The organism is Nonomuraea sp. B1E8 (assembly GCF_039871515.1).
Classification (GTDB): domain Bacteria; phylum Actinomycetota; class Actinomycetes; order Streptosporangiales; family Streptosporangiaceae; genus Nonomuraea.
The window spans coordinates 286,210-400,472 of record NZ_JBDPLS010000002.1; the positions used below are offsets into that span (position 1 = coordinate 286,210).

A 114,263-nucleotide genomic window follows, 5' to 3' on the forward strand; every position below is an offset into this window, starting at 1 on the left:
CAGACGGGCCTGCACACCTGGAGCTTCGGGACGTTGCCCAAGGTGTTCGAGCAGGGCCGGATGAAGGGTTATCCGGCGTTGGTCGACGCGGGCGACTCCGTCTCCATCAAGATCTTCGAGACGGAGGTGGAGCAGCGCCGCTCCCACTGGCCCGGGGTGCGCCGCCTGCTCCTGCTCAACGTCACCAACCCGGCCAAGTCGCTGCTCGGCGGCCTGTCCAACCAGGCCAAGCTGGCTCTGTCGCGCAGCCCGCACGGCGGGGCGGTGGCGTTGTTCGACGACGTGGTCGACACGGCCGTCGACAAGCTCATGCTCGACGCGGGCGGCCCGGCCTGGGACCCGGTGGCCTTCGACCGCCTCTACCAGCACGTGCGGGCCCACCTCTATGACACGTCGGCCGATGTGCTGGGGAAGGTGGAGCAGATCCTGAGCGTCTGGCACGCGGCGGGCGCCCGGCTCGACGCGCTGCAGCCGAGCGCGGCGACCGACGACGTGCGCGACCAGCTCGGCAGGCTCGTTCATCCGGGGTTCGTCACCGCCACGGGCTACCGGCGGCTGCCTGACGTCCTGCGCTATCTGCGCGCGATCGACCGCCGGCTCACGAAGCTCCCCGAGGATCCGTGGCGTGACCGGGAGTGGATGGATCGGGTGCACAAGGTGGAGGACGACTATCACGACCTGCGGCAGAAGCTCCACCCGGCCCGGCGCGGGGACCCTGACGTGGCGGAGATCGGGTGGATGATCGAGGAACTAAGGGTGAGCTTCTTCGCCCAGACGCTCGGCACCCCCACCCCGGTGTCGGAGAAACGCATCGCCAAGGCGATGGAGAAGCTCATGCCATGAGCACGCGCTGGCTCGCCCTCCGCCCACAACGGAGAGCAGCCGGAGTCACGCCGTTCTCGTCGCGCTCCGGTCCCATGGAAAAATCCCTTTGGTGCTGTCCGCGCTAGGCCTCACGCCCGGACATATGTGGTGAAACAGGGGGATGGATGATCAAGACTGTGGTGTTCGACGTCGGTGAGACGCTGATCAGCGAGACGCGCATCTGGTCGCGCTGGGCCGAGCGGCTCGGCGTGAGCGCGTTCACGCTGATGGGCGCGCTCGGCGGGATGGCCGCGCTGGACCGTTCGCACAGTGACGCCTTCGAGCTCGTACGCCCCGGCTTCGACCTCGCCAGGGAGGAGGCCGAGTGGGAGCGCGACGACCCCCACGGCATGCGCAACACCTTCGACGCCGGCGACCTCTACCCCGACGTGCGTGACGCCCTGGCGGCCATCCGGGCGGCCGGATACCAGGTGATCATCGCGGGCAACCAGCCGGAGCGGGCCTACGACGCGCTCGTCGCCATGGACCTGCCGGCCGATTCCGTGCACACCTCCGACGGGTGGGGCGTCTCGAAGCCGGAGCCCGGATTCTTCGCCAAGGTCGCAGCCGTCGCGGGCCGCGAGCCCGCCGAAATCCTCTACGTGGGCGACCGGCTCGACAACGACGTGCTGCCCGCAAGGGCGGCCGGCATGCGGACCGCGCTGCTGAAGCGGGGCCCATGGGGCTACCTGCACGCCGAGCGCCCCGAGGCCGGCGCGGCCGACGTGATCGCCGGAGACCTGCACGCCCTGCTGCCCGCGCTGGACGGTCTCGCCTGAAGGCCCGGTGGACGCGCGGCGGCACTTCGCCCGACGCCGCCGGCGCCCTTCACGTGAGGTTCTCGTCGGGGTCGATGCGTACGGCCCGCTCCTCCGCCGAGAGGTCATCCGTGTCGCCGCCCTGGTCCACACCGAGTTCCTCGTCGTCCGTGTCGGGTTCGAGCCCCTCGTCCGGCTGGGTCAGCCGGTGCTTGGGCCGAGGCCCGTGGAGCCGGGACGGCGCCTCCCGCCGCAGCCGCTCGTCGAGTGTGTCCCGGTGCCGGGGGTCGTCCTCGGCGACCTCGTGGTGGAGGCCGAGGTCGTCGGTCCACTCTTCGACCTCGATCTCCTGCTCATCGGCGTAGCCGTATCGGTCCGGAGGTTGTTCGGTCATACCGGCCCCCTACCCAGCGAGCGGTCCGGAATCCTCCTTTCCGGACCGGCCGGGAGGGCGGATCACCGGGTCACCGCTGCTCGCCGTTCAGCCGGGCGCGGGCCTCGTCGAGCTCCCGGCGCACGTCGGCGAGCTCGCGTTCGAGCTCCAGGATCCGGCGGATGGCGATGAGCGTCATGCCTTCTTCCGTCATGCGGGTGACGTGCCGGACGATGAGGATGTCGCGGCGGGAATAGCGCCGCTGCCCGCCGCTCGAACGGCTCGGGCTGATGACGTCGTGCTGGTCGAGCCGCCGCAGGAAGGCGTGCTGGACCTGCAGCATCTCCGCCACCTGGCCGAGGGAGTAGAGGGGCGCGTGTTCGTCGTCAAGGGGAAGTTCTGGCATCGTGGCTCTCCTCGTGGTCCGGGAGCGGGCCGGGGAGCCCGCCCCGGACCGCGCGTCAGGCCTTGATGGCCCTGGTCTCGCCTCGCCGGATCTCCACCTTGCGCGGCCGGGCCCGCTCGAGCACCGGGATGCGGAGGGTGAGCACGCCGTTGGCGTAACCCGCGTCGATCCGCTCGCTGTCGAGGTGCTCGGACAGGTAGACCCGGCGGGTGAAGGCGCCCATCGGGCGCTCGCGGACGAACAGCCGCTCGTTGTCCGCGATCTCCTCCTCGCGGCGGGCGCTCACGCTCAGCACTCCGCGGTCGACCGTGACCTCGATGGAGTCGGGGTCGATGCCGGGGAGGTCGAAGCGGAGCAGCACGTCGTCGTCGCGGCGCAGCCCGTCCATGGGCATCACGGCGCTGCCGTTGTCGACGGTCTGGCGTGCCAGGCGGCTGAACTGCCGCTCGAACTCCTGGAAGAACGGGTCAATTGAGGTCAAGAGCATTTTCTAACCTCCTCGCTGCTTCTCCTGATGGAGCTAACCTCCAAATGCAGTTACAGGTTAGCTCCATCAACGGCTACAGGCAAGTGGTGTTCCTGGGCGGTCAGGCGTTCTCCAGGCGTGGCCTCAGCCCGGCGGCCTGCCTGATCGTCCGGCCTGACAGCCGGGCCAGCGCCACAGCCGCGATCGGCAACATCAGGGCCGCGAACGTCCACAACCCCGGCATCAGCCCGCTCACCGCCTGCGCGACCCCGGTCACGAACGCCGTGAGCAGCAGCAGTCGGGATGCGCCGGGGATCGAACACGGTGCGCAGGGAAGCGGATTCCGATCAGCCCGGAATGTGAGGCAGGACACGGGTGTGAAGCGGGTGCGGCGAGTCAGCCCTCGCGGGTGAGCACGCCGCCGACGACGGTGGCGAGGCAGGGCGGCTGGGAGAGCAGGGCCGCGTACGGATAACGTCCGCGGGCGTCGAAGACGGCGAAGTCGGCACGGGTGCCGGCGGCCAGCGACCCGATCCTGCCCCTGCCGCGGTCCATGCCCAGCGCTCTGGCGCCGCCCAGCGTGGCGGCCTCGACCAGCCGGCGGTCGAGTTCCTTGGGCCGCAGCCTCAGCTCTCGCGCGCGGCGCCTGATCGCCCCGGCCAGTCCCAGCGGGCCGGTCGGTGGCGTGCCGGCCGGGCCGCGGCTGCCGAAGGCGACGGTGTTGCCCTCGTCCAGCAGGGCCAGCGCGTCCTGCACCTGTGACGGCTCAGGCGGGCAGAGCGCCACGGCGGTCCTGCGCAGCCGCAGCAGCTTGCGCTCGCCCGGATCCAGCGACCTGCCGCTCGCGACGTGGCACAGCGGGCCGAGCACCCCGGTCTCATCCAGCTCCACGGGGGAGTGGTGGTCCAGGCGGACCAACAGCCGCAGTCCGAACGTCCTGGCCAGCACGGCCACGTCCTCCAGCACGTGCGGGTCGCGCGCGTGGGCGGCGATCCCCACCACGCGGGGCCGCTCCGCCTCGCGGATGGCGGTGATGACCGCGTCCCGGTCGTGTTCCTCCCACTCCTCCTCGCCGGCGCTGGTCACCTCGACGTACGAGATGCCGGGGAGCGCCGGACCGTCGGCCAGGTCGGAGAGCACGCCGCCCCGCGCGGTCACCCCCGGGGCGGGGGACGGCACGGCGGAGCACGCGTCGACCAGCCCCGCCACGATCATCCCCGGCCACCGGAGCTCCTGCGCGGAGGGGTACGCAGGGAGCAGTTCCGCTCGCGGGCCGACCGCGAGCACCCGCTCGCCCTTGATCGCCACGGCGCCGTCGCGGATGGGGACGGTGCAGACGGGCACGACGAGCGGGGCGGAATGGAGGACGACGGGCCCGGGCGCGCGCCTGCCCGGAGCTGGACCGGCACGCTTCGCAGACGGCATCAGGACTCCCGTCGAGACTTCCCTCTAGGCATTAAACGTGAAGGCAGGATATGCCCGCAATCGGGACGAACGGGGCAAATCACTAGGTCGTCGAAGTTGTCCTGCTTCCGGCCGTCTGATCGTTGATCTCCGACAATTACCTCTATACCGTCAATCCGTGAACGCCCTGAAGAAGCTGCTGAAGGGTTTACCCGCGGTCATCGTGATGATCCCGGTGAGCCTCATGGCGACCCCTGCTTCCGCAGCGCCCCCCACCGATCCCGAGCACCCCTGGCGGCAGGACCACTGGCCGCAGACGCAGCCCTGGCAGGTCGACGCACCCGACGACGCCCAGGCCCTGCGCACCCGCCTCCCCGGCGGCCTCAAGCCCATCGACCCGCAGAATTGGAAGAACCCCGACCACATGACGTGGGCGGACTACAAGAAGCCGCCCGGCACCAACTGGGCCGACCCCTCCGTCAAGGGGTCGAAGCGCACCTTCAAGGGAGCGCTCGTGCTGCTCGACTACCCCAACCAGCCGTTCGTGGCGACCCAGCCCCAGGGCTCGACGATTTTCGGGAACCCGAGTGCCGAGGCGCACGACATCCCCCGTGACGAAGTGGCGACCTTCTACCGGGACTTCCTCAACACCCCGAACAAGCTCAACAAGGGACACACCATCCACGAGTACTGGATGGAGGACTCGGGCGGCAGGTACGGCGTGGAACTGGCCGGGTTCGGCCCGTACACGATGTCGGGCAAGGACCACGAGTACGCCATGGAGTTCCAGGGCGGCGCCGGGTGCCCCGCGGGCGACTCGTGCGACAAGAACCTGCGCACCGAGGGCAACGCCGCCTGGATCGCCGACGTCGGGCAGGAGACGGCCGAGCAGTTCGACTTCGTCTTCTACCTCAGCGCCGGTCAGGACGAGTCGTCCACCTGGCAGGAGTTCGGGATGATGAAATTCCCGACAAAGGAGGACGTGTCGGACGAGTGGGGCCCGCCCGACGCCGCGCTGCCCAACTGGGTCGACACCCGCTACGTCGACTGGACCTCGTGGCAGGCCGGCTCCACCTTCTGGCCCAACGCCCGCTTCGGCATCGACTCGGTGCAGGCCGAGAGCTCCGGCATGGCCGTCTACGCCCACGAGCTGAGCCACATCATGGGCATCGGCGACAACTACAACAACCCGTACGGCGTGCCGCCGCGCAGGGCGTACACAGGCGTGTGGGAGATGCTCAGCCGCGGCAGTTTCAACGGGCCCGGCGGCCCGCACTCGCGCTGGCTGATCCCGCCCACCGCCGGCGCGTCCATGGGCGCCCAGCACATGCTCCGCAACAAGATCAAGCTGGAGATGGTCGACGAGCGGAACGTGCTGCGCCTGTCGCGCGAGGCGCTCGACGAGTCAGGCCTGGTCACCGTCGACGTCCTGGCGCGCGCGGTCCAGCCGGGCAAGAAGGAGCTGTCGGGCGTCAACCTCTCCTTCGACACCGGCGACAAGAGCCCCGCCTGTGACCCGCGGACCGACCCGCTCTGCGACGGCGGCGGCTACCAGAACTACACGGTCGAGGTCGTGGATCGCATGGGCTCCGACTCGTTCACCCCCGACTCCGGCGTTCTGCTGGCCAAGACCAAGAACGAGGACCGGTCGCCGTTCGAGTGGGTGATCGACGCCAACCCGCAGGACATCGGCATGACCGACTACGTCATGCCCGACGGGACCAAGGTGCCCATCACGATCGGCGACTACCGCCAGCTCTCCGACGCCCTCTTCCACGCCGGCACCGGCTCCGGCAGCGAGTACGAGTACGTCGACGAGGCCAACCGCCTGCACTTCTACGTCACCGACCGCAAGCGCGGCCGCGACGGCACCCTGTCGTACACGGTCGCGATCCGCTCGCTCGACGGAGCCGGGCCGCAGCGGCGCGGCGTCAAGGTGCTGCCCGCGGCCGGCGTGCCCACCGGCAAGAACCTGTCCTCCTGCAAGTTCCCGCTGTTCAACACCGGCAGGGCCGCCCCGGCGCAGGGACAGCACCCCGAGGACGTCAGCGCCTACCTGAACGCCGACGTCTACCGGCTCAAGGCCGAGGTGCAGGGCAAGGGCTGGGCCGTCCAGCTGCCGAACGCCCTGGCCTCCGTCGGGTTCGGCGAGCACGAACTCGTCACCGTGAACGCGGTGCGCGAGTCCGGCGGCGACCGGCTGGCCAAGGTCAAGCTCACCGCCACCTCGGAGAGCGATCCCGGCAAGACGGTGACGGCCACCTGCCACGTGATCGGCCTCTAGAACAACGGTGGGGCACGGCCGGCGCACGCCGTACCCCACCGGCTTTCGACACCCGCGAGGGACCGCTCACCTGAGCCGCGCCTGCGGCCCGGCTCAGGTGAGCGGGCTCCTGATCAGCTCGCCGGCCGCCTGCCTCGCCTGCAGGATGCTCTCCTCGAACATTTTCCGTACGTGCGCCGCATGGTCGGTCAGCTCCCTGATGCGCTCGTGCGCCATCTCGTCGCGCACGGTGTCGGCGATCAGCGCCTGGTATTCGGGGGTTCTGGCGGCCAGGGCCTCCAGCCGCCGATGGGCGGAGTAGGCCTTGTCGGCCTTGCGCACCTGCTTGGCGTACTTCTCCAGGTGGCGTACGCGCCGTGACAGCGACGTCCACGCGGCGTCGAGCGCCTTGGTGTAGGGCTTGAACGCGTCCTCCATGCCGGACGGCAGCTCGCGGGGGATGATCCTGCCCTGCTCGGCGTGCATGGACGACAGCCGCCGCAGCCGGTGCGCGATCTGCCAGACCTCCTCCGGAAGCGACACCTGGTTGTCGACCGTGTCGATCAGGCCCGCCGCGTGGACCCGCGAGTTGATGACGGACTCGGCGGCGTGCTGTGCCCTGCGCAGCAGCATCTGGCACGGATAGTCGAGGTCCTCCGGCAGGACGTAGTGGTCGGCGTGGCTCTGGGCGACACGGAGCTTCCGCCTGGCCGACCTGTTGGAGGTGTCCTGGGCCATCCACCGGAACAACACGATCATCCCCACGCCGGAGCCTGCCAAGAACAACAACGGTGACCTGGTCAGCAACGAGAGCAGCAGCAGAAGGCCGGGCAACAGGAAGATCAGGGCGGGATGGCGCGTGGTGTCCAGCTGCCGGCCGGATCGAGCCATCCGGAGAAGGTGCGGGCTCGACCGCAGCTCGCTCGAGATCGCCGGGGGCAGCATTGGATCGATCACCAGCCGGGGAGGCAGTGCACGTGGATCCATATGTTCATGTTGCGTTATGAACGGCGATTCTGCTCACCATGGTGGACATATAGGGTCGCGATAATGGACGAGATGACGAGGTGGATAGACCTGGAAGGCGCGGTCAACGCGCGTGACCTGGGCGGACTGCCCACCCGCGACGGCGGGCGCACCCGTCGCGGGCGAATCTTCCGTGCCGACAACCTACAGGGGCTCACGCCCGGCGACGTGACGCTGCTCGTCGGCGAGCTGGGCCTGCGGCACGTGGTCGATCTCCGCTCGAACGCGGAGGTGTCGCTGGAGGGCCCCGGGCCGCTGACGCAAGTGCCCGAGGTGCGGCACCACCATCTGACCCTGTTCGCCGAGGGAGGCCGGCACACCGACGTCGAGGCCGACGCCATCGACGGGGAGCGGGTGCTGCCGTGGGCCGAGCGCGGGCTGGACGAGGAGCTGCGGGTGACCGGCTTCTACTTCGGCTATCTGCGCGACCGGCCGGACGCCGTGGTCGCCGCGCTGCGCGCAATGGCGCTCGACGACGGCGCGTCGCTGGTGCACTGCGCGGCGGGCAAGGACCGCACCGGCGTGCTGTCGGCGCTCGCCCTGGAGGTGGCGGGGGCGACCAGAGAGGCGATCGTCGAGGACTACGTGGCCACCGGGGAGCGGCTCGAACTCATACTCAAGCGGCTGCGCGGCAGCGACACCTACCGCGGCGACCTCGACTCGCGCCCCGCCGACGACCACATGCCGCGGGCCGGGTACATCGAGCAGTTCCTCGGCGTGCTCGACGACCGTTTCGGCGGGCCGCTCGAGTGGCTGGCCGGGCACGGCTGGACCGGCGCCGACACCGAGGCCATGCGCTCCCGCCTGCGCGACTGACGGCGCCGGCCGCCGCAAGCCCAGACGGACACCGCTTGCCTGAGCCCGCCAGCCCAGGGCCCGACGGGCCCCGGTCATCAGCTCAGGTGGACGACGATCCCCTGCGTGGCCGACAGGCGGGCCGCCTCGATGACGGCCAGGGTGTCGACCGCGCTCTCCGGATCGACGGGCGGCGCCGCGCCCTCGCGCAGCGCCGCCTCCACACCTCGGTAGAAGTCGAGGTAGGCGCCCGGCTCGGTCAGCACGGTGCGGTGGTCGTGCTCGGTGCCGAGCTGCCCCCAGCGTGACTCCTCATCGTCCCCGAACCCGGGCGTGCCGGGCGCGGCGCCGGCCCGCAGCCGCTCCTCCTGGACGTCCATCCCGTATTTGACGAAGGCGCCCGCCGAGCCCAGCACCCGGAACCGGGGCCCGAACCTGGCGGCCATCGAGCTCATCCAGAGGTGCGAGCGGGCCCCTTCGGCGTGCGCCAGCGCCACGAACGTGTCGTCGTCGGCGGCCACCCCGGCGCGCCTGACGTCGCTCTCGCAGTAGACCTGCGTGGCCGGGCCCAGCAGTTGCAACGCCTGGTCGACGAGGTGGCTGCCCAGGTCGTAGAGGAGGCCGCCCACCTCGTCGGGCCCGCCGGCCTCCCGCCAGCCGCCCTTGGGCTCCGGCCGCCACCGCTCGAACCTCGACTCGAACCGCAGCACCTCGCCCAGCCGTCCCTCGCCGGCCAGACGGCGCACGGTGCGGTAGTCGCCGTCCCAGCGGCGGTTGTGGAACACGGTCAGCATGAGGCCGCGCTCCTTGGCCAGGCGCACCAGCTCCCGCCCTTCCCCGGCGGTCCTGGCCAGCGGCTTGTCGACGACGACGGGCAGGCCGTGGGCGAGCGCGGCGGTGGCCGTGGACACGTGTGTCCTGTTGGGGGAGGCGACCACCACCAGGTCGCAGCGATCCCACAACGCCTCCACGTCATCCACGCCCGTCGCGCCGTACCTCGCGGCCACCTCCGCCTGCCGGCCGGGGTTTCGCGTGACGACGGCCGCCAGTGCCAGGCCAGGGGTGGCGTGGATCAGCGGGGCGTGGAAGAAGGCCCCGGCGGTGCCGTAGCCGACCAGCCCGACCCGGATGTCGCTCATCGTCCCACCGTATCGCCGCGGCCGCGGGTCACTCGTCGTCGCGCTCGGCCAGGAAACGCTCGAACTGGGCGGCGAGCTCGTCACCCGTGGGCATGGGCGTCGTCTCGGCCATGAGATTCTCCCGCTCGGCGCCCTCCGAGAACGCGTCGTACTGCTGCTCCAGCCCCTTGATGGCGGTGGACAGCTCGGCCGAGGCCTGGATCTGCTCCTCGATCTCGGTGTTCGTACGGCGGGCCGCCTCGCGCAGCGACTCCGTCGGGAACACCAGCCCCGTCCCCTTCGTCACGGCCTCCAGCGCGGTGACGGCGGCGGTCGGATATTCGGCCTGCGCCAGATAGTGCGGCACGTGCACCGCGTAACCCAGCGCGTCGTTGCCCTGCGCGCCCAGCCGCAGCTCCAGCAGCGCGGCGACGCTGCCGGGCACCTGGACGCGCCCGAACGCGCTCGTCTGCGCGTTGATCAGCTCGGGCCGGCTGGCATGCATCGTGACGCCCAGCGGGCGCGTGTGCGGAACCGCCATCGGGATGCCGTGCATGGTCACCAGCTTGCTCACCTTCAGCCGCGCCACCAGGTCGCCCACCGCCCTGGTGAAAAGCTCCCACTCCCTGTCGGGCTCGGGCCCGCTCATCACCAGGAACTGCGTCCCCGTCGAGTCCTTCGCCGCATGAACGGCCAGCTCGGGGTTCTCGCACTCGACCCAGCGGTCGGTGTCGAAGGTCATGATGGGCCGCCGCGACCGGTAGTCGAGCAGACGGTCGACGTCGAACGTCGCCACGACCCGGTGCTCCAGCTCGGCCAGCAGGTGGCCCAGCGCGAGACGTCCGGCACCACCAGCGTCGACGAAACCGTCGAAGTGGTACAGCAACACCGGATCGGGCAGCTCGGGCGCGTCGTCTGCGAGCGTGTAGAGATCCTTCGGGTCGAACACGGTTGGACAGCCTTTCCCTAGGTACTCTCTCCAGAACCTACGGCGGGACCGAACGATTCCGCGCACGGCACCCTATCGAGGCGGAAAGGCATGCACGGACGGGGATCCGGAGGTCCGGACGTTCGCCACGAAGCTGTTCGACCTGGCCAGGGCGGTCGACAGGGAGGCCCTGCGCGTATACGTCACGACTGGGGCACCGACCGGCCTGACCAACGGCAAAGGTGACACTTTCCTGATGCCGGCGGCTTATTACGGTCACGCCGAGACTCTCGCGATGTTCGTCAGAAGAGGCACCGATAGCGCCCGCGCCAATGATCGCGGCCGGACACCGTTCGCGGGCGCCGTATGAGAAAAGGAATCGGCCGTGGTCAGAGCGCTCCTCGACGCACTCGCCGACCCGCGTGCTGGTCAACCCTCCGTGCTGGACGCCGCGCGGATGTTCGCAAATGAACAGTGTCTTCGCTGGTTTCTGCAAAGCAGTACATAGCATGAAATATGCAGAAAGGTCCGAACGTTACTAACTGTGGCCTTTTCAGTGGTCCATCGTCATGCTGGAGGGCGTGGATACTTCTGCGCATTCCTCCAGCAGGCGACCCCTCCACATCCCCCCGTTGCCATGTCCGTTCCCCAGTGAGATCAACGTGCATGTGGCGGAGATCGGCGTGGAGAGCCATGCATGGCTGGTCGCCTCCAACATGCTCCCCAACGCCGAGACCGCCGAGCACTTCAGACGCTCCGAACTCGGCCTCCTTCCCGCGCGGACCAACCCCACGGTGCCGCGCGAGAGTCTCCGGTTGATCACCGACTGGTACTTCTGGCTCTGGGCCTTCGACGACGGGTTCTGTGAGAGCGAGCTCACGGGGCATCGGGCCGCTGCCGTAGCCCGCGCGCTGCCGTCGCTCCTGGAGAGCCTCGACGAGGACCGTACCCCGGAGCCCGGCGAGCCGTTCGGCCTCGCTCTCAGAGAACTCCTGGACCGAATCTCCGCGATGGCCACTCCGGAACAGGTGGAACGGTGGCGGAGCGCGGTGAAGGAATACCTGTTCGCCCAGATCTGGGAGGCTGCGAACCGCGAAGCCGATCTGATCCCGACCCCCGCGGATTACCTCCTGATGCGCCGTACCACCGGCGCCACGTACACCTGCTTCGCGCTCATCGACATCGGCGGTGGCTATCGGATCGAGACAGAGGACTGGTACCACCCCGACGTGCGCGCGCTCTCGGACTTGGCGTGCGACCTCGTCGGCTGGGACAACGACCTGCTGTCGTACGCCAAGGAACACCGCGCCGACAAGGCGCGGCACAACCTCGTGACCGTGCTGGCCGCCCACAAGTCGCTCCTCCTTCAGGACGCGCTGCTGGAGGTCGCCCGGATGCACGACGAGGCCATCGCGGCGTTCGTCGACCGGCGGGTGGCGCTGGAGAGATGGGCTCCGCCGCCGGTGCTCGACTACGTGCGCGGTCTCGAACACTGGGTCCGCGGCCACATCGAGTTCTCGTTCGGCAGCGCACGGTTCGTGAACGCCTGGCCAGACGACACCCGCTGGCCCCAGGCCGTCTGAGCCGCGGTGTCAGCCTTCATCGAGGGCGACCAACTCGCCCAGCGCCATTGCCGATGCCTCATCGAGGTCGAGTCGGGCGCCCTCTTCGAAGGCGTTCTTGTAGGCGAGCTCACCCATACGGCGTGAGCACTCCCTGACGCACGCGTTATGGTCGGTGGACAAGAACGGTGCGCCCAACTGCGGCAGTCCGGCCGACTTCCAGTTCTGCTGCAGCGCACCCAGCAGGTGTGCGGCCAGCGGCAACCGGTCGAGGGCCACGAAGATCCGCGCCGATGACTCCATGGCCAGCAGAGTGCCGAGGGTGTCGTGGAAGTGCAGCTTGATGCGCAGCCCCTCCCTCACATTGTGCAGGGCCTCTTGAGGGCGGTTGGTCGCGAGTCTGGCGCCCGCCAGCGCCCACTGCGCATGGGAACTCACCCAGAGCTCCCCGCGTTCGGTGCAGACCTGCAGGCAGTCCTGCAGCAGGGACTCGGCCTCGTAGAACTCGCCCTGCGCGGTCAGGACGATGGACAACTCGACGATGGCGGGCAGCAAGCCCGGGTTGAGTTCCTTGTTGTCGGTGTTGAACTCGATCGCCACGCCCAGGAGCGCGCTGGCTTTCGGCATGTCGCCCTGGAGCATCGCCGCCGTGCCCTGCATCTTGGAGGCCAGGATCACCGCTCTGGAGTCGCCCACCCGGATGGCCTCGGTGCTGCACGTCTCCGCGGCCGACTGTCCGCCGACGCTGTCGCCCTGGGAATTACGCACGTACGAGAGCACCCAGAGCGCCTTGCACCGTTCTTTGCTCGGGCTGGGGTTGGCCTCGAGTGCCCGCTCCAGATAGAGGCGCCCTTCGCGGGCGAACCCGCAGCAGACCCACATGAACCACAACGACGACAGCAGGACCAGTGCCAGTGGCTCCTTGCCCGGGGTCTTGAGCGCGTATTCCAGGGCCACCCTGACGTTGTCGTGCTCCTGGCGCATGCGGACGAACCAGTAGATCTGCCGTGGCCCCGACCAGGCGTCCTCGCCGCGCTGGGCCAGGCTCAGGTAGTAGTCGAGATGCCGTCGCCGCATCTGCTCGGCCTGCCCGAGTTTGGCGAGCCACTCCTCGCCGTATTCGGCCAGGGTGTCGATCAGTTTGTAGCGGACGCCGGCGTGGTTGCTCCTGATCAGCAGGATCGACTTCTCGACCAGCCCGGTGACCAGGTCCGTGATGTCCTCCGACGGCAGCCGCTCGTCGGAGCAGACGAACCGGGCCGCGTCGAGCTCGAAGTCGCCGGCGAAGACCGACAGCCGCGCCCACAGCAGGCGCTCGGCCGGCTCGCACAGCTCGTGGCTCCAGCCGATGGCCGCCCGCAGGGTCTGGTGGCGGGGCAGGGCCGTGCGGCTCGCCCCGGCCAGCAGGCTGAAGCGGTCGGTCAGCAGGCCGAGGATCTGCTCCACCGAGAGGGCGCGCAGCCGCACCGCGGCCAGCTCGATGGCCAGCGGGATGCCGTCGAGCCGCCGGCAGAGCTCGGCCACGGCCTCGATGTTGTCCTCGTCGAGCTGGAAGTCGGGCACGCTGGCCCCGGCCCTGACCGCGAACAGCTGCACCGACTCGTTGGTGAACAGGCTCTCGGCGGGGTCGTCGCCGGGCACCTGAAGCGGCGGCACGGGCACCACGTGCTCGTACGGCAGGTGCAGCGACTGCCGGCTGGTGGCCAGCACCTTCAGGTTGGGAGCGGCCTCCAGCAGCTCGTGCACCAGCTCGGCGCACCCCTGCACCAGATGCTCGCACGTGTCGATGATGAGCAGCATGTCGCGCTCGCCCACCCATTCCGACAGCGACTCGGACTCCGCCCGCGAGGACTGGTCGGCGATGCCGAGGGCGGAGGAGATCGTGTGCTTGACCATGCCCGCGTCCTGCAGCCTGGCCAGGTCGGCGAACCACACGCCGTCGGGATAGTGGGCGCGCACCTGGTGCGCCAGCCGCAGCACCGTGCGGGACTTGCCGACACCCCCGATGCCCGTGACGGTCACCAGGCGAGACTCGGCGAGGTGCCGTTTGAGGTTGGCGAGCAGGCGCGTGCGGCCGACGAAGCTGGTGAGCTCCGCCGGCAGATTGCCTTCTCGCCGCCAGCCTGTCGGGGTGGCCATGGGCAGCCTCACGGGGGGTAGGCGACACCTGCTCTGGCATCGTACCGCCGTGCCTGCGGCCTGTCTTGGAGCCGGTGGACACGCTGGGTAGGGGTTTGTATGCCTAGGTAGCATGTTGGGCGTGAAAGATTTCCTACCTGAGCAGACGGCGGACGACACGGACGAGGGCTGGGGCGAGTGGCGCTCCGACGACCCCGACGCGTTCTATCTCGACAACAGGCCGCCGCACTGGGACTAGCCTCCGGATCACCACATGACAGGACACGCGCTGCGCGCCGCCACCCCCGGCGACTACGACGCCATCGCGGCCGTCGTCGATGACTGGTGGGGGCGGCCCGTCCTGCCGTCGTTGCCCCGGTTGTTCCTCGACCATTTCCACGGGACGAGCCTGATCGCCGAGGGCCCCGGGGGCCCCGGAGACATGGCGGGGTTCCTGATCGGCTTCTTCTCGCCGTCGCAGCCCGGCGAGGCGTACATCCACTTCGTCGGCGTCGCGCCCGGCGCCAGGGAGAGCGGGGTCGCCCGCTCGATGTACGAAGGCTTCTTCGGCATCGCCCGCGACCACGGCCGGCACGTCGTCAGGGCCGTCACCGCGCCGGTCAACGAGCGCTCCATCGCCTTCCACCGCCGCATGGGCTTCGAGGCCGGCGATCCCGTCCCCGGCTACAACGGTCCGGGCACGAGCCTGGTCACCTTCGTACGCACGCTCTGATCTGGGACCGCGCCCACCGCGCGTCCGTCCAGGCCATCACCTGTTCTTCACTTAACGTTATGTGTCATATGCAGCCCGTATGCATCGCCTGATTACGGGAATGGCACACAACGGGTACGCGAGAGGAAGGGGATGACCGTGGCCGGGCGTCTCGACCGCAGAGGGCTGGCCGGCGAACTGATCGCCGAGTTCGCCGGGACAGCGGTGCTCATTCTGTTCGGCTGCGGCGTGGTCGCCTCGGTCGTCGCCGCGGAGGTCGGTGACCACGACAGCATCGCCTGGGCCTGGGGGCTCGGGGTGGTGCTCGGCGTCTACACCGCGGCCAGGACCTCGGGCGCGCACATCAACCCCGCGGTCACGCTGGGGTTCGCCGTCTTCCAGGGCTTCCCGTGGCGGAAGGTCCTGCCGTACGTCCTGGCGCAGACCCTGGGGGCCTTCGTCGCCGCCCTGATCGTGCGCTGGAACTTCACCGAGGTTCTGGCGATGGCGGACCCCGGGCACACGTTCAAGACCCAGATCGTCTTCTCGACCCTGCCGGGCAACGGCACCCTGCCGGTGGGCATGTGGGGCGGGTTCCGCGACCAGATCATCGGCACCGCGATCCTGCTCTTCCTCGTCTTCGCGCTGGTCGACACCAGGAACATGGCGCCCAACGCCAACATGGGGCCCTTCGTCATCGGCCTCATCGTCGTCGCGATCGGCATGGCGTTCGGCACCAACGCCGGATACGCGATCAACCCGGCGCGCGACTTCGGTCCGCGCCTGGCGAGCTGGCTGACCGGCTACCACGACGCGTGGCGAGATCAGTACGGCGACTTCTACTTCTGGGTGCCCATCGTCGGTCCCCTGATCGGCGGCCTCATCGGCGCGGGCCTCTACCAGGCGCTCATCTCCAGGTTCCTGCCGAGGCCCGAGGAACGTGACATCGTCAGACCGGCGGACCCTGACAAACGCGAAGGAGAATGACATGCCCGATTTCGTCGGGGCGGTGGACCAGGGCACGACGAGCACCCGCTTCATGATCTTCGATCATGACGGTCGCGAGGTCGCCAAGTTCCAGCTCGAACACGAGCAGATCCTGCCCAGGGCGGGCTGGGTCGAGCACAACCCCATCGAGATCAGGACGCGGACCGCGGCCGTCATCCAGAGCACCCTCCAGCGCGCCGGGCTGCAGCCCACCGACCTCGCCGCGATCGGCATCACGAACCAGCGCGAGACCACGGTCGTGTGGAACCGGCGCACCGGCCGTCCCTACCACAACGCGATCGTCTGGCAGGACACGCGCACCGACAAGATCGCCGCCGCCCTGGAGCGCGACGGCCGCGGCCAGGTCATCCGTGACCGGACGGGGCTGCACCCGGACGCGTACTTCTCCGGCGGCAAGATCCAGTGGATCCTGGAGAACGTGGACGGCGTCCGCGAGGCGGTCGACCGGGGCGAGGCCGTCTTCGGCACCACCGACACCTGGACGTTGTGGAACCTGACCGGGGGCGTCGACGGCGGCGTGCACGCCACCGACGTGACCAACGCCAGCCGTACGATGCTCATGGACCTGGACACCCTCGACTGGGACGACGAGCTCCTGTCCTTCTTCGGCATCCCGCGCCAGATGTTGCCGGAGATCCGGCCGTCGTCCGATCCCGCCGCCTACGGCGTCACGACCCCGTTCGGAGCGGCCGCGGGGGAGGTGCCGATCGCCGCGATCCTGGGCGACCAGCAGGCCGCCACCGTCGGGCAGGTCTGCTTCTCACCGGGCGAGGCCAAGAACACCTACGGCACCGGCAACTTCCTGCTGCTCAACACCGGCACCGAACGGGTGCGCTCGCAGAGCGGGCTGCTCACCACGGTCGCCTACAAGTTCGGCGACCAACCCGCCGTGTTCGCGCTCGAAGGCTCGATCGCCGTGACGGGTTCGGCGGTGCAGTGGCTGCGCGACCAGCTGCACATCATCACCTCCGCGCCGCAGAGCGAGACCCTGGCCAGGCAGGTGGAGGACTCGGGAGGCATGTACTTCGTGCCCGCCTTCTCCGGCCTGTTCGCCCCCTACTGGCGGGCCGACGCCCGCGGCGCCATCGTCGGCATGTCGCGCTTCAACACCGACGCCCACCTCGCCCGCGCCACGCTGGAGGCCATCTGCTACCAGAGCAGGGACGTGGTGGAGGCCATGCAGCAGGACTCCGGCGTGGTCCTCGACGTGCTGCGGGTGGACGGCGGCGTCACTGCCAACGACCTGTGCATGCAGCTCCAGTCGGACATCCTCGGCGTGCCGGTCAGCCGGCCGGTCGTCGCCGAGACCACCGCACTCGGCGCTGCCTACGCCGCGGGGCTCGCGGTGGGCTTCTGGCAGGACACCGACGAGCTGCGCGCCCACTGGGCGGAGGACCGCCGCTGGGAGCCCGGCTGGAGCGAGGAGGAGCGCGAGAAGGGGTACGCGGGCTGGAAGAAGGCCGTGACCAAGGCGTTCGACTGGGCGGAGACCGGCTGACGCCCTGGCCGGCGACCGGCCGGCGCTCAGCTGACGACGTCCTTGCGGCGGAACCGGCGGAAGGCCACGGCGATGAGGATCGCCGCGTACGTGATCGACACCGAGGCGCCCTTGATCATGCCGCTCCATTCGAGCTCGGGCGCGAGCGCGTCGAGCCAGGCGTTGTTCCAGAACGTCGGCAGGAACTCGCGCAGCACGCCCAGCGCCTCGACGGCCTGCAGGATGGTGCAGACGATCCACAGGCCGACCGCCCCGCCGACCGCCCCGAGCGGCGAGTCGGTCATGGTGGAGACGAGGAAGGCCAGGGCGGCCACGACGAGCTGGCTGACCAGCGCGTACGCGATCACGATGCCGAAACGCGGCAGCACGTCGAGCGCCGGGATGGTCTCGCCCGTGCCGGGCACCTGGATGTCGTTCCAGCCGAACGCCAGCGTGCCCGCCACCAGCGCCATCACGGGCAGGCAGATCACGGCCGCCGCCGAGTAGCCCAGCGCCACGATCAGCTTCTGCCGCAGCAGCCGGTCGCGGGGCACCGGCGCGGCCAGCAGATAACGCAGGGAGGACCAGTTGGCCTCGCTGGCCACGGTGTCGCCGCAGAACAGCGCCACCGCGACCACCAGCAGGAAGCTGGCCGACACGGACAGCGCGAAGGCGGCGAAGTTGAGGCCGCTCTCCGTCGCCAGGTCGGAGATGCGCAGCGACTGGTCCCGGTCGCCGCCCTGCGGCCCGAACTGGAACGCGATCACGAGGATCCACGGCAGCGCCAGCAGCAGCCCGAACATCACGATCGTGCGGCGCCGCTTGAACTGCCGGACGATCTCCACCCGCAGCGGCAGCGTACGGCGGGGCGCGTAGCCAGGCGCGGCGGTCATGCCTTGTCTCCGATGAGGTCGAGGAACACGTCTTCCAGGCGCGTGCCGTTCCCGTTGCCGGCACGGGCCGCCCGGGGAGCCGAGCTGAGCAGCCGCGACACCGGGCCGGCGGAGACCAGCTTGCCGCGGTGCATGACCACGACGTGGCTGCAGGTCTGCTCGACCTCGGCCAGCAGATGGCTGGAGACGATCACGGTACGGCCGTCGCGCGCGTAGCGTTTGAGCACCTCGCGCATCTCCCGGATCTGGGGCGGGTCGAGCCCGTTCGTGGGCTCGTCGAGCACCAGCAGGTCGGGCAGCCCGAGCATGGCCTGGGCGATGGCGAGCCGCTGGCGCATGCCCTGGGAGTAGGTGCGTACGGCACGTTCGAGGGCCTTGCCGAGGCCGGCGATCTCCAGCGCCTCGTCGAAGTGGGCGTCGGCGACGGGCCGTCCGGTGGCGGCCCAGTAGAGCTCGATGTTGTCCCGCCCTGACAGGTGCGGCAGGAAGCCCGGCCCTTCGACGAACGACCCGAGCCTGGACAACACGGGAGCGCCCGGCGTCACCCGTTCGCCGAAGATGCGGATCTCGCCGCCGTCGGGCTGGATGAGCCCCATCATCATCCGCATGGTGGTCGTCTTGCCGGCGCCGTTCGGCCCGAGCAGGCCCAGTACCTGGCCCTGCTCGACGCGGAACGACAGGTTGTCGACGGCGAGCTCGCCGTTGCTGTAGGCCTTGGCCAGCCCGCTGATCTCCAGCGGCACCGCCGGATCGGGCGGGGGCGCCCCGGCCGCCGTCCCGCCGGCGGCGAGGGGGGCGGCGGGTTCGGGGCCGCTGCCCGTGCGGCGGAGGTTCCGGGCGCGGCCGGTCACCAGCAGCGCCGCCGCGACCACCACGGCGGCCAGCGGCATCGCCCACACCCACCACGCCACCCCGCCCGGGGCGGCGGCCAGCGTGCCGACCGTCGGGACGGTCAGCGCGGGAGAGACGAGCGAGACCTGGTACGTGGCGGGCTCGGCGGGCGTCGCGAACCCCATGTCCGTCGTCGCCAGCACCAGCCGCAGCCGGTGGCCGGCGGCGAAGGCGTGGTCGACGGCGGGCAGCGTGACCGTGGCCTCCGCGCTGGTCGCGCCCTCGGGGATGGACACCCGGATCGGCGCCACCAGCCCGGCGGGCAGGGTGGGCGGCTGCATGCTGTCGGCCACGTCGTAGAGCTTGGCGAACAGGGTCGCTTCGGTCCCGCCCTGGCCCGACACCCTGATCGTGGCCGTCGAGCTGCCGGTGAGCTGCAGCGGGGCGGTGAGCGGCCGGGACTCGAACGCGGCGCTCTGGCCCGGCATGTCGATGGCGACGCCGGGGCTGTTCTGGCCGCCGAGCAGGCCGCCGATGCCGGGCACCGACGAGATCGAGGCGGGCGCGCCGCCGGGCGGGTTGGCGATGTTCTGGGCGGGGCCCGACAGCTCGACGGTGCTGGTGGCGGTGCCTCCGAGGCCAGGGTAGGAGCCGGTCTCGGGGTGCAGGCGGATGCGCTGGCGGGTACCGGGGTCGCGACCGCCGTCGCGGGTCACCGTGAACGCGCTGACCGGCGGCGCCGTCTCCCCGTCACCCTCGCCCTTCAGATAGCGGGCGAACCAGGCCGACGACTGCTCGAACACCCAGTCGGTCTCGCCGTCGCCGCCGTCGTGCCCGCCGTCGAACCAGGCCAGGCTGACGGGCGTGCCCCCGGCGGCGATGGCCCTGGCGTTGGCGTCGGCGTGGCTGAGCGGGAACAGCGAGTCGCGCTGGCCCTGGATGAGCAGGGTCGGCGCCTTGATCCGGCCCGCCACGGTGATCGGGCTCGACCTGCGCAGCAGGTCGACGGCCTCCTGGGTGGGCCTGCCCGTCTTGGCGACCTCTTCGTAGACGGCGCAGATCTCAGGACGGAACCGGCCGCACCTGGCCTGCTCCGGGGTGAGCGGCCGGGCGGCCTCGGACCGTCCCCGCAGGGCGAGACTGTCGAGCGAGACGCCCTGGCCGAAGAAGATGCCCGCCCACATGCGCTTGAACACGCCGTTCTCCGCCTCGGGCAGGCTGCCCGAGGAGGAGCTCTGGCCGGCGTCGCCGGCCGCGGAGAGCGGGGCCGCCGTGTTGGGGAAGAGCGCGTCGGCCAGGTCCGACCAGGTGATCCGCGGGACGATGGCGTCGACACGCTGGTCATGGGCCGCCGTCATCAGCGCGATGGCGCCGCCGTAGGAGCCGCCCGCGATGCCCACGCGCGGGTCGTCCGACGCGTCGAGCAGGACCTCGGGACGCTTGGCCAGCCAGTCGATGAGCTGCTTGACGTCCTTGACCTCGTAGTCGGGCGAGTTGAGCGCGATCTCGCCCGTCGAGCGGCCGAACCCGCGCGCCGACCAGGTCAGTACGGCGTAGCCGTTCTGGGCGATGCGGATCGCCTCGTCCCTGACGCTCCGCTTGCTGCCGCCGAAACCGTGGCCGAGCAGCACGGCGGGCGCCTTCCCTCCGCCCGGCGGCGGGAAGAACGTCGTGTCGAGTTCGACCCGCTGATCGTCGGCCGGCCCGTCGACGACGGTGATGATCTGATCCTGGCCCCGCACCTCGGCACCCGACGGCCACACCAGCCACGTCGTCAAGGCGATGAGGGCGAGCGCCGCCGCCGACGCGGCCACACGCTTCATGGCGGTGAGCCTACTGACCGCACCTGAGAGATCGCTGAGACGGGCCGCCCGTGTCTAGGCTTCGGCATCGTGGACTATTTGGAGATCAACAGGGCCAACTGGAACTCCCGCGTGCCCATCCATGCCGGCAGCGACTTCTACGACGTCGACGGCTTCGTCGCGGGCCGTAGCCCGCTGCGGCCGTTCGAGCTGGAGGAGGTCGGCGACGTGTCCGGCCGCCGCCTGGCCCACCTGCAGTGCCACATCGGCCTCGACACCCTCGCCTGGGCCCGGCTCGGGGCGGAGGTGACCGGCCTCGACTTCTCCGGCGCCGCCGTGGCCCAGGCGGAGACCATCGCCGCCGCGTGCGGCCTGCCGGCGAGGTTCGTCACGGCCGACGTGTACGACGCGGCCGAGGCGCTGGGCCGGGCCGCGTACGACATCGTCTACACCGGCGTGGGGGCGCTCGTCTGGCTGCCCGACCTGACGCGGTGGGCGCGGACGGTCGCCGCGCTGCTCAAGCCGGGCGGTTTCCTCTATCTCGCCGAGTTCCACCCCTTCCCCGACATCCTGGACGACGCCACGGGCACCACCGTCACGCACGACTACTTCGACCGGGAGCCGCAGGTCTGGGCGGAACCGCACACCTACACCGGTGGGGAGGTGCTCGAACACCAGACGTCCGTGCAGTTCCCGCACGGCCTCGGCGAGGTCGTGAGCGCGGTGGGCGCGGCGGGGCTGCGGGTGGAGTTCCTCCACGAGCACGACTTCACCCTCTTCCAGCGCTTCGCCACGCTGGAGGTCGCCGACGGCCGGTACCGGGTCCCCGGCGGCGCTCCCAGGCTCCCCCTGATGTACTCCCTGCGCGCCTCGGCCGGCGGGTGACCGGCGCCCACTCCCGGCAGACGATCTGGAGGGGTGACCGTAAGATTCTCTTCCGTGAAGTCTCCAGCATCGATCAAGAAGGCCGCCGAGTGGGCCTTGCCCTACTGGACCAGAGGCCAGGCGGGGCGCGAGACGCCGCACGACCTGTTCAGGGTGCTCTATTTCGGATGGCTGGTGGCGTTCACGCTCAAGCTGCTCGGCTCGGCGTGGGACGTCTCGTGGCACTTCAAGTGGCTGCGTGACGACCTCGCCCCTCCCCACCTGCTCAACTCCGCGGGCACGGCCCTCGCCCTGGCCCTGACCATCATCCACGGCTACACCGGCTACGGCGTCGACAAGGCCGCGCTGCGGCTGATCCAGTGGGGCACCGGGATCTTCCTCGTCGCGGTCCCGCTCGACCTGATCAACCACCGCGTCAACGGGCTCGACATCACCTCGTGGAGCCCGTCGCACATCATGCTCTACCTTGGAACGTTCTTCATGATCGCGGGCGTGGTCCGGGGCTGGTTCATGGGAGCGCCGCCCGGCAGGGAGCGGGTGGTCGTGCTCGGCGCGTTCCTCGCGTTCTTCCTGGAGAACGTGCACTTCCCCGAGCAGCACCAGGAGTACGGCATCCTGTCGATCGGCGCCTGGGACAACGGCGTCGTCTACGCCGAGCCCATCCTGCTGCAGTTCGCGGCCGACCAGATGGGGCGGCCGATCGACCGTACGATGATGACCGGGTTCGCGCTGCCCGTGCCCGACTTCCTCTACCCCGTCTACGCGGTGGTCGTCGGCGTGGCGGTGCTGGTGGTGGCCAGGATGCTGATCGGCAGGTTCGGCGCGGCCACGCTGGTGGCCGCCGCCTACGTGGGGGTCCGCACGCTGATCTGGCCGCTGCTGACCTACACCGGGTTCCCGCCGTCGGCGGTGCCGTTCTTCCTGGTGGCCGCCGGGCTGCTGGTGGACGTCGCGTTCCTGGTGCGGATTCCCGCCGTACGCGCCCTGCTGGGGGCCGCGGGTGCCACGGCCGGCGCGTACGGCGCGCTGTCGGCCCAGAACGCGGTCATGGGCGGCGTGTACGACGTGCTCATAGGCCAGGACGGCCTGTCCGGCGCGCCCCCGCCGGTCATGTCGTCGGCCGTCTGGGCCGGGCTCGGCCTGCTGGCCGCCTGGCTGGCGGTGGAGTGGGTCGCCGGCAGGCGCCGCCCGCGACAGGCCGCGGCCACCGCACCCGTGATCGCGCCCGCCACCCCGTAGCGCCGACCGGCTCGAGCCCGCTCCGGTGGCCCCTGGGCGCCTCGGCGCGGGCCGTCAGATGATCGAGGCGCGGGTGATCGCCACTGCCACGCCGTACGCCAGCCCCATCACGCCGACCTCGGCCGCCGCCCATCCCACGAGGGCGGTGGCCCGGCCCTTGCGGATGGCGGGCAGCAGGCGGAAGCGGATGTGCGCCGCCAGCGGCACCAGCAGGGCCACCAGCGTCACCTTGGCCACGACCAGGAGCCCGTAGTCGCTGGTCAGGAGCGCGTCGGGCAGCGTCACCCCGGGGGTGAGCGCCATCGTGCCGAGCCCCGTGATCAGCCCGGACAGCGCCACCATGAGGAGGCACACCGAGGCGATCCTGGAGAACTTGGGCAGCGCCATGGCCAGCAGGCCCGGGTGGGGCGCGACGAAGATGGCGGTCACCAGCAGCCCGCCCGTCCACGCCGCCGCCCCCATCACGTGGATCTCCATCGAGATCATGATCGGGTCGTGCCAGATGGAGTTGACCGCGTGCCCGGTGACCGGGATGGGCAGCAGCCCGAAGAGCGCGACGACCACGCGCAGCTCCGCCGGCACCTTCTCGCCGAACCGCACCGCCATCAGCCCGATGCCCGCCGCCGCCAGCGCGCACGCCGCGCTGAACAGCAGCCCCTGGCCCGTGCCGACGTCTCCGACATAGTCCGCGATCATTCCGAACGTCGGCACGGCGCCGGGGTTGAGCTCGGCCGCCTGGAAAACGATCGTGAGCAGCGCGCAGATCGCCCACGCCCAGGCCGCGATCACCGCAAGGGGCCGGACGCGGACCATCACCGGCTCGGTGTACTCGGGCCGGTCGAACCCGAGCAGCTTGGCCACCAGGCTGAGCCCCACCAGGGCGACGGCGGACACGTCGAGCAGCGCCCGCACGACGGGCAGCCCGACCGACACCAGCGGCCCCGGCATGGGAATGCCGGGCACGGTCTCCTGCTCGGCGAACGAGCTGGCGGCCACGGCGGCGACGATGGCGCACACGGGGAACGCGCCGGCCACGAGCCGTCCGCCGACGCGTCGCCCGGGGAGAGGGGGAGCGGGGGGAGCGGTGACGGTCACGCCTTCCTCTCCTCGGCCGCGTAACCCGCCACGGGACCTGCGGCGGAACCCGACACGGGCCCGGCGGTGGCGCCTGGCCCGGGGTCGGGCGTGGTGCCGGCGGTGGTGCCAGGCCCTGGGTCCGTGGCGGTGCCGGGTGTGGGGTCGGTGGTGGGGGCGGGCGGGCTGGTCGTGGCGGTTTCCTGGGCGGGTTTCGCGCGGCGGAGGGCCACGGCGGTGCCCAGGGCGAGGAGCAGCAGCGCCCCCACGATCCACACCACGGCCATCCCGGCCCCGCCGTTGGCCGCGGCCTCGGCGGCGTCGGGATCGGCCGGGGTCCCGGCGGCGTCGGGATCGGCCTGGGCGGGAGCCTCGGTGTTCCCTTGGGCCGGGGCTCGCGTGGCCCCCTCGGCCGGGGCCTCGGTGGGGTCGGCGTTCGTCCCCTGGTCGGCGGTGGCGTTCGCGGTCAGGCTGAAGCTGATCTTCCCGGTGACCGGGTGCCCGTCGGCCGACAGGATGCGGTAGCCCACGACGTACGAGCCGCCCGCCGCCAGCGGCTTGACCTTGACCGACACCCGTTCCGCGGCGATCTCGGCGGCCCCGTCGGCCCAGGCCGACCCGTCGGCGCCGGTGACGCCCACCTGCGCGTATCCCTGGCGTACCGGCTGGTCGAACACCAGGGTCACCCGCGCGGGTGAGGCCGTCAGCGCGGCTCCGTCCTTGGGGTCGCTGCCGATCAGCACGTTGTGCGCCTCGGCAGGGGAGAGGGCGATCCCGGCCGCCGCGAAGGCGAGCAGCAGGACCGTGAGTAGCCGCCTCACAGGGGAAACCTTCCATCGTCGCGTCTCGAACCTGTATATGGTCCCATCAGAGTCTCCCGAGGGGACCGTCGCCTTGAGGCGACGGGTGAATCGGGAGCGGGAGGGCCGTCAAGGCCCGAGCGTGCCCTGACTGGTCGGGTCCGCGCACCCTTCCTGGTTTGTCGGCGCCAGCCGGTATCGTGGTGTTGTCGTTACCGAACGTGATGGGGGTGGGGTGTGCGCAGGTCGTTCAGATTCCTGCTGCGCCCCACGGCCCGGTAGGCGGCGGCGCTGGCGGCGTGTGTGGAGGACCACCGGCAGCTCTACAACGCCGCCTTGGAGCACCGCCGCACCGCCTGTGCCAGGGCGGGCGTGAGCGTCCGCTACGGCGAGGTCCTGGTCGCCAGGCGGCCGCCCGCCTAGGCGCGCCCCGGCTCCGCCCAGATGCCCATGAGCCGCCAGATCCGCCGGGTCAGCGGGTTGATCAGGCCGATCTCGGCGCACAACTCCCGCGTCTTGCCGATGGAGTCGCGGATCTCCTGCTTGGCCGCCGGGTTGCGCAGGTAGATCTCCGACACGACGCTGAGGGGGATCTTGAAGTGCCTGATGAGCGCTCCGGGGGGCGCCAGCATGATGCGGGCCATCACGCCGAGGATGATGGGGGAGGCGATGCCGAGCAGGAGCCGCCGGTACGCCGGCATCCGCGGCACGCGGTTGCGCAGGTAGTGGCGAGCGAACGAGATGTGCCTGGCCTCTTCCGCGATGTGGATCCGCATGATCGTCTCTTCGAGCGGATGGTGCGCCCTGTCGTCCTTGAGCACCTTGCGCTGCACGTGGTCGATCGGGTCCTCGCCGCCCAGCACGAACACGAAGAACAGCTCGGTCGAGATCAGCGGAATCAGGGGCGCCGCCTGCGCGATCGCCGACAGCGGCCCCGGCATGCCCCGAACGGGCAGCTTCGTCCGGTTCACGAACTCCTGGAACATCATCCCGTGATGTCCCTCTTCGATGGTCTCGTGGTAGACGTACCGGAACTCGGGCGCGCCGTTCGGCAGCCGGTAGGCGTAGTTGAGCAGCCCGCGTTTGAGCAGGTTCTCGAACTGCAGGCCGATCTTCATGGCGGTCGCCACCCGCCACAGCCCGATCGCCGCCCGCGTCTCCGGGGGCCGGCCGCGATACCACGGGTGGCCGCCCAGCTTGTCGACCGTGGGCAGCTCCCAGCGCGGGTCGGCCGGGTCCACCTGGAACTCGGGGTCGTCCCAGGGGATGTCCCGATAGGGCTCCCAGTGCTTGTCGACCGACGCCTTCGAGAGGCGTTCGATGACCGCTTCGTAGGCCTTCCTGTTCGCGACCTGCTCGTCGCGTTCCCTGGCGGCGGTAGAGCTGGGTGCCTGTGTCATCGCGTGCGCTCCTCTCCTCGCCCGGTATTGTACGAAGCATCCAATAGCGCGGGAAGGTGAGGATCGCAGGTTTCGTCACAACATTTCCGGGGCGACTCCGATCTCGCCGGCGGCGGCCGTGCGGATGAGCGTTCCGGCCCGGCGCCGTGACAGGGCCCTGGGGTGCACGTGCATCTGGACCGCGAGCCCGTCGACCAGCGCCAGGATCCGCCACGTCGCACCTTCGGGGTCGGCGCACGTGAACTCGCCGGATGCCACGCCGGCCTCGATGATCTCGCGAAGGAGGAGGCGGCCCTGGGCGTCGATGCGCCGCGAGATCTCCTCCAGTTGTGAGCTGCGCATCGCCTCGGACCACGCGTCGATCCACAACCTCCAGCCCTCGGTGGGGATCGCGGGGGAGCAGAGCCGCAGGAGGGTGCGCAGCCGTTCGAGCGGCGTGCCGGGGGATCGCTCGATGTCGCCCAGCGCGTCGAGGTGCAGGCGGGCCGCGTAGGTGAAGGCCTGCGCGAACAGCTGGTCCTTGGTCTCGAAGTGGTAGAAGAGCAGCGCCTGGCTGACGCCGGCGGCCCTCGCGATGTCGATGGTCCTGGTATGCCCGAACCCCTGCTCGGCGATCACCTCGCAGGTCGTCTTCAGAAGATCCTCGCGCCGTAATCGGCTGAAACCTGATGCCACAGCGGGTAACTCTAATTTCTCGCTATAGGGGCTTTCATTGGACAAACTGGGCGCGCCGTCTGTTTCGTCATCTCGCGGTGATCATGGTACTGGTCGATCTCCGGGCGTTCGCGGCAGGGGGTCGAAAACCATTACTACCCACCTTTACTCCTCCCTTACCGGCATCCGCAGGACGAATCGGGCACCGGTGTGGGAATCCTCGATCCTCAGCGTGCCGCCGTGCGTGCGCGCGATCTCGCGGGCGATCGGCAGGCCGAGCCCGGTCCCGCCCGCGTCACGGCTGCGGGAGGCGTCCAGCCGGGTGAAGCGCCTGAAGACCACCTCGCGGTGCTCGGGCGCGATGCCCGCGCCGTCATCGAGCACCTCCAGCACGGCCTCGCCGTCGCGGCGCACGATCACGGCGACCGTACGCTCCGCGTGCCGCTCGGCGTTGTCCAGCAGGTTGGTCAGCAGGCGGGCCAGCCTCAGCCGGTCGCCCGTCACGACCACGCCGGGTTGCACCGAGATCCGGACGTCCTTCGTGCGCGGCCTGGCGACCTCGGCGGTGACCAGTTCGCTCAGGTCGACCGGGCCGAGCCGGGCGGGGGCGCCCGCGTCGAGCTTGGCCAGCGTGAGCAGGTCGGTGACGATGTTCTGCAGCCGGTCGAGGCTGGTGAGCAGCTTGCCGCCGACCTTCTGCCAGTCGGACTCGCCGGGGGCGAGCAGGGCCTCCTCGACCTCGGCGCGCATCGCCGTGATCGGGCTGCGCAGATCGTGCGAAGCGTCGGAGGCGAACCTGCGCTGCTGCTCCATCGCGTCCTCCAGTCGCGCGAGCGTGGCGTTCGCGGTCTCCGCGAGCGCCCGGATCTCGTCGGCGTGCTCGGGCACGGGCACGCGCATCCCTCCACCGCCGGCGGTGATCTCGGCCAGCTTGCCCGTGATGCGGTTGACGGGCGCGAGCGTCTTGGCCACCACGTGCGAGACGCCGTACCAGGTCAGTACGACCAGGGCCGCGGAGGAGAGAGCGAGGAAGGCGATCGCGCCGGGCGTGGCGTACCAGGGCGGCCGGGGGCGGAAGGCGTAGACGAGCCAGTCGCCGTCCGGCTGGTACACGCGGTAGACCGCTACGATGTGGCAGCCGCCGGAGAGGTGGGCCAGGTCGCAGGCGTGGACGACGCGGTTGGTGGTGTCCGGTGGAGGCGACGCGGTGGTCAGCCGCGGCGCGCCCGCCAGATCGGTCGTGGCGGACACCACGCGTCCTTGCGGGTCGACGACCTGGACGCCTCGCACGTCGAGATTGCCGAGCAGCGGCAGCTCGGACTCCCTGACCAGGTGGGCCACCGTCAGGGTGGTGCCGGCCGCGTCCTGGGTGTGGATGTCGACGGTCGTGTTGTAGATCATCCACAGCAGCGCGGAGCTCGTGGTGAGGCAGAGCAGGGCCATGGCGACACTGGCGAACAGTGCCAGCCGCGCGCGAAGAGAACGGCCCAGCCGTGCGATCACACCTATCCCCCCGTAATCAGGTGATCACACCAAGTGCCTCTTACTCTAATTTACGGAGATTCCGCCTTTGATTCGAGGTGCGGACGTCCAGAGCATTGCTCTGTACGGGCTCCGCGGCCCTGGCTAGAGTAAGTGAACACTGATGCCAAGGAGTCGATGTGAACCTCGCTGACTACCGGCGTGCCGCCAGGGCGTGGCTGCAGGAGAACGCCCCCCGCGACGACGCGCAGGACGACTCTCAGGAAACGGACGCGGTCACCCGGGCCAAGGACTTCATGGCCAGGCTCCACGACGCCGGCTACTCCGGCATCACCTGGCCGCGGCGGTGGGGCGGCCAGGGGCTGACCCAGGCGGAGGAGCGCGCGTTCGCCGAGGAGGCGCGCGACTACGCCCTCCCCACCTACGTCTTCTCGATCGGCCTCGGCATGACCGGCCCGACCCTGGTCGACCGGGGCACCGACGCGCAGCGCGAGCGCTTCGTCCGGCCCCTGCTGCGCGGCGAGGAGATCTGGTGCCAGCTCTTCTCCGAGCCCGGCGCCGGCAGCGACGTGGCCAGCCTGCAGACCAGGGCGGTGCGTGACGGCGACCAGTGGATCGTCAACGGGCAGAAGGTCTGGACCTCGGTCGCCCACCACGCCGACTGGGGCCTGTTGCTGGCCCGCACCGACGTCGACGTGCCCAAGCACCGGGGCCTGACCATGTTCGTGGTCGACATGCACCACCCGGGCGTGACGGTCAGGCCGCTGAAGGACATGTCGGGCAGGGCCAACTTCAACGAGATCTTCTTCGACGACGTGACGATCCCCGACGAGCACCGCGTGGGCGAGGTCAACGACGGCTGGAGCGTGGCCGTCACGACGCTGCTGCACGAGCGGCTGTCGATCTCGGCGGGCGTCGGCATGGGCGGCCGGCGCGACCACCCCGCCTCGGTCGAGGCGCTGCGCCGGGCCGTCGACACCGGCGACCCGCTGGTCCGCGACCAGCTCGTCGAGCTGCACATCCGCACCCGCGCGCTGGCGCTGTTCAACCAGCGGCTGGCCCAGGAGACCAGGGCCGGCATCTTCCCCGGAGCGCGGGGCAGCGCGGCCAAGCTGCTGCTCGCCGAGCTGACGATGTTCCAGGCCGACCTCGCCACGCAGCTGGTCGGCCCCGAGGCCGCGCTGGCCGGCCACCCGCTGGCGCAGGCGATCTCGATGGCCCCGGGCATGGCGCTGGGCGGCGGCACGAACGAGATCATGCGCAACATCGTCGGCGAGCGCGTGCTCGGCCTGCCGCCCGAGCCCCGCGTGGACAAGACCGTGCCGTTCAAGGATCTGAAGGTGGGGACCCAGGCGTGAAGCTCGTACTCAGCGAGGAACAACAGCAGCTGCGCGAGGCCGTACGCGCCTTCCTGCGCGCCGCGTCCCCGCTGCCCAAGGTCCGCGAGGGTTACGACCCGCAGGTGTACGCCCGGCTCAACGGCGAGCTCGGCCTGTCCGGGCTGATCGTCCCCGAGGAGTACGGCGGCGCGGGCGCCGGCATGACCGAGCTGGCCGTCGTGCTGGAGGAGACGGGCGCGGCCCTGCTGCCGGGGCCGTTCCTGGCCACGGCCTTCACCACCCTCGCGCTGACCCGGGTGCCCGACAAGGAACTGCTGACCGGCATCGCCGAGGGCCGCGTCCTGGCGGCGCTCGCCGAGCCGGCCGTCGAGGCCGTCCTGACCTACGACGGCTCGGCGGTGCGCGGCACGCTGGCGCAGGTGCTCAGCGGCATGGAGGCCGGAGTGCTGGTGGCGCCCGCGCGGGGCGGAGAGGGCGTGGTCCTCGTCGCCGTCGACCTGGCGGGGCCGGGCGTGACCAGGACCCCGCTGGAGACGCTCGACCTCACCCGCGGCCAGGCCCGCGTGGAGCTGGACGGCGCGCCGGCGCGGGTGCTGGGGCCGAGCCCGGACATCGGCGACCTGCTGTGCGTGGCGCTGGCGGCCGAGCAGCTGGGCGTGATGCGGGCCGCACTGGACACCATCGTCGCCTACGCCAAGGTTCGCGTCGCCTTCGGCCGCTACATCGGCTCCTACCAGGGGGTCAAGCACAAGCTGGCCGACATGCACGCCAAGCTCGAACAGGCCGAGTCCATCGTCCGCTACGCCGCCTGGGCGGCCGACGAGTCGCCGGACGAGCTGCCGGAGGCCGCCGCGCTCGCCCAGGCGTACGTCGGCCGCGCCTGCTTCGAGGTGGCCCGCGACCACCTGCTGCTGCACGGCGGCATCGGCTATACCTGGGAGCACGACGCCCACCTGTTCTACAAGCGGGCCAAGGCGGACGAAGTGCTGCTGGGCCCCCCGCGCATACACCGTGCCCGCCTCGCCGCACTGCTGGAGTTGTGATGGACGTCAGCACGATGCCCGGCTTCTACGCCATCGCCGCCGCCGACCCCGGCCGTCTGGCGCTGATCGACGCCGACGGCGCCCGCACGTCGTACGGCGAGCTGCTCGCCCTGGTCAACCAGGTGTCCCACGGGCTGCGGGCCCGCGGCCTGCGCACCGGCGACGTGGTCGCGGGCGTGCTGCCCAACGGGATCGACCAGGTCGTCATGGTCATGGCCACCTGGCAGATCGGGCTCTACTACGTGCCGATCAACTGGCATCTGACCGCGTCCGAGGTGGCGTACATCCTGGCCGACTGCGACGCCAAGGTGGTCGTCACCGGGCCCGCGCACGCCGTACCCGGAGGGGAGATCGGCACGGCGGGGCTGGCCGCAGGGCAGCCGGCCGGCGCGCCCCCGGAGCGGACCGCCGGGGCGGTGATGTGGTACACGTCCGGCACCACCGGCGTCCCCAAGGGCGTGCAGCGGCCGCTGCCCGGCGCCGAGCCGGAGGCCATCGTGCCGTTGTACGTGTGGTTCCTGGGCGAGGTGGTCGACCTCCGGCCGGGCGCGGAGACCCATCTGGTGACCTCGCCGATGTACCACTCCGCGCCGTGCGCGCACACGCAGTTCGCGCTGCACCTCGGGCACACCCTGGTGATCGCGCCCAAGTTCGACCCCGAGGTCGTCCTCGAGCTCATCGACCGGCACCGGGTCTCCAACGCGATGATGGTGCCGACCATGTTCCACCGCATGCTGCGCCTGCCCGAGGAGGTCAGGGGCCGCTACGACCTGTCGAGCCTGCGCCAGGTCATCCACACCGCCGCCGCCTGCCCCGTCGCGGTCAAGCAGCAGATCATGGACTGGTGGGGGCCGGTGCTCTACGAGTACTACGGCTCCACCGAGTCCACGATCGCCTTCTCCGTCAAACCGCACGACTGGCTGGCCAGGCCGGGCACCGTGGGCAGGCCCGCGCCCACGTTCGAAGCCAAGATCTTCGACGACAAGGGCGTGGAGCTGCCGCCGGGCGAGCCGGGCCTGGTCCACGTCAAGTCCGCCATGGGCTCCTTCGAATACCGCAAGGACCCGGCGAAGACGGCCGCCAGCATGCTGGGGGAGTGGTACGCGCCGGGCGACATCGGGTTCATGGACGACGACGGCTACCTGTTCCTGTGCGACCGGCGTACCGACCTGATCGTCTCCGGCGGGGTGAACATCTACCCCGCCGAGATCGAGGCCGCCCTGCTCGACCATCCGGCGGTGGCCGACGTGGCCGTCATCGGGGTCCCCGACGAGGAGTGGGGGCACAGCGTGGTGGCCCTGGTCCAGCCGTCCGACGGGGTCACGCCCGGCCCCGGGCTCACCGCCGAGCTGCTGGCGCACTGCGGGCCGCGCATCGCCAAATTCAAGCTTCCGAAGGTGATCGAATACCGTCCCGAGCTGCCGCGCACCCCCACGGGAAAGTTGTCGCGGTCGAAGGTGCGCGAGGCCTACCTCGCCGCGGCGGGGAAGACCAGCTCCTCCGAATAGCGGCCGTCGCCCAGGTAGAAGCGGGTCGACAACGTCCGGTCCGCGGTGTCGAAGACGGAGCTCCACAACGTGCGGAACGGCACGGCGGGATCCTCGGCCTGCCGGACGGCCGCCAGGCTCTCGCGCAGATCGTGCGCTGACAGGGTGGCTCCCTTGCTGCGCTCGTACAACGTGCGCAGCCGCCCGTACGTGCCGAAGCCGGCCTCGGTGTCGCCGGGCAGGTTCATCGGGTCGGGGTTGCGGTGCAGCAGGTGGTTGGTGACGCAGAGCGGCCCGTCGCCGAACTCGATGATGTGCTCCCTGCCGTCCGGGTCGCGCTCCCACACGAACGCCTGCCCGTGGGCGTCGGCCACCAGGTAGTGCAGGGGCGTGCCGTGGTCGTACTGCTTGGCCAGCAGCAGCGCCTGCTTGGCCTGGTCGGCGTTCTCGCAGGTGTCGACCAGGAACCTGGGCAGTTGCACGCTGCCCACCCCGACCTGCGGCGAGACGTGCTCCGGCGGCTCGGCGCTCTCGAAGTCGGCGATCAGCAGCATGACCGCGAGCCCGGCCGAGTTGATGCCGTCCATGCAGCCGTCGAGGTCCGACATGGTGATGACGGTCGAGGACAGCCCGTCGTCGGGGATCGTGGTGATCACGTAGGGGCGCGAGGCCATGGGCAGCTCGCCTGGCTCTGGCGCCGAGCCCATGACCTCGCTGGTGGTGAGGCGGAAGAAGTCGTAGTTGCGGCCCACCCGGCCGTGACCGTCGGCGGACCCCGAGGGCGGCACCCACAGGGCCGAGCAGCCGGAGCCCGCGGGCACCACGTTGAGGCCGTCGAGGGCCAGCTCGTCCTGGTCGGGGTCGAGGCCGAGAGCCGCCGCGGCGCCGTCCATGCGGGCGTTGTGCTGCGGCCAGTGCCGCTCGAACCAGATCCTGCGGGCCCGGTTGACCTCCGGCGCGGCCGGCGTGGGGGACCAGCCGAGCCTGCGGGCCTCCTCGGTGAGGGCTCTGCCGATCTCGAACTGGCTGCCCGCGAGGGTGAGGTGGCGGACCAGCTGGAAGTCTCCGGCGCCGCCCGCGACCTGTGTCAAGTTCTTCATGACGGCAGCCTCTCCGCGCCTTCTGACGGCGCGCTGACCGCGACCTTACCGCCCGCTGACGGCCCGCCCGTAGCGCTCGGACAACCGCAGCACCTGCTCGGCCAGCTCGGGCGGGTCGAGCACCTCGAAGTCCACCCCGAGGAACCCGATCCACGCCGCCATCCCCTGCGGGTCGTCGCCGCGCAACTCGACCCTGCAGGTGGTCTCGCCTACCGGCTCGACCTCCAGCCCCAGCCGCATGGCCTCGATCCGCGCGGCGGGCGCGTGCAGCAGCACGGTCGCGCGGAAGCGCGCCATGGCCGTGCTGACGCCCTTCTCCACGTACGCCGCCACGTCGCCGCCCTCCGGCATCTCGCGCGGGGTGAACCGGGGCCCGCCGGGCGTGCGCGGGCGCATCCGGTCGACCCGGAACGTACGCCAGTCCTGCCGCTCGACGTCGTAGGCCACGAGGTACCAGCGGCCCCGCCGGTGCACCAGGCGGTGCGGCTCCACGTCGCGCACGCTGGAGGAGTCGTCGTGCCCGGTGTAGTCGAAACGCAGCCGCTCGTGGTCGCGGGCCGCTCCGGCGATCGTGGTGAGCACCTCGGGGGAGACCATCGCCTGCGTGACGCCGGGAATCTGCACGGTGTAGGCGTTGAGGGCGCCGACCCGGCGGCGCAGCCGGGACGGCAGCACCTGCTCCAGCTTGGCCAGGGCGCGCACCGAGCTCTCCTCGATGCCCTCCACGCCGCCGCCGGCCGCCCTGCCGAGCCCCACCGCGACGGCCACGGCCTCGTCGTCGTCGAGCAGCAGCGGCGGCAGCGCGGCCCCCGCGCCCAGCCGGTAGCCGCCGGCCACCCCGGGCGTGGCGTGCACCGGGTAGCCGAGCGTGCGCAGGCGCTCGATGTCGTTGCGGATCGTTCTGGTCGAGACCCCGAGCCGGGCGGACAACTCGGGGCCCGACCACTCCTTGTGGGCCTGGAGCAGGGACAGGAGCCTGAGCAGCCGTGCCGAGGTTTCCAGCATGCGCCCAGTGTGCCCGCTATCGCGGAAGGTGGGCTTCCGCGATGGCTCGCTAACCGCCGAAGATCTTCTGCGCCTGCTGGATGACGACCAGCACGGTCAGCGTCCCGAAGAAGGCGACCGACCAGATCAGCGCCCCCAGCCGGTAGGAGCGGACCTTGATGGCGTCGGGCAGCGCCCGCCGGTTGAGCACGATCAGCAGGATGGAGTAGACGAACATCATCACGGCGGCGAAGCAGGCTGAGAACACCAGCAGGATGAGCGGCTGGTCGAAGCCCAGCAGCAGGATGACGGTGCCGATCAGCGCGATGGCCCACACGGTGGCGAAGTAGACCTTGTTCTCCGAGATGGACGACTTGTTGAGGTAGACGGTCTTGAGCGTGTCGGACGCCAGCCGCGAGGTGTAGTCGACGATGCCCATCGCGGCAGCGAACAGGGCCAGCGCCCCGATCACCCAGAACAGCACGCCGAACCAGGTGCCCACGGTCTCCTGCAGCACCTGACCCTCGACGCGCAGGAACTCGATGCTGTTCTCCAGGCCCGACCGCCCGAAGACGGTGGAGTAGGCCAGCATCGACATGAGCGCGATCGTCACGAACGTCACCAGGCCGAACGTCCACGCCTGCTCCAGGTTGGCGAAACGCCACCACCGCTGCCACCGCGCGAGGTTCTCCTTGGTGGGCGCGAACTGGAAGCCCGTCGACGCGGCCGCCTCCTCGTGCCCGGTGACCGGGCTGACCAGGCGGGGCACGTAGAGGCCCATGCCGAAGCCCTTGTCGCGGATCCAGTTGCTCTGACACAGGTTCTGGCCGCCGCCCGCGCCGGCGTAGGCGATGGCGCCCATCAGGACGGCGAAGTCCAGCGGCGGCACCGGGAACTGGGCGCCGACGGTCAGGCCCTTGCCCAGCTGCAGCCAGCTGTCGGCGGTGATCGCGACCACGATCGCCACCACGATCAGGATCGCCACCAGGGCGACCTTCACGAAGATCACGCGTTCGAGCGCGACGTAGATCACCGGCGCCAGTGTCAGTGAGAAGGCGATCAGGAGCAGCATGCCTATGGCGATCCAGCGTACGGCGCCCTCGCCGGCCCCGGTCAGATAGGTCACCATGGTCGCGGACGTGGTGACCCAGCCCGGCCAGAGGTTCGAGGCGAGCGTCATCAGGACGAAGACCAGGCCCCAGTGTTTCCACATCCGGCTGAATCCGGTCAGCGCGGTCTCGCCGGTGGCCAGCGTGTAGCGCTCGATCTCCATGTTCAGGAACCACTGCGTGATGATCCCGATGGCCGCTCCCCAGATGAAGACGAGCCCGACCTGGGAGGCGATGTACGGCCAGAGGATGAACTCGCCCGATGCCAGCCCCACTCCGGCGCCGACCAGTCCCGGGCCGATGAAACGCCAGGTCGCTCGGGGAGGCTCGGGCAGGTCGCGGACGTTGACGGGAGGCAGGACTCGCGCAGGAACGGTGGGGGTGAATTCCGCCATGCGGATCTCCTTTTCGGCGTGCGTACCCGCCACATTACAGAGCGGCGAAACCCCGGTGGAATAGCCGTCGAACCGTCACCACGTACTCTCCATGATTCGTTAATGTCACGACATGCCCGCCAGCCCGCCGAGCACCTCGCGCATGGCCGCCCGCCAGGCCCGTGCCGCCGCCGGATCCGCCCGTCGCAACCGTTCGATGTCGGGTGGCGTGCCCACCAGAACGACGTCCCCCTCGGCCTCCCCGACGACGGGCCACCCGTCGTCGCCCGCCTCCGGCAGCACGGGAAGGTTCGCGACGCCGGGTACGGAGGAGGCGGTGACGGATTCTCGTATGCGCCGGACGGCCGGCACGAGGCCGGAGGCGTCCACCTCGTTGATGGCGTCGGCCATTTCTCCGTAAAAGTCAGGCAAAGTGCGCGAAGCCGATCATCAGCTCAACTCGTGGCGGGGGCGCGGCTAGCGGACCGCCTCGATCAGCGCCCGCAGCAGCGCGGCACGCCGGGGCATCTCGGCGACGACGACGTGCTCGTGGTCGGCGTGCGCCCCGCCGCCCACCGCGCCCAGCCCGTCCAGCGTGGGACAGCCCACGCCCGCCGTGAAGTTGCCGTCGGAGGCGCCGCCCACCGACGCCGAGCTCAGCGGGCCCACGCCGAGGTCCGCCGCCAGCTTCTGGGCCAGCGCGTAGAGCGAGGCCGACATCGTGCTTTCGAGCGGTGGCCGGTTGGGTCCGCCGAGGATCTCCAGGCGGGTGCCGGGCACGACCGGCGTGAGCGCGCGTACGGCGGCGTCGACCCGCTCCTGCTCGGCGACCTCGGCCACCCGTACGTCCACCCCGACGGAGGCCTGCGCCGGGACGGTGTTGAGTGACGTGCCGCCCGACAACACCGTCGGCGTGACCGTGGTGGCGCCCGCGCCCAGACCGGCGACGGCCAGGATCTGGTGGGCGAGCTCGGTCCCGGCGTTCGCCCCCTTCTCCGGCTCCAGCCCGGCGTGCGCCGCCCTGCCGTGCACGTGCACGGTGTAGAGCGAGGTGCCCTTACGGGCGGTCTTCAGCGCCCCGCCGTCGGCGCCGGCCTCCATGACGAAGGTGGCGGCCAGGCCGCGCGCGGTGTCCTCGATCAGCCGGGACGAGGTGAGCGAGCCGACCTCCTCGTCCCCGGTGACCAGCAGCGTGACGCCGTCGAGCGAGCCGAGCCCGGCCAGCGCGTGGAACGTCTGCACCAGCCCCGCCTTCATGTCGAACACCCCGGGCCCGCGCGCCACGCCGTCCACCACCGACCACGGGTGGGTGGCGAGCGAGCCGATCGGCCAGACGGTGTCGTGGTGGCCCAGGAGCAGCACCTTGGGGGTGCCGAACGTCCAGCGCAGGTGTGTGACGCCGTCGATCACCAGGAACTCCGGCTCGGCGCCGAGGTGGCGGGTCCCCATGGCGGCCACGACCTCGGCGCTGCGGGCGACGGCGGCCAGGTCGCCGGAGAACGACTCGCACAGGACGAGCTCCTCAAGGTCCGCGATCACGCCGGCAGCTCCCCGAGGAATCGGTGCACGTTGCCACCGATGATCTTCATGACGTCCTTCTCCGGCAGGCCGCGGGCGAGCAGGCCCTCGGTGACCATGGGCAACCCCGACGGCCCCTCCAGGCCGGGGATCGCGGACTTGGGGTCGACGCCGCGGTAGTTGAGGCCCTCGCAGCACGGCCGTGTCAGGTCGGACATGACCTCGTGGATGAAGTCGGGACCGAGGCCGACGTGGTCGACGCCGGCGACCGCCGCGACGTGCTCGATGTGGTCGAGCAGGCGGTCGAGTGTCATGTCCCCGGGCCGTTCCGCCAGGAAGGGTGCGAAGAAGTTGACGCAGATCACGCCGCCGGTGGCGGCCACGGCGCGGAGCTGGTCGTCGGTGAGGTTGCGGTGGTGGTCGCGCAGGGCGCGGGCGGAGGAATGGGTGGCGAGCAGGGGCTTCGTGGCCAGCTCCAGCACGTGGGCGACGCCGGAGGCACCGAGATGGGACACGTCGAAGACCATGCCGAGCCGCTCCATCTCGCGCAGGGCGGCGACGCCGTGGGAGGTCAGCCCGCTGCCGGTGGCGTCCTCGCCGCTGCCGTCGGCCAGGGGCGTGCGGCCGAAGTGCGCGATCGAGGCCACCCGCACGCCCAGGCGGTGCATGGTCGAGATCAGCTCGACGTCGGCGTCGAGGCCGGGCATGCTCTCCAGCGCGAGCACGAGGGCGATCCTGCCGTCGTCGAGCGCCCGGTCGATCTCGGCAGCGTCACGACATATCCGTACATGCTGTTGGTTGCCCTCGGCCAGCACGTGCGCACACTCGATCATCCGCAGCGTCTGGCGCAGCGCGCCCTCAGGACGGTAGTCGTCCTCGATGAAGACCGGCAGGATCTGCAGGTTGACGCCGCCCTCGATCAGCTGCGGCAGCCACCGCTCGCGGAAGAAGGCCGCCCACTGCTCGGGCGGGCGGGCCGTGACGGCCATGAGCAGGTCGTTGTGCGTGTCGGCCACGACAGCGCGCTGGTGCAGGGAAGACGTCATATTCCGGACGCTATCGTGCGAGCCGGGCCGCTCCAATGTGCCAATGCCCGAACGGCGAGCCCATCGTTCGTACGTCACCATCATGCGAAGACCCGCTTCTTGACCTTCTCGTTACGTCAACTTCTACGGTGGTGAACGAGCCGGAAAGCACCGGCTCGGCGATGGGTGAGGACGGGTGGGCCGGTCATGGCATGGTCGATCGCACAGGTGGCCCGGATGTCGGGAGTGACGTCCCGGACGCTGCGCCACTACGACGAGATCGGGCTGCTGCCGCCCGCACACGTCGGCGGGAACGGCTACCGCTACTACGAGGAGAGCCAGCTGCTGCGCCTGCAGCAGGTCCTGGTGCTGCGTGAGCTGGGCCTCGGCCTGCCGGAGATCAAGGAGATCGTCGAGCGGCACACCGACCCCGTCGCAGCGCTGCGTGAGCACCACCAGCGTCTGCTGACGGAGCGTGACCGGCTGAACGAGGTCGCCCGCATGGTGGAGCGCACCATCGCCGAACTGCAGCAGAACGAAGGGAAGACGACCATGTCCAAGATCAGCAGACCGGAGAACCTGTTCGAGGGATTCGACAGCGCACGCTACGAGGCCGGCGCCCGCGAGCGGTGGCAGGAGCACTGGCAGCAGAGCGGGCAGCAGGAGGTCCTGGCCGGTCGCACTCCACAGGAGCTGGAGCAGATGCAGCGGGAGGCGACCGCCGGGATGATACGGATGGCCGAGCACATGCTCGCCGGCGCCCCCGTCGACGCCCCGCAGGTCTTCGCCGAGCTCGACCTCCACTATCGGCATCTGAACGAGTCCTGGGCGCCGACCAAGGCGCAGTACCTCCATCTCGCCCGGATGCAGGCTCAGGAGGAGCAGTTCCGGACGAACTACGAGCAGGTCGCCGAAGGTCTGGCCGCGTACATGCGCGACGCCATGATCGCCTACGCGCACGCCCGGCTGAGCTGAACGTGTGATCACGATTCCCCGGCGGCAAGAGGGCCCGCCTCTGGCCGGCCGGGCGCAGGCCGGTGACAGTGCGTGGCCCTAGGGCGATCCGGCGGGCCGGTAGGCGGGGGTCGGCGCTCTGGCCGTCAGCCTGCGGTAGAGCGTTGTGGGGCCGGGCCAGTTGTTCGTGACGCGGCCTTCGGCGGTTTTGTACCAGCTCTGGCAGCCGCCGCCCCACACCATCCGCTCCATCGCCGCGTCGAGCCGCCGGCGCCACGCGGCCATCGCCTCGGGCCGCACCTCGATCGGACCGTTCAGCGAGAGGTGCGCCAGGCAGGCCATGATGTGCTCCACCTGGCACTCGAGCATGAAGACGATGGAGTTGTGCCCCAGGTTGGTGTTCGGACCGTACAGGAGGAACATGTTCGGGAAGTTCGGCACGGAGATGCCCAGATACGCTTCGGCGCCGTCCTTCCACTGCTCCTCCAGCGAGCGCCCGCCGCGCCCGCTGATCTCCATCGGCGCGAGGAACTCGGTGCTTGTGAAGCCAGTGGCGTAGACGATGGTGTCGGCCTCGCGCAGGCCCTCGGCGGTCTCGACGCCCTTCGGCGTGACCCGGACGATCGTGTCCGTCACCACGTCGACGTTCGGCCTGGTGAGCGCCGGATAGAAGGAGCTGTCGATGATCACCCGCTTGCAGCCGGGAGGGTAGGCGGGGGTCAGCTTGGCCCGCAGCGCCGGGTCGGGCACCTGGTCGCGCAGGTGGCGCAGCGCCCGCTTCCTGAGCAGGTCGGCGCTCCAGCCCTGGGCGAGCGCCGGGTAGAGGGTGGCCTCGGCGTAGCGGTAGATCCACTCGCGGTAGGCCCGCTGCAGGCCCGGGACCAGGCGGAAGGCCAGCCGGGCAGGAGGGCCGAACGCGGCGTCCGGCTTGGGGATCACCCAGTTGGGCGTGCGCTGGAAGACGTCGAGGTGCTCGGCCTGCTCGGCCACGCGCGGGATGAGCTGGGCGGCCGACGAGCCGTTGCCGATGACCGCGACCCGCCGGCCGGTGAGATCGTGGTCGTGGTTCCAGCGGGCGGAGTGGAAGGAGACACCCTCGAAATCCGCCATGCCGGGAAGGCCGGGCAATCGCGGGCGGTTGAGCTGGCCGACGCTGATGACGACCACGTCGAACGCCTCGGTGTGCTCGTCGCCGCCCTCCGGGCCGGCCGTGGTGACCTGCCATGTCGCGTCGTCGAAGGCGGCTCGGCGGACCTCGCTGCTGAAACGGATTTTTCGCCTGACGTCGTATTTATCGGCGCAATGTTCTAAATAGGCGAGGATCTCGGGTTGTTCGGGATAGCGGCGGGTCCAGCTCGCGTACTTCTCGAACGAGTACGAGTACAGGTGCGAGGGGATGTCGCAGCCCGCGCCCGGATAGGTGTTGTCCCGCCAGGTGCCGCCCAGGCCGGCGGCCTTCTCGAAGATCGTGTAGGAGCGGATGCCGGCCCGTTCGAGCTGGATGGCCATGCACAGTCCGCCGAAGCCCGCCCCTATGATCGCGACGCTGGGTGCCATGCCGTCCTCCGCAGGTCAGGATTCACTTACATTACGCCCGGCCCGCGTTCCCGCAACAGCCCTTGTCACGTGCGCCGCCACCCCGCCGGTCACCGGTAGTCTGCGCAGGTGGCTGCTGTGACGTTGACGAACGTGATCGAGGTGCTCGAGGCGGCCTATCCGCCCGCCCGAGCCGAATCCTGGGACGCGGTGGGGCTGGTCAGCGGCGACCCGGCCCAGCCGGTGCGGCGGGTGCTGCTCGCGGTCGATCCCGTCGCCGCCGTGGCCGAGGAGGCCCTGGAGTGGCAGGCCGACCTGATCGTCACCCACCACCCGCTCTACCTGCGCGGCACCACCAGCGTGGCCACGACCACGCCGAAGGGCCGCCTGATCCACACCCTGATCAAGAACGACGTCGCCCTCTACACCGCGCACACCAACGCCGACGTCGCCAATCCCGGCGTGTCCGACGCCCTGGCCAGAGCCGTCGGGCTCACCGGCGACCTGGTGCCGCTCCAGCCGTTCCCCGACGACCCCTGGCGCGGGCTGGGCCGCATCGGCGAGACGGCGGAGGAGACGACGCTGGAGGAGTTCGCGGCGCGGGCGGCCAAGGGGCTGCCGCGCACGTCGTGGGGGATCCGGGTGGCGGGCGATCCGTCGCGCCGCGTCACGCGCGTGGCGGTCAGCGGGGGAGCGGGCGACTCCCTCCTCGGCGCGGCGAGGGCCGCGGGCGTCGACGTGTTCCTGACGGCGGACCTACGCCACCATCCGGCCAGCGAGTTCATGGAGGCGGGCGGCCCCGCGCTCATCGACGCCGCGCACTGGGCGACCGAGTGGCCCTGGCTCGACAGCGCGGCGTCCATCCTGCACGCGAGTGGCGTTACCGTTGAGACACGTGTCTCCGCCACGGTCACCGATGCTTGGACAAGAGGATATTGATCATGAAAGCAGCCCCTGAGGCCCAGAAGCGACTGCTCGACCTGGCAGAGCTCGACTCCGTGATCGACCGGCTGGCGCACCGCCGCCGCACCCTGCCCGAGCTTGCCGAGATCGACGAGCGTTCCAAGCTGTACGCCCGGCTCTCGACCCAGGTGATCGAGGCCGAGACCGAGGCGGGCGACCTGACCCGCGAGCAGACCAAGGCGGAGGCCGACGTCGACGCCGTGCGCACGCGTGCCGAGCGCGACCAGAAGCGCCTCGACTCCGGCGCCGTCTCCTCGCCGCGCGACCTGGCCGGCCTCCAGTCCGAGATCGCCTCCCTGCAGAAGCGCCAGGGCGATCTTGAGGAGATCGTGCTGGAGATCATGGAGCGCAAGGAGGCCGCCGACACCAAGGTCGCCGACCTGGTGAGGCAGCGCGACGAGGTCGCCGCCGAGCTCTCGGCCGCCGAGGGCCGCCGCGACACCGCGCTCGGCGAGATCGACAAGGAGGCGGCCGAGGTCCAGGGCCGTCGTGCCGCCGTCTCCGGCGAGATCCCCGCCGACCTGCTGGCCCTCTACGAGAAGCTGAAGGCCCAATACTCCGTGGGCGCCGCCATGCTGCGCGGTGGCCGGTGCCAGGGATGCAAGGTGGCTCTGTCCATCGCCGAGATGAACAACATCAAGGCCGCCCCGCACGACGAGGTGCTCCGCTGCGACGAGTGCCGCCGTATCCTCGTCCGCACACCAGAGTCCGGCCTGTGACGTCCTACATCGTCGAGGCCGACGGCGGCTCGCGCGGCAACCCGGGCCCGGCGGGCTACGGCGCGGTCGTCAAGGACGCCTCCGACGGCCAGGTGCTGGCGGAGGCGGCCGAAGCGATCGGCGTCGCCACCAACAACGTCGCCGAATACCGCGGGTTGATCGCCGGGCTCACGGCGGTGCTGGAACTGGCCGGAGACGGGGCCTCGGTGGCCGTGCGCATGGACTCGAAGCTGGTCATCGAGCAGATGGCGGGCCGCTGGAAGATCAAGAACGAAGGGTTGCGCCCGCTGGCCCTGGAGGCGGGGGCGCTGGTCAGGCGGCTGCGGGTGTCGGAGTGGACCTGGATCCCCCGCGAACGCAACAAACACGCCGACCGCCTGGCCAACGAGGCCATGGACGCCGCCGCCAAGGGCCTGACCTGGAAGGCGGGCGGCACCACCCCACCGGAGCCGTCCGCTGCGACACGGCAGGCGGACACGCGGGCTCGGGGTTCGGCGCCGTTGGTGGCGAAGCAGACGGATCTCCTCGACGTCAGCGAGATTTCCGAGATGTCCGCCCCCACTGCCTCCATCGCCACGGCCCAGCGGCTCGGCAAGAATGCCGGTTGGGTCTCGCCCACCAAGGTGGCGACCTCGCTGCTCCTCCTCCGCCACGGCGAGACTGAAATGTCCCTGGAGCGCAGGTTCTCAGGCCGCGGTGACGCCGAGCTGACGCCCAACGGCCTGGCCCAGGCATCGGCGGCGGCCGATCGGCTGTCGCGCGAGCCGTACCGGCTGGACGTGATCGTCAGCTCCCCGCTCAAGCGCGCCATGCAGACCGCGGAGGTGGTCGCCCAGCGCACCGGCCGCGACGTCGAGGTGGACGAAGACCTCAGGGAAGCCGATTTCGGCGTCTGGGAGGGGCACACGTTCACCGAGGTGCAGCGCCGCTGGCCCGCCGAGCTGGCCGCCTGGCTCGCCGACCCCACGGTCGCCCCGCCCGGCGGCGAGAGCTTCGCCACGGCCGCGCTCCGCGTGCAGGCGGCGGGTGAACGCCTGGTCGAGCGGTACGAAGGCAAGACCGTGCTGGCGGTCTCGCACGTCACCCCGATCAAGATGCTTCTGCGACTCGCCCTCATGGCGCCGCTGGAGTCCCTCTACCGCATGCATCTCGACCTGGCCTGCCTGTCGCTCATCGACTACTACGCGGACGGGCCCGCCGTGGTGAAGTCGTTCAACGACATCTCCCACCTGCGCTGATGAGCGCGTGCCGGGCCGGATGCCACCAGCACCCCCGGCACGGCACGTCACCGCCGCTCGGGCGATGACCAGCCTCATCCCCTCGGAACGATCGTGCCGCGGGCTGGGAACGCGGGAAATTTGGTAACCTCATTCGGACGAGTCGGCCGGGCGGCCGCGTCGGGCCCCCGGGCCCGCCGAGGAAGGTCCGGGCTCCACAGGGCAGGGTGGTCGGTAACGCCGACCCGGGGTGACCCGCGGGAAAGTGCCACAGAAAGCAGACCGCCTCCCGGTCAAACGGGAGGTAAGGGTGAAAGGGTGGTGTAAGAGACCACCAGCGCCCACGGTGACGTGGGCGGCTCGGTAAACCCCACCCGGAGCAAGGTCAAGAAGGGCGCTCCCCGGAGCGTCCGCGCGCGACGTTCGAGGGCTGTCCGCCCGAGCCGCGCGGGTAGACCGCTTGAGGCCGCCGGCAACGGCGGTCCTAGATGGATGGCCGCCCCTTCGCACGAAGGACAGAACCCGGCCTACAGGCCGGCTCGTCACTCTCCGCCCCTGAGACCAGGGGCGGAGCGCTCGGCGATGGTGGCGTGGCCCGGACGAGTCGCCGGGGTGGGCGGCGCTGCCGACGGTTCGGGCGTGGTCGGGCCGGGGCGCTAGATGGGCGAGGTCGCGGCGGCGATGGCGGCGGGGTCCCAGTAGAACGGCCGGCACTCGAGCATGCGCCCGTTCCGCACCCGGATGAGTTGCATGATCTGCGTGTCGACCTCCTGGCCAGTCGCACGAGCGCGGAACCGTACCCTGTTCCGCACCACCACCGTTTCCCTGTCGCCCCAGTGTTCCTGCTCCAGGAACTCCATGGACGTCCACGTCTCGCTGAAAGCGGCCAGGAACCGCTCCAGCCCGTCACGTCCTCGCCACGTACCGGTGCCCGTGAAGGGCAGGCCGGGAGCCTGATGCAGGACGACGTCGGGATCCAGGTATGCGGCGACCTCGTCATAGTCGGCCTTGCCGAAGCCACCCGCGGCGACGTACGCGGCCTCGGCCCGGTAGAACTGCTCCATGACCGCCCAGGCGTCCTGTGCCCGCTCCGCCGCAGGAGCGCCGTCAGTCCGGTTCTCGATACTCATGACTCCAGCATCAGGGGTACGGGGTTGACGCGCTGGCGGTGACCGGACCGTTGACTAGAAAAGAGACGATATTCGCGAACACGTCCCACAACACCTGGCGACGAGAGTTCCGGCGGCAGAGATGTCCGTGTCCGAGTTCCCGCGAGGTCGTCACCCACGGCATCACCCGCTCCGGCTCCGCCCGCACCCCATGCGGACAGGTGACGGTTCGGATCACGTGTACGGGCGGGACCGCACAGGCGGAGGTGACCGACGGCGGTTCCGCCACCACCAGGCCCGTCGTACGGCGCCCGGCACCAGGCGACGACGGGGGCCGGGGCCTGTGGCTGGTGGAAGGGCCGTGACGCGTGACGTCACCGCTGGGCGGCGGCTCCGGCGAGGGCCTGGGTGACGAGCCTGCTGACCCGCTCGATCGCCTTGATTCCCACCCTCATCGAGCTGTTACGCCGGGAGATGACCGCGATGAGGAAGGTGTGACCGCGATCCCGCACCCTGCCGATGCTGTTGACCGTCCATTTCCCCCCGTCGCGTTGCCTGGGCAGCCAGCCGTTCTTCAGCGCGACGCCGGTCGCACCGCGGCCGGCCGCGCTGACGCCCCAAGCCTGCTCCGGCACCACGTTCCGCATCAGGCCCAGCACGTAGCGGCGGTGTTTCGCGGACAAGGGGCTGGTGGCCGACGAGAGGGCCTTGAGCAGCCGTACTTGGTCGGCGGCGCTGGTCGTGGTCGAGCCCCACGCGCCACCAGGACCGGCACGGGTGTGGCGCAGGCCGAGCCTCTTGTTGGCGGCGGTCAGCCCGGACGCCCCGCCGATGGCCGACCAGAGCGCGGACGCGGCGGCGTTGTCGCTGACCTTGATGGCCCGAGCCGCCGCGCGCCGCTCCCAGGCCGTCAGGCCACGGCCCTGGCGCTGGACCTTGAGGAGGAGCGCGATCACGATGTCCACCTTGACGATGCTGGCCGTGGCCGTCCTGAGTCCTCGGTTGTAGGAGTAGGACAGGCCGGTCGAAAGATCCAGTACGGACACCGCGAGCTCACCCGAGACGCCGTCCAGGTAACGGTCCAGCGACCTGGTCAGCGGCTTGCGGTAGGACGTCAGCGGCCGTTCTCCGTCCGGTTCCCTCTCCACAGTGTTCTCCTGGCGGTTCTGCGGCGGCTCAGCAGGCGGCGACGCCACGGCTACGGAGGCGGGAGTGAGGGTGACGGGCGTGGCGCGTACGCCGCTCGCCGTGAGCACGGCCGGCAGGGCGAGCGCGGCCAGGAGGGGGAGGACGCGGCGGCGCGGTGGCGTCCCGGGCTTCGCGGGCACGGCCGTCTACGCGAGAGCCGGCGTAATCGACGAAGGGAAGGGGAACCCCTGAAGAACCATGAGAGGCAGCATTCCGGCGCGGGTGTTTCCACCGCGTTTGCGATCCGGTCATAGGCCATATGCGGCCACGCCTCTTGACATGACCGCGATCATCGTCGGTCAGGTCAGGTGAAGGGCGGAGGCGGCCCTAACCCGGCAGACCGCGGCCGTCTGCGCAGGATTACGCAGAACGGGCCGCCCACGCGGCGAGGATGGCGGCCTCCTTCTCCGGCGCCATCCCGTGCGGGGTTATCTTGCCGTAGGTGCGCCGGTCTTCGGGGATCTCGCGCAGCCACGCCCACGTGTCCCGCACGGTCTCGGCCACCGGACGCGTACGCAGGCCGGCCGCCTCCGCCTTGGCCGTCGGCACGGTCCAGAAGTGGCTCATCTCCGGCGACGGCGGCCCTACCCACAGCGGCAGCTCCACGAACACCCCCGCCCCCTGCTCCGCCAGGAATTCGCTGTCCACCCAGACGAACTCCGCGTCGGACCCCGTCACCTCCTTGCACGACCCCAGCCATTCGCCGAAGGTGGTGTTGCCCGCCGGCCCCGTCACCGTGAACAGATCGGACGCGCCGGCCTCCGCCCGGTCGAGGGTGAACGCCGCCACGTCGCGAGCGTCGACCAGCTGCATCGGCGACCCGGGGTCGCCGGGGGCGAGGACCCGCCCGCCGTGCGAGATCCGGGTCAGCCACCACGGCAGCCGGGCCACGTCTTCGTGCGGCCCCAGGATCAGACCCGGCCTGATGATCAGCACGGCGCCGTCGAAGCCCTGCTCGACCGCCCGCTCGCAGCCCGCCTTCAGCTCGCCGTACTCGCCGTCGTCAGGCCCGGCGCCGGGCTCGCACGGCCACCTCGCCGAGTCTTCGGCCGGCCCCGCGGGAAAGCCCTCGGCGGCCGAGACGGTGGACACGAACACATAGGTCCCCGCCCTGCCCGACAGCGCCCGGACCGACTCGCCCACGACCCGCGGCACGTAGCCGGAGGTGTCGATGACGACGTCCCACGACCGTCCGCTCGTCAGCCGTTCGAGGTCGGCGCCCGACCCCCTGTCACCGCGCACGGCCTCGACGCCGGGCACGTCGGCCCCACTGCGCCCTCTGTTGAACGTCGTGACCTGATGCCCACGGGCCAGCGCCGCCTCCACGACGGCGCGCCCCAGGAACCTCGAACCACCCAAGACGAGAAGTTTCATGGGTCAATCTTCGCCCGCCATCACCACCCCGCCGGACATCTTCACGGACAGCGCAGGACGCAGCGGCGGCACCATGTGCACCCTGGCGGAGCCGATGTCGAAGAAGAGCCCCACCAGCTCCAGCTTCCCTGCCCGCACCTGCTCGTCGACCTTCCGGTACGTGCGCAGGTTCTCCAGCTGCTGCTGCACGTTGACCCGGCACAACACGTCCAGCGCCCCGCTGTGCAGCCGGTCTCCCTCTCGTTCGATGAACGTGGCCAGGCTGTGGTTGCCGTGCCGCAGCCACCGGCGCAGCCCGGGCAGGCTGCCCGCCTGTACGCCGCCGCTCAGCAGACCCGCCATCGCTCCGCAGCCCGAATGGCCGCACACCGTGATCGTGTGCACACCCAGCACCTGCGTGGCGTACTCGATCGCGGCCACCATCGAGTCGTCGTGCGGCTCCGTGCCCCTGCGCGGCACCAGGTTGCCGATGTTGCGCACCGTGAACAGGTCTCCGGGACCGCTCGCCGTGATCAGCGAGGGCACGATCCTGGAGTCGGCGCACGTGATGAACAGGTGCGACGGCTGCTGCTTGCGGGCCAGCTCGGTGAAGATGGGCCGCACCAGCGGCGCCGTACGCCGGTGGTACTCGCGCGCACCCTCCGTGAGCCGGCACTCCGACGGCTCGGACGACGCGTCGGCCGGCGAAACGGAGGGCAGGCTGGGACGGCTCCGGTGCGCCCACGGCAGCCACCACCGGTCAGGGGCCTTGGGCGGCGACTTGACGGGGTACATCCGCGCGCCGCTGGCCGCCAGCGCGTACCACTCGTCGTGCAGCTCGTCGATATGGACCCTGCCGCCCATGCGCTCGTGGTCGAGCCGCCAGGAGTGGATGGCCTCGAAGGCTGCGTTGTCCATGAAGTCGATGTTCAGGTCGAGGCCGACATCCGTGCCCGCGGGGATCGTCCGCAGCTCGTGCGTCAGCCTGGGGACGCCGAGGAACGTGAGCGAGCCCGAGATCGTCACGAGCAGCCGCCCCGCGCGGTCCTCACGCTTGAGCACGGTGACCCATGTCAGCCTGCGCAGCGCGAGCAGCGCGGCCAGCGCGAGCCCCGCCAGCACGCCCTCGGCCAGGCCGAGCAGGATCACCGCGACCATGGTCACGAGGTAGACCGGCACCTCGCCGTGGCCGTGCACCTTCTTGATGTGACCGAGGTTCACCATCTGCACGCCGATGAACACCAGCAGCGCCGCCAGCGCCTCCAGCGGGATCAGCCGGATCGACCAGCCGAACCCGAGCGCGAAGATGAGCACCCACACCCCGTGCAGGATCGTCGAGCAGCGCGTACGCGCGCCCGCCCGCACGTTGGTGGTGCTGCGCACGATCACCCCGGCGACGGGCAGGCCGCCGAGCGCGCCCGTGACCATGTTGGCCACGCCCTGGCCGGTCAGCTCCTGGTCGAGGTCGGCGCGCTTGCCTCCGTGCATCTTGTCGACCGCGACGGAGCACAGCAGCGACTCGCAGCCGGCCAGCAGCGCCACCAGCAGCACCGCCGCCACGACCAGGTGCCAGTCGCCCTGCGGCAGCACGGGAAAGGCCCACTCGCCGACGCTCTCGGACAGGTCGACGCGGGTGACGTCCCAGCCGAAGGCCCAGGCGGTGCCCGCCGCCGCGAGCAGCGCGGCCAGCGGCGCGGGGACCGCCTTGACCGGCCCTGGCAGGCGGGTCCACAACGCCAGCACCGTGATGGTGAGCAGGCCGACCGCCACCTTGTGCCCGTGCAGGTCGGCGATCTGGCCGGGCAGTTCGATGATGTTGGCCACGGCCGAGCTCTGTGACGTGCCGCCCAGCACCACGTGGAGCTGGGCGAGGGCGATGATCACGCCGACCGCCGCCAGCATGCCGTGGATGACGGCCGGCGACACCGCCAGCGCGGCCCTGGCCGCCTTGAAGATGCCGAGCACGAGCTGGACGGCGCCCGCCAGCAGGGTGATCATGCAGGTGGCCCGCCATCCGTACGTGTGCACGAGATCGAGGACCACCAGGGACAGGCCGGCGGCGGGCCCGCTCACCTGCACGGAGGAGCCGCCCAGTGTGCCTCCCACGATCCCGCCCACCACGGCGGCGATCAGCCCGGAGACCAGGGGGGCTCCGGAGGCCATCGCGATGCCCAGCGAGAGGGGCACCGCGACGAGGAAGACCACGAGCGACGCCGGCACGTCATGCCGGAGCGTGCTCAGCCGGATACGGTGCGTGTCGCGGATCATGGAGCAAACCCTATTGCTCCGTCGACCGCGCTTTAGGCGTGTCTCACGTGGGTTTTACCCATTAATGAGGGCTGCCATCACCGGTAATAGTCGTGCGGGTAGTCCTGCTCCGGGCTCTTCCTGCGGTGGCTGCCCCGGCCGTTGCCCGAGGCGGCCTGGGGCCGCGCTTGAGCGTCGCCGCCGAACGCCTGCCACGTGGTGTCGGAGGCGGCAACGCCGCCCGCCGACGGCTCCGGCCAGGCGCCTGGGCTCGTGGTGATGTCGCCCGTCTCGTACGCGAACGAGGACGGCTGCGGAGCGGGGGCGGGTGCCGGCGTCGGAGCGGCGAGCACGTCGTCGTAGGCCGGGACCGTCCTGCCGGGCGCCGTCGGGGTGCCGGTGGCGGGGGAAGGGCCGGTGAGGGGGGCGGAGTCGTCGGCCACGGCCCAGCCCGCGCTCACTTCGTAGGAGGCGGGGTAGGCGGCACGCTCGGCGGGCTGGTCGAACGCCGGCCACGAGCCGACAGCGCCGAACGAGGTCGCCGGAGAGGCGCCGTCGAGGGCGTCGGGCGTGGACGCCGGCCACGAGCCCGACGGCGAGCCGGATGACGGGCCGGATGACGGGCCGGTCGCGGGCGGGTTGGTCCAGGTGGTGTCGAGCGGGTCGGCCACGCCGTTGTAGGCGGGGAACGGGTCGCTCGTCGGCGCGCCGTGGATGGGGGCGGGCCGCGCGGCCGGGAAGTTGCCGCTCGAGGTGGGGCTGACGGCGGGGAACGAGCCGCTGCCACCGGCAGGGGTCGCGGGGAACGAGCCGCCGCTGTTGGTGGAGAGTGAGCCGTTGCCGCCGGCCGCGGGGAAGGAGCCGCTGGTGGTGGGCGCCGGATAGGTGGTGTTGGACGACACCGGGACCGGGGGCGTGGAGGGAGCCGGGTCGGCGGGCCGGGCGGGGGGAGGCACCGGCTGGGCTCCCGGGGCGAGGATGCTCATCACGTCGCCTGGAGGCGCCGAGAAGGTCACGGTGCGCTGGTCGGCCAGCTCGGACTGCGCGGGGACGGCGGGCTTGGCCGGCTCGACCAGGTCGGCGAGGCCGGAGGAATGAGGGGCGGAGTGGCTGGAGGCGGCCGGCTGGCGCTGCGGCAGCGGGCCCTGGACGGTGGTCGCCTCGGGGTCGACGGAGGCCGCCACGGGCCGCGGCTTGGCGGCGCGCTTGCCTGGACGCTCCGAGCGGCGCTCGGCGGGCCGGCTCGACTGCCGCTCCGCGGGACGCTCGCCCCCGGGCTCGGCGGGACTCTCGGCGCGGCGCTCTGCCCGGCGCTCGGTGGGACGCTCGCGTTCGACGGGACGGGAGGCGCCCTTCCTGGCCGCCACGGTGCCACCCGCGCCGAAGCCGCCCTCCTCCGCGTCGCTGCGGATGTTGGCCCAGAACTCCTCGTCCTCGTCGTCGGAGGTCGGGTTGCCCCATTCGTCGACGCCACGCCGGCCACGCTGACCGGTGCGCACCGGTTTCGGCGCCTTCGGCTGGTCGATCGGGCTGAAGTCGGGACTGAAGTTGTTCATCCGCGGTTCGTGCGCGGCGAACTCGTCCGTGGAACGAGCGTGGGTCGACTCCTCCTTCTCGGCCATCTCCTTCAGCCGTTCCGGAGGAAGCGAGCTCTCCCTGCGGTTCATCGAACGCATGCCCAGTGCCACGACGACGAGCACGAGGAGCACGACAGCGACCAAGCTCACTACGACCGCGATCATTGCACCACCCTCAAAGCCATGGCCTCCCTTTGGCACCGATGAGATCGCGCGGCCATCGACGCGATCTGCCCCCTTTGATCACCAGTGCCTAACGATTGGATCTGATTCTGTCGGACCACTATGAGGGTTGTCACACCCTACGTGAAGAATTGGTACATCAGTGCTACACGTCGTGTTCGACCCCTCACTGCATGTCGACCGCGGTGAGCCGCCCCCGGGCTATGGTCTGGTCCGCGATCTGCTTCAAGATCTCGGGAAGGTCGAGGGGAGGGGCTCCCTCCCGCCTTTTGACCTTGCCGTTCAGCGTGTAGACGGTGAAGCGGTAGCTGCCCGCATCGCAGGGGGGATCGTAGCCCGCCTTCCCACCCGGCAAGGGCGCCTGCCCGGCCCCTTCCGGAGGCTCTTGGGCGGCGTTGGGGCCCAGCTCCGTCGTGGTCGCCGGGATGTTGTAGAGCACCCAGTGCACGGTGGACGTCGATGACGTATGGCTGTCGACCACGATCGCGATCGACTTCGCCCTGGACAGCGGCTGGCTCGACCAGCGCAGCGGCGGGCTGCCCTGGGTGCCCTTGCAGGAGTAATCGCGCGGCAGCGGCTCGCCTTCGCGCAACTCCGGGCTCGAGACATTGACCTCCGCGATGTCCTCGGCCTGTGATCTGCCGATGAGGCTGCTGCAGCCCGACAGCGCGAACGCGACGGTCACCGCTGTCACACTGACAACGATGCGGCGCACGCGTGTCGCCGTGTTACACAGCCCCATGACGGACGATGCTACGCGGGTCTCGGCGGTGTGCAGACCGTTTCCCGATGGTCGGTGGCCAGTAAAGGAACCGAAACCGGTCAGAATCACGGCATCCCGGCCGTGAGGTTGGACACAAGCACGCCCCTCCCCTTCTGGAGGGACCCGAATCCGGCTACCCTGCGGGACCCTTTCTGGCCTGCTGGTTCACTGTTGCAGGACTTGGGGCGCGATCTCGTACGGTGATCCGACAAGACGGACATCATGCCGATTGCCGCCCACACGGAAAAATCAGGTGCGCCAGATCGTTCCGAACGGTAAAGAAAGCGGCGATCATGCGGCGCGGGCGCGAACGGCGGCCGCCACGTGCGTGAGGGCGCTCGCGCTGTGGTGCGGTCCTGCGCTCGCCGGACCTGGCTGGCACGTACGTGGCGCCGCCGACGTGGCCAGGCTCGACAGCCTGCGGCCGGCCGCCACCGAGCATGGCACCTGCCCATGAGGGCCGTCGGCAGACACGCCGGGACGGCCGGTCGATCTTTACCGCCCGCAAGCCGATCTCCATGCCTGATTCGCGCCCTAAGCTGGTCTTGTGACCTCATCAGGCCCGATCCGTGATCCGGCGAATCGCGTTTCGCCCAAGGCCATCCGCCTGTGGCTGTTCGAGTCGTTGATCGCGTTCGTGTTCTTCCTGGGCGGCTCGCTCCTGGTGTCCGGGTGGCTCGACGGCCGCCAGTGGTGGTGGGTCCCCGGCTGGTACGCCGACAACTCCTGGCTGCTGCCCGCCGCGGTGGTGGTGCTGCTCCTGCCGTTCCTGGTGGCCGAGCCGTTCGTACGGTACGCCGTGCACCGCTGGGAGCTCTCAGGCGACGTCGTCTACGCCAGGTCGGGGTTCCTGACCAGGGAGTGGGTGTTCGTGCCCGTGAGCCGCATCCAGACGGTCGACAAGGGGCAGGGGTGGCTGGAGCGGATGCTCGGTCTGGCCACGCTGGAGATCCGCACCGCGTCCCATGCCGGCTCCTCGACGATCAAGGGCCTCGACTACGGCGTGGCGGCCGGGCTCGCGGAGCAGCTCGCGCACCGGGCGGAGCAGCTCAGGGACGATGCCACATGACCGTGTCAGGACGGCCTGAGGAGACGCGATGACCGGCCACGGCGCACCTCACGACGGCCCCGGGCCCTCACCCGGCGACCCGCCTCCGCCGGACCGGGCCACCGCGCCGGACGCGGAGGGCCGGCCCGCGCCCGAAGGCGGCGTCCACCCCCGACCGGCGTCCTCCCGGCCCCGGGCCGAGGGCTCGCACCCGGGCGACGGTCCGTCCACGGCCCCTGGCGGCGCTCCTCCGCCCCCGGCCCGCGCGCCGCTGCGGCTGAGCCCCAAGGTGCTGCTCATCGATCCGGTGCGCATGCTGCCCTCCCTCCTGCTCCCCCTGGTCGGCGTCCTGTTCGTGGGCGGTTTCTCGGCCCGCTCGTACGGATGGGCGGCCATGGGCGTGGTCGGCACCGTGGTGTTCGCGATCATCAGGTGGGCCACCTTCACGTACGAGATCGTCGGTGACCGCCTGGAGACGAAACGCGCATTGATCAGCCGGTCCGTCCGTACCATCCCGCTGGAGCGGATCCGCGGCGTCGACGTGTCCACCCCGCCCATGCACCGGCTGCTCGGCCTGTCCGTACTGAAGATCGACACGGGGGCGAGCGGGGGCGACGAGGAGGCCGAGCTCAACGGGGTCTCCCTGGCGGAGGCCGAACGGCTCAAAGCGGTCCTCCTGCGCCGCGCGGCCCGTCCCGTCGGCCACGAGCCCGGCGTCCAGGAGGCGGAGCAGGCCGAACAGGAGATCATCCGCGTCCCGCGCAGGTGGCTGCTGTACGGGCCGCTGTCCGGCGCCTACCTGCTCACGCCCTTCGCGCTCCTCGGCGGTGCGGTGGGGCTGGCGTTCCAGTGGGGGGACGACCTGGGGTTCGGCCGGGACACCGCCCTGACCGTCGGGGAGTGGTTCTGGCAACGCCCCTACCTGCTGCTCGTCGCGGCGCTGCTGCTGGTGCTGGCGATGCCGTTCGTGGGCGGGCTGATGTACGCGGTCTTCAACTGGGACTTCTCCCTCAAACGGCGCGGTCGCCACCTCGTGGCCGAGCGAGGGCTGATCAACCGGCGGAGCGTGTCGCTGGAGTCGGCGCGCGTACGCGGCTACGAGATCGTCGACGGCCTCGCCGAGCGGTGGGCCCGCGTCGTACGCGCCTGGGCCATCGTGACCGGGCTCGGCGATTCGGAGACCCGCGGGCAACTCCTGCCCGACGTTCCCCGCGCCGTGGCCTTCCAGGTGACCGGCGACGCGATCGGCCCCTTCCGCGCCCGGCTGCGCCCCCACCCGCCCGTGGCCCGCCGCCGGCGCCTCTTCCGCGCCGTCGCCCCCTGGCTCCTGGTGGTGGCGGTGAGCCTCGCAGGCATCTGGGCGACCGGCTCGGTGGTGTGGCAGATCCTCCTGGTGCTGGCGTTGCTGCTGGTCGCCGCGGGAGTTCCGCTGGGTCTCGACCGGTACGCGTCGCTCGGGCACGGCTACGACGGGGCGCGCCTGTCGGTGCGTTCAGGATCGCTGCGGCGCTCCCAGGCCGTGGTCGAACGCCGGGCGGTGGTGGGCTGGCGGCTGCGCCAGACGTGGTTCCAGCGGCGTGCCGGCGTCCTCACGCTGATCGCCGGGGTCGGGGCGGGCAAGGGCGGCTACTCGGCGCTCGACGTGTCGGAGGCGCAAGGGGCCGGTTTCCCCGCCGAGGTGACGCCGGAATGGCTCGCGCCCTTCCTCGAACCACCGGCCCCACCCACCCGCTGAGCGCGGGCGCGGGGAGTGCCCGCCCGTGCGTGGCCTGATCAGTCCTGGCGGCGGGCGCCGAACATGATCTCGTCCCAGCTCGGGACCGAAGCCCTGCGGCCCCTGGAGCCCTTGCGCGCCGGACGGGCGGCCGGGGCCGGGGGCGGGGAGGGCACCGGCACGGCCGGCTCGTCCTTGCCCTTGCCCTTGCCCTTGTCGGTGTCCTTGCCCGCGCGGGCCGCCGGCACCGACGGCTTCGGCTTGGGGCTCGGAGCGGGCTTCGGCTTGGGCGCCGGCGGCTTCGCCTCCCCGGCGACCTCCTCGGGCTCGGCCATCCTCCCCGCGGCCTCCTCGGTCCGGCTCTCGGCCGTGGTCTCGGCCGTGGTCTCGGTCTCCGGGGCGGCGGGCTGAGCGCTCGACGGACGAGCATCCGCCGACTCCGACACCTCACCCTCCGCCTGGGTGTCGGCCTGGGTCTCCGGCTGGGTGTCGCTCTGGGGGTCGGCGGCCACGGCGCCGGTGGCTTCGGCGGCGGTGGGCTCGGCGTCTCCGCTGCCCGGCGTCTCGGTCTCGGCGACCGCCGGCTTCTGGGCGTCCGAGGTCGTGGCCTCGGCCGTGCCGGGCGTCGCGGTCGGGTCGGCGTTCGACGGTGTGGCGGCGGTGGCGTCGGAGGTCGTCGCTTCCGTGGTGCCGGGCGTCTCGGCCTGTGTGGTGCCGGGCGTCTCGGGCTCCTGCACGGCCTTCGCGGCGTCGGAGGGCTTCGCGTCCGAGCCGCTGGGTGTTTCGGCCGGAGTTTCGGCAGGCTCCGCGGCGTCCGCGGCGGTCGCCCTGTCCGGGGCGGCAGTCGCCTTGGCCGGGTCGGCCGGGATCGTCGTGTCCGGGGCGGCCGTCGGGTTGGCCGGGTCGGCCGGGATCGTCGTGTCCGGGTCAGCCGTCGGGTTGGCCGGGTCCGTCAGCTTGGTCGTGTCCGTGGTGGTCGACTCGGACGTCGTGTCCGCGCCGGACGGCGTCGTTTCGGCAGGCGAAGGAGCCGCCTCTGCGGCGACGGACGGTGCTGTGGCCGTTGCCGCCACGGCGCTCGGCTGGACGGCATCGTCGGGGGCGGCCGGCTCTTCGGAGCCGGCGGCTGGTGAAGGCGTGGCGCCGGACTCCACGGTGGCGTCCGGCTCCGCCTCCTGGACCGCGGCTTCCTGGGTGGGCTGCGGGGCCGCTTCTGGCCGGGCATCCCGCTCCGGGGAGGTCTCGGTCTCGACGGAGGCAACCGTCTCCGCGGAGGGCCGGGCCTCCGTGACCGGCTGTGTTTCCCCGGTCGGCTGGGCGGCGGGCGCGTCCTGGGAGACCGGCTGGGCCGTCGCCTCTTCGGTGACCTCCGGGTGCGGGGACGCCGGTGGTGGCGTGGCAGAGGTGGGTGCGGCGGGCGTGTAGATGGCATCGGTGTCACGTTCGCCCGCGCGCCCGGGACCGAAGTCGGGCAGCCACGTCGACGACCCGCCGCGGTGGGACGAGGTGTCGCCGGGGCGGGTGTGGCCGGTCTCGCGAGCGGGAGACTCGGGACGGAAGGACTCCCGGGACGGAGGCTCCTGGCGGTGGCCGGGGTCGCGCGACGGAGGGTGGCCGGGGTCCCGCGACGGCTCCTGCCGGGGACCCGCCTGCCCGGCGGGGTCGTGGCCGAAGGCGGACTCGCGCGAAGGCGGGGCCTGGCGGTGGCCGGGGTCGCGGGACGGGTCGTGGCGATGGGTCGTCCCGCCCGGCGGATCGTGGCGGGACGCGGCATCGCGCGACGGCGTGCCGCGGGACGGCGGCTCCGAAGGCCGCGCGTACGCCGTCTCGGACGACCTCGGCGGCGGGTTGTAGCCGACCGCGGGCTCCTCCGGCTCGCGCCGCGACACCGGAGGGAACGGCAGCGCGTCGGAGGACAGCGGCGGCACCGGCTGCAGCTTGGCCACCCGTGGCGCGAACGGCGTCACCGTGGTGTCCTCGACCACGGGAGGCTCGGGGTCGAAGTCGGCGGACGACAGGCGCAGGGCCTCGTCGTCGTGGGGGGTCACGTGGCGCTTGCGCGGGTCGAAGAGCCATTCGGCGTGACGGGTGTGACCGTTCCACACGTAGCCGAGCTTGACCCGCCACAGGCCGTCGTCGCGTTTGGCGGAATCCCAGTCGATCTCGTCGGTGGGCACGCCGCGCCTGGTCAGGCGCTCGGCGACGAGGTCGCCGAGGGTCGGGCCCGGCGCGGACTCGCCGGGCATGCGTACGGACACCCGCTGCGCCTGCTGGGCGACGTATTCGCGTTCCTGCAGCACCGGCCCCTCGAACCAGCGGACTCGCTCGACCGGGATCCCGGCGGTCGCGGCTATCTCCTCCGCCGTCTCTCCGGCGCGGATGCGGGCCTGGATCTCCTTGGGGCGCAACGGACTCTCCACTTCGATCTCGTACTGGCCGAGACGGGAGAAGTTGCCGCGGACGGCAGCACGGAGCCGGTCGTCCACGGGAAGCGTGAAGCGCGTACCCCGCCCGGCAGTAGCCAGCACGAGATAGGTGCCGTCCTCACTCACCGCGACGAGTCGGAGCTCCTGCATGCGAGTCCTTTCGTCAGCGTCGCCATTCTTCCCCCGGACCCTTGAGTCTCTCGCGTGTGCCGGTTGCCTGCCAGCACCGTACCCGGCATGTCCGAACATCGCCTTCCTGGGATAGTCCCGAGGCGATGTGACGCCGGTCACATTCGTGGAATCCATCCCTCTAGAACCCGCCGTCGCGCATGAGGAGGTTAGAGGCCCTTGAGGGATTCTGGCGAATCTCGCCGCGCGCCGGAGCGCACTTGAGCCAAGAGGCCACAACGGATGGATGGGCGGCCGGATGGATGTGCAGGTGCCGGGCGGCGGCGCCGGCGATGTACGGAGCGTAGGCGGAGTACGCGACTCCGCCCTTGGTGACCTGACAGGTCCGGGAATGCGCTGTTCCGACGACGAACACACCCGATCGCACCAGAGCGCGTACGGCGGCGCGGAGGGCGGGGGAGCCGGCGCCGTCGATGGACAGGTTCGCGACGGAGGGGCCGCGCGCGTGCCTGCGGATCCAGTCGAGCCCCGCCAGCGCGTCGGCCAGCGTGCCCGAGCCGCCGCAGCCGAGCACGCGTACCGAGGCGATGCGGGCCCTGGGGGCGACGGCGTGGACGCGGCCCGCGGTGCGCGTGCCGTTGCCGGCGCAGTCGTGCCCGGTGCCGCCGGTGGCGTCGAAGGCCCGCCAGGTCCGGTCGCCGAACTCGGGACGTCCGGGGTCGATGCCGCTGTCCACGACGTACACGGTGGTGCCGGCGCCGGTGGCCGCTCCGATCGCCGGGCCGGCCGGCGGGGGCTCGGCTCTCCTGCTCGCCATGGGATGGATCTGCCGGTCCGCCTCGATCGCGCGCACCCGCGGGTCGGCCCGGAGCTCGGCCAGTTCGGCGGCGGTGAGGAAGGTGGCGAATCCCGGCAGCGCCGCGGTGTAGTAGCGGCGCACCCGCCATCGCGCCTCGCCGACGAGGGCGCGGGCGGCGCCACGGCCGCGGGCGGTGACGATGTAGGGCCGGACGGGTTCGGTCACGGCGGGGCGCAGGGCGGTTCCCGAGGCGGGCGTCATGGCCAGCGGGATGGCGGTCGCGGCGGCCGTGGCCACAGCCGCGGCGAGGTAAACGGAGGGCAGGCCGAGTCGTCGGGGCACGAGCTACGAGGGTGCCTGTCGCGCACGTCACAAGAACATCGGGACACGCCGTCGCGTCTATTCCCGGGAAAGTTTTTACCGAACAACAACATGAGGGGACTGATCCGGGGGATGAGCGGCGAGCAGCGGACTTTTGAGCTGACCGTCCCACAGATCATGGGGAGCGCCCTGGCCGCGGTGACCGCGGCCGTGGCCGCCTCCTATCTCGGCGTCGCGGGGACAGTGATCGGCGCCGCGGTCGTCAGCGTGGCCAGCACGATCGCGGGCGCCGTCTACACGCACTATCTCGCGCGTACGTCGGACCGGGTCAGGCAGCGCACGCTGGTCGGGCGGAAGGCCGAGGGCGAGCCCGCGGGAGACGGGCCCGCCGGGCACGAGCCCGCGGAACAGGCGGGCGACGAGGGGTCCACGCTCGTCATGCCGGCCGTCGGGCCGGTCTGGCGCCTGCCGTCGTGGACGCGGTTAGGGGTGGCCGCGGCCGTGGTGTTCGCCCTCAGCATGGGCGGCATCCTGGTCTATCAGGCGGTGACCCGGCAGACGGTGCACGAGCAGGTCACCGGCAAGCACCCGAAGGGCGCGGACGAACGCCACGCGCCGGTCGACCAGCGGGAGGAGGACGAGCGGCCCACCCGGGAGCCCGCGTACCAGCGCAGCAGGGTGACCCGCGAGCCCGCCACGCCGACGCCCACGCAGACCCCCACGAGAACACCGTCCCGGAGGCCCGAGCCCACGAAGACGGTCACGGTGAAGCCGTCCCCCACGGCCTCCGCCACCACGCCGCCCGCGGTGGACGACCAGCCCGGCGTGCCGGCGCCGTCCGATGAGCCGCCGCTGACCCCGCCGGCGCTGGAAGAGGGCCCGGAGCGCCCCGATCAGGCCGACCAGGCGGACACGCCCTCCGGCTATCCGAGCACGACGTCCAGGTAGGCGTTGCCGAACAGGCGCCGCGGGTCGAGCCGGTCGCGCAGCGCCCGGAAGTCCGCGAAGCGGGGGTAGGCCCCGGCCAGGGAGGCGGCGTCCCTGGTGTGCAGCTTGCCCCAGTGCGGCCGCCCGTCCAGCCGGGTCATGATCTCCTCGACGCCCGCGAAGTACGCCGGGTTGGGCGTCGGACGGTAGACGTGGCAGGCGACGTACGCCGACGGGCGGCCGTACGCGGTGGACAGCCAGGCGTCGCTGGGCGGCGTGACCCGCACCTCCACCGGGAAGGTGATCTTCCAGTCCATGCGCTCGACGAGGTCCCGCGTCTCGCGCAGGGCCTGGGCCAGGCGCTGGCGGGGCACCGCGTACTCCATCTCGAGGAAGCGCACGTCGCGCCGCGCGGTGAAGATCTTGTACGACGTGTCCACCGACTCCGAGTCGCCCAGGACGGCCGCGCTGGCCTCGTTGATCCGCGGGATGAGGCGGGGGACACGGGCCCCGAGCGCGCAGGCCGCGCCGAAGACGGTGTTCTCCAGGAACACGTTGTCCAGCCACCACCTGACGGCGCCGGGCGGCCGGGCCGGGCCCGCGTCCCTGTTGCCCGTCTTGACCAGGCAGGCGTCGGTGTGCGGCAGCCAGAAGAAGTCGAGGTGCTCGTTCGCGGAGGTGAGCGCGTCGAGCGAGCCGAGGATCTCGCTGAGCGGCAGCTTGCGCCGCCGGTGGCGCAGCAGGAACGCGGGCTCCACCCGGAACGTCACGGCGGTCAGCACCCCGAGGGCGCCCAGCCCCACCCGGGCGGCGTCGAACAGGTCGTCGCCGGGCGAGACGGTCGCGACCGAGCCGTCGGCGAGCACCAGTTCCAGCTCGGTGACCTGGTCGGCGAGCCCGCCGCTGTCACGTCCCGTGCCGTGGGTGCCGGTCTGGATGGCGCCCGCGACGGTCTGCTCGGTGATGTCGCCCATGTTCGCCAGGGCCAGGCCGCGTTCGTCGAGCAGTTCGTTCAGCACCCGCAGCGGCGTGCCCGCCAGCACGGTGACGCGGTCGCCCGCGCATGACCTGATCCCGGTCAGCGCGGCCGGGCGCAGCATGATGCCGTCGGTGAGGGCCACTCCGGTGAAGGAGTGGCCCGTGCCGACCATGCGGACCCGCCGCCCGGAGGCGGCGGCGTCACGCACCGCGCGTACGACGTCCGCGACGGACGCGGGTGTACGCACTTCCGCTGGGGTGCCCGACTGGTTGCGCGCCCAGTTCACGAAGGTCATGAGCACCCCTTCACCGTCTCGCCCGGTCAGTCGCGGGCGAGGCTCACTTGTTCTCCCAGCCCGCGGGGACGGGGAAGACGTCGCCGGGCTCGAGCTTCACGTCCTGCGCCTTGAGCACCTCGGACACCGTCACGAGGTGGTAGCCCTTCTTCTGCAGCGACTTGACGATCGCCGGCATCGAGTCGACGGTCTGCTTCACCCAGTCGTGCATGAGGACGATGCTGCCCGGCTTGGCCACCTCCATCGACTTCTTCTTGATGGCGGTCGCGTTCTTGGAACTCCAGTCCTCGTTGCCGCCGGTCCACAGGATGATCGGCATGCCGAACTCGACGGCCACGTCGGAGACCGCCAGGTCGACCATGCCGTACGGCGGCCGCAGCAGCTTGGGCTCGACGCCCGCCGCCTTCTTCACCGCCTCCTGGGTCTTCTTGATCTCGGCCCTGACGTCCCACTTCTCGACCTTGCGGAAGTCGGGGTGGGTGTAGCTGTGGTTGCCGAGCTCGTGGCCCTCGGCGACCATGCGCTTGACGTAGGACGGGCGGCTCTTCACGTATTGGCCCTCAAGGAAGAACGTCGCCTTCGCGTCGTACTTCTTGAGCGTGTCGAGCAGCTGGCCCGCGTACTTGCTCGGTCCGTCGTCGAAGGTCAGGGCGACGCACTTGACCTGCGTGCAGTCGACCTCCTTCTTGGGGGCCTGGGCCAGTGCGGGCGTCGGTGCGAGGGTGACGCAGACAGCCGCGATAGCTAGCAGTGAACTGATTTGTCGGGACATAACTCGTAGCTTCCAATGTGATGGGTGTTGCGAGGGATGTCCCGACGGTAGCGGATCAGCTCTACGCGGGTGAAGGAGCCTCGGGAATTCTCAGCAGACCCGAACCTGCGACTCCCACGACCGCGGCCAGAGCCGCCGCCCCCAGGGCGAAGCCGTAGGCGTTGGACGCGCCGTACGCCTCGGTGAGCCGCCCGCCCGCCCACGCGCCGATCGCCACGCCGAACCCGATGGAGGTCGAGATCCACGCCATGCCCTCGGTGAGCAGCGACGGAGGCACCAGCCGTTCGGTGAGTGAGAAGCCCGTGATCAGCGTCGGCGAGATGGCGCAGCCGGCCAGGAACAGCGCGCCCGCCATGATCCCCACATGGCCGATGAACATGATCGGCAGCAGGCCCACCACCAGCAGGCCGAGCGAGCGTACGAACCGTCCGCGCAGCGAAAGTTTCCAGTGCCGCGACCCGAACCAGAGCGCCGACACCATCGACCCGCCCGCGAACGCCCCGACCAGGAGCCCCGCGGCCGCCTTCAGCCCGTGCTCCTCCGCGAACGCCACCGTGATCAGGTCGACCGACCCGAACACCGCGCCCAGTCCCAGGAAGACGCAGGACAGCAGGGCGATGCCGGGGATCAGGATGGGCCTGCCCGACGACGACGCGAGCCGCTGCACGGGCGGCTGGGTGCGCCGCTGCGCCGCCAGCGCCAGGCAGCCGAAGAGCATGCAGAGCAGGGCCACGGTGAGCCCGGCGAACGGGTTGACGGCCGTGGCGAGCATCGTGACGAGCACGGGACCCGTGACGAAGGTCACCTCGTCGACGACGGACTCGAACGCGAACGCGGTGTGCAGCCTGCCGGAGCCGCCGTGGATCAGCGACCAGCGGGCCCGCACCATCGAGCCGATGGACAGCGAGGTGGCCCCGACCAGCAGGCCCGTGACGTAGAGGGTCCAGTGAGGCAGCCCGTACCCGGCGCACACCATGAGGGCGGTCAGCGCGAGGGCGTTGACGAGGGCGAACGGCGGGATCACCCGGTTCTGGCCGAACCTGTCGACGAGGCGGCCGGACAGAGGGGCGGCGATCGCGAACGACACGTTGGTGGTGGCGGCCACCGCGCCCGCGACGGCGTACGAGCCCGTCAGGGTCTGGACCAGCAGCACGACCCCGATGCCGAGCATCGACATCGGCATCCGCCCGACGAACCCCGCCAGCACGAACCCTGTGGTGCCGGGCCTTTCGAACAATCCCCGGTAAGGCCCGACCACGCCGTTTCCCCCTTACTTCAAGAACCTAACCATCGCGCACCGAGTGTCCGGACGGCAAGTGATATTTCCGGCGGGTGGGTTAACGTGTGCCGAGTGTCCGGTCTTCCCTCGTTCCGCGCGGTCATGCTCATGGTCATCGCCGTGCTCGTGGTCACCGTCGCGGCCGGTGGAGTCGTGGTGATCCTCGGCGACGACCTGGTCAGCACCAGTGGTTCGATACGCGCCCCGCGCCCGCAGCAGCCCCGCCCCACATCCTCGCCCACGCCCCGCCTCGACCAGATCGTGCCCTCGGCCGAGCCGGTCAAGGACTTCGGCGAGGGCGGCCCGAGCGTCACGCCGACCACGCCGCGCGTGCTGGCGATCACCCCGGCCGCCGTGCCCAAGCAGACGCGGTTCCGCCTCGGCGAGCTCGCGCACGTGCAGAAGGTGATCGTGGTGGACGCGGGCGCGGTCAAGGTGTCGGGCACCGGGCTGAACCTGCTCGCCGTCGACCCCTCCCACTTCCGCTCGTGGACGCCGAAGCCCGTCGCCGACCAGCCGGGCGTCTGGAGCGCGCTGACCAGGGGAGAGCTGGTGGCCGACGCCGGCACCATGCGCAAGTACGGGATGGTCCTCGGCGCCATGTACCAGGTGGACGGCGGCCCCAGGCTGCGCGTCGCCGCCTCGGCCACGCTCGGGCTCAAGGGCGTGGACGGGCTGGTGAGCGCCGAACTGGGCAGGTCGCTGGGATTCGCGCCCGGCGTGGCCGTGCTGCTGCACGGCAAGCCGGGCAAGATCAGCGAGTCGGGCGTGCGCAGGCTGCTCGGCAAGGACGCCCAGATCGTGTTGCTGGACGCCGCCGACCGCGCCGCGAAGAAGCGGGTCCCGGAGCAGCAGCAGCCGAAGAGCGTCAACGTGGGCAGGCCCGGCAGCTACCTGGAGCTCTACAAGGCCTCCGCCACCCGCTGCCCCGGCCTGTCATGGACGGTGCTGGCCGCGATCGGCCAGGTGGAGAGCGGGCACGGCCGCAACAACGGCCCGTCGAGCGCGGGCGCGCTCGGGCCCATGCAGTTCATGCCCGCCACCTGGAAGCACTACGGCGTCGACGGCGACGGCGACGGCAAGGCCGACATCTGGAGCCCGTACGACGCGGTGCCCGGCGCCGCCAACTACCTGTGCGCCAACGGGGCGGGCAAGGGCGGCGAGAAGTTGCGCAAGGCGATCTGGTTCTACAACCACTCGTGGGAATACGTGAACAAGGTCATGGGCATCGCCGAGGCCTACGCCCGCACCTACGCCTGAGACCTACGCCTGTGCCCGGGGTCCGCGGCGGGGCGGCGGGCAGCAGGTCAGGGGGCAGGGCCGTGGCTCCGGCTCGTCCATCAGCTCGCGCACCATCCGTACGAACCGCGGATGCGTGCCGGCCGTCGCCGCCCGCTCCATCGGCAGGCCCCGCTCGGCGGCCACCTGCCTGGCCTCCGTGTCGAGGTCGTAGACGACCTCCATGTGGTCGGAGACGAACCCGATCGGCACCAGCACCACGGCCGGCGCGTCGGTCTCGCGCAGGAAGTCGCAGACGTCCGGCTCCAGCCACGGCACCTGCGGCGGACCGCTGCGCGACTGCCACACCAGGTCCCACGGCGGGGTGCGGCCGAGCGCCTGGCCGACCAGCTCCGCGCTCCTGCGCAGCTGCGCTTCGTACAGGCCGCCGGACGGGCCGGCGGTCTCGGCCATCGAGACCGGGATGCTGTGGGCGGTGAACACCAGCCTGGCGTCGTCGTGGCCGCGGAGCCCGAGCCGCTCCAGCGCCGCGCGCGTGTGGTCGGCCATCGCGGCCACGAACCCCGGGTGCTCGCCGTAGTGGCGCATCTTGACCAGCTCGGGTCCGCCGTCGACGGAGATCCGGGCGATGTCCTCGTAGTACTGGCGGCAGCTCGAATAGCCCGCGAACGCCGACGTGGCGAAGACCGCCGCCTTCTCGACCCCGTCGGCCTTCATCTGCCGCACGACGTCCTCGCCGAACGGGTGCCAGTTGCGGTTGCCCCAGTAGACCGGCACGCCGGCGACCGGGCGCAGCGCCTCGACCAGGTCGCGGTTCTGCTGGTTGATCGGGCTGATGCCGCCGAAGCTCTGATAGTGCTCGGCCACCTCGAGCAGCCGCTCGCGCGGCACGCCACGTCCGCGCACCACGTTCTCCAGGAACGGCAGCACGTCGTCAGGGCCTTCTGGACCGCCGAACGACAGGACCAGCAGGGCGTCGTATGTTCCCACGTGACAAACCCTATGCGGGAGTGCCGCCGACCCCCTCTCCGGCCCGCGAGGGAGCGCCGTTGCCTGGACTGAGGAGCGGCGGGAGCGCAGCGACCAGAGCGACGAGGGAAGGCAACGGATATCAGCGACCGAGCCGCCTCACGCAGTGAGGCCATAGAAGCGGTGAGGCCATAGAAACGGAGATCGGCGACCGAGCCGCCTCACGCGGTGAGGCCGTGGACAGGTAGGTTCGATCGGGTGAGCGCATTCAACGACATACGTGACTATGTGGCCATCCCTCGGGTTCTCTCGCTGCGGCTCTCGCCCGACGGCTCCAGGCTGATCTCCGCGGTCCAGTCCCTGAACGCCGACGGCAAGTCGTACGGCACCGCGCTCTGGGCGATCCCCGTCGACGGCGAGCCGCACCGCCTGACCCGCTCCGCGAAGGGGGAGTCCGGCGCCGTCTTCACCGGCGCGGGCGACGTGCTGTTCACCTCGGCCCGCCCCGACCCCACCGTCAAGGACTCCACCGACGAGGTCGCCTCGCTGTGGCTGCTGCCCCGCGCGGGCGGCGAGGCCCGCCAGGTGGCCACCCGGCCCGGCGGCATCGGCGCGGTGCGCACGGCGGCCGACGTCGTCGTGTTCGCCGCCGACGTGCTGGACGGCGAGGCGGCCACCGAGGAGGAGCGGCGCAAGGCCCGCAAGGACGCCGGGATCAGCGCCGTCCTGTTCGAGAGCTACCCGGTCCGCTACTGGGACCACGACCTCGGCCCCGGGCGCACGCGCCTGTTCGCGGCCCGGCTCGGCGACGACCGGCTGGAGGACGTACGCGACCTGACCCCCGACGCGGGCGAGGCGCTGCGCGAGTGCGGCTTCGAGCTGACCCCCGACGGCGCCACCGTGATCTCCACCTGGCGCACCTACCTGCCGAAGGGCGAGTGGCGCACCGACCTCGTGGCCATCGACGTCGCCACGGGTGAGCGGCGGGTGCTGGTCAGCGAGGACCGTCACGACTTCTCGGGCCCGCTGGCGATCTCGCCCGACGGCCGCCGGATCGCCTGCTCCCGCGAGCGGTTCACCGGCCTGGAGGTCTCGGCGCGCATCGAGTTGTGGATCGCCGACCTCGCCACCGGGCAGGGCCGCGCGTACGCGCCCGACCTGTTCCCCGCGGCCGTCGAGTGGGCGCCCGACTCCTCGGCCGTCTACCTCGCCGCCGACCACCAGGGACGCCGGCCGGTCTTCCGCGTCCCCGTGGCCGGGCCCGGTGACGTGGTCAGGCTGACCCAGGACGACGCCTCCTACGCGGGACTCGCCGCCTCCGCCGACGGCCACGCCCTCTACGCGCTGCGCAGCGGCGTCGGCATCGCGCCCGGCCCGGCCAGGATCGACGTGGCCACCGGCGAGATCGCCGACCTGCCCTCGCCCGCCCCCCGCCCCGAGGTGCCCGGCACGCTGACCGAGATCTCCGCCACCGCCGACGACGGCACCACGATCCGCGGCTGGCTCGTGCTGCCGGAGGGCGCCTCGGCCGACGCGCCGGCGCCGTTCCTGCTGTGGATCCACGGCGGCCCGGTCGCCTCGTGGAACGACTGGCAGTGGCGCTGGCAGGCGTGGATCATGGCCGCGCACGGGTACGCCGTCCTCATGCCGGACCCGTGCCTGTCCACCGGCTACGGCCAGGAGATGATCGACCGCGGCTGGGGCAACTGGGGGCCGCGCACCCAGGCCGACCTCGACGCGATCGTCGACGTGGCCCTGGCCAGGGACGACATCGACGCCGAGCGCATCGGCGCGATGGGCGGCTCGTACGGCGGTTACATGGCCAACTGGCTGGCCGGCCACAGCGACCGCTACAAGGCCATCGTCACCCACGCCTCCCTGTGGAACCTCGACCAGTTCGCCGGCACCACCGACGCCGCCATGTACTGGCAGCGGGAGTTCGGCGAGCCCGGCTCCGAGCGTTACTCGCTGCTGTCGCCGCACAACTCGCTCGACAAGATCACCACTCCGCTGCTCGTCATCCACGGCGACAAGGACTACCGCGTGCCCATCGGCGAGGGCCTGCGGCTCTGGTGGGACCTGCGGCGTACGGAGGTGGACGCGAAGTTCCTGTACTTCCCCGACGAGAACCACTGGATCCTCAAGCCGGGCAACGCCGTCGCCTGGTACGAGACGGTGCTCGCCTTCCTGTCGCAGCACGTGCTGGGGCAGGAGTGGAAGCGTCCGGACTCGGTGGCCTGATGACCGACTTCCTGCGGCTGGCCGAGGACATCGCCCGCGAGGCGGGCGACATGCTCCTCGCCAAACGGCCCACCATGTCCGGAGAGATCGAGACCAAGTCCAGCCCCACCGATGTCGTCACCATCCTGGACAAGGCGTCGGAAGAGCTCATCCGTGAGCGCGTCCTGGCCGCCAGGCCCGGCGACCGCATCCTGGGGGAGGAGGGCGGCGAGGCGCCCGGGGAGTCCGACGTGCGCTGGATCGTCGACCCGATCGACGGCACCGTCAACTTCCTGTACGGGCTGCCCGACTGGGCGGTGTCGATCGCCGTCGAGGTGAACGGCCAGGTCGTGGCCGGGGTCGTCAACGCGGCGCAGCGCGGCGAGGTCTACACCGCCGCGCTCGGCGAGGGCGCCTGGCTCGGCGGCGAGCGGCTGCGCTGCACCACCGGGGTGCCGCTCGCGCAGGCGCTGGTGGCGACCGGCTTCGGCTACTCGGTGAGCAGGCGCGCCGTCCAGGGCGAGGTGGTGGCCGCGGTGCTGCCGCGCGTGCGTGACATCAGGCGTGGCGGCTCGTGCGCGATCGACCTGTGCTCGCTGGCCGCCGGCCGCCTCGACGCGTACTACGAGCGGGGCATCAACCACTGGGACTTCGCCGCGGCCGGCCTGGTGGCGACGGAGTCGGGGGCCAGGCTCGGCGGGCTGCACGGGAGGCCGGTGAGCCCGGACTTCGCGCTGTGCGCCGCGCCCGGCCTGTTCGAGGAGCTGCACGACCTGCTCGCGCCGGTCGACCCCGAGCGGGACGCCTGAACGTCCCCGAGGTCAGGGCGCGTGAACGGCCCTGAGCGACCTCGTGCGGAGGGGCGCGACGGGCCCGGAAACGACGAAACGGCCGGAGCGAAGGGCTCCGGCCGTTTCGATCGGGTCAACGGGGCAAGGGGATGCCATGATCGTCGGCCAGCCGGCGCAGATCCTCGATCTCGGCGGTGAGCGTGTCGGCGAGGTAGTCGTCGCCGACGCTGCGGGCCTCACGGAGGCCCTTGTAAGCCTGGTCGAGGCGGTGTTCGATCGTGGTCGTGAACTCGCCCATCTCACCTACTCTCTAGGGGTTCGACTCGTGTGGGAGCGACGCACGCCCATTGCCGGTTGATGTCCGGGCGATGGGTGTCCCGCAGGCATACCCCGGGTCATCCTCCTCCGAAACATGAATTTCGCCGTGCTCTGTCTCACCCTGGCGTCACCAACCCCTTGACATGCCTTACCGTGCGCTTATCGACGCTGTGGACAGAATGTGGGACCGGAACCGGAAAGAGGTGTGCCAGGCGTGCGGGTGCTGGTGGTTGAGGACGAGCGCGTGCTCGCCGACGCGATCGCGACAGGGCTCAGGCGCGAGGCCATGGCGGTGGACGTGGCCTATGACGGCGGGGGCGCGCTGGAACGCACCTCGTACATCGACTACGACGTGATCGTGCTCGACCGTGACCTGCCGGTCGTGCACGGTGACGAGGTGTGCCGGCGGCTGGTGGAGCAGCGGACCGCCTCGCGCATCCTCATGCTGACCGCGTCGGGCGACGTGGACGACAAGGTGGAGGGGCTCGGCCTGGGGGCCGACGACTACCTCGCCAAGCCGTTCGTGTTCGTCGAGCTGGTCGCCAGGGTGCGCGCGCTCGGCCGCCGCTCCGCGCCCGCGCTGCCGCCCGTCCTCGAGCGGGCCGGAGTCCGGCTCGACCCGGGCAAGCGGCTCGTGCAGCGCGACGGCAAGGAGATCGTGCTGACCAAGAAGGAGTTCGCGGTCCTCGAGGAGCTGATGCGCGCCGAAGGCGCCGTGGTCAGCCAGGAGGACCTGCTGGACAAGGCCTGGGACGAGAACATCGACCCGTTCACCAACGTGGTCCGCGTGACCATGATGACGTTGAGGAAGAAGCTGGGCGAGCCTCAGGTGATCGAGACCGTCCCAGGGGTGGGGTACAAGTTGTGACTGAACGGCCAGAGCGGCAGGCGGGGCCGACGCATCCGATGATCAGCCCGCATTCCGCCAGGAAGGCGACACGCGTGCAGGAGGCGCCGCCGCCCGCCGGGCCGCGGTCCTGGGACGGCCCACCCCCGCCGGCGCAGGCACCGGTGCAGCGCACGCCGATGGAGCGGATGAAGGACCTGCCGGGCAGGGTCAGCATCCGGTGGCGGCTGACGCTCACCTACGGCGCGCTCGTCTTCGCGGCCGCCGCCGTGCTGCTGTTCTCGGTCTATGTCATCGTCGGCTCGGCGATCGACTACGCGTGGCCCTCCATCGACTGGGGGCTCGATCCCGTCCAGAACGCCCGGCTCGACGCCGCGTGGCGGGAGTTCCAGCGGCAGGCGGTGCAGGACGCCCGCGACGCCCTGTTCGGCAGCGCCTTCCTCGCGCTGCTCGGCGTCGGCATCCTCGCGCTCATCATCGGCTATTTCGTCGCGGACCGGGCGCTGCGGCCGGTGGCGCAGATGACCGGCACGGCGCGCAAGCTCTCCGAGAGCACCCTGGCCCACCAGCGCATCGCCCTGGAGGGCCCCAACGACGAGCTGAAGGAGCTGGCCGACACCTTCGACGCCATGCTCACCAGGCTCAACATCGCCTTCGACACCCAGCGCAGATTCGTGGCCAACGCCTCCCACGAACTGCGCACCCCCCTCACGATCAACCGGACGGTCCTGGAGATCGCCCTGTCGGATCCCGAGGCGTCGGAGGACCTCAAAGCGCTCGGCCGTACCCTCCTCGAAGTAAACGCGCGTAACGAGAAGCTCATCGAAGGCCTCCTGCTGCTCGCCAGGAGCGAGCGCGAACTCGCGGTGCGCAAACCGCTGGACGTTCAGGAAGTCGCTCAGACGGCCGTGGAACAGGTCGTGCCCTTCGCCCAGGAACACGGGGTCACCGTAACGACCGAACTGGTCAGCGCGCCTACCATAGGCGACCCGGTGCTGCTGGAACGCTCCGTCAGCAACCTGCTCGAGAACGCCGTGAAGTACAACATTCCCGAAAACGGAAAAGTGTGGATCCGGACGGGAATGGCGGACGGTGCCTTGGTTGTTCAGGTGGCCAACACGGGACAGCACGTCCCGGCGTACGAGGTGAACAGCCTGTTCGAGCCGTTCAGGAGGCTCCACTCCGACCGGGTGGATTCGGCCAAGGGATCGGGTCTCGGGCTGTCCATCGTTCGTGCGGTGGTACAGGCCCACGGCGGAAATGTGACCGCCGTGCCGCGTGATGGTGGAGGGCTGGTCGTGACCATTCGGCTTCCGAGACGCTGACGCGCACGCCGCCGCGCCGTGTTCGTGCGCGTGTTGAGGAGCGGGGGGCGTCTCATTGGTGCCGCACATGTGGTTGGATGTGCCGTCGAACACGGTGGTGCATGACGCCAAGGCTGTGGGTTTCGCCATATTTGGCTAACCATTGCCCTCGGCAGCAGGCCCTGACGTGTTGGGAGGTTCGTTGTCCGTTTCCTCGGGGTACCGATGGGAAATCTCTCCGGCGGAACGGGCACAAGACGGGCCTCCCGGACGTTAGAAGACGCGCGACGAGCGCGAAGACATATGGATGAGGGGGATGGAGTAAGCACAATGGCTACCGACTACGACAGCCCGCGCAAGACAGACGACGACCTGGGGGAGGACAGCCTCCAGGAACTCCAGGCGCGGCGCACCGACAAGTCGTCCGGCAGCATCGACATCGACGAGACCGACCTGGCCGAGTCGCTGGAGCTGCCCGGCGCCGACCTGTCGAACGAAGAGCTGTCCCTGAGGGTGATCCCCCGCCAGGCGGACGAGTTCACCTGCTCGCGCTGCTTCCTGGTGCACCACCGAAGCCAGCTGGCCTCCGAGAGGAACGGCCAGCAGGTCTGCCGGGAGTGCGCCGCCTAGTCAGAGGAGGCATCGCGTGGCCGAGACCGAGAGAGAACATCATGAGGGCAACGAGATCGCCGACCCCGATCGCGAGGTCGGCGAGCTCGTAGGCAAGCTCACCGGGCCGGGTGAGCTCGAGCCGGCCGAGCGGCGCAGGCTGCTCGGCCGTCTAGCCCAGGCCCTGTCCTCCGGGGCGAAGCGGGCACGCGTGACCGGCGCGGGCCGTGGCCGCTGGCTGGCGGACGTCTTCCTCAACATCGCGCCCCGCATCCCGATCAGAGACCTGCGCACCCTCTCCGATCACCACCACGGCCTCACCGGCGAAGAACTCGCCGACGACCTCGTACGCACCGCCCAGAAGGCCACGATGACCGTCGGCGCCATCGGCGGGGCGCTCGCGGCGGCCGAGTTCGCAGCACCACCTCTCCTGCTCTCCGCCCCCGCCCAGCTCGTCGCCGAGACCATCGTCGTCGCCGCCGTCGAGGTCAAGCTCCTGGCCGAGCTGCACGAGGTCTACGGCGTCCACGTCCCGGGCACAGGAGCACAGCGCGCGGTCGCCTTCACGGCAGCCTGGGCCAAGCAGCGAGGCATCGACCCCCTCACCCCCGCCTCCGTCTCGATCGCCCTCGGCGCCGCCACGAAGACCGCCCTGCGCAACCGCCTGCTCCGCACGCTCGGCCGCCACCTGACCACGCTGGGCCCGTTCCTCACCGGAGCGGTCGCCGGCGGCACGCTCAACCGGATGGCGACCAAGAAACTCGGCCAGGCCGTACGCGACGACCTGCGCGTCAAGCGGACGTTACCCGCCGGCGAGCAGCCCGAGCTCCGCGAGCCCCGCGAGCCCCGCGAGCTCGGCCGCAACAAGCACGACGAGCTAGACCCTTAACCCGGTGAACGCCATCGTGAGCAGGGCGTCGGCCACGTCGTCCGACGAGGCGCCGCGCGACGGTTGATACCAGTCGGCGATCGAGTTGACCGTCCCGAACAACAGCCGCGTCACGAGCGCCGGATCCAGGTCCGGCCTGATGCTCCCCTCCGCCGCCGCCTCCTTGACCAGGCGGCTGATGAAGGCGTCGAACTCCCGCCGCCGCTCCAGCGCCACCTGCTCCGTCCGGCTGTTGCCGCGCACCCTCAGCAGCAGCGTCACGTAGGGCAGCCGGTCGACGAGGATGCGCACGCTCTGCCGCACGACCCACTCCAGGCGCTCGATCGCGGGGCCCGAGGTGGCCCGCTCGTCGGCGACCATCTCGGACAGCCCGTCGAGCGCCCGGTCGAGGGCCCGGCCGAGCAGCTGCTCCTTGCCGGGCACGTGGTAATAGATGGCCGACTTGGTGACGCCGAGCGCTCTGGCCAGATCTTCCATGCTCGTTCCGTCGTAGCCGCGCTCGTTGAAGACGCTCACGGCGATGGAGAGCACGGACTCGGGGTCGTGCCCCCGCCGGCGCTGGCGGGTGGGGGTCGGGATGGCCATGTCGTCAATTATCGCTGGTTATCCGCTGGTCGATGACGCGTTTGAGTTTGCCGGCCGACCGCTCCAGCGTCTCCGGGTCCACCACCTCGACCTCCACGCTCACGCCCACGGTCGCCTTGACCAGGTGGCGCAGCGCCGCGCCCGCCTCCGGCCCGCCCGCGAAACCGGGGCGGGCCTCGACCCTGACCGTCATCACGTCGAGCCGCCCGGGGCGGGTCAGGTGGAGCTGGAAGTGCGGTGACAGGCCGGGCGTACGCAGCACCAGCTCCTCGATCTGGGTAGGGAACACGTTCACGCCCCGCAGGATGATCAGGTCGTCGGTGCGTCCGGTCACCTTCTCCATCCGGCGGAAGGCGGGCCGGGCGGTGCCGGGCAGCAGCCTGGTCAGGTCCCGGGTGCGGTAGCGGATGACGGGCATGGCCTCCTTGGTGAGGCTGGTGAAGACCAGCTCGCCCGACTCGGCCTGCTCGCCGGTGAGGGGATCGACCGTCTCGGGGTAGAAGTGGTCCTCCCAGACGTGCAGGCCGTCCTTGCTCTCCACGCACTCGTTGGCCACGCCGGGCCCCATCACCTCCGACAGCCCGTAGATGTCGACGGCGTGCAGGTCGAAGCGGTCCTCGATCTCCTCGCGCATCCGCTCGGTCCACGGCTCGGCGCCGAAGATCCCGATCCGCAGGGAGGACGCGCGCGGGTCCAGCCCGCGCGCCTCGAACTCGTCCAGCAGGGCCAGCATGTACGACGGCGTGACCATGACGATGCCGGGCCGGAAGTCGGTGATGAGCTGGACCTGCCGCGCCGTCATCCCGCCGGAGACGGGCACCACGGTGCAGCCCAGCCGCTCGGCGCCGTAGTGGGCGCCCAGACCTCCGGTGAACAGGCCGTACCCGTAGGCCACGTGTACGATGTCGCCGGGCCGCCCTCCGGAGGCGCGGATCGACCGGGCCATGACGTCGGCCCACACGTCGATGTCGTTCCTGGTGTAGCCGACCACGGTCGGCCGGCCGGTGGTGCCGCTGGAGGCGTGGATCCTGGCCACCTGCTCGCGCGGCACGGCGAACATGCCGAACGGGTAGCTGTCGCGGAGGTCCTCCTTCGTGGTGAAGGGGAACCGGGCCAGGTCGCCGAGCTCCACGCAGTCGTCCGGGTGCACGCCCGCCTCGTCGAACTTCCTCCGGTAGAGGGGGACGTCGCGGTAGGCGTGGTGGAGGGTGCGGCGCAGCCGTTCGAGCTGGAGCGCCATGAGCTCGTCGCGCGAGACCCGCTCGATCGGGTCGAGCTCGTCCGGGCCGGGGGGATCTCCTCGTCTCACGTCGACTCCCGGCTCCGGCCGCGGAACTCCGCGACCACCTGACCGTCCGGCCGGCTCATCTGGTCGGTCACGGTCATGTGGCACACCGCGCGTCCCTCGCCCAGCTCCATCAGCTCGATGCCCAGGGCGGCGGAGGCGGTGTCGGCGTCCATCATGCGACGCGCGCTCTCCAACGCAGCTCTCCCTTGTCAACTGACCGAATGTTCGGTAAACACTTCACCGTCCGGACGATCGCTGTCAAGAGGGTGAGCACCATGTTCGAACAGCACCGCGAGACCCTGGAGAAAGCCCTTTCCGCGATCGCCGGACGCGGTTACTGGAGCGCCTACCCCGAATCGCCCAGTCCGCGCGTCTACGGCGAGGGCGCGGCCGAGCGCGGCAAGGAGGCCTTCGAGTCGTACCTCGGCAAACCCTTCCCCCTCGACCAGCCGGGCACCGGGGCCTGGCTCGGCGCGGAGCGCTCGCCGTACGGGATCGACCTCGGCGTCACCTACCCGGAGCCGGTCGCCGGCGATCTGATCGAGGCCGCGAAGGCCGCGCTGCCCGCCTGGCGCGACGCCGGGCCGGAGGCGCGTGCGCTGGCCTGCGTCGAGATCGTCGACCGGATCAACAAGCGCGGGTTCGAGCTGGCCAACGCGGTGCAGCACACCACCGGGCAGGCGTTCGTGATGGCCTTCCAGGCGGGCGGGCCGCACGCGCAGGACCGCGCGCTGGAGGCCGTCGCCTACGCCTACGCCGCCATGACCTCCTCGGCCGCCGCCGCCCGCTGGGAGAAACCGGCCAAGGGCGAGCCGCTGGTGATGGAGAAGCGCTTCACCGTCGTGCCCAGGGGCGTCGCGCTCGTGATCGGCTGCAACACGTTCCCGACGTGGAACGCCTACCCGGGGCTGTTCGCCTCGCTCGCCACCGGCAACCCGGTGATCGTCAAGCCGCATCCGCGCGCCGTGCTGCCGCTCGCGATCACGGTCCAGATCGCCCGCGAGGTGCTGGCCGAGGCCGGGTACGACCCCGCCCTCGTCACACTGGCCGCCGAGGAGGGCAACGGCCTGGCCAGGACGCTGGCGACGCACCCCGACATCCGCATCGTGGACTTCACCGGGTCGACGGAGTTCGGCGACTGGCTGGAGCGGAACGCCACGCAGGCGCTCGTGCACACCGAGAAGGCCGGGGTCAACACGGTGGTCATCGACTCCACCGACTCCTGGAAGGGCATGCTGGGCAACCTGGCGTTCTCGTTGTCGCTCTACAGCGGCCAGATGTGCACGGCCCCCCAGAACATCCTCGTCCCCTCGGGAGGCATCGAGACCGACGAGGGGCACAAGAGCTTCGACGAGGTCGCCGCCGGGCTCGCGGCCGCCGTCGGGAAGCTGCTCGGCGACGACGCCCGCGCGGTCGAGCTGACCGGCGCGCTCGTCAACCCCGACGTGCTGGCCAGGGTGGAGGCTGCGCCGTCGCTCGGCGAGGTGGTGCTGGAGTCGCGGGCGCCCGCGCATCCGGCGTTCCCCGACGCCGTGATCAGGACGCCGGTGATCGTCCGGGTCGATCCCGACCAGCCGGACGTCTACGGGCGCGAGCACTTCGGACCCGTCTCGTTCGTCATCCCCACGGGCTCGACGCGGGAGAGCCTCGACGTGCTGCGCCGCACGATCAAGGCCCGCGGCGCGCTCACCGCCTCCGCCTACTCCACCTCCTCCGACGTGCTCGACGAGGCCGAGCGCGCCGCCCTCGACGCCGGCGTCAACCTGTCGTGCAACCTGACCGGCGGCGTCTTCGTCAACCAGTCGGCCGCGTTCAGCGACTACCACGGCAGCGGCGCCAACCCGGCGGCCACGGCCTCACTCACCGACCCCGGTTACGTCGCGGGCCGCTTCCATGTGGTGCAATCCAGGCGACCGGCATGATTCCCCCACGCGAGGAGTGACATGACTGAGGTGTACCTGGTCGGCGGCGTGCGCACCCCCATGGGAAGGTACGGCGGCGCGCTGGCCGACGTGCGCCCCGACGACCTGGCGGCGCTGGTCGTCGGCGAGGCGGTGCGCCGCAGCGGCGCCGGCCCCGAGGCGTTCGACGAGGTGATCCTGGGCGCCGCCAACCAGGCGGGCGAGGACAACAGGAACGTCGCCCGCATGGCCACCCTGCTGGCCGGGCTGCCCGCGACGACGCCCGCGTACACCGTCAACCGGCTCTGCGCCAGCGGCCTGACCGCGATCGTCTCGGCCGCGCAGGCGGTGCGCGCGGGCGAGGCGGACCTCGTGGTGGCCGGCGGCGTCGAGTCCATGACCCGGGCCCCCTGGGTGATGGCCAAACCGGGCACGCCGTGGGCGAAACCGGGCGAGGTGGCCGACACCTCGCTCGGGTGGCGCTTCGCCAACCCGCGCTTCGACGCGCGCACCACGATGTCGATGGGCGAGACGGCCGAGGAGGTGGCCGCGCTCGACGGCATCACGAGGGAGGAGTCCGACGCCTGGGCGCTGCGCAGCCACACCCGGGCGGTGGCGGCCGCCAAGGAGGGCCGCTTCGCCGCCGACCTCGTCCCGGTCGGCGAGGTCACCGCCGACGAGGGCCCGCGCCCCGACACCTCGATGGAGCGCCTGGCGAAACTCAGGACGATCTTCCGTGCGGGCGGCGTCGTCACGGCGGGCTCGTCGTCCCCGCTCTCCGACGGCGCGGCGGCCGTGGTGGTCGCGAGCGAGGAGGCCGTACGCCGGCACGGACTGACGCCGCGGGCGAGGATCGTCGCCGGCGCGTCCGCGGGCGTGGAGCCACACCTGATGGGGCTGGGCCCGGTCCCGTCGACGAAGAAGGCCCTGGCCCGCGCCGGCTGGGGGTCCGCCGACACCGTCGAGATCAACGAGGCGTTCGCGCCGCAGCTGCTCGCCTGCGTGCGCCGGCTCGGCCTGGATCCCGAGACGGTCAACGCCGACGGCGGCGCCATCGCGCTCGGCCATCCGCTGGGCTGCTCGGGCGCCCGCCTGGTCGTCACGCTGCTCGGCCGGATGGAGCGCGAGTCCGGCCGGCGCGGGCTGGCCAGCCTCTGCGTGGGCGTGGGCCAGGGCGTCGCGATGCTGGTGGAGGCCCCATGAACGTGGCCGTGATCGGCGGCGGGCGGATGGGCGCGGGCATCGCGCAGGTCTTCCTGGCCGCGGGCGACCACGTCACCGTACAAGAGCCGCGGGCCGAGGCGGCCAGGCGGCGCATCGCCGAGGGCCTGGCCGTCGCCGAGTCCAAGGGTTCGGTGAACAGGGATGAGGCGCTGGCCCGCCTGGTCATGGCCGAGGTGCCCGCGGACGCCGACCTGGTGATCGAGGCGGTGCCCGAGGACGCGGCGCTCAAGGTCCGGGTGCTGGCCGAGGCCGAGGCCAGGGCCGGGGACGACGCCGTGCTGGCCACCAACACCAGCTCGCTGTCCATCGCCGAGCTGGCCGCCGCCCTCGACCGCCCCGAGCGCCTGATCGGCCTGCACTTCTTCAACCCCGTCCCGGTCCAGCGGCTGGTCGAGATCGTCGTCACCGGGTCCACCCCGGCCGCCGTGCTCGACCGGGCGAGAGGGCACGTCGAGCGCATCGGCAAGACCAGCGTGGTGGTCAACGACTCGCCGGGGTTCGCCACCAGCCGGCTGGGGGTGCTGCTCGGGCTGGAGGCCGTCCGCATGGTGGAGGAGGGCGTCGCCTCGGCCGAGGACATCGACACGGCGATGACGCTCGGCTACGGCCATCCGATGGGGCCGCTCAAGCTGAGCGACCTGGTGGGCCTGGACGTGCGGCTGGCCATCGCCGGCTATCTGCACGCCCGGCTCGGACCCCGCTTCGAGCCGCCCGCGCTGCTGCGGGAGAAGGTGGCCGCCGGTGAGCTGGGCCGCAAGACCGGGAAGGGCTTCTACCAGTGGTGATGTGAGGAGGGTGCGCGATGGCCAAGCCGTTCGCCTCGTCGGCGGATCTCGGTGAGAAGCGGCAGTCCCTGGAGACCCTGGCCGAGGGCGTCTACGCGCTCACGGCCGAGGGCGACCCCAACGTGGGCGCCGTCGAGGGAGAGGACTTCCTGGTCTGCTTCGAGGCCCTCGCGACGCCCGTGGCGGCCCGCGCGTGGCTGGCCAGGCTGCGCGAGCACACGGACAAGCCGATCCGGTACCTGGTGCTGTCGCACTACCACGCGGTGAGGGTGCTGGGCGCCTCCGCGTTCGGCGCCGACGTGATCGTGGCGCACGAGAAGACCCGCGAGCTGATCGCCGAGCGCGGCGATCAGGACTGGGCCAGCGAGTACGCCAGGATGCCCCGCCTGTTCAAGGAGCCCGCCTCGATCCCGGGGCTGACCTGGCCGACGGCGACGTTCAGCGACAGGTTCACCATCGACCTGGGCGGCGACCGCGGCGACCTGGTGCTGTACCACTGCGGCCGCGGCCACACCGAGGGCGATCTGGTGGCGTGGCTGCCCCGGCAGCGCATCCTGTTCGCCGGCGACCTGGTCGAGTCGCAGGCGGCCCTCTACACCGGCGACGCCTTCCACCGCGACTGGGCGTCGTCCACCCTCGACCGCGTGGCGGCGTTCGGGGCCGAGACGCTGGTCGGCGGCAGGGGAGCGGTGGCGCGCGGCGCGGGGGAGGTCGAGGCGGCCGTCGGCCAGACGCGCGACTTCCTCGCCGTCATGCTGCGCGAGGTGGGCGCGGCGGGCACGCTGAAGGAGGCGTTCGAGCGTACCCACCGGGCCCTGGAGCCCCGCTACGGCTCCTGGCCGATCTTCGAGCACTGCCTGCCCTTCAACGTCTCCAGGCTCTGGGACGAGCTGCACGGCGTCGAGCGCCCGCGCGTGTGGACCGCGGAACGCGACCGCGAGGTCTGGGACGAGCTTCAGTCATGAACGCCGGAAGGTCGCCGGGACGCGAAGCGTCCCCGCAGGTGGGGAGGTCTCTTCCTTTGTCCGGGGTATGCGGGGTGTCCCCGCAGGTCGAGGCGGCCCCGCAGGTGATCGTCATCGGGGCGGGCCCTGTCGGGCTGAGCGCCGCGCTGTTGCTGGCCCGCTGGGGTGTGCGGGTGCTGGTGCTCGACCAGCGCGCGGAGCGGGGGCGGGGCGGATCGAAGTCGATCTGCCAGCAGCGTGACGTGCTGGACATCTGGTGCGCCGCCGGCGCGGGCCAGGTGGCCGAGGAGGGTCTGGCCTGGACCACCGCCCGCACCTACTACCGCGGCCGCGAGCTGTTCTCGTGGTCGTTCGAGCGCGAGGGCCCGCTGCCGGCCTGCGTGAACATCTCCCAGACCCGCACCGAGCAGATCCTCGACGCGGCCGTGGCCGCGCAGCCGCTCATCGAGGTGCGCTGGAACCACGAGGTCACCGGCATCACCCAGGACGCCCGCGGCGTCACCGTGCACTGCGGCGGCCGGCTGCTGCGCGCGCCCTACGCGGTGGCCTGCGCGGGCGCCAGGGCCCAGCGGGTACGCGAGGCGCTCGGCGTCACGTTCGACGGGGAGACGTACGACGACCAGTTCCTGATCTGCGACATCAGAACCGACCTGCCCGGCTGGGAGAACGAGCGCCGCTTCTACTTCGACCCCGTGTGGAACCCGGGCCGGCAGGTGCTGATCCATCCGTGCCCCGGCGGGACGTTCAGGATCGACTGGCAGATCGCGCCCGACTTCATCCCGACGGACGAGGACAGGGCGCGGAACATCAGGAAGGTCGTCGGGGACCGGCCGTACGAGTTGTTGTGGCACAGCACGTACCGCTTCCACTCGCGGCTGGCCTCCCGCATGCGCGCGGGCCGCGTGCTGCTCGCGGGCGACTGCGCCCACCTGGTGGCGCCGTTCGGGGCGCGCGGGCTCAACTCGGGTGTCCCCGACGCCGAGAACGCGGCCTGGAAGCTGGCTTTCGTGCTCAACGGCTGGGCGGGGGAGGAACTGCTCGAGAGCTACCACATCGAACGGCACGCGGCCGCGCTGGAGAACCTGGAGGTGACCGCCGCCACCATGCGGTTCATCGCGCCCAGGACCGTGGAGGAGCGGATGCGCCGGCGGGCCGCGCTGGAGGGCGGGCTGGTCGCGGAGATCGACTCGGGCCGGTTCGCGGAGCCCTTCTGGTACGTGGACTCGCCGCTCACGACGCCGGATCCGGCCCGGCCGTTTCCCGGCAGGCCGCCCAAGGGTTCACGCTGCGTGCCCGCACCAGGGGTGATCCTCCCGGACGTGCCGTTGCCCGAGGGGAGGCTGCGCGATTTCTGCCGGGACGGTTTCCTGCTCCTGCTGGGCGATATGTGCGATTCGCGTTTGTTTGTACAGGTCTTGGGCAAGGTCAAGAGGGCACCGCTCGCCGTACGTGGGTTCGCGGAGATGGACGGGACAGGCTCGCTCGCCAAGAAGCTCGGCGCCGGGCCCGATGAGGCATGGCTCATCAGGCCCGACTCCCACATCGCCGCGATCATCCCCCATGCGGGTCCGGAGTCGGTGGCGGTCGCTCTGAGTCGCGCTCTTGGCGACTTTCCCGACATTTGACCCCTAGAGGAGGACTGCGTGACTGGCCGTAGCTCGTTTCTGATCGTCGCGAACCGGTTGCCGGTGGACCGTACGATCGAGCCTGACGGAACGGCCTCGTGGCGCAGGAGTCCTGGCGGGCTCGTCACCGCGATCGCACCGGTGATGAAGCGCCGCCACGGAGCCTGGGCCGGCTGGCACGGGGCGCCCGACGAGAAGCTGGAGCCGTTCGAGCAGAACGGCATGAACCTCGTCCCGATCCCGCTGTCCGCCAGCGAAGTTGAGCTGTACTACGAGGGCTTCTCCAACGCCACCCTGTGGCCGCTGTACCACGACGTCGTGGCGCCGCCGGTCTACCACCGGGAGATGTGGGAGGCCTACCGCTCGGTCAACGAGCGGTTCGCCGCCGCTGCCGCCGACGCCGCCGAGCAGGGCGCGGTCGTGTGGGTGCAGGACTATCAGTTGCAGCTGGTGCCCGCGATGCTCCGCAGATTGCGGCCCGACCTGCGGATCGGGTTCTTCCTGCACATCCCGTTCCCGCCGACGGAGCTGTTCTGGCGGCTGCCCTGGCGCAAGGAACTGGTCGAAGGGCTGCTCGGGGCCGATCTCGTGGGCTTCCAGCTGCCCGGTGGCGCCTCCAACTTCCGCAGGTTGTGCCGGCGGCTGCTCGGGCTGCCGTACAAGGGGAACGAGATCTTCCTCGACGACCGCATCGTGACCACGCAGGCGTTCCCGATCTCCGTGGACTTCGCGCACCTCGACTCGCTCGTACGCGAGCCGCACATCGCGGCGCGGGCCAAGGAGATCAGGGTCGAGCTGGGCGACCCCGAGCACGTGCTGCTCGGCGTCGACCGCCTCGACTACACCAAGGGCATCGGCCAGCGCCTGGAAGCGTTCGGCGAGCTGCTCAAGGACGGGCGGCTGCGGCCGAACGAGGCGGTGTTCGTGCAGATCGCCACGCCGAGCAGGGAACGGGTGGAGGAGTATCGGCGCCTGCGCGACGACATCGAACTGCAGGTGGGCCGGATCAACGGCGAGCACGCGCAGCTCGGCTACCAGCCCGTGCAGTATTTCCACCAGTCGTACGACCAGGAGGAGCTGGCCGCGCTCTATCTCGCCGCCGACGTCATGGTCGTCACCCCGCTGCGTGACGGGATGAACCTGGTGGCCAAGGAGTACGTCTCCTGCCACCACGACCTGAACGGCGCGCTGGTGCTCAGCGAGTTCACCGGGGCGGCGGACGAGCTGCGCCAGGCGTACCTGGTCAACCCGTACGACGTGGAGGACGTCAAGCGCCAGATGATGGCGGCGATGCGGGCCACGCCGCACGAGCTGGCCCGGCGGATGCGCACCATGCGCCGCCGGGTGGCCACCTACGACGTGGACCGCTGGGCGAGCGAGTTTCTCAATGCCCTGGAGTCACCTGCTTCACAGCCTTCCACGCGTCGTAACGCTTCTTGGCGGTCCGGTTGACCACGATCTGAGCCACGGACATGCCGACGCCCATGAGGACGGCGTAGCCGATGGCCTCGCCCAGGCTGACCTCGGGTGAGTCGGTGTCGACAGGAGGCTCCTTGCCGGTCGCCTTCACCCAGACGAACCCGAGGAGCTTCCTGGCCGCCCAGGCCGTCACGAGCCCCACCAAGCCGCCGATGACCCGCCAGGCCACGTCTGGCTTGTCCTCCGCCATACCGATCTCCCTTCCCGTTGGTAACGAACACTAGTCTGTACCGCTTGCCGCGCGCCGAAGCCGTAGCATAAGGAGGCATGACTCAACAGCGACCAGGCCATGCCTCCATGCCGGAAAAGCCGACTCTCGATGGCTTGGAGCAGGTATGGGTAGCTCGTTGGGACGCTGAGGGCACCTACCGCTTCGACAGGTCCGCGCCGCGCGAGCAGGTCTACTCCATCGACACGCCGCCGCCGACCGTGTCGGGCTCGCTGCACATCGGGCACGTCTTCTCCTACACCCACGCCGACATCATGGCCCGCTACCAGCGGATGACCGGAAAGTCGGTGTTCTACCCCATTGGCTGGGACGACAACGGCCTGCCGACCGAGCGCCGCGTGCAGAACGTCTACGGCGTGCGCTGCGACCCGTCGCTGCCCTACGACCCTGACTTCGTCCCGCCGGACAAGCCGGGCAAGCACGAACTCCCCGTCTCGCGGCGCAACTTCGTGGAGCTGTGCCACGAACTGACCGCACTCGACGAGCAGGCGTTCGAGGAGGTGTGGCGGCGGGTCGGCCTGTCGGTCGACTGGTCGTTGCTCTACACCACGATCAGCGACGAGTCCCGGGCGGTCTCCCAGCGGGCGTTCCTGCGCAACCTGAGGCGCGGCGAGGCCTACCTCGCCGAGGCGCCCACGCTGTGGGACGTCAGCTTCCGCACCGCCGTCGCGCAGGCCGAGCTGGAGGACCGCGAATGGCCCGGCGCCTTTCACAAGATCTCCTTCTACGGCGAGCGGGGTCCGGTCTGGATCGAGACGACCAGGCCCGAGCTGATCCCGGCGTGCGTGGCGCTGGTCGCGCACCCCGACGACGAGCGTTACCAGCCGCTGTTCGGCACGTCGGTGCTGACGCCGCTGTTCGGCGTCGAGGTGCCGGTGCTGGCCCACCGCCTGGCCGAGCCCGACAAGGGCACCGGCATCGCGATGATCTGCACGTTCGGCGACGTCACCGACGTGACCTGGTGGCGCGAGCTGCGGCTGCCGGCCCGGCCGGTCATCGGCTGGGACGGCCGGCTGCTGCCGGAGCCGCCCGAGGGCGTCGACGCCGAGCCGTACAAAGAGCTGGCGGGCAAGACCGTCCACAGCGCGCGCGAGCGCATCGTGGAGCTGCTGCGCGAGTCCGGTGACCTGGAGGGCGAGCCCCGTCCGGTGCAGCGCACGGTGAAGTTCTACGAGCGCGGCGACAAGCCGCTGGAGATCGTCACCACCCGCCAGTGGTACATCCGCAACGGCGGCCGTGACGAGGAGCTGCGCGAGCGGCTGCTGGAGCGGGGCAGCGAGCTGGCGTGGCACCCGCCGCACATGCGCGTGCGCTACGACAACTGGGTGCAGGGGCTCACCAGCGACTGGCTGATCTCCCGCCAGCGCTTCTTCGGCGTGCCCTTCCCGGTCTGGTATCCGGTCGACGAGTCCGGGCAGCCCGTCCACGACGCGCCGATCCTGCCGGCCGAGGACACCCTGCCGGTCGACCCGTCCTCCGACGTGCCGCCCGGCTACACCGAGGACCAGCGCGGCGTGCCCGGCGGGTTCGTGGCCGACCCCGACGTCATGGACACCTGGGCGACCTCGTCGCTGACACCGCAGATCGCCGGCCGCTGGGAGAGCGACGACGACCTGTTCAAGCGGGTCTTCCCGGCCGACCTGCGCCCGCAGGCGCACGAGATCATCCGCACCTGGCTGTTCTCGACCGTGGTCAGGTCGCACTACGAGTTCGGCGGGCTGCCGTGGAGCGACGTGGCGATCTCGGGGTGGATCCTCGACCCCGACCGCAAGAAGATGTCCAAGTCGAAGGGCAACATCGTCGTCACCCCGCTCGACCTGCTGGAGAAGCACGGCTCCGACGCCGTGCGCTACTGGGCGGCCAACGGGCGCTACGGCGTCGACACCGCCTTCGACGCCGGGCAGCTCAAGATCGGCCGGCGGCTGGCGATCAAGATCCTCAACGCGTCGAAGTTCGTGCTCGGGCTGGCCGGCGGCGAGGGCGACGTCACCGAGCCGCTCGACCTGTCGATGCTGGCGGCCCTGTCCGACGCCGTACGCGAGGCGGGGGAAGGGCTCAGCGCCTACGACCACACCAGGGCGCTGGAGGCCGTCGAGCGCTTCTTCTGGGCGTTCTGCGACGACTACCTCGAGCTGGTCAAGGCCCGCGCCTACGAGTCCGGCCCCGCCGCGGCCTCCGCCCACGCGGCGCTGCGGCAGGCCCTCGACGTGCTGCTGCGGCTGTTCGCGCCGTTCCTCCCCTTCGTGACCGAGGAGGTGTGGTCGTGGTGGCGCGAGGGCTCGGTCCACCGCGCGCCGTGGCCCCGGGCCGAACGCGGCGACGGTGACCCGGCGGTGCTGGCCGTGGCCTCAGAGGTGCTCGGGCGGGTGCGCAAGGCCAAGTCGGAGGCCAAGCTGTCGATGCGGGCCGAGGTCAGCAGGCTGACCGTCACGGGGCCCGAGACCGCACTCGTGCGGCAGGCCCAGGACGACCTGTGCGCGGCGGGCAACGTCGAGGAGTTCGTCCTGGAACACGGTGACGCGCTGCACGTCGAGGTCCATCTGGGCTGACGTCCCTGCGCCGGTCGGTCGCGGCGGAGTGGCGTCCGCGCACACTCCGCCGCCCCTGCGAGGCAGGCGCCGGCCGCCCGCGACCGGTCGCCCTGGCACCGGACGGCCACGGTGTCTGGGCAGCTCGCGGGCGATCACGCCAAGGGCGATAACCGCGCGCATCCGCCGCCAGGACATGCCAGTCTTGAACCGTGCTTCCCGACCGCCCAACCACTCTCGTGCCGCCCGTCCTGGCCAAGATGGCCGCATGGTGCGGGTGCCTGATCCTCGTCGGCGTGGTCGTCTACTACTTCGTCCAGGTCATCGCCGGCCTCACGTTCGTGGCGCTGCCCGTGGCGATCGCCCTGCTGCTGACCGCGTTGCTGTTCCCGCTGACCAACGCCCTGCGCAACGCCGGCATGCGGCCCATCTACGCCACCTGGCTCACCATGCTGGTGGCGCTGGCCGTGCTGGCCGGCACCGGCTGGCTCGTCGGGGCGCGGGCCAGCGAGGAGTTCCCCAACCTCGTCCGGCAGGTCCAGGAGACCGCCAGATCCGTGCAGGAATGGCTGATCACCGGCCCCCTGCAGCTGCAGGAGGCGCAGATCATCGGCTACGTCGACGAGCTCGTCGCCATGGCCAACGCGCAGCGCACGGCCATCACCGGCACCGTGCTGTCGGCCGGCGCGGTGGCCTTCGAGGTGCTCGCGTCCATCGTGCTGCTGCTCTTCGTGACGTTCTTCCTGCTCAAAGACGGCGACCGCATCTGGGCGTGGTTCCTCAGGGCGTTCGGCGGCGTGGCTCCGCGCGTCGACCGTGCGGGGCGGGCCGCGTGGACCACGCTCTCCCACTACGTCCAGGGCACCGTGGCCGTGGCCGCCGTGCACGGCCTGATCATGGGATTCGTGCTGGCCGGCATGGGAGTCCCGCTGTGGGCGCCGCTGGCCGTGCTGATCTTTTTCGCCAGCTTCATCCCGATCGTCGGCATCTTCTTCGCGGGCACCGTCGCCACCCTCGTCACGCTGGGCGCCAAAGGCCTGATCTTCGCGCTGATCTTCCTGGGCATCCTCATCATCGAGCAGCAGCTCGAAAACCACGTGCTCCAGCCGCTGATCGTGGGCCGGGCGCTCAACTTCCACCCGCTGGCGATCATCCTGGTGCTGGCCGTCGGGGGCATCCTCGCGGGCATCGCGGGGGCCGCCGTGGCGGTGCCGGTGGCGGCGGTGATCTACCGGGCGCTCCCGGAGCTGCGGTCGAGCCCGACCGCCCTGCCACCACCGGACCACACGTCCCCCGCCCAACCAGAGCCCGCCGCCTCAGGCGACATCCCCGGCCCCCGCCCGGCCGTCGGCTCGGGTGAGACCGGAGACGTCCCCCGGCCCAGGGACGGCGACGCCGACGAGCACACGGACGGCACGGAGGCGCGCTCCGATGCCGCCGCACCACAGGATCGCACCGCCGCCGGCCCGCGGGGTGACGGTTCCGAGCAGGGCGGGGACGACTCCGGTCCACGCTCCTAGGCCGCTTGACCGCCGACACGGAGTAACCTCGTCACCCGTGACGCGTTCCTCCGTGACCGCCCTCCTCGCCGCGGGCGACCCGCCGCCGGGCGCCATCCCGTTGCCGGGTGCTGCCCCGTTGCCCGGCGGTGCCGCGCTGCCGGGCGGCACCGCGCCGCCGAGGGCTGCCCCGTCGCCGGGGCGCCCGCAAGGGCCGCCGAGCCCCGCCCGCCGCAGTCGCCGCAGCAGCGGCTGCGATCGGCCGAACGGCCCGCGCCTCCCCGGCCCCGTGGGCACGACACTCCACCCGCGTGCCTGGTGCAACGGCGGCGCGGGCCGGAAGGCGTACCTTGAGGTTGAGGGGCGAATCGGCGCCCCCGGCGGCCCGGTCGCCGTCCGCGTGGCAGCCCCGTGCATCGAGGTGAACATGGAACACTTCGCCAAGCACGGCGATCGGTCAGGCATCGCCGCCGAACACGACTACGAGGTGAACTCTTGACCAACGCAGGTTCGGGCCCCGAGGTCCTCATCCAGCGGCTCGACGCCGAGCTGCCGATGCCGTCCTACGCCCACCCCGGTGACGCGGGCGCCGACCTCTACGCGGTCGAGGACGTCGAGTTGATGCCCGGCGAGCGGGCCGTCGTCGGCACGGGAGTGGCGATCGCCCTCCCCGACGGCTACGCCGCGTTCGTGCATCCGAGGTCGGGGCTGGCATCCCGGCACGGTGTCACCCTGGTCAACGCGCCCGGCACGGTCGACGCCGGATACCGCGGCGAGATCAGGGTGACGCTGATCAACACCGACGCCAAGGAGCCGTTCCGCCTCCGGCGGGGCGACCGGATGGCGCAGCTCGTGGTCCAGCGGGTGGAGCGCGCGGCCTTCTACGAGGTCCAACGCCTGCCCGGTTCGGTGCGCGGCGCCAACGGATTCGGATCGACAGGACGCTGACCAGCGGGCCGCGCCCCGCGGCCCTTCGACACGGCGGGCCGCCAGGCGGCCCGGTGAGCAAGGAGAGTGAGGAACGTGTTCCGACGTCGTCGTCGTGAGCAGCCGGAACAGGCGATCGAGCAGGAGTCTGCCGCGCCCACCCGAGAGTCCGGCCCGTGGGACGCCGACGAGCCCCACCCCGACACCGACAGGATCGACCTCGGTGGCCTGCGGCTGCCGCACAATCCCGACTTCGACGTACGGCTGGCGTCGGTCGGCGACCAGCACGTCGGCGTCGTGGCCCTGTACGAAGACAGCTCGCTGCAGTTGCAGGCCCTGGCCGCGCCGCGCAGTTCGGGGTTGTGGGACGAGGTCAAGGCCAAGATCCTGGCCCAGGCCAAGCACCTGGAGGAGCAGGAGGGCCCGTTCGGCAGCGAGCTGACCGGCGAGATGAAGGCCGACGGCACCAGCAGGCCCGCCCGCTATCTCGGCATCGACGGGCCGCGCTGGTTCCTGCTCGCGGTGATCTCCGGCAAGGCGGCCATCGACGAGACGGTCGCGACGGCGTACATCGACTTCATCAAGGACGTCGTGGTCGTGCGGGGCGACGAGCCGATGGCGCGCGAGGAGCCGATCCCGCTGCGCCGCCCCAACGAGCCGGGAGCCGAGCAGCAGCAGGAGCAGCAGGGGTTCAACCCGTTCAGGAGAGGGCCGGAGATCAGTGAGATTCGCTGACGGCTGACATCACATAGGCTGGCTCCATCATGAGTACGGCAGAGCCCCAGAAACGCAGGGGATTGCGCGGGTTCTTGAGTCGGCTGGCGTCGTCCCAGTCCGAGATCGAGGCCCAGGAGCTGCGGGAAGACGCCGATGAGGTCGGCGCCACCCCTATCGCCTCGTGTGGCGGGCGCCGGCGCTTCTGCGTGGCGGGTACGCTACGTACAGTGACATTGCGCCCGCGGGGTGGTGCTCCCGCGCTTGAGGCCGAGCTCTATGACGGGTCAGACGTGATCGACCTGGTCTGGCTCGGCCGACGCAAGATTGCGGGCATCGAGCCCGGCCGCACGGTCAAGGCCGAGGGCCTGGTCAGCATGCAGGACGGGCGCAAGGTGATGTTCAATCCGCGTTACGAGCTGCGCCCAGGGAGTTGATCGAGTGAGTGCCGAGGCAGAAGAGGCCGCCCACGACACGGTTGAGGCGGCGGTGCGGGCCCAGCTCGCCAAGGCCTTCGGCGGGGTGCGCGGCATCATCGAGGCGGCGGTCCCCACGATCGCCTTCACGGTGTCCTGGATCACCACGGAAGACCTGAAGCTGTCGTTGATCATCAGCGTCGCCCTGTCGGTCGTGCTGCTGGTGGTCAGGATCGTGCAGCGGTCCACGCCGCAGTTCGTGATCAACAGCCTGATCGGCATCGCGATCGGCGCGTTCTTCGCCAGCCGCACGGGCGACGCGAAAGACTATTTCCTGCCCGGCATCCTCTGGAACGCCACCTACATGCTCGCCATGCTGGCGTCGATCGTCACGCGCTGGCCGGTCGTCGGGTTCCTGATCGGCTCGGTCACGGGCGATCCGACGGCCTGGCACAAGGACCCGGGCATCGTGCGGCTCTGCACCCGGCTGACGTGGCTGCTCCTGTTGCCGTGTGCGGTGCGGGTGGCCGTGCAGGGGCCCGTCTACCTGTTCGGAGGCGGCGATCAGGCGGTGGCGGCGCTCGGGTTCGCCAAGATCGTGATGGGCTGGCCGCTCCAGGTGGCCGCGTTCGCCGCGATGTTGTGGGTGCTCGGCCGCGGCCGCACCCCCGTCAATCCGGTCGCGTCGGCCTGACCCGGCGTTCGGCTCGCCCTACGCGCACTGCTGCGGGAGAGGGCTCAGCGGTCGTCGTGGTCCGGGTCGAAGGCGGTGGGCTCGGCGGGAAGGGTGTAGCGCCTGCCGATGAGGTCGGCGACCCGCTGCCTGCTCTCCGCGGGCCGCGGCTCGTCCGCCCGCTCCAGCTCCGCCACCTCGTCGGCGAGGCCGGCATCCCCGAGGCAGTCGCGGATCCACTGCGAGTAGTCGCCCCTGCGCAGGTGGTGCAGCCAGGTGTCGTCGTCCACGCCCTCGGCCAGCTCGACGAAGGTGTGCAGGTTACGCGCCCGCAACCGCAGCCGCTCGCCGGGCCCGGTGAAGTAGAAGCTCTTGTCCTTGGCCATGGTGCCCGCCGCGTACTTGCGGCGGTGCCGGGTGCGTTCGACGGTCGCGGGCGTCAGGGTGAGGTGCCGGGCCGCCTCGTCGCCGCGTTGCCACAACGCGATGTCGCCATCGGCGACCGGGTCGAGTGAGGGCGCCTCCTGGCCGAGGGCGCCGGCGAACGCGGCGAGCGTGCTTTCGGGCTCCTTGCCCACCGCGATCGTGGTCGTCACCAGGCGCAGCGCCTCGGCGCTCACCGCCTCGGGATGCACGGTGATCATCAGCAACGAGCCGAGGTCGGCGGCCTCGCCCAGCGGCACGCGCCGCACCTCGGCGGGCAGCAGGTGGTGGACCTCGTCGACGACCACCCAGTGCGGGTGGCCGAGCTTGGCGCGCACGCCGGTCAGCCGGGGCAGCAGCTCGGCGAAGTACGCGGGGCGGTCGCGCAGTTGCAGGCCGATCAGGTTGACCACGACGCTCTGCCGTGGCTGCTCCAGCACGTGCGCGACCTCCTCCACGCCGGGCACGCGGTCCGGGTCGCCGAGCACGGTGATGCCCGGGTAGTCGGCGTAGTCGCCTTCGGGATCCACGATCACGCACTGGTAGCCGGCCCCGACGAGCCGCTCCAGCAGCGCCGTCGTCACCGTGGACTTGCCGCTGCCCGAAGGGCCCGCCACCAGGAGCCCGGAGCCGTACGGCCGCAGCCGCACCTCCTCGCCGTCGCGATGGCCGAGCAGGACGTGGTGGCGCGGCACATCCACCGCGTCCAGGTCGCCCGAGAGCATCATCCCGGCCAGCTCGGCCACCCCGTCGCCGGCCTCACCCGCCAGGCGCAGGTCGCACGAGTCCCTGAGCGCGGGCAGCGCGTTGGCGACGGCGGCGCCGCACTCGGCGGAGGTCAGGAACGCGTGGTCGTTCTCCCCGTCGCCGACCGCGACCGTGCTGTGCGCCGACAGCGACAGCCGGTCGAGGGCGGCGGCCAGGCCGCTCGCCTTGTTCACGCCTGGCGGCAGCACCATGACGGCGCCCTTGTTGTAGATCACCTGCAGCTCCAGCCCGAGCTCGCGGATGGCCGCCAGGACGTGTACGTCGTGCGGTTCGCGCGTGGCGACCACCACCTGCCCCACGCCCAGCGGGCTGACCCCTTCGCGGCGCAGCCGGTCGGCCAGCGCGGCGGGCGGAGGGGCGGCCAGGGTGTCGCAGGTGCGCTGTCCCGGGTCGTACAGCAGGCCGCCGTTCTCGGCGACGATCAGGTCGAACAGGCCGGGGTGCGGGAACACGGAGAGCAGGTCGTCGAGCTCGCGTCCGGTGACCAGCACGAGTTCGATGCCGGCGCGGGAGAGCCGCTCCAGTGCCTCGATCGTCGTCTCGGCCACGTGGCCCGCGCGGGCCAGCGTCTCGTCATAGTCACAAGCAAGCACGTTGTGGCGCATGGGTTCCCCCTACCCGCCGATCGCGGGACATCCAGCCGGGAGCGGAAAGTCGCAGACGGTAAAGACCTCGGGAAGTAACCCTTAAGTACGTGATCCGCTACGGAGGGTAAGAAAACTGGCGGAACTGCCCTCTCACCCGTACGGGAGCCATCATGCTCAGAAGCGTTGTCGCCGCCCTTGCCCTGACCACCGCGGCCCTGCTGCTCGCGGCCGTGCCCGCCATCGCCGATGACGACACCGATCCGCAGAACCTGACCTGCGGCAAGAACATCAGTAGCGAGACATACGTCGACATTCCCTACCAGTCGCCGCGTAGCCACAGATTCTGCGCCGACAAGGACGACCCCAACCGGTTCAACGAGTTCGTCTGGGAGTCCTGAAAGGCGGCGCGACCCCCTCGTGCGCCGCTCGCGAGGGGGCCTTCCGTCAGTGCTGCGACAGCAGGTGGGCCAGCTCCTGCTCGACTTCCTGGTTGGCCACGAAGAGCAACTCGTCGCCCGCCTCCAGCGGATCGTCCGCCGTGGGGACGAGCACCCGCCCCTCGCGCAGGATCGCCACCAGGGCGGCGTCGACGGGCCACGGCACCGAGCCGGCCCGATGACCCACCACAGGGGCGTCGTCGGCGAGGGTGAGCTCGACCAGGTTGGCCTGCCCCTGGCGGAACGTCATCAGGCGCACCAGATCACCGACGCTCACCGCCTCCTCCACCAGCGCGCTCAGCAGGCGCGGGGTCGAGACGGCCACGTCGACGCCCCACGACTCGTTGAACAGCCACTCGTTGTTGGGGTGGTTGATGCGGGCGACCACGCGCGGCACGCCGTATTCGGTCTTGGCCAGGAGCGACACCACCAGGTTGACCTTGTCGTCGCCGGTGGAGGCCACCACGACGTGGCAGTTGTTGAGCCCGGCCTCGTCGAGGGAGGCGATCTCGCAGGCGTCGGCGAGCAGCCACTCCGCGCGCGGCACGCTGTCGATCTTGATGGCACCGGGGTCGATGTCGATGAGCAGCACGTCGTGGCCGTTCTCCAGGAGCTCGGCCGCGATGGAGCGGCCCACGGCGCCCGCTCCGGCGATGGCGACGCGCATCAGTCTTCCTCTTCCGGTGCCGCGGCGAGCACCTTGTTGATCCGGTCCATGTCGCTCTCGGCGGCGATGACGTGCAGCACGTCGCCCTCCTGCACCACCGTGTCGGGCCCGATGGTCACGGCCTCGCCCATGCGGTTGACGAAGGCGACGCGTGCCCGCGCCCGCTCCTCGAGCTCGACGACGCGGGTGCCGATCCAGGCCGGGTGCGCGGCCGCCTCGGCCAGGACGACGGTGCCGGTGGGGTCGCGCCAGAGCGGCTCGGCGCCCTCAGGGAGGATGCGGCGCATGATCTGGTCGGCGGTCCAGCGCACGGTCGCCACCGTCGGGATGCCCAGCCGCTGGTAGACCTCGGCCCGGCGGGGGTCGTAGATGCGGGCCACCACGTTGTCGACGCCGAACGTCTCACGCGCCACGCGGGCGGAGATGATGTTGGAGTTGTCGCCGCTGGAGACCGCCACGAACGCGGTCGCGGACTCGACGCCCGCCTCGGTGAGCACGTCGCGATCGAAGCCCACACCCGTCACCCGCCGCCCGCGGAACCCGGCCCGCAGCCGCCGGAACGCCTGAGGGTCGCGGTCGATGATGGCGACGGAATGACCGTCGTCTTCGAGGATGTGCGCGAGGGTCGAACCCACCCGGCCACATCCCATGATCACAATATGCATTTCCCCCCGCATGTCCGCGGTCGGCAGGTTGCTCGACACCAGTATGGCCCGATGGGGGCTGCCGTGTTCGATCCCCCTGGCAGAGGACTAGCATCTCGTTACGTGTCGAAGGTGACGGATCTCGTCAAACGCGTGCTCGTGGGACGTGCCTTGCGTAGCGGGCAACTTCACGAGCAGCTCCTGCGAAAACGCATCGCCCTGCCCGTCTTCGCGAGTGACGCCCTCTCGTCCGTGGCGTACGCGCCCCAGGAGATCCTCGTCATCCTCTCGCTCGCCGGCGCCTCCTTCTACGCCTACAGCCCGTGGGTGGCGCTCGCCGTCGTGGTCGTGATGCTCACGGTCGTGGCGTCGTACCGGCAGAACGTGCACGCCTACCCCAGCGGCGGCGGCGACTACGAGATCGCGACCACCAACCTCGGCAGCAACGCCGGGCTCACCGTGGCCAGCGCTCTCATGGTCGACTACGTGCTGACCGTCGCGGTGTCCGTCGCCAACGGCGTCGACTACGTCGGCGCCACGATCCCGTTCGTGGGCCAGCACAAGACCGCCGTCGCCGTCGGCATCGTCGTCCTGCTGACCGTGGTGAACCTGCGCGGCATCCGCGAGTCGGGTGCCGCGTTCGCCGTCCCGACGTACGCGTTCATGGCCGCCGTCCTCGGGCTGATCGCCTGGGGCGGGTTCCGGCTGCTGGTCCTGGGCGAGCAGATCCAGGCGCCCAGCGCCCACTTCACCATCAAGCCCGAGCAGACCGACCTCACGGCCTTCGCCGCGGCGTTCCTGATCCTGCGCGCGTTCTCCTCCGGCTGCGCGGCCCTGACCGGCGTCGAGGCCATCAGCAACGGCGTGCCCGCGTTCAGGAAGCCCAAGGGCAAGAACGCCGCCACCACGCTGCTGATGATGGGGCTGGTGGCGATCAGCATGTTCAGCGGCATCATCGCCCTCGGCCTGGCGTCAGGGGTGAAGGTGGCCGAGCCGTCGGTGGTCGCCGAGGACCTGCTCAGGCCGGACGGCACGCCCGTCGGTCCCGATTACTACCAGCAGCCGATCATCTCCCAGGTGGCCGACGCGGTGTTCGGGGGCGGGTCGTTGCCGTTCGTCGTCGTCTCGGCGGTGACGGCGCTGATCCTCTTCCTGGCCGCCAACACGGCCTTCAACGGCTTCCCCGTGCTCGGCTCGATCCTGGCGCAGGACCGATACCTGCCGCGCCAGCTGCACACCCGCGGCGACCGGCTGGCCTTCTCCAACGGCATCGTCATTCTGGCACTCGGCGCGTGCCTGCTCCTCTGGGGGTTCGACGCGGACGTCAGCCGCCTGCTCAACCTCTACATCGTCGGGGTCTTCGTCTCGTTCACGCTGAGCCAGACCGGCATGGTCATCCACTGGACCCGCCATCTGAAGACCGAGACCGAGCCCAGGATCCGGCACCAGATGCACCGCTCCCGCGCGATCAACTCCTTCGGGGCGATCATGACGGGGTTGGTGCTCATCGTCGTGCTGCTGACGAAGTTCGTGGTCGGGGCGTGGATCGTGGTGATCGTGATGCCGATGCTGTTCCTCACGATGAAAGGCATCAGGCGTCACTACGACAACGTGGCGGCCGAGCTGGAGATCACCGAGGACTACGAGCCGGCCATGCTGCCCGCGCGCAACCACGCGATCGTGCTGGTCTCGAAGATCCACAAGCCGACCATGCGCGCCCTCGCGTACGCCCGCGTCACCCGGCCGTCCACGCTGGAGGCCGTCACCGTGGGCGTCGAAGGAGAGGAGGCGCGCAGGCTGCAGGAGGAGTGGGAACGCCTGGGCATCCCGGTGCCGCTCAAGATGCTCGACTCGCCCTACCGCGAGATCACCCAGCCCGTCCTCGACTACGTCAAGACGCTGCGCAGGCGCTCACCGCGCGACGTGGTGACCGTGTTCATCCCCGAATACGTGGTCGGCCACTGGTGGGAGCACCTGCTGCACAACCAGAGCGCGCTCCGGCTGAAGGCGCGCCTGCTGTTCAAGCCGGGAGTCATGGTGACCAGCGTGCCCTGGCAGCTGCACTCCTCCGACCGGCTCAAGGGCAGGCCCGAGCCGTTCGCGCCCGGCGCGGTGCGGCGTCCCGCGCAGCAGAGCGACGACGAGGGGCGGGTCAGTTCCCGCTGATCAGCGCGCGCAGCCTGCCGGTGTCGTCCGCGCTCCAACCCGGCGGCGGGGCCACGGCGGCCCACCCGTCCACGACGTCGGAGTTGTAGCGGTGCCCGTGCCCGGGCGGCACCGACAGCGCGGCCGTCATGTCCACCAGCACCTGCCAGAACGTCACCAGCGGGAACCAGTTCATCTGCGGGTTCATGCCCGGCGCCCGCGGCTCCTCCAGCCAGGCCGGCCTGCGGTAGATCAGCTCCGGCGTCCACCACACCACCGGGTCGGAGGCGTTCTGCAGGTAGACCACGCGAGGGTGCGGCCACGGGCCGGGCGGGCGGCTCAGGTCGGCGGGCCGCTGGGCGAACCTGGCCGTCCTGCCGCCGTCGTAGACCGGCCGCCACACCGGGCTGCCGGGTTCGCGGTCCTCGGTGAGCCGCCGCCAGATCGGGTCGGCGTTCGGCGGCCCGACGAACAACCCACCGTCCGTCCTGGCCGCCATGTCGTCCAGGTCGCCGAACGCCCGCTCCAGCTCGTACGAGCCCAGGCTCTCCCCCGACACCACCAGCCGCGGCCGGTCATCGGGCGGCAGCAGGGCCAGCCGGGCGTGCACCGCCTCGAACAACGCCTTGCCCGCGGCCGCCGCCCTGCCCCTGTCGACCAGGAACGACACCCAGCTCGGCAGGTAGGAGTACTGGACCGCGACCATGGCGGAGCGGCCGTTGTACATGTATTCGAGCGCGTCGGCGATGTGCTCGTCCACCCAGCCGGTGCCGGTGGTGCCGAGCACGGCGATGATCGGCCGGTCGAACGCGCCGGTGCGCTCCAGCTCGCGCACGGCCAGCGCCGCCTGCGCCTCGGGCGAGGCCGCGGCCTCGAGGCCGACGTAGACCCTGACGGGCTCGGCGGCCGGACGGCCGGAGAAGGCGGTCAGCAGGGCGGGGGTGACGGCGCTGCCGGCGAAACTACGGCCCTCCCTGCCCAGCGACTCCCAGCTCACCAGCGAGCCCGGGCCGCCCGACAGGGAACGCGACGAGGGCGGGCGCACGCCCGGATTGGTGCCCTTGTTGGCGACCGAGGAGACGTCGCTCACCCTGGCCACGAACCCGGAGAACAGCACGTCGTTCGCCAGCACCCCCACCAGGACGGCGATGACGAGCACACCGATGGCGTGCCCCGCGTACGACGGCAGGAACCGGTCCAGCCAGCCGATCAGCCTGCGGCCGCCCAGGCGTACCAGCCTGCACAGGAACAGGATCACGGCGAACAGGCCGAGGGCCACGGCGAGGATCACCGGCGGGAACCAGGTGATCCGCGTGTCCATGCCCATGAGCGCCCGCAGGTCGCGCTGCCAGTCGTAGCTGTACCAGAGCGTGATCGCGGCCACCGCGGCGCAGCCCGCGATCAGGACCTGCCAGGCGATCCACCGTGCCCGCTCGGACGGACGGTAGCGGATCACCGAACGCGCCAGCGCGCCCAGCGCCGCGCCCGCCGCATAGCCGATGATCCCGGTTACGGCGCCCATGACCCCCTGCAGGAGCCATGTGCGGGGCAGCAACGACGGCGTCAGCGAGGCGCAGGCGAACAGCACGGCCAGGAGCGTTCCCCCGAATCCGAGCCGCCGTCGTACCACCCGCCCCTCGTTCACGATCACCTAGGGTAACCGCTCGCCCGTGGCGGACGTCGCCGCCCCCGCCCGTGACCGCCCGCCGCGCCCGCGCACATAGGGTGTCGGTGTGGAACAGGCATCTCTCGAGTTGACGGTAGGTCCGGTCGCCCATGGCGGCTGGTGCGTGGCACGCCACGAAGGGCGCGTGGTCTTCGTCCGCCATGCCCTGCCCGGCGAGCGGGTGATCGCCGACGTCACCGAGGAGACCACCCGCTTCCTGCGGGCCGACGCCGTGGAGATCCTGGAGCCGTCGCCCGATCGTGTCGTCCCGCCCTGCCCCTACGCCGGCCCGGGGCGCTGCGGCGGTTGCGACTGGCAGCACGCCACGCTGGAGGCGCAGCGGCGGCTCAAGGCGCAGGTCGTGACCGAGCAGCTGCAGCGGCTGGCGGGCATTGAGCGCGAGGTCGTGGTCGAGGAGGTGCCGGGGGCCAAGGACGGCCTCGGCTGGCGCACGCGGGTGCAGTTCGCCGCGCTGCCCTCCGGCGAGCTGGGCTTCCGCCGCCACCGCTCCCACGAGATCGAGGTCGTCGACGCCTGCCTGATCGCCCATCCCGAGGTCGAGGCGGTCGCCGCCGAGGAGCACACCTGGCCTGGCGCGTCGAGCATCGAGGTCATCGCCTCGTCCGGCGGCGACCGGGCCGTGGTCGTCACGCCCAGGCCCCGGCGCAGCGTCACGGTGCCCGACCTCGAAGCGCCCGCCTCCGTCCTGCTCGACCAGGGCAAGGGCCGCACGGTGCCGCGGCGCGGCTCAGGCGTGCTGCACGAGCAGGTGGGCGATCGCCGGTTCCGGGTGGCGGGCAGCGGCTTCTGGCAGGTGCACCCCGGAGCCGCCGAGACGCTGCTGGACGCGGTGCTGGCCTACGCCGCCCCCGAACCGGGGGAGTGGGCGCTCGACCTCTACTGCGGCGTCGGCCTGTTCGCGGCCGGCCTGGCGGAGGCCGTGGGGCCCGAGGGCGCGGTGTTCGGAGTGGAGTCGGAGGAGTCCGCGGTCCGTGACGCCCGCGCCAACCTCCGCGACCTGCCGCAGGCGCGGGTGGAGCGGGGGCGCGTCGAGGACGCCCTCGACCGGCACCAGATCGAGCGGGCCGACCTCGTCGTGGTCGACCCGCCGAGGGCGGGGCTGGGGCGCGAGGTGGTGACGCGCATCGCGTCGCTGGACGCCCTGCGGATCGTGTACGTGTCGTGCGACCCGGCCACCCTCGCCCGCGACCTGGCCTGGCTGGCGGAGCGCGGCTACACCCTGTCGGAGCTGCGGGCGTTCGACGCGTTCCCGATGACCCATCACGTGGAGTGCGTCGCGCTGCTCGTCCGGGCGTAGACCGGGCGGCCCTGCGCAGACCGGGCGGCCCTGCGCAGACCGGGCGGCCCTGCGTAGACCGGGCGGCCCTGCGTAGACCGGGTGGTCGTGCGCGGGCGGGTGGTGCCGTGGCGGGCGGACCTCAGAGCCAGCCCATGCGCTGCGCCGTGCGGATGGCCTCCAGGCGGTTCTGCGCGTTGAGCTTGGTCATGGCGCTGGACAGATAGTTGCGTACGGTGCCCTCGGTCAGGTGCAGCTCTCCGGCGATCCTGGAGATCGTGGCCCCGTCGCCGGCCAGGCGGAGCGCGTCGCGTTCGCGCTCGGTCAGCGGGCTGTCGCCGGCGGCCATCGCCGCGGCGGCCAGCTCGGCGTCGAGGTAGCGCCCGCCCGCCTGGACCTTGCGGATGGCCATCGCCAGCTCCTCCGCGGAGGCGTCCTTGCCGAGGAAGCCGCTCACGCCCGCCGCCATGGCCCGGCGCAGGTAGCCGGGACGACCCAGGCTGGTCAGGATGACGATCTTGCACTGGGAGCTGATCCGCTCGGCGGCGCTCAGGCCGTCCATGCCGGGCATCTCGATGTCGAGGACGGCCACGTCGGGGCGGTGCTCGGCCACCGCGGGCACGACCTCGTCGCCCCGGCCCACCTGGGCCACGACCTCGATGCCGTCCTCCAGGTCGAGCAGGGCCGCGATGGCGCCCCTGACGAGGTGCTCGTCGTCGGCGAGCAGCACGCGTGTGGTCATGCGGGTGTGCTCCTCGTGCGCGGCACGTGCGCGGTCATGCGGGCACCGCCGCGCGCAGGAGGTAGTGGCCCTCGCGGGTCGGCTCGGCCTCCAGGATGCCGCCCGCCGCGCGCACGCGCTGGGCCAGCCCCGCCAGGCCGTTCGGCGCGTGCTCGCCCACCGGCCCGTTCACCCCGTCGTTGGACATCTCCAGCACTCCGTCCTGGATCGTGATCGTGCAGCGTTCGGCCTTGCTGTGCTTGAGCACGTTCGTCGCGCCCTCGCGCACGACCGTGGCCAGCAGCGTGCGCGCCTCGGGCGACAGCGAGGCGGCCTCCGCGCGCACGGTGCAGCGCACGTTCGCCGCCTCCAGCACCGCCCGGACGCTGGCGAGGACCTCGTCGAGATCGATCGCCCGGTAGTTCTGGACGACGTTGCGCACCTCGCGCAGCGACTGCCTGGCCAGGTCGCGCACCTCGAACATCTCGGCCGCGGCCGCCTCCTGCCCGGAGCGCAGGGTCTGCTCGGCGCGGGCGGTCCTGGCCGCGATGTCGGTGAGGCTCTGCCCGAGCAGGTCGTTGAGGTCGCGGGCGAAGCGCAGCCGCTCCTCCGACACCGCCAGCCTGGACAGCGCCTCCTGCCCTTCGTGCGCCTCCCTGGTCAGGTGCCAGAGCCGCAGGTTGGCCCACATCGCGCCGACGGAGATGGCGGTCATCACCGTCTGTACGAGCACCAGCTCGGGAGAGAAGGCGTTGACCAGCGTCACGTACAGGTTGATGACCACGATCGACGCGACCGACAGGGCGATGACGGTAGTTCTGCGGGCGAACGTCGTGATCAGCCCCAGCCACGCCGGGATCACCCAGATGAGCGGGAGGACAGACAGGAGGAGGACGATCACCCCGGTGACCGCGATGATCGCCGTGGGCCGTTTCCCGCCCCTGACGGCGATCCTGAACGGCCGCGTGCTCAGCACGGTGAAGACCAGCAGCAACACCGCGGCGGCCGCGACCACCGGCCAGGGCAGGCCCAGCTGCCAGCGGACGTACAGGTCGAAGAATCCGATGCCGGACAGCAGCAGGAGAAGGTCCGCGGACCAGACGATCAGCCAGCGGGCCTTGTCGAACTTCGTCGCGTTCCGTACGCGGGAGATCACCTTCACGGCGGCACCGCCGCGCGCAGCAGGAACTCGCCCGACCTGGTCGGCGCCGCGGAGAACGAGCCGCCCGCCGCGACCAGCCGCTCCGACAGCCCGCGCAGGCCGTTGCCGGGCGTGCCCGGCTGCCCGTTCACGCCGTCGTTGACCATTTCGAGCACGCCCCCGTCGATGGTGATGGCGCAATGGGTGGCCCTGCTGTGCTTGAGCACGTTGGTGCCGCCCTCGCGCACCGCCCACGCCAGCAGCGTCCGCGACTCCGGCGGCAGCCCGTCGGCCCTGGCCTCGATCACGCAGCGGGCGCCCGTGGCCTCCAGCGCGACGCGTACGCCGTCGAGCTCCTCGTCCAGGTCGAGCATCTGGTAGCCGTGCACGGCCTGCTGCACCTCGGCCAGCGACTCGCCGGCCAGCTCGCGTACGGCGGCCATCTCGGCGGCCGCCCTCACGGTGTCCTTGGTGGCCAGCTTGGCGGCCAGCTCGCTCTTCAGCGTGATCACCGCGAGGCTGTGGCCGAGCAGGTCGTGCAGGTCACGGGCGAAGCGCAGGCGCTCCTCCGCGACGGCCAGGCTGGCCTTCGCCTCCCGGCTCTTGTGCGCGTCCCTGATCATCCACCAGAGCCAGCGCCACAGCAGCATGGCTCCGATCATGACGGCGGCCGCGGCCGACTCGCTGAGCAGGACGCTCGGCCACGTCTGGCCGCTCACGTGGACGACGAATGCGGTGGACAGGGCGACCGCGACCGCGGCCAGGCAGGCCGTCGCCCGCAGCGACAGGTAGAGGGCGGCGGCCGACAACCACAGAGTGACGCTCTCCCAGCGCAGGCCGGCGATACTGCCGCTGTGCGGCATGAGCAGCAGCACGCCCGCCGCGCAGACCGCCGCGATCGCGAGTTTCGGCGTGGGCCTCGGCCGGTGGTCGAAGGCCTGCCTGAGGAGGAGGGGGTAGAGCCCGAAGAAGCCGAGCAGGCACACGAGGACGGCCACCGTGCGAGGGACGGAGATCGTGCCGGCCGCCATCTCCGCGACGGTGAACCCGGCGAACATCAGGGCCATGAAGGCCGTCGCGGCGTCCATCCAGTAGATGAGGAGCTTTCTGGCCGTGTCGGGACGTGCCGCCATCACGCCCTCCCCATGCTGACAGAAACCTCACCGCTGCCCGGAATCCTATCTTCAGGACAGCGCCCGCCAGAGAATCCGCGAGACGCCCTGCGGTGGCTCCGCTCCACGCAGCGACAGCCAGGCCAGCCGGTGGCGGGTGGCGTACGCGGCCAGCGTGCGCGCGTCCGACGCGCCCAGATCGGAGCCCCCGGCCAGCACCGGGGTCAGCGCGATGCGCTCCCACGCCTCGCCGGGATCGTCCAGGCCCTGCGCCCGCGCGACCTGGGCGCGGGCCGCCCGCACGGCCGTCGCCACCCTGCCCAGCCGGCTGCGGTGCGCCGTACGCGGCCCGAGAGCGGCCAGCAGGTTGACGGTCCCGATGTCCGCGCCCGCCCGCCGCGTGGTCCGCAACATCGCCGCGTCGGCAGGGCTCAGCCCGCCGGACCTCAGCGGCAGGGTGAAGCTCACGCGCAGGTCGCGCTCCTGCTGCAGGGCGTTGATGGCGCGCGCCCTGCGCAGCACGGCGGCCCTGTCGGCGCTGTCGCGCACCTCGAAGTCGATGGCGGTGGCGCCGTAGGCTTCGACGATCCTGCGGTAGGCGGTGGCGAGCCCGCCGGGCCGGGTGCAGGTCGCGGCCAGCTCGCGCCCGCCCTTCCCGCCGAACACGAGCACGGCGTCGCCGCCCAGCGCCCTGAGCCGGCCGATCGGCTTGCCGGGAGCGGGGGAGCCCGTCCAGGCCGGCACGCAGCCGTCGCCGCCCGCGACGAGGTGGCCGAGCGCGTACCGGCGGACGCCGGTGCGGCGGTACCGCGCGGGGAGGTCGAACTCGGGCTCGCGGGCGGAGTCGACGAACGTCACGTACGTCGTCGGCGGAGGTCCCTCGGAGACCACGGGCGAGAGCGAAGGCGACGGCCGCGCGACCGGTGGGGGCGCGGTCGCCTGCTCCCGGCCGTCCGCCGGGAGCAGGCGGATCGCTGTGCCGGTGCCCGCGACGAGCGCGAGCGCGCCCAGGATCGCCAGAGGACGTGGGAGCAGGCCGGGCTCCCTGGTGTGCCGCGGCATAGGCCACCCCGTGTGGTCGGTCGGCTACGTACAGCGCTGGCGGGTGCACGCTACCAACCGCGGGCGGCACGGCGCGGCCCTTTGCAGGTTCGCGTCCGTTGTGTGCGGATAATGTGGGCATGAAGCTGCGGATCTTCACCGAGCCCCAGCAGGGCGCGACATATGACGACCTGCTCTCCGTCGCACAGGCTGCCGAACGCCTGGGTTTCGACGCTTTTTTCCGGTCTGACCACTACCAGCGCATCGGCGCCGGCGACCCGGGCCCCGGCTCGACCGACGCCTGGATCACGCTTGCCGGCCTGGCCAGGGAGACCTCAAGGATCCGGCTGGGCACGCTGGTGAGCCCGGCCACGTTCCGGCTGCCGGGGCCGCTGGCGATCAGCGTGGCCCAGGTCGACCAGATGAGCGGGGGCCGGGCCGAGCTGGGCTTCGGCACCGGCTGGTACGACGGCGAGCACGCCGCGTACGGCATCCCCTTCCCGCCGACGGGCGAGCGTTTCGCGCGCTTCGAGGAGCAGCTCGAGATCATCACGGGCCTGTGGACGGCGGAGAAGGGCTACTCCTTCGAGGGCAGCTACTACCGGCTCGCCGACTCGCCCGCCCTGCCCAAGCCCGTCCAGCGGCCCAGGCCGCCGGTCATCATCGGCGGGTTCGGCGCCAAGCGCACGCCGCGGCTGGCGGCGACGTACGCGGACGAGTACAACGTGCCGTTCCGCACCCTGCCGGAGATCAAGGAGGCCTTCGACCGGGTGCGCGCGGCGTGCGAGAGCACCGGGCGCACCGTGCTGCTGTCGACGGCGCACACCACGGTCGTGGGAGCCGACCAGGCGGAGGTCGAGCGGCGCGCGGCGGCCGTCGGCGAGAACCCGGACACCCTGAGCGAGCGCGGCCTGGCCGGCACCCCCGCCGAGGTGGCCGAGAAGCTCGCCAAGCTCGCCGACCTCGGCGCGGAGCACGTCTACCTGCAGATCCTCGACCTGGCCGACCTGGAACACCTGGAGCTGATCGCCGCCGAGGTGCTTCCGCACGTGGCGTAATCGATTGGCGGCGCTTCGCGTGGTTACGGCACACTTGTGCGGGTGCTGTTGACGATCACGACCACCGCGAGGCCCGCCACCGATCTCGGCTTCCTCCTGCACAAGCATCCCGAGCGCGTGCAGGAGTTCGGCCGGTCGTTCGGCACGGCCACGGTGTTCTACCCCGAGGCCGGCGATGAGCGCTGCACGGCGGCGCTCATGCTCGAGGTCGACCCGATCGCGCTGGCCAGGTCGCGCGGCAAGGGCTCGCCCGACTTCAGCCTGTCGCAGTACGTCAACGACCGCCCCTACGCCGCCTCCTCACTGCTGGCCGTGGCGCTGGCCGACGTGTTCCGCACCGCGCGGGCCGGCCGGTGCGGGGCCAGGCCCGAGCTGCCGGCCACGCCGCTGCCACTGGAGCTGCGGCTGCCCGCGCTGCCCTGCCGGGGCGGGCCCGACCTGGCGCGGCGGCTGTTCGAGCCGCTCGGCTGGGAGGTGGCCGCGCAGCCGATCGTGCTCGACGACGGCTTCCCGGAGTGGGGGGAGTCGCGCTACGTCCGGCTCACCCTGAGCGGGTCCGCCCGCCTGGCCGACGCCCTCAACCACCTGTACGTGCTGCTGCCGGTGCTCGACGACGGCAAGCACTACTGGATCGCGCCCGACGAGGTCGACAAGCTCATCAGGGCGGGGGAGGGATGGTTGCACGGCCACCCGGAGCGCGGCCTGATCACCCGGCGCTACCTGGGGCGGCGCTCGAAGCTGGCCCGTACCGCGCTGGCGCGCCTGGCGGAGCTGGGCGACGAGACCGAGGAGCAACTGGAGCCCGCGGTCGAGGAGGACGCGCCCGCCGGCGAGGCCGCCACGGAGGCGGAGACCACGGAGGCGGAGTCCACGGAGGCGGAGTCCACGGAGGCGGAGACCACCGGGGCCGGCGCCACGACCGGCGAAACCGCCGAACCACCAACCGGCCTCGATCCGGCACAGAACGGCGAGGCGCAGGAGGCCGCAGCCGAGGACGCCGGGGCGCGCGAGGGTGCGGGCGGTGGCGCGCCCAAGGGCAGGTCGCTCAGCGTGCGGCGGCGCGAGGCCGTGCTCGCCAAGCTGGAACAGCTCGGCGCGGCCAGCGTGATCGACCTCGGGTGCGGCCAGGGCGAGCTGGTCGGCGCGCTGCTGGCCAGGCCCCGGTTCGCCAGGGTCGGCGGCATGGACGTCTCGTCGATGGCCCTCACCATCGCCGCCCGCAAGCTGCGCCTCGACCGCATGCCGGACAACAAGCGGGCCCGGCTCACCCTGTTCCAGGGCGCGCTCACCTACACGGACAAGCGGCTGTCCGGCTACGACGCCGCCGTCCTCATGGAGGTGATCGAGCACGTCGACCCGCCCCGGCTGGCCGCGCTCGAACGCGTCGTGTTCGCCCACGCCAGACCCGGTCACGTGCTCGTCACCACGCCCAACATCGAGCACAACGTCCGCTACGAGTTCCTGACCGGGCTGCGCCACCCCGACCACCGTTTCGAGTGGACCCGCGCCGAGTTCGCCGCCTGGGCCACCCGGGTGGCCGGGCGGTACGGCTACCAGGTGGCGTTCGAACCGGTCGGCGACGACGACCCCGAGGTCGGCCCGCCCACCCAGATGGGAGTGTTCACCCGTGATCAGCGTTCCTGAGCTCTCCCTCGTGGTGCTCGTCGGCGTCTCCGGCAGCGGCAAGTCCACGTTCGCGGCCCGGCACTTCGGGCCCACGCAGGTCATCTCCTCCGACTTCTGCCGGGGCCTGGTCTCCGACGACGAGAACGACCAGTCGGCCACGCCGGCGGCGTTCGACCTGCTGCACCACATCGTCGGCGTGCGCCTGTCCAGGGGGCTGCTCACCGTCGTCGACGCCACCAACGTCCAGTACGCCGCCCGCAAGAGCCTCATCGAGCTGGCCAGGAAACACGACGTGCTGGCCGACGCCATCGTGCTCGACGTGCCGGAGGAGGTGGCGATCGAGCGCAACGCCGCCCGCCCCGACCGCGACTTCGGCCCCGGCGTGGTGATCAGGCAGCGCAAGGACCTGCGCCGCTCGCTCGGCAAGATCTCGCGCGACGGCTTCAGGAAGGTCCACGTGCTGCGGGGCCTCGACGAGATCGACGCCGCCACGGTCGGCTACGAGAAGGCGTGGTCGGACAAGACGGAGCTGACCGGGCCGTTCGACATCATCGGCGACGTCCACGGCTGCCGTTCGGAGCTGGAGACCCTGCTCGGGAAGCTCGGCTGGCAGCCCGGCCCGCAGGGTCTCACGCACCCGGAGGGCCGTACCGCGGTGTTCGTCGGCGACCTGGTGGACCGCGGGCCCGACACGCCGGGCGTGCTGCGCCTGGTCATGGACATGGTCGAGGCCGGCACGGCGATCTGCGTGATGGGCAACCACGAGCAGAAGCTGGTGCGCGCGCTCAACGGACGCAAGGTCAAGGTCGCGCACGGCCTGCAGGAGTCGCTCGACCAGCTCGCCGCGCAGCCGCCGGGGTTCGCCGAGCGGGCCAGGACGTTCATGGACGGCCTGCTCAGCCACTACCGCCTCGACGGCGGCCGGCTCGTCGTCGCGCACGCGGGGCTGAAGGAGGCCTACCACGGCCGCGCCTCGGGCCGGGTGCGCGCGTTCGCCCTGTACGGCGACACGACCGGCGAGACCGACGAGTACGGCCTGCCGGTCCGCTACCCGTGGGCCGACGAATACCGGGGCCGGGCCACGGTCGTCTACGGCCACACGCCCACGGTCGCCCCCGAGTGGGTGAACAACACGATCTGCCTCGACACGGGCTGCGTGTTCGGCGGCCACCTGACCGCGCTGCGCTACCCGGAGCGCGAGATCGTCCAGGTTCCCGCGGAGAAGGTGTGGTACGAGCCGACGAAGCCGCTCGGCGCCGCCCAGGCGCGCGATCCCGGCATGCTCGACATCAACGACGTGATCGGCACCCGGCACGTCGAGACCAGGTTCGGCGCCCGGGTCAAGATCATGGAGGAGAACGCGGCCGCCGCGCTGGAGGTCATGAGCCGGTTCGCGGTCGATCCGCGCTGGCTGGTCTATCTGCCGCCCACCATGGCGCCGCCGGAGACCTCCACGCTCGACGGCTACCTGGAGCACCCGCACGAGGCGTTCGAGGAGTTCGCCGCCGCCGGGGTGAGCGAGGTCGTGTGCGAGGAGAAGCACATGGGCTCGCGGGCCGTCGCCGTGCTGGCCAGGACGCCGGAGGTGGCCGCCGCCCGGTTCGGCGTGAGCGACGGCAGCGCGGGCGCGGTGTTCACGCGCACCGGGCGGCCGTTCTTCGCCGACACCGCGCCTCTGGTGGCACGGCTGCGCGAGGCCTGCGAGCCGCTCTGGGCGGAGCTGGGCTCGGACTGGGTGGTGCTCGACTGCGAGCTGCTGCCCTGGTCGGCGAAGGCGGGCGAGCTGATCAGGTCGCAGTACGCCTCCGTCGGGGCGGCCGCCCGCGCCGCGCTGCCCGAGGCGATCGCGGCCCTGGAGGCGGCGGCCGGTCGCGGGCTGGAGGTCGGCGATCTGCTCGGCCGCACCCGGCGCCGCTCCGGCAACGCCGCCCTGTTCCGCGACGCGTACGCGCGGTACTGCTGGCCCGTCGACGGGCTGGAGGGGATCCGGGTGGCGCCGTTCCAGATCCTGGCCTGCGAGGGAAGGGCCACGGCGCTGGAGCCGCACGCCTGGCACCTGTCCACGCTGGGGCTGCTCGAGTCCCCGCTGATCGCCAGGACCGAGCACGTCTTCGTGACGCTCGGCTCGCCCGAGTCCAGGGCCGCGGCCACCGCCTGGTGGGAGTCGATGACGGCGGCGGGCGGCGAGGGCATGGTGGTCAAGCCGGCCGCCTACGCGCCGGGCCGCGTGCAGCCGGGGGTCAAGGTGCGGGGGCGCGAATACCTGCGGATCATCTACGGCCCCGACTACACCGAGTCGCTCGACGTGCTGCGCAGGCGCTTCCTCGGCAAGAAGCGCTCGCTGGCGCTGCGCGAGTACGCGCTGGGGCTGGAGGCGCTGTCGCGGCTGGCCGACGGCGAGCCGGGATGGCGTGTCCACGAGCCGGTCTTCGCGGTGCTGGCCCTCGAGTCGGAGCCGGTCGACCCCCGCCTGTGACGGGCATACGTGGGTGATCCGCGGGTAGTTCCCCCGCCTGGGGGAAGGACCTGCATGGCTACTCAGCACACCCATCAAGAGCACTTGAGTCACGTCGTGTTCATCACGGCGGCGGCGGCTGTCGGCGGGTTCCTGTTCGGCTACGACAGCTCCGTCATCAACGGCGCGGTCGTCGGGATCCAGAACCACTTCCGCGTGGGGCCGGTGGTGATCGGGTTCGTGGTGGCGATCGCGCTGCTCGGGTCCGCCTTGGGAGCATGGATGGGCGGCCGGATGGCCGACCGGCTGGGGCGCACCCGGTCCATGCAGGTGGCGGCGGCGCTGTTCGCGGTCAGCTCGATCGGGCAGATGTTGCCGTTCGCCGTCTGGGATCTGGGGTTCTGGCGGGTGGTCGCGGGTTTCGCCATCGGCATGGCGTCGGTGCTCGGCCCCGCCTACATCGCCGAGGTGGCGCCGCCCGCCTACCGGGGGCGGCTGGGCTCCTTCCAGCAGCTGGCCATCGTGCTCGGCATCGCGGTCTCGCAGCTGGTCAACTACGTGATCGCCAGCATCGCCGGCGGCAACGTCAACAACCACCTGGGGCCGCTGCAGGCCTGGCAGTGGATGCTCGGGGCGTGCGTCGTGCCCGCCCTGCTCTACCTGCTGTTCGCCTCGATCATCCCGGAGTCCCCGCGTTACCTGATCATGTCGGGGCGGAGCAGGAAGGCGCGCGAGGTGCTGGCCGAGGTCGAGGGCGAGGACATCGACCTCGACGCACGGGTGGCGGAGATCCAGCACGTGCTGCGCACCGAGAAGGTGCCGGGGCTGAAGGACCTGCGCGGCCCCGCGCTCGGGCTGCTGCCGATCGTCTGGATCGGCATCGTCCTGTCGGCCTTCCAGCAACTCGTCGGCATCAACGTGATCTTCTACTACTCGTCCGTGTTGTGGCAGTCGGTCGGCATCAACCAGGCCGACTCGCTGCTGATCAGCTTCTCCAGCTCGATCATCAACATCATCGGCACGTTCATCGCCATCTCGCTGGTCGACAAGATCGGCCGGCGGCCGCTGCTCATGATCGGGTCGGCCGGGATGGCGATCTCGCTGGCCACCGCGGCGTGGGCGTTCAGCGCGGCGCGGCTGGTGGAGGGGACGGTGTCCCTGCCCAACCCGCAGGGGGCGATCGCGCTCGTGGCGGCGAACGTGTTCGTGTTGTTCTTCGCGCTGTCCTGGGGCGTGGTGGTCTGGGTGCTGCTTGGCGAGATGTTCCCCAACCGCATCCGCGCCGCCGCCCTGGGCGTCGCCGCGGGGGCGCAGTGGATCGCCAACTGGCTGATCACGGTGTCGTTCCCGGCGCTGTCGGAGTGGAACCTGTCGCTCACGTACGCCGCGTACTCGGCCTTCGCCGTCCTTTCCTTCCTGTTCGTCGCCAAGTGGGTCAGGGAGACCAAGGGGCGCAAGCTTGAGGAGATGGGCTGAGACGGCCGGGGTGGCCGGGGCACGCGCCCCAGGCCACCGTCGCCCGTGCGTCCCGGAGGGGCATCACTTCGTGACGAAGTCCTGGGTCCAGTAGATCCGGCCCTGGCCGTCCTTCTTCGCGCCGACACCGATGAGGTTGTAGCGGCAGTTCATGATGTTGGCCCGGTGGCCGGAGCTGTTCATCCAGGCCCGCACCACGGAGGCCGCAGAGGGCTGGCCCCAGGCGACGTTCTCTCCCCATGCCCGGAACCCGGTGAGGCCCGCCGCCTCGATGCGCTGCCGGAGGTCGGGGCGTCCGGGGAGTTTGTGCGCCATCTTGTTCTGCTCCGCCATGTCGGAGGAGTGGCCGACGGCGGCGGCGTGGAGTTTCCGGTCGTGCTTGAGCGGCCCGCAGCCGCCTTTGGCGCGTTCGGCGTTGGTCAGCTTGACGACCTCGTTCTCCACGGCCGTGCCCACCCCGCCCGAGGAAGGGGGAGTGGCGTCGTCGCCCGGGTCGCACGTCAGCTTGGCGGCCTTGGACGTGACGGTGTGGCCGCGGTAGTCGGTGGCGAACGCGTAATAGGTGCCCGGCCGGCAGTCGGTCTTCAGGGTGATGCGGCCGTTCCTGGTCGCGCCGCTCTTGACGACCGGATCCCGTCCCTCCACGGCGCGCTTGATGCGGATGCGGAGGAGCGCGGGGCCGAAGCACCCGCGGCGGACGGCGAATGACGTGATCTTCTGTGCCTCGTCGTCGAGCCGGGGCTTGGCCACGTTCACCCGGCACGCGGCCTCGGATGCGGTGGCGGCCTGCGCCGTGCCGAGCGGCGCGCTCAGCGCCGCCACGGTCACGAGACCGGCGAGTACCCCAAGGGGTCTACGCATAAGGGTGTGCCTCCAGTTGCGATAGATGCTGGATGGGACCGCATTCTGTCGGGAAAGCTACCGATTTGTCATCGAATCGCGATAAAAGCCGGTAAACCAGAGTGACTTTAGAGGCGACGTTGCGATCAAGCTGGGGTCCCCGCTGCCTCCCGTGCCGGGTCTCCGGTTGAACCGGTTAGGCCGTACCCGCTGATGTGGTCGTTTCATGCCTCGGTGCGTGGCGGGTCCGCAGTGGGAGCGTTTGCGGGACCACGTCTCGAAAGCGTCACGGCCCTTGACGTACGCGTCACCAGGAATTTACGTTCGCGGTACTTATCCGGTTCAGCAGGCCGTCGCCGGCCTACCACTACTGAAGAAGTGATCGCTCACCGGCCAGCGGGCGGGAGTGTGCTCGCCGTCCTGATGGGAGCGCTCCCACGCGATGCGGGCCCGTTCGAAGCCGCTCATCGGGGTTGTCTAGCAGACGTGCGAACCTTCGCGCCCGGCGCGGAGGAAGGAGAGAAGAGATGCGTATCCGGGCTCGGATCCTCATCCCGGTCGTGGCGGCGGGCCTGCTGGCCACGGCCTGCACCGGCGGCGGATCCACGCCGAACCCGCCGGCCTCACAGGCACAGGGCCAGTCCGGCGCCGCCAGCGCCGACCCCGACCAGCTGCCGCGCAACGAGACCCTGTACACCACCGGCACGCAGTGGGGCCCGCCCCTCAACTACAACCCCATCCGGGAGTGGGACTCCGCCGTGGGCACCAAGGGCCTGGTGTACGAGACGCTGTTCCACTACGACACCAACGCGGCCAAGCTCGTCCCGTGGCTGGCCGAGAGCGGCTCGTGGACCGATGACACCACCTACGAGCTCAAGCTCCGCCAGGGCGTCAAGTGGTCCGACGGCCAGCCGTTCGCCGCCAAGGACGTCGTCTACACCTTCGAGCTCGGCAAGATGGAGACGATCCCGTTCCACAACCTCTGGGACTGGCTGGAGAAGGTCGAGGCGACCGACGACCAGACCGTGACGTTCACCTTCTCCGAGGCCAACTACCAGCAGTGGGACTACATGCTCTACAGCCGGGCGATCGTCCCCGAGCACGTCTGGAAGGACCGCTCGGAGAAGGAGGTGCTCGACGGGACCAACGACAACCCGGTCTCCACGGGCGCGTACACGTTCATGAGCAAGGACCAGGACCGCGTGGTCCTGCAACGGCGTGACGACTGGTGGGGCAAGACGGCGCTCAACATGGAGCCCAAGCCCCGCTACATCGTGGACATCGCCACGCCGAGCAACGAGGTCGCGATGGGCATGCTGCTGCAGAAGGGCCTCGACCTCAGCAACAACTTCCTGCCCGGCGTGGCCAACCTGGTGCAGGGCAACTTCGGACTGACCACCTACTACAAAGAGCCGCCGTACATGTTGTCGGCCAACACCGCCTGGCTGGTGCCCAACACCACGAAGAAGCCGATGGACGACCCCGCCTTCCGCAAGGCGCTGGCCTCGTCGATCGACGTCAAGAAGATCGTCGAGAGCGTGTACGGCAACCTCGTCAAGGCGGCCAGCCCGACGGGCCTGCTCCCGCAGTGGGACACGTACGTGGACAAGAACGTGGTGTCCGCGTCCGGCTTCGCCTTCGACCCGGGCAAGGCGAAGAAGCTGCTGGCCGACGCCGGCTACAAGGACGGCGACGGCGACGGGTTCGTGGAGAACAAGGACGGCTCCAAGATCAGCCTGACGCTCATCGTGCCGTCGGGCTGGACCGACTGGATGGAGTCGGCCCGGTCGATCGCGACCAGCGCCAAGGCCGCCGGCATCCAGATCACGCCCGACTTCCCCGACTTCAACGCCCTGGTGGAGAAGCGCACCGAGGGCGACTTCGACCTGCTCATCAACAACGAGCGCCAGCTGTCCAACTCGCCGTACACCTACTACGAGTACATGTTCCAGCTGCCGGTCAGGAAGCAGCAGAACACGGTCAACTTCGCCCGCTACGAGAACGAGAAGGCCTGGGGCCTCGTGCAGCAGCTCGACCAGGTCAGGACCGACGACACCGCCGGCATGCAGAAGATCACCTCGCAGCTCCAGCAGATCCACTTCGACGACATGCCGATCATCCCGCTCTGGTACAACGGCCTGTGGGCGCAGCACAGCACCAGCACGTGGAAGAACTGGCCGGCCGCGGAGGGCAGCGCACCCAAGACCGGCGCCGTCATGTGGCGCAACTGGTTCGAGCTGGGCGGCTTCGAGACGCTCACCCAGCTCCAGCCCGCCGGCTCCTGACCTCTGACCGTTCACCCCTCCGCCCCGCGCGGCTCGGGCCGCCGGGGGCGGAGGGCCTCTCGGAGAACACGCGTGCGTCGCTACTTCAGCAGGAAACTGCTCATCTACGGATTGACCTTCTTCGTCGCCGTCACGGTCAACTGGCTGATCCCGCGCTTCATGCCGGGTGATCCGGTGGCGAGCATGGTGGCGCGGGCGAACGTCGCCCAGCCCGAGGCCGTCGAGGCGATGCGGGCCTACTACAACGATCTCTTCGGCTTCGACCAGCCGCTCTGGCAGCAGTACGTGAACTTCTGGGGCGCGATGTTCCGGGGCGACTTCGGGATCAGCATCTGGTTGTTCCCGACCCCGGTCAGCACCGTGATCAACGGGGCTGTGCCGTACACGCTGGGCCTGATCATCCCGTCGGTGCTGCTGAGCTGGGTGGTGGGCAACCGGTTCGGCGCCTACGCCGCCCGGCGCAAGCTGCTCGACAACACCGTGCTGCCCGTCGGCTACGTGCTGACGGCCATGCCGTACATGTGGCTGGCGGTGCTGCTGGCCTGGGCGCTCGGCGTGATCGCCGGCCTCTTCCCCGTCGCGGGCGGCTACAGCTTCTCGATGCGGCCCAACTGGTCGTGGACGTTCGTGCTGGACCTGCTGCACCACTGGACGCTGCCGTTCCTGTCGTTGTTCCTGGTGGCGCTGGGCGGCTGGGCGATCGGCATGCGCAACATGATCATCTACGAGCTGGAGTCCGACTACTCCAACTACCTGTCGGCGCTCGGCGCGCCCGCCCGGCTCATCCGCAGGTACGCCTTCCGCAACGCCGTCCTGCCCCAGATCACCGGCCTGGCCCTGCAACTGGGCGTGCTCGTGGCGGGAGCGCTCGTCACCGAGATCGTCTTCGCCTACCCGGGCCTGGGCAGCCTGATCCTCAAGGCGATCCAGAACCAGGACTTCTTCCTGCTCCAGGGCACGTTCCTGTTCATCGTGCTCGGAGTGCTGATCGCCAACTTCATCATCGACATCGTTTATGTCGTGGTCGATCCCCGGACCAGGGCGGGAATGGCGGGTGCGCAGGCATGACGACACTCCAGGAGACCGAGCCCCGCGAGCGGGAGGGGGTGCGCCGCGAGGCGCTGCACTTCGCCGTGCGCAACGGCAAGCTGATGGCCGGGTTCGGCGTCGTGGCCGTGCTGCTCGTGCTGGGCCTGGCCGGGCCGCTGCTGGTCAGCGGCACGCCCAACGACTACGGCACCCGCCCCATGAGCCCGCCGTCGGCCGAGCACTGGCTCGGCACCACCACGTTCGGCCAGGACATCTTCCTCCAGTTCGTGCACGGCCTGCGCGCCACCTTCCTCGTGGGCGTCATCGGCGGCGGCATCGCGGCGGTCATCGGCATGCTCGTGGGATTCGTGGCCGGCTACCGGGGCGGCGTGGTCGACGAGGTGCTCAACATGCTGACCAACGTCATCCTGGTCATCCCCACGCTGGCCGTGCTGCTGATCATCAACGCCTACCTGGGCATCCGGAGCGTGGCGGTGCAGGGCCTGTTCATCGGGCTGACGCAGTGGCCGTGGGCGGCGCGGGCGATCAGGGCGCAGACGTTCTCGCTGCGTACCCGGGAGTTCGTGGACCTGGCGCGGATGAGCGGATCGGGCACCTGGCGGATCATCTCCAGGGAGATCGCGCCGAACATGAGCTCCTACCTGTTCATGACGTTCATCCTGCTGTTCGGTGGCGCGATCCTCATCGCCTCCTCGCTCGACTTCATCGGCCTCGGCCCGACCGAGGGCGTCTCGCTCGGCCTGATGTTGCAGAACGCCAACCAGTGGAGCGCCCTCCAGCTCGGCATGTGGTGGTGGTTCGTGCCGCCGGGCGCCGGCATCACGGCGATCGTGGGCGCCCTGTACGTCGCCAACGTCGGGCTCGACGAGGTCTTCAACCCGAAACTGAGGGAGACATGAGTCTGCAGGTCAGCGAGCTCCGGGTGTACTACAGGACGCTCAAGGGCGAGGTGCGCGCGCTCGACGGCATGACCTTCGGGCTCGGCGACGGCGAGATCCTCGGCCTGGTCGGCGAGTCCGGCTGCGGCAAGAGCACCCTGGGCAAGAGCCTCATCCGCATGGACGGGCGCATGCGCCACGTCGGCGGCACGGTCGTGCTCGACGGCCGGGAGCTGCCGATCGGCGACGACCGCGCGATGAACGACTTCCGCTTCCGCGAGGTCTCCCTCATCCCGCAGTACGCCATGAGCGCGCTCAACCCGACCCGCAGGCTGCGCAGGATGGTCACCGAACTGCTCAGATCCAGGGGCTCGGCGGTGGACACCGCCGAGCTGGAGCGCCGGATGGACCAGGTCGGCCTGCCCCGCGAGGTGCTCGACCGCTACCCGATCGAGCTGTCGGGCGGCATGAAGCAGCGCATGGTGATGGTGATCTCCACACTGCTCGACCCGTCGCTGCTGATCGCCGACGAGGTCACCTCGGCGCTCGACGTCTCCACGCAGAAGGCCGTCGCCCGCGCCCTGCTCGGCTTCCGTGAGAGCGGCTACGTCAAGAGCATGATCTTCGTCACGCACGACATCGCGCTCACCCACCACATCGCCGACACGATCATGGTCATGTACGCGGGCAGGCTCGCCGAGAAGGCGCCGGCCGACGTGATCGTCAAGGCGCCCCGCCACCCGTACACGAAGCTGCTGCTCGACTCCCTGCCCGAGGTCGGCGTGCGCTACGCCGACCGCCGGCTCGAGGGCATTCCCGGGAGCCCGCCCTCGCTGCTCGACCCGCCCGCCGGCTGTCGCTTCCGCGCCCGCTGCCCGATCGCGGGGGACGAGTGCGCGCAGGACCCGCCGGTGGCCGAGCTCGCCCCCGACCACCACGTCGCTTGCTGGAAGGCCTGATGCTCAGACTCGACGACGTCACCAAGGAATTCAGGATCGGCGCCTTCGGCGGCAAGAGCGTCACGGCCGTGCGGGAGGTGAGCTTCGAGGTCGTCCCCGGCGAGGTCGTCTCGCTGATCGGGGAGAGCGGAAGCGGCAAGAGCACGA

At 71.0% G+C, this 114,263-nt stretch carries 102 protein-coding genes and 1 other RNA gene (2 of these 103 only partly in view); 53 read left to right on the forward strand and 50 right to left on the reverse strand.

Features of this window, described 5'->3' with window-relative positions; genetic code table 11:
• Both hrpA and ABGA98_RS10315 read left to right on the forward strand, forming a co-directional pair.
• Positions 1–843, forward strand: the end of a protein-coding gene (gene hrpA / locus ABGA98_RS10310) for an ATP-dependent RNA helicase HrpA (protein ID WP_347617969.1). Its footprint begins 3,048 nt before the window's first position; only the last 843 of its 3,891 coding nucleotides appear in the window; its start codon lies off the left edge, out of view; its stop codon occupies positions 841–843.
• A gap of 146 nt (positions 844–989) precedes the next feature.
• Positions 990–1,643, forward strand: coding sequence for an HAD family hydrolase (locus ABGA98_RS10315; RefSeq protein WP_347617970.1), 654 nt, complete (start codon positions 990–992; stop codon positions 1,641–1,643).
• Positions 1,644–1,692: 49 nt separating this feature from the next.
• Here ABGA98_RS10315 and ABGA98_RS10320 read toward each other — a convergent pair whose 3' ends face one another.
• From ABGA98_RS10320 to ABGA98_RS10340, 5 genes are all read right to left on the reverse strand, one after another.
• Positions 1,693–2,016 (reverse strand): DUF5709 domain-containing protein, encoded by a 324-nt coding sequence (locus tag ABGA98_RS10320; protein WP_347617971.1) that lies wholly within the window; start codon positions 2,014–2,016, stop codon positions 1,693–1,695.
• Positions 2,017–2,086: 70 nt separating this feature from the next.
• Positions 2,087–2,401 (reverse strand): MerR family transcriptional regulator, encoded by a 315-nt coding sequence (locus ABGA98_RS10325; protein WP_347617972.1) that lies wholly within the window; start codon positions 2,399–2,401, stop codon positions 2,087–2,089.
• A 55-nt stretch (positions 2,402–2,456) separates the two neighbouring features.
• Positions 2,457–2,888 carry an Hsp20/alpha crystallin family protein gene (locus tag ABGA98_RS10330; RefSeq protein ID WP_347617973.1) on the reverse strand — a complete coding sequence of 144 codons (432 nt, stop codon included), beginning with the start codon at positions 2,886–2,888 and terminating at the stop codon, positions 2,457–2,459.
• A gap of 100 nt (positions 2,889–2,988) precedes the next feature.
• Positions 2,989–3,144, reverse strand: a complete 156-nt coding sequence (locus ABGA98_RS10335) for a hypothetical protein (protein ID WP_347617974.1) — start codon at positions 3,142–3,144, stop codon at positions 2,989–2,991.
• 119 nt (positions 3,145–3,263) lie between these two features.
• Complete coding sequence (locus tag ABGA98_RS10340) at positions 3,264–4,292, reverse strand: amidohydrolase family protein (RefSeq protein WP_347617975.1); 1,029 nt, start codon at positions 4,290–4,292, stop codon at positions 3,264–3,266.
• Positions 4,293–4,449: 157 nt separating this feature from the next.
• Between ABGA98_RS10340 and ABGA98_RS10345 the strand changes: the two genes are divergently transcribed.
• The gene (locus tag ABGA98_RS10345; protein ID WP_347617976.1) at positions 4,450–6,555 is read left to right on the forward strand and encodes a M6 family metalloprotease domain-containing protein; all 2,106 of its coding nucleotides are present in this window, start codon (positions 4,450–4,452) and stop codon (positions 6,553–6,555) included.
• A gap of 93 nt (positions 6,556–6,648) precedes the next feature.
• Here ABGA98_RS10345 and ABGA98_RS10350 read toward each other — a convergent pair whose 3' ends face one another.
• The gene (locus tag ABGA98_RS10350; RefSeq protein ID WP_347617977.1) at positions 6,649–7,521 is read right to left on the reverse strand and encodes a hypothetical protein; all 873 of its coding nucleotides are present in this window, start codon (positions 7,519–7,521) and stop codon (positions 6,649–6,651) included.
• Positions 7,522–7,593: 72 nt separating this feature from the next.
• Between ABGA98_RS10350 and ABGA98_RS10355 the strand changes: the two genes are divergently transcribed.
• A complete protein-coding gene (locus ABGA98_RS10355) occupies positions 7,594–8,376 on the forward strand; it encodes a tyrosine-protein phosphatase (protein ID WP_347617978.1) in 783 nt (260 codons plus the stop codon).
• Positions 8,377–8,453: 77 nt separating this feature from the next.
• Here ABGA98_RS10355 and ABGA98_RS10360 read toward each other — a convergent pair whose 3' ends face one another.
• Complete coding sequence (locus ABGA98_RS10360; RefSeq protein ID WP_347617979.1) at positions 8,454–9,494, reverse strand: Gfo/Idh/MocA family oxidoreductase; 1,041 nt, start codon at positions 9,492–9,494, stop codon at positions 8,454–8,456.
• A 28-nt stretch (positions 9,495–9,522) separates the two neighbouring features.
• Positions 9,523–10,422, reverse strand: coding sequence for a PAC2 family protein (locus ABGA98_RS10365; RefSeq protein WP_347617980.1), 900 nt, complete (start codon positions 10,420–10,422; stop codon positions 9,523–9,525).
• Positions 10,423–11,063: 641 nt separating this feature from the next.
• On the opposite strand from ABGA98_RS10365, the gene ABGA98_RS10370 reads away from it, so the two are divergent.
• Complete coding sequence (locus ABGA98_RS10370; RefSeq protein ID WP_347617981.1) at positions 11,064–11,984, forward strand: hypothetical protein; 921 nt, start codon at positions 11,064–11,066, stop codon at positions 11,982–11,984.
• Between the two features lie 9 nt (positions 11,985–11,993).
• Here the strand turns inward: ABGA98_RS10370 and ABGA98_RS10375 are convergent, their stop codons facing one another.
• Positions 11,994–14,102, reverse strand: coding sequence for an ATPase (locus ABGA98_RS10375; RefSeq protein ID WP_347617982.1), 2,109 nt, complete (start codon positions 14,100–14,102; stop codon positions 11,994–11,996).
• A 253-nt stretch (positions 14,103–14,355) separates the two neighbouring features.
• On the opposite strand from ABGA98_RS10375, the gene ABGA98_RS10380 reads away from it, so the two are divergent.
• The 3 genes from ABGA98_RS10380 to glpK all read left to right on the forward strand — a co-directional run bounded on the left by ABGA98_RS10380 (position 14,356) and on the right by glpK (position 17,299).
• Positions 14,356–14,814, forward strand: coding sequence for an N-acetyltransferase (locus ABGA98_RS10380; RefSeq protein WP_347617983.1), 459 nt, complete (start codon positions 14,356–14,358; stop codon positions 14,812–14,814).
• A 138-nt stretch (positions 14,815–14,952) separates the two neighbouring features.
• The gene (locus tag ABGA98_RS10385; RefSeq protein WP_347617984.1) at positions 14,953–15,780 is read left to right on the forward strand and encodes an MIP/aquaporin family protein; all 828 of its coding nucleotides are present in this window, start codon (positions 14,953–14,955) and stop codon (positions 15,778–15,780) included.
• Position 15,781: 1 nt separating this feature from the next.
• Positions 15,782–17,299, forward strand: coding sequence for a glycerol kinase GlpK (glpK, locus tag ABGA98_RS10390; RefSeq protein WP_347617985.1), 1,518 nt, complete (start codon positions 15,782–15,784; stop codon positions 17,297–17,299).
• A gap of 26 nt (positions 17,300–17,325) precedes the next feature.
• On the opposite strand, the gene ABGA98_RS10395 is transcribed toward glpK, so the two are convergent.
• Positions 17,326–18,171 (reverse strand): ABC transporter permease subunit, encoded by an 846-nt coding sequence (locus ABGA98_RS10395; protein WP_347617986.1) that lies wholly within the window; start codon positions 18,169–18,171, stop codon positions 17,326–17,328.
• Positions 18,168–20,825, reverse strand: a complete 2,658-nt coding sequence (locus ABGA98_RS10400; protein ID WP_347617987.1) for a CocE/NonD family hydrolase — start codon at positions 20,823–20,825, stop codon at positions 18,168–18,170. Before ABGA98_RS10400 ends, ABGA98_RS10395 begins: the two co-directional genes overlap by 4 nt.
• 69 nt (positions 20,826–20,894) lie before the next feature.
• Between ABGA98_RS10400 and ABGA98_RS10405 the strand changes: the two genes are divergently transcribed.
• Together ABGA98_RS10405 and ABGA98_RS10410 are read left to right on the forward strand one after the other, a co-directional pair.
• Positions 20,895–21,689: a class I SAM-dependent methyltransferase gene (locus tag ABGA98_RS10405; RefSeq protein ID WP_347617988.1), complete on the forward strand. Its 795-nt coding sequence runs from the start codon at positions 20,895–20,897 to the stop codon at positions 21,687–21,689.
• A 54-nt stretch (positions 21,690–21,743) separates the two neighbouring features.
• Positions 21,744–22,928, forward strand: coding sequence for a hypothetical protein (locus ABGA98_RS10410; RefSeq protein ID WP_347617989.1), 1,185 nt, complete (start codon positions 21,744–21,746; stop codon positions 22,926–22,928).
• A gap of 54 nt (positions 22,929–22,982) precedes the next feature.
• On the opposite strand, the gene ABGA98_RS10415 is transcribed toward ABGA98_RS10410, so the two are convergent.
• From ABGA98_RS10415 to ABGA98_RS10435, 5 genes are all read right to left on the reverse strand, one after another.
• Positions 22,983–24,023, reverse strand: a complete 1,041-nt coding sequence (locus tag ABGA98_RS10415; RefSeq protein WP_347617990.1) for a CopD family protein — start codon at positions 24,021–24,023, stop codon at positions 22,983–22,985.
• Positions 24,020–24,823: a copper resistance CopC family protein gene (locus ABGA98_RS10420; protein WP_347617991.1), complete on the reverse strand. Its 804-nt coding sequence runs from the start codon at positions 24,821–24,823 to the stop codon at positions 24,020–24,022. Before ABGA98_RS10420 ends, ABGA98_RS10415 begins: the two co-directional genes overlap by 4 nt.
• Positions 24,824–25,221: 398 nt before the next feature.
• Positions 25,222–26,202: a diiron oxygenase gene (locus ABGA98_RS10425; RefSeq protein WP_347617992.1), complete on the reverse strand. Its 981-nt coding sequence runs from the start codon at positions 26,200–26,202 to the stop codon at positions 25,222–25,224.
• 75 nt (positions 26,203–26,277) lie between these two features.
• Positions 26,278–26,877: a TetR family transcriptional regulator C-terminal domain-containing protein gene (locus tag ABGA98_RS10430; RefSeq protein ID WP_347617993.1), complete on the reverse strand. Its 600-nt coding sequence runs from the start codon at positions 26,875–26,877 to the stop codon at positions 26,278–26,280.
• A gap of 144 nt (positions 26,878–27,021) precedes the next feature.
• Entirely contained in the window at positions 27,022–28,359 is a 1,338-nt protein-coding gene (locus tag ABGA98_RS10435; protein ID WP_347617994.1) for a HAMP domain-containing sensor histidine kinase, read from the reverse strand.
• Between the two features lie 158 nt (positions 28,360–28,517).
• Between ABGA98_RS10435 and ABGA98_RS10440 the strand changes: the two genes are divergently transcribed.
• Genes ABGA98_RS10440 through ABGA98_RS10450 form a run of 3 tightly spaced genes read left to right on the forward strand, consistent with a single transcriptional unit; the run spans position 28,518 to position 32,229 of the window.
• Positions 28,518–29,696 carry an acyl-CoA dehydrogenase family protein gene (locus ABGA98_RS10440; protein ID WP_347617995.1) on the forward strand — a complete coding sequence of 393 codons (1,179 nt, stop codon included), beginning with the start codon at positions 28,518–28,520 and terminating at the stop codon, positions 29,694–29,696.
• Positions 29,693–30,721: an acyl-CoA dehydrogenase family protein gene (locus ABGA98_RS10445; protein ID WP_347617996.1), complete on the forward strand. Its 1,029-nt coding sequence runs from the start codon at positions 29,693–29,695 to the stop codon at positions 30,719–30,721. The genes ABGA98_RS10440 and ABGA98_RS10445 overlap by 4 nt, the downstream gene beginning before the upstream one ends.
• Entirely contained in the window at positions 30,721–32,229 is a 1,509-nt protein-coding gene (locus ABGA98_RS10450; RefSeq protein WP_347617997.1) for an AMP-binding protein, read from the forward strand. The genes ABGA98_RS10445 and ABGA98_RS10450 overlap by 1 nt, the downstream gene beginning before the upstream one ends.
• On the opposite strand, the gene ABGA98_RS10455 is transcribed toward ABGA98_RS10450, so the two are convergent.
• The 6 genes from ABGA98_RS10455 to ABGA98_RS10480 form a co-directional block, all read right to left on the reverse strand.
• Positions 32,190–33,308, reverse strand: coding sequence for a C45 family peptidase (locus tag ABGA98_RS10455; RefSeq protein WP_347617998.1), 1,119 nt, complete (start codon positions 33,306–33,308; stop codon positions 32,190–32,192). The two genes, ABGA98_RS10450 and ABGA98_RS10455, sit on opposite strands and share 40 nt — an antisense overlap.
• Positions 33,309–33,353: 45 nt before the next feature.
• Positions 33,354–34,313: a YafY family protein gene (locus ABGA98_RS10460; protein ID WP_347617999.1), complete on the reverse strand. Its 960-nt coding sequence runs from the start codon at positions 34,311–34,313 to the stop codon at positions 33,354–33,356.
• A gap of 49 nt (positions 34,314–34,362) precedes the next feature.
• Positions 34,363–35,796, reverse strand: coding sequence for an Nramp family divalent metal transporter (locus ABGA98_RS10465; RefSeq protein ID WP_347618000.1), 1,434 nt, complete (start codon positions 35,794–35,796; stop codon positions 34,363–34,365).
• A gap of 105 nt (positions 35,797–35,901) precedes the next feature.
• The gene (locus tag ABGA98_RS10470) at positions 35,902–36,186 is read right to left on the reverse strand and encodes a hypothetical protein (protein ID WP_347618001.1); all 285 of its coding nucleotides are present in this window, start codon (positions 36,184–36,186) and stop codon (positions 35,902–35,904) included.
• 66 nt (positions 36,187–36,252) lie between these two features.
• Positions 36,253–37,314 (reverse strand): M20 family metallopeptidase, encoded by a 1,062-nt coding sequence (locus ABGA98_RS10475; RefSeq protein ID WP_347618002.1) that lies wholly within the window; start codon positions 37,312–37,314, stop codon positions 36,253–36,255.
• Positions 37,311–38,339: a dipeptidase gene (locus ABGA98_RS10480; protein WP_347618003.1), complete on the reverse strand. Its 1,029-nt coding sequence runs from the start codon at positions 38,337–38,339 to the stop codon at positions 37,311–37,313. The genes ABGA98_RS10475 and ABGA98_RS10480 overlap by 4 nt, the downstream gene beginning before the upstream one ends.
• Positions 38,340–38,525: 186 nt before the next feature.
• Between ABGA98_RS10480 and ABGA98_RS10485 the strand changes: the two genes are divergently transcribed.
• On the forward strand, positions 38,526–39,293 hold the full coding sequence (locus tag ABGA98_RS10485; RefSeq protein WP_347618004.1) for a MerR family transcriptional regulator: 768 nt from the start codon (positions 38,526–38,528) through the stop codon (positions 39,291–39,293).
• Positions 39,294–39,371: 78 nt separating this feature from the next.
• On the opposite strand, the gene ABGA98_RS10490 is transcribed toward ABGA98_RS10485, so the two are convergent.
• Complete coding sequence (locus ABGA98_RS10490; protein ID WP_347618005.1) at positions 39,372–40,829, reverse strand: NAD(P)/FAD-dependent oxidoreductase; 1,458 nt, start codon at positions 40,827–40,829, stop codon at positions 39,372–39,374.
• A 117-nt stretch (positions 40,830–40,946) separates the two neighbouring features.
• Here ABGA98_RS10490 and ABGA98_RS10495 point away from each other — a divergent pair, with 117 nt between their 5' ends.
• From ABGA98_RS10495 to rnpB, 4 genes are all read left to right on the forward strand, one after another.
• On the forward strand, positions 40,947–41,747 hold the full coding sequence (locus tag ABGA98_RS10495) for a Nif3-like dinuclear metal center hexameric protein (protein WP_347618006.1): 801 nt from the start codon (positions 40,947–40,949) through the stop codon (positions 41,745–41,747).
• A gap of 2 nt (positions 41,748–41,749) precedes the next feature.
• Positions 41,750–42,490: a C4-type zinc ribbon domain-containing protein gene (locus ABGA98_RS10500; protein ID WP_347618007.1), complete on the forward strand. Its 741-nt coding sequence runs from the start codon at positions 41,750–41,752 to the stop codon at positions 42,488–42,490.
• A complete protein-coding gene (locus tag ABGA98_RS10505; RefSeq protein WP_347618008.1) occupies positions 42,487–43,728 on the forward strand; it encodes a bifunctional RNase H/acid phosphatase in 1,242 nt (413 codons plus the stop codon). Before ABGA98_RS10500 ends, ABGA98_RS10505 begins: the two co-directional genes overlap by 4 nt.
• Positions 43,729–43,866: 138 nt before the next feature.
• Positions 43,867–44,253, forward strand: an RNA gene (rnpB, locus tag ABGA98_RS10510) — RNase P RNA component class A.
• Between the two features lie 110 nt (positions 44,254–44,363).
• Here the strand turns inward: rnpB and ABGA98_RS10515 are convergent.
• From ABGA98_RS10515 to ABGA98_RS10540, 6 genes are all read right to left on the reverse strand, one after another.
• A complete protein-coding gene (locus tag ABGA98_RS10515) occupies positions 44,364–44,837 on the reverse strand; it encodes a nuclear transport factor 2 family protein (protein WP_347618009.1) in 474 nt (157 codons plus the stop codon).
• 353 nt (positions 44,838–45,190) lie between these two features.
• Complete coding sequence (locus ABGA98_RS10520) at positions 45,191–46,144, reverse strand: serine hydrolase (RefSeq protein ID WP_347618010.1); 954 nt, start codon at positions 46,142–46,144, stop codon at positions 45,191–45,193.
• 220 nt (positions 46,145–46,364) lie between these two features.
• Positions 46,365–47,378 (reverse strand): NAD-dependent epimerase/dehydratase family protein, encoded by a 1,014-nt coding sequence (locus ABGA98_RS10525; RefSeq protein ID WP_347618011.1) that lies wholly within the window; start codon positions 47,376–47,378, stop codon positions 46,365–46,367.
• Positions 47,379–47,381: 3 nt separating this feature from the next.
• Positions 47,382–49,625, reverse strand: a complete 2,244-nt coding sequence (locus ABGA98_RS10530) for a SulP family inorganic anion transporter (protein WP_347618012.1) — start codon at positions 49,623–49,625, stop codon at positions 47,382–47,384.
• A 77-nt stretch (positions 49,626–49,702) separates the two neighbouring features.
• A complete protein-coding gene (locus tag ABGA98_RS10535; RefSeq protein WP_347618013.1) occupies positions 49,703–51,346 on the reverse strand; it encodes a hypothetical protein in 1,644 nt (547 codons plus the stop codon).
• A gap of 184 nt (positions 51,347–51,530) precedes the next feature.
• Positions 51,531–52,058: a YbhB/YbcL family Raf kinase inhibitor-like protein gene (locus tag ABGA98_RS10540; protein ID WP_347618014.1), complete on the reverse strand. Its 528-nt coding sequence runs from the start codon at positions 52,056–52,058 to the stop codon at positions 51,531–51,533.
• Positions 52,059–52,674: 616 nt separating this feature from the next.
• Here ABGA98_RS10540 and ABGA98_RS10545 point away from each other — a divergent pair.
• A complete protein-coding gene (locus tag ABGA98_RS10545; protein ID WP_347618015.1) occupies positions 52,675–53,196 on the forward strand; it encodes a PH domain-containing protein in 522 nt (173 codons plus the stop codon).
• Between the two features lie 28 nt (positions 53,197–53,224).
• Complete coding sequence (locus ABGA98_RS10550; RefSeq protein ID WP_347618016.1) at positions 53,225–54,910, forward strand: PH domain-containing protein; 1,686 nt, start codon at positions 53,225–53,227, stop codon at positions 54,908–54,910.
• 38 nt (positions 54,911–54,948) lie between these two features.
• Here ABGA98_RS10550 and sepH read toward each other — a convergent pair whose 3' ends face one another.
• On the reverse strand, positions 54,949–57,465 hold the full coding sequence (gene sepH, locus ABGA98_RS10555) for a septation protein SepH (RefSeq protein ID WP_347618017.1): 2,517 nt from the start codon (positions 57,463–57,465) through the stop codon (positions 54,949–54,951).
• Positions 57,466–57,625: 160 nt separating this feature from the next.
• On the reverse strand, positions 57,626–58,585 hold the full coding sequence (locus ABGA98_RS10560; RefSeq protein ID WP_347618018.1) for a protease inhibitor I9 family protein: 960 nt from the start codon (positions 58,583–58,585) through the stop codon (positions 57,626–57,628).
• Positions 58,586–58,675: 90 nt separating this feature from the next.
• On the opposite strand from ABGA98_RS10560, the gene ABGA98_RS10565 reads away from it, so the two are divergent.
• Complete coding sequence (locus tag ABGA98_RS10565; RefSeq protein ID WP_347618019.1) at positions 58,676–59,512, forward strand: hypothetical protein; 837 nt, start codon at positions 58,676–58,678, stop codon at positions 59,510–59,512.
• Here the strand turns inward: ABGA98_RS10565 and ABGA98_RS10570 are convergent.
• The 3 genes from ABGA98_RS10570 to ABGA98_RS10580 all read right to left on the reverse strand — a co-directional run bounded on the left by ABGA98_RS10570 (position 59,488) and on the right by ABGA98_RS10580 (position 62,795).
• Positions 59,488–60,765: a D-arabinono-1,4-lactone oxidase gene (locus ABGA98_RS10570; RefSeq protein WP_347618020.1), complete on the reverse strand. Its 1,278-nt coding sequence runs from the start codon at positions 60,763–60,765 to the stop codon at positions 59,488–59,490. The genes ABGA98_RS10565 and ABGA98_RS10570 overlap by 25 nt on opposite strands.
• 43 nt (positions 60,766–60,808) lie before the next feature.
• A complete protein-coding gene (locus ABGA98_RS10575; protein WP_347618021.1) occupies positions 60,809–61,537 on the reverse strand; it encodes a polysaccharide deacetylase family protein in 729 nt (242 codons plus the stop codon).
• A gap of 61 nt (positions 61,538–61,598) precedes the next feature.
• Complete coding sequence (locus ABGA98_RS10580; RefSeq protein ID WP_347618022.1) at positions 61,599–62,795, reverse strand: MFS transporter; 1,197 nt, start codon at positions 62,793–62,795, stop codon at positions 61,599–61,601.
• Between the two features lie 93 nt (positions 62,796–62,888).
• On the opposite strand from ABGA98_RS10580, the gene ABGA98_RS10585 reads away from it, so the two are divergent.
• Positions 62,889–64,076, forward strand: a complete 1,188-nt coding sequence (locus ABGA98_RS10585; protein ID WP_347618023.1) for a lytic transglycosylase domain-containing protein — start codon at positions 62,889–62,891, stop codon at positions 64,074–64,076.
• A gap of 3 nt (positions 64,077–64,079) precedes the next feature.
• Here ABGA98_RS10585 and ABGA98_RS10590 read toward each other — a convergent pair whose 3' ends face one another.
• Positions 64,080–65,045 (reverse strand): ferrochelatase, encoded by a 966-nt coding sequence (locus ABGA98_RS10590; protein WP_347618024.1) that lies wholly within the window; start codon positions 65,043–65,045, stop codon positions 64,080–64,082.
• Between the two features lie 237 nt (positions 65,046–65,282).
• Here ABGA98_RS10590 and ABGA98_RS10595 point away from each other — a divergent pair, with 237 nt between their 5' ends.
• Both ABGA98_RS10595 and ABGA98_RS10600 read left to right on the forward strand, forming a co-directional pair.
• A complete protein-coding gene (locus ABGA98_RS10595) occupies positions 65,283–67,265 on the forward strand; it encodes a S9 family peptidase (protein ID WP_347618025.1) in 1,983 nt (660 codons plus the stop codon).
• The gene (locus ABGA98_RS10600; protein ID WP_347618026.1) at positions 67,265–68,053 is read left to right on the forward strand and encodes an inositol monophosphatase family protein; all 789 of its coding nucleotides are present in this window, start codon (positions 67,265–67,267) and stop codon (positions 68,051–68,053) included. Before ABGA98_RS10595 ends, ABGA98_RS10600 begins: the two co-directional genes overlap by 1 nt.
• Positions 68,054–68,168: 115 nt before the next feature.
• Here the strand turns inward: ABGA98_RS10600 and ABGA98_RS10605 are convergent, their stop codons facing one another.
• Positions 68,169–68,333 (reverse strand): hypothetical protein, encoded by a 165-nt coding sequence (locus ABGA98_RS10605; protein WP_165974805.1) that lies wholly within the window; start codon positions 68,331–68,333, stop codon positions 68,169–68,171.
• A gap of 234 nt (positions 68,334–68,567) precedes the next feature.
• On the opposite strand from ABGA98_RS10605, the gene ABGA98_RS10610 reads away from it, so the two are divergent.
• From ABGA98_RS10610 to ABGA98_RS10625, 4 genes are all read left to right on the forward strand, one after another.
• Positions 68,568–69,221, forward strand: a complete 654-nt coding sequence (locus ABGA98_RS10610) for a response regulator transcription factor (protein WP_347618027.1) — start codon at positions 68,568–68,570, stop codon at positions 69,219–69,221.
• Entirely contained in the window at positions 69,218–70,525 is a 1,308-nt protein-coding gene (locus ABGA98_RS10615; protein ID WP_347618028.1) for a HAMP domain-containing sensor histidine kinase, read from the forward strand. Before ABGA98_RS10610 ends, ABGA98_RS10615 begins: the two co-directional genes overlap by 4 nt.
• A gap of 309 nt (positions 70,526–70,834) precedes the next feature.
• Positions 70,835–71,134: a DUF4193 domain-containing protein gene (locus tag ABGA98_RS10620; protein ID WP_090929286.1), complete on the forward strand. Its 300-nt coding sequence runs from the start codon at positions 70,835–70,837 to the stop codon at positions 71,132–71,134.
• Between the two features lie 16 nt (positions 71,135–71,150).
• Complete coding sequence (locus ABGA98_RS10625; protein ID WP_347618029.1) at positions 71,151–72,002, forward strand: hypothetical protein; 852 nt, start codon at positions 71,151–71,153, stop codon at positions 72,000–72,002.
• On the opposite strand, the gene ABGA98_RS10630 is transcribed toward ABGA98_RS10625, so the two are convergent.
• From ABGA98_RS10630 to ABGA98_RS10640, 3 genes are read right to left on the reverse strand one after another with little or no spacing between them, the layout of a single operon-like run.
• A complete protein-coding gene (locus ABGA98_RS10630) occupies positions 71,991–72,587 on the reverse strand; it encodes a TetR/AcrR family transcriptional regulator (RefSeq protein ID WP_347618030.1) in 597 nt (198 codons plus the stop codon). The genes ABGA98_RS10625 and ABGA98_RS10630 overlap by 12 nt on opposite strands.
• A 4-nt stretch (positions 72,588–72,591) precedes the next feature.
• Entirely contained in the window at positions 72,592–73,896 is a 1,305-nt protein-coding gene (gene paaK, locus ABGA98_RS10635; RefSeq protein ID WP_347618031.1) for a phenylacetate--CoA ligase PaaK, read from the reverse strand.
• Entirely contained in the window at positions 73,893–74,069 is a 177-nt protein-coding gene (locus ABGA98_RS10640; RefSeq protein WP_347618032.1) for a hypothetical protein, read from the reverse strand. The genes paaK and ABGA98_RS10640 overlap by 4 nt, the downstream gene beginning before the upstream one ends.
• Positions 74,070–74,150: 81 nt before the next feature.
• Here ABGA98_RS10640 and paaN point away from each other — a divergent pair, with 81 nt between their 5' ends.
• From paaN to ABGA98_RS10670, 6 genes are all read left to right on the forward strand, one after another.
• Positions 74,151–75,797 (forward strand): phenylacetic acid degradation protein PaaN, encoded by a 1,647-nt coding sequence (paaN, locus tag ABGA98_RS10645; protein WP_347618033.1) that lies wholly within the window; start codon positions 74,151–74,153, stop codon positions 75,795–75,797.
• Between the two features lie 21 nt (positions 75,798–75,818).
• Positions 75,819–76,979: a thiolase family protein gene (locus ABGA98_RS10650; protein WP_347618034.1), complete on the forward strand. Its 1,161-nt coding sequence runs from the start codon at positions 75,819–75,821 to the stop codon at positions 76,977–76,979.
• On the forward strand, positions 76,976–77,785 hold the full coding sequence (locus tag ABGA98_RS10655) for a 3-hydroxyacyl-CoA dehydrogenase family protein (RefSeq protein ID WP_347618035.1): 810 nt from the start codon (positions 76,976–76,978) through the stop codon (positions 77,783–77,785). Before ABGA98_RS10650 ends, ABGA98_RS10655 begins: the two co-directional genes overlap by 4 nt.
• A 17-nt stretch (positions 77,786–77,802) precedes the next feature.
• Positions 77,803–78,750 carry an MBL fold metallo-hydrolase gene (locus tag ABGA98_RS10660; protein ID WP_347618036.1) on the forward strand — a complete coding sequence of 316 codons (948 nt, stop codon included), beginning with the start codon at positions 77,803–77,805 and terminating at the stop codon, positions 78,748–78,750.
• Positions 78,751–78,824: 74 nt separating this feature from the next.
• Positions 78,825–80,375: an FAD-dependent oxidoreductase gene (locus ABGA98_RS10665; RefSeq protein ID WP_347618037.1), complete on the forward strand. Its 1,551-nt coding sequence runs from the start codon at positions 78,825–78,827 to the stop codon at positions 80,373–80,375.
• Between the two features lie 18 nt (positions 80,376–80,393).
• Positions 80,394–81,827 carry a trehalose-6-phosphate synthase gene (locus ABGA98_RS10670; protein WP_347618038.1) on the forward strand — a complete coding sequence of 478 codons (1,434 nt, stop codon included), beginning with the start codon at positions 80,394–80,396 and terminating at the stop codon, positions 81,825–81,827.
• On the opposite strand, the gene ABGA98_RS10675 is transcribed toward ABGA98_RS10670, so the two are convergent.
• Complete coding sequence (locus ABGA98_RS10675; protein ID WP_347618039.1) at positions 81,760–82,044, reverse strand: DUF4235 domain-containing protein; 285 nt, start codon at positions 82,042–82,044, stop codon at positions 81,760–81,762. The two genes, ABGA98_RS10670 and ABGA98_RS10675, sit on opposite strands and share 68 nt — an antisense overlap.
• A 107-nt stretch (positions 82,045–82,151) precedes the next feature.
• Here ABGA98_RS10675 and valS point away from each other — a divergent pair, with 107 nt between their 5' ends.
• The 7 genes from valS (at position 82,152) to ABGA98_RS10710 (ending at position 88,861) form a co-directional block, all read left to right on the forward strand.
• Positions 82,152–84,632: a valine--tRNA ligase gene (gene valS, locus ABGA98_RS10680; RefSeq protein ID WP_347618342.1), complete on the forward strand. Its 2,481-nt coding sequence runs from the start codon at positions 82,152–82,154 to the stop codon at positions 84,630–84,632.
• Positions 84,633–84,823: 191 nt separating this feature from the next.
• On the forward strand, positions 84,824–86,131 hold the full coding sequence (locus ABGA98_RS10685) for an AI-2E family transporter (RefSeq protein ID WP_347618040.1): 1,308 nt from the start codon (positions 84,824–84,826) through the stop codon (positions 86,129–86,131).
• 37 nt (positions 86,132–86,168) lie between these two features.
• Positions 86,169–86,609 (forward strand): PaaI family thioesterase, encoded by a 441-nt coding sequence (locus ABGA98_RS10690; protein ID WP_347618041.1) that lies wholly within the window; start codon positions 86,169–86,171, stop codon positions 86,607–86,609.
• Positions 86,606–87,058, forward strand: coding sequence for a dUTP diphosphatase (gene dut, locus ABGA98_RS10695; RefSeq protein ID WP_347618042.1), 453 nt, complete (start codon positions 86,606–86,608; stop codon positions 87,056–87,058). The genes ABGA98_RS10690 and dut overlap by 4 nt, the downstream gene beginning before the upstream one ends.
• A 75-nt stretch (positions 87,059–87,133) precedes the next feature.
• Positions 87,134–87,772 (forward strand): DUF3710 domain-containing protein, encoded by a 639-nt coding sequence (locus ABGA98_RS10700; protein ID WP_347618043.1) that lies wholly within the window; start codon positions 87,134–87,136, stop codon positions 87,770–87,772.
• A 29-nt stretch (positions 87,773–87,801) separates the two neighbouring features.
• Positions 87,802–88,188 carry an OB-fold nucleic acid binding domain-containing protein gene (locus ABGA98_RS10705; RefSeq protein WP_347618044.1) on the forward strand — a complete coding sequence of 129 codons (387 nt, stop codon included), beginning with the start codon at positions 87,802–87,804 and terminating at the stop codon, positions 88,186–88,188.
• 4 nt (positions 88,189–88,192) lie between these two features.
• Complete coding sequence (locus ABGA98_RS10710) at positions 88,193–88,861, forward strand: DUF3159 domain-containing protein (RefSeq protein WP_347618045.1); 669 nt, start codon at positions 88,193–88,195, stop codon at positions 88,859–88,861.
• A gap of 44 nt (positions 88,862–88,905) precedes the next feature.
• On the opposite strand, the gene ABGA98_RS10715 is transcribed toward ABGA98_RS10710, so the two are convergent.
• Entirely contained in the window at positions 88,906–90,636 is a 1,731-nt protein-coding gene (locus ABGA98_RS10715; protein ID WP_347618046.1) for an HAD-IIB family hydrolase, read from the reverse strand.
• Between the two features lie 152 nt (positions 90,637–90,788).
• On the opposite strand from ABGA98_RS10715, the gene ABGA98_RS10720 reads away from it, so the two are divergent.
• A complete protein-coding gene (locus tag ABGA98_RS10720) occupies positions 90,789–91,016 on the forward strand; it encodes a hypothetical protein (RefSeq protein ID WP_347618047.1) in 228 nt (75 codons plus the stop codon).
• A gap of 46 nt (positions 91,017–91,062) precedes the next feature.
• Here the strand turns inward: ABGA98_RS10720 and ABGA98_RS10725 are convergent, their stop codons facing one another.
• Positions 91,063–91,722 (reverse strand): TrkA family potassium uptake protein, encoded by a 660-nt coding sequence (locus ABGA98_RS10725; RefSeq protein ID WP_347618048.1) that lies wholly within the window; start codon positions 91,720–91,722, stop codon positions 91,063–91,065.
• Positions 91,722–92,387 (reverse strand): TrkA family potassium uptake protein, encoded by a 666-nt coding sequence (locus ABGA98_RS10730; RefSeq protein ID WP_347618049.1) that lies wholly within the window; start codon positions 92,385–92,387, stop codon positions 91,722–91,724. The genes ABGA98_RS10725 and ABGA98_RS10730 overlap by 1 nt, the downstream gene beginning before the upstream one ends.
• Before the next feature lie 102 nt (positions 92,388–92,489).
• On the opposite strand from ABGA98_RS10730, the gene ABGA98_RS10735 reads away from it, so the two are divergent.
• Positions 92,490–94,532 carry an APC family permease gene (locus tag ABGA98_RS10735; protein ID WP_347618050.1) on the forward strand — a complete coding sequence of 681 codons (2,043 nt, stop codon included), beginning with the start codon at positions 92,490–92,492 and terminating at the stop codon, positions 94,530–94,532.
• On the opposite strand, the gene ABGA98_RS10740 is transcribed toward ABGA98_RS10735, so the two are convergent.
• The gene (locus ABGA98_RS10740) at positions 94,519–96,156 is read right to left on the reverse strand and encodes an alpha/beta-hydrolase family protein (protein WP_347618051.1); all 1,638 of its coding nucleotides are present in this window, start codon (positions 96,154–96,156) and stop codon (positions 94,519–94,521) included. The genes ABGA98_RS10735 and ABGA98_RS10740 overlap by 14 nt on opposite strands.
• Positions 96,157–96,244: 88 nt before the next feature.
• Here ABGA98_RS10740 and ABGA98_RS10745 point away from each other — a divergent pair, with 88 nt between their 5' ends.
• Positions 96,245–97,495, forward strand: a complete 1,251-nt coding sequence (locus ABGA98_RS10745; RefSeq protein WP_347618052.1) for a class I SAM-dependent RNA methyltransferase — start codon at positions 96,245–96,247, stop codon at positions 97,493–97,495.
• Between the two features lie 121 nt (positions 97,496–97,616).
• Here the strand turns inward: ABGA98_RS10745 and ABGA98_RS10750 are convergent, their stop codons facing one another.
• Genes ABGA98_RS10750 through ABGA98_RS10765 form a run of 4 tightly spaced genes read right to left on the reverse strand, consistent with a single transcriptional unit; the run spans position 97,617 to position 101,510 of the window.
• Positions 97,617–98,216 (reverse strand): response regulator transcription factor, encoded by a 600-nt coding sequence (locus tag ABGA98_RS10750; RefSeq protein ID WP_347618053.1) that lies wholly within the window; start codon positions 98,214–98,216, stop codon positions 97,617–97,619.
• Between the two features lie 34 nt (positions 98,217–98,250).
• Entirely contained in the window at positions 98,251–99,357 is a 1,107-nt protein-coding gene (locus ABGA98_RS10755) for a histidine kinase (RefSeq protein ID WP_347618055.1), read from the reverse strand.
• On the reverse strand, positions 99,354–100,469 hold the full coding sequence (locus ABGA98_RS10760; protein WP_347618056.1) for a histidine kinase: 1,116 nt from the start codon (positions 100,467–100,469) through the stop codon (positions 99,354–99,356). Before ABGA98_RS10760 ends, ABGA98_RS10755 begins: the two co-directional genes overlap by 4 nt.
• Positions 100,470–100,520: 51 nt before the next feature.
• Complete coding sequence (locus ABGA98_RS10765; RefSeq protein WP_347618057.1) at positions 100,521–101,510, reverse strand: hypothetical protein; 990 nt, start codon at positions 101,508–101,510, stop codon at positions 100,521–100,523.
• Between the two features lie 119 nt (positions 101,511–101,629).
• Here ABGA98_RS10765 and ABGA98_RS10770 point away from each other — a divergent pair, with 119 nt between their 5' ends.
• From ABGA98_RS10770 to ABGA98_RS10785, 4 genes are read left to right on the forward strand one after another with little or no spacing between them, the layout of a single operon-like run.
• Entirely contained in the window at positions 101,630–102,547 is a 918-nt protein-coding gene (locus ABGA98_RS10770) for an LLM class F420-dependent oxidoreductase (protein ID WP_347618058.1), read from the forward strand.
• A gap of 42 nt (positions 102,548–102,589) precedes the next feature.
• Positions 102,590–104,191, forward strand: coding sequence for a 3' terminal RNA ribose 2'-O-methyltransferase Hen1 (locus tag ABGA98_RS10775; RefSeq protein ID WP_347618059.1), 1,602 nt, complete (start codon positions 102,590–102,592; stop codon positions 104,189–104,191).
• Positions 104,175–106,649, forward strand: a complete 2,475-nt coding sequence (locus tag ABGA98_RS10780; RefSeq protein ID WP_347618060.1) for a polynucleotide kinase-phosphatase — start codon at positions 104,175–104,177, stop codon at positions 106,647–106,649. The genes ABGA98_RS10775 and ABGA98_RS10780 overlap by 17 nt, the downstream gene beginning before the upstream one ends.
• A gap of 54 nt (positions 106,650–106,703) precedes the next feature.
• Positions 106,704–108,104 (forward strand): sugar porter family MFS transporter, encoded by a 1,401-nt coding sequence (locus ABGA98_RS10785; protein ID WP_347618061.1) that lies wholly within the window; start codon positions 106,704–106,706, stop codon positions 108,102–108,104.
• 63 nt (positions 108,105–108,167) lie between these two features.
• Here ABGA98_RS10785 and ABGA98_RS10790 read toward each other — a convergent pair whose 3' ends face one another.
• Positions 108,168–108,965, reverse strand: coding sequence for a CAP domain-containing protein (locus ABGA98_RS10790; RefSeq protein ID WP_347618062.1), 798 nt, complete (start codon positions 108,963–108,965; stop codon positions 108,168–108,170).
• Positions 108,966–109,286: 321 nt separating this feature from the next.
• Positions 109,287–109,412 (reverse strand): hypothetical protein, encoded by a 126-nt coding sequence (locus ABGA98_RS10795; RefSeq protein ID WP_347618063.1) that lies wholly within the window; start codon positions 109,410–109,412, stop codon positions 109,287–109,289.
• Between the two features lie 59 nt (positions 109,413–109,471).
• Here ABGA98_RS10795 and ABGA98_RS10800 point away from each other — a divergent pair, with 59 nt between their 5' ends.
• From ABGA98_RS10800 to ABGA98_RS10820, 5 genes are all read left to right on the forward strand, one after another.
• Complete coding sequence (locus tag ABGA98_RS10800; protein WP_347618064.1) at positions 109,472–111,229, forward strand: ABC transporter substrate-binding protein; 1,758 nt, start codon at positions 109,472–109,474, stop codon at positions 111,227–111,229.
• A 72-nt stretch (positions 111,230–111,301) separates the two neighbouring features.
• On the forward strand, positions 111,302–112,297 hold the full coding sequence (locus ABGA98_RS10805; protein ID WP_347618065.1) for an ABC transporter permease: 996 nt from the start codon (positions 111,302–111,304) through the stop codon (positions 112,295–112,297).
• Positions 112,294–113,178 carry an ABC transporter permease gene (locus ABGA98_RS10810; RefSeq protein WP_347618066.1) on the forward strand — a complete coding sequence of 295 codons (885 nt, stop codon included), beginning with the start codon at positions 112,294–112,296 and terminating at the stop codon, positions 113,176–113,178. The genes ABGA98_RS10805 and ABGA98_RS10810 overlap by 4 nt, the downstream gene beginning before the upstream one ends.
• On the forward strand, positions 113,175–114,116 hold the full coding sequence (locus tag ABGA98_RS10815) for an ABC transporter ATP-binding protein (protein ID WP_347618067.1): 942 nt from the start codon (positions 113,175–113,177) through the stop codon (positions 114,114–114,116). The genes ABGA98_RS10810 and ABGA98_RS10815 overlap by 4 nt, the downstream gene beginning before the upstream one ends.
• Positions 114,116–114,263, forward strand: the 5' portion of a protein-coding gene (locus ABGA98_RS10820) for an ATP-binding cassette domain-containing protein (RefSeq protein ID WP_347618068.1). It continues 731 nt past the right edge of the window; the window shows 148 of its 879 coding nt (coding positions 1–148); its start codon is at positions 114,116–114,118; its stop codon lies off the right edge, out of view. Before ABGA98_RS10815 ends, ABGA98_RS10820 begins: the two co-directional genes overlap by 1 nt.

What these genes read in the sequence shown, in the direction of transcription:
- ABGA98_RS10315 (WP_347617970.1), top strand. Translation starts at nt 990, where the DNA reads ATGATCAAGACTGTGGTGTTCGACGTCGGTGAGACGCTGATCAGCGAG.
- ABGA98_RS10320 (WP_347617971.1), bottom strand. Translation starts at nt 2,016, where the DNA reads ATGACCGAACAACCTCCGGACCGATACGGCTACGCCGATGAGCAGGAG.
- ABGA98_RS10325 (WP_347617972.1), bottom strand. Translation starts at nt 2,401, where the DNA reads ATGCCAGAACTTCCCCTTGACGACGAACACGCGCCCCTCTACTCCCTC.
- ABGA98_RS10330 (WP_347617973.1), bottom strand. Translation starts at nt 2,888, where the DNA reads ATGCTCTTGACCTCAATTGACCCGTTCTTCCAGGAGTTCGAGCGGCAG.
- ABGA98_RS10340 (WP_347617975.1), bottom strand. Translation starts at nt 4,292, where the DNA reads ATGCCGTCTGCGAAGCGTGCCGGTCCAGCTCCGGGCAGGCGCGCGCCC.
- ABGA98_RS10350 (WP_347617977.1), bottom strand. Translation starts at nt 7,521, where the DNA reads ATGGATCCACGTGCACTGCCTCCCCGGCTGGTGATCGATCCAATGCTG.
- ABGA98_RS10355 (WP_347617978.1), top strand. Translation starts at nt 7,594, where the DNA reads ATGACGAGGTGGATAGACCTGGAAGGCGCGGTCAACGCGCGTGACCTG.
- ABGA98_RS10360 (WP_347617979.1), bottom strand. Translation starts at nt 9,494, where the DNA reads ATGAGCGACATCCGGGTCGGGCTGGTCGGCTACGGCACCGCCGGGGCC.
- ABGA98_RS10375 (WP_347617982.1), bottom strand. Translation starts at nt 14,102, where the DNA reads ATGGCCACCCCGACAGGCTGGCGGCGAGAAGGCAATCTGCCGGCGGAG.
- ABGA98_RS10380 (WP_347617983.1), top strand. Translation starts at nt 14,356, where the DNA reads ATGACAGGACACGCGCTGCGCGCCGCCACCCCCGGCGACTACGACGCC.
- glpK (WP_347617985.1), top strand. Translation starts at nt 15,782, where the DNA reads ATGCCCGATTTCGTCGGGGCGGTGGACCAGGGCACGACGAGCACCCGC.
- ABGA98_RS10395 (WP_347617986.1), bottom strand. Translation starts at nt 18,171, where the DNA reads ATGACCGCCGCGCCTGGCTACGCGCCCCGCCGTACGCTGCCGCTGCGG.
- ABGA98_RS10400 (WP_347617987.1), bottom strand. Translation starts at nt 20,825, where the DNA reads ATGAAGCGTGTGGCCGCGTCGGCGGCGGCGCTCGCCCTCATCGCCTTG.
- ABGA98_RS10425 (WP_347617992.1), bottom strand. Translation starts at nt 26,202, where the DNA reads ATGACACAGGCACCCAGCTCTACCGCCGCCAGGGAACGCGACGAGCAG.
- ABGA98_RS10450 (WP_347617997.1), top strand. Translation starts at nt 30,721, where the DNA reads ATGGACGTCAGCACGATGCCCGGCTTCTACGCCATCGCCGCCGCCGAC.
- ABGA98_RS10455 (WP_347617998.1), bottom strand. Translation starts at nt 33,308, where the DNA reads ATGAAGAACTTGACACAGGTCGCGGGCGGCGCCGGAGACTTCCAGCTG.
- ABGA98_RS10460 (WP_347617999.1), bottom strand. Translation starts at nt 34,313, where the DNA reads ATGCTGGAAACCTCGGCACGGCTGCTCAGGCTCCTGTCCCTGCTCCAG.
- ABGA98_RS10465 (WP_347618000.1), bottom strand. Translation starts at nt 35,796, where the DNA reads ATGGCGGAATTCACCCCCACCGTTCCTGCGCGAGTCCTGCCTCCCGTC.
- ABGA98_RS10470 (WP_347618001.1), bottom strand. Translation starts at nt 36,186, where the DNA reads ATGGCCGACGCCATCAACGAGGTGGACGCCTCCGGCCTCGTGCCGGCC.
- ABGA98_RS10480 (WP_347618003.1), bottom strand. Translation starts at nt 38,339, where the DNA reads ATGACGTCTTCCCTGCACCAGCGCGCTGTCGTGGCCGACACGCACAAC.
- ABGA98_RS10485 (WP_347618004.1), top strand. Translation starts at nt 38,526, where the DNA reads ATGGCATGGTCGATCGCACAGGTGGCCCGGATGTCGGGAGTGACGTCC.
- ABGA98_RS10490 (WP_347618005.1), bottom strand. Translation starts at nt 40,829, where the DNA reads ATGGCACCCAGCGTCGCGATCATAGGGGCGGGCTTCGGCGGACTGTGC.
- ABGA98_RS10500 (WP_347618007.1), top strand. Translation starts at nt 41,750, where the DNA reads ATGAAAGCAGCCCCTGAGGCCCAGAAGCGACTGCTCGACCTGGCAGAG.
- ABGA98_RS10515 (WP_347618009.1), bottom strand. Translation starts at nt 44,837, where the DNA reads ATGAGTATCGAGAACCGGACTGACGGCGCTCCTGCGGCGGAGCGGGCA.
- ABGA98_RS10525 (WP_347618011.1), bottom strand. Translation starts at nt 47,378, where the DNA reads ATGAAACTTCTCGTCTTGGGTGGTTCGAGGTTCCTGGGGCGCGCCGTC.
- ABGA98_RS10530 (WP_347618012.1), bottom strand. Translation starts at nt 49,625, where the DNA reads ATGATCCGCGACACGCACCGTATCCGGCTGAGCACGCTCCGGCATGAC.
- ABGA98_RS10535 (WP_347618013.1), bottom strand. Translation starts at nt 51,346, where the DNA reads ATGATCGCGGTCGTAGTGAGCTTGGTCGCTGTCGTGCTCCTCGTGCTC.
- ABGA98_RS10550 (WP_347618016.1), top strand. Translation starts at nt 53,225, where the DNA reads ATGACCGGCCACGGCGCACCTCACGACGGCCCCGGGCCCTCACCCGGC.
- sepH (WP_347618017.1), bottom strand. Translation starts at nt 57,465, where the DNA reads ATGCAGGAGCTCCGACTCGTCGCGGTGAGTGAGGACGGCACCTATCTC.
- ABGA98_RS10565 (WP_347618019.1), top strand. Translation starts at nt 58,676, where the DNA reads ATGAGGGGACTGATCCGGGGGATGAGCGGCGAGCAGCGGACTTTTGAG.
- ABGA98_RS10570 (WP_347618020.1), bottom strand. Translation starts at nt 60,765, where the DNA reads ATGACCTTCGTGAACTGGGCGCGCAACCAGTCGGGCACCCCAGCGGAA.
- ABGA98_RS10575 (WP_347618021.1), bottom strand. Translation starts at nt 61,537, where the DNA reads ATGTCCCGACAAATCAGTTCACTGCTAGCTATCGCGGCTGTCTGCGTC.
- ABGA98_RS10600 (WP_347618026.1), top strand. Translation starts at nt 67,265, where the DNA reads ATGACCGACTTCCTGCGGCTGGCCGAGGACATCGCCCGCGAGGCGGGC.
- ABGA98_RS10605 (WP_165974805.1), bottom strand. Translation starts at nt 68,333, where the DNA reads ATGGGCGAGTTCACGACCACGATCGAACACCGCCTCGACCAGGCTTAC.
- ABGA98_RS10620 (WP_090929286.1), top strand. Translation starts at nt 70,835, where the DNA reads ATGGCTACCGACTACGACAGCCCGCGCAAGACAGACGACGACCTGGGG.
- ABGA98_RS10630 (WP_347618030.1), bottom strand. Translation starts at nt 72,587, where the DNA reads ATGGCCATCCCGACCCCCACCCGCCAGCGCCGGCGGGGGCACGACCCC.
- paaN (WP_347618033.1), top strand. Translation starts at nt 74,151, where the DNA reads ATGTTCGAACAGCACCGCGAGACCCTGGAGAAAGCCCTTTCCGCGATC.
- ABGA98_RS10650 (WP_347618034.1), top strand. Translation starts at nt 75,819, where the DNA reads ATGACTGAGGTGTACCTGGTCGGCGGCGTGCGCACCCCCATGGGAAGG.
- ABGA98_RS10655 (WP_347618035.1), top strand. Translation starts at nt 76,976, where the DNA reads ATGAACGTGGCCGTGATCGGCGGCGGGCGGATGGGCGCGGGCATCGCG.
- ABGA98_RS10660 (WP_347618036.1), top strand. Translation starts at nt 77,803, where the DNA reads ATGGCCAAGCCGTTCGCCTCGTCGGCGGATCTCGGTGAGAAGCGGCAG.
- ABGA98_RS10675 (WP_347618039.1), bottom strand. Translation starts at nt 82,044, where the DNA reads ATGGCGGAGGACAAGCCAGACGTGGCCTGGCGGGTCATCGGCGGCTTG.
- valS (WP_347618342.1), top strand. Translation starts at nt 82,152, where the DNA reads ATGCCGGAAAAGCCGACTCTCGATGGCTTGGAGCAGGTATGGGTAGCT.
- ABGA98_RS10705 (WP_347618044.1), top strand. Translation starts at nt 87,802, where the DNA reads ATGAGTACGGCAGAGCCCCAGAAACGCAGGGGATTGCGCGGGTTCTTG.
- ABGA98_RS10715 (WP_347618046.1), bottom strand. Translation starts at nt 90,636, where the DNA reads ATGCGCCACAACGTGCTTGCTTGTGACTATGACGAGACGCTGGCCCGC.
- ABGA98_RS10720 (WP_347618047.1), top strand. Translation starts at nt 90,789, where the DNA reads ATGCTCAGAAGCGTTGTCGCCGCCCTTGCCCTGACCACCGCGGCCCTG.
- ABGA98_RS10725 (WP_347618048.1), bottom strand. Translation starts at nt 91,722, where the DNA reads ATGCGCGTCGCCATCGCCGGAGCGGGCGCCGTGGGCCGCTCCATCGCG.
- ABGA98_RS10730 (WP_347618049.1), bottom strand. Translation starts at nt 92,387, where the DNA reads ATGCATATTGTGATCATGGGATGTGGCCGGGTGGGTTCGACCCTCGCG.
- ABGA98_RS10750 (WP_347618053.1), bottom strand. Translation starts at nt 98,216, where the DNA reads ATGACCACACGCGTGCTGCTCGCCGACGACGAGCACCTCGTCAGGGGC.
- ABGA98_RS10760 (WP_347618056.1), bottom strand. Translation starts at nt 100,469, where the DNA reads ATGGCGGCACGTCCCGACACGGCCAGAAAGCTCCTCATCTACTGGATG.
- ABGA98_RS10765 (WP_347618057.1), bottom strand. Translation starts at nt 101,510, where the DNA reads ATGCCGCGGCACACCAGGGAGCCCGGCCTGCTCCCACGTCCTCTGGCG.
- ABGA98_RS10770 (WP_347618058.1), top strand. Translation starts at nt 101,630, where the DNA reads ATGAAGCTGCGGATCTTCACCGAGCCCCAGCAGGGCGCGACATATGAC.
- ABGA98_RS10785 (WP_347618061.1), top strand. Translation starts at nt 106,704, where the DNA reads ATGGCTACTCAGCACACCCATCAAGAGCACTTGAGTCACGTCGTGTTC.
- ABGA98_RS10790 (WP_347618062.1), bottom strand. Translation starts at nt 108,965, where the DNA reads ATGCGTAGACCCCTTGGGGTACTCGCCGGTCTCGTGACCGTGGCGGCG.
- ABGA98_RS10795 (WP_347618063.1), bottom strand. Translation starts at nt 109,412, where the DNA reads ATGAGCGGCTTCGAACGGGCCCGCATCGCGTGGGAGCGCTCCCATCAG.
- ABGA98_RS10800 (WP_347618064.1), top strand. Translation starts at nt 109,472, where the DNA reads ATGCGTATCCGGGCTCGGATCCTCATCCCGGTCGTGGCGGCGGGCCTG.
- ABGA98_RS10810 (WP_347618066.1), top strand. Translation starts at nt 112,294, where the DNA reads ATGACGACACTCCAGGAGACCGAGCCCCGCGAGCGGGAGGGGGTGCGC.
- ABGA98_RS10815 (WP_347618067.1), top strand. Translation starts at nt 113,175, where the DNA reads ATGAGTCTGCAGGTCAGCGAGCTCCGGGTGTACTACAGGACGCTCAAG.